The organism is Fontimonas thermophila, assembly GCF_900113085.1.
Lineage (GTDB): Bacteria > Pseudomonadota > Gammaproteobacteria > Nevskiales > Nevskiaceae > Solimonas > Solimonas thermophila.
On sequence record NZ_FOOC01000005.1, the window covers coordinates 102,190 to 212,208 of the forward strand.

General features: G+C 65.3%; 110 protein-coding genes, 1 other RNA gene and 1 pseudogene (1 of these 112 only partly in view). 61 read left to right on the forward strand and 51 right to left on the reverse strand.

Annotation, left to right across the window (positions count from 1 at the left end):
* Positions 1-434 carry the 5' portion of an alpha/beta hydrolase gene (locus BMZ48_RS06695; protein ID WP_091533194.1) on the reverse strand. Its footprint begins 241 nt before the window's first position, so only the first 434 of its 675 coding nucleotides appear in the window; it begins with the start codon at positions 432-434; its stop codon lies beyond the left edge, outside the window.
* 112 nt (positions 435-546) lie between these two features.
* Between BMZ48_RS06695 and BMZ48_RS06700 the strand changes: the two genes are divergently transcribed.
* The 3 genes from BMZ48_RS06700 (at position 547) to BMZ48_RS06710 (ending at position 4,061) form a co-directional block, all read left to right on the forward strand.
* On the forward strand, positions 547-1,257 hold the full coding sequence (locus BMZ48_RS06700; RefSeq protein WP_091533196.1) for a hypothetical protein: 711 nt from the start codon (positions 547-549) through the stop codon (positions 1,255-1,257).
* Between the two features lie 91 nt (positions 1,258-1,348).
* Positions 1,349-3,169, forward strand: a complete 1,821-nt coding sequence (locus BMZ48_RS06705; RefSeq protein ID WP_091533198.1) for a DCC1-like thiol-disulfide oxidoreductase family protein — start codon at positions 1,349-1,351, stop codon at positions 3,167-3,169.
* A gap of 43 nt (positions 3,170-3,212) precedes the next feature.
* Positions 3,213-4,061 (forward strand): TatD family hydrolase, encoded by an 849-nt coding sequence (locus tag BMZ48_RS06710; protein ID WP_234981554.1) that lies wholly within the window; start codon positions 3,213-3,215, stop codon positions 4,059-4,061.
* Here BMZ48_RS06710 and ilvD read toward each other — a convergent pair whose 3' ends face one another.
* From ilvD to BMZ48_RS06740, 6 genes are all read right to left on the reverse strand, one after another.
* Positions 4,062-5,741, reverse strand: coding sequence for a dihydroxy-acid dehydratase (gene ilvD / locus BMZ48_RS06715; RefSeq protein WP_091533200.1), 1,680 nt, complete (start codon positions 5,739-5,741; stop codon positions 4,062-4,064).
* Between the two features lie 32 nt (positions 5,742-5,773).
* The gene (locus tag BMZ48_RS06720) at positions 5,774-7,618 is read right to left on the reverse strand and encodes a CocE/NonD family hydrolase (protein WP_159431108.1); all 1,845 of its coding nucleotides are present in this window, start codon (positions 7,616-7,618) and stop codon (positions 5,774-5,776) included.
* A 130-nt stretch (positions 7,619-7,748) separates the two neighbouring features.
* Complete coding sequence (locus BMZ48_RS06725) at positions 7,749-9,179, reverse strand: MATE family efflux transporter (protein WP_091533204.1); 1,431 nt, start codon at positions 9,177-9,179, stop codon at positions 7,749-7,751.
* A gap of 166 nt (positions 9,180-9,345) precedes the next feature.
* The gene (putA, locus tag BMZ48_RS06730) at positions 9,346-12,507 is read right to left on the reverse strand and encodes a bifunctional proline dehydrogenase/L-glutamate gamma-semialdehyde dehydrogenase PutA (protein WP_091533206.1); all 3,162 of its coding nucleotides are present in this window, start codon (positions 12,505-12,507) and stop codon (positions 9,346-9,348) included.
* A 114-nt stretch (positions 12,508-12,621) separates the two neighbouring features.
* Positions 12,622-13,281, reverse strand: a complete 660-nt coding sequence (locus BMZ48_RS06735; protein ID WP_200769552.1) for a response regulator — start codon at positions 13,279-13,281, stop codon at positions 12,622-12,624.
* 75 nt (positions 13,282-13,356) lie between these two features.
* Entirely contained in the window at positions 13,357-14,088 is a 732-nt protein-coding gene (locus BMZ48_RS06740; protein WP_366450320.1) for a sensor histidine kinase, read from the reverse strand.
* A gap of 91 nt (positions 14,089-14,179) precedes the next feature.
* Between BMZ48_RS06740 and cutA the strand changes: the two genes are divergently transcribed.
* From cutA to hemH, 9 genes are all read left to right on the forward strand, one after another.
* A complete protein-coding gene (cutA, locus tag BMZ48_RS06745) occupies positions 14,180-14,500 on the forward strand; it encodes a divalent-cation tolerance protein CutA (RefSeq protein ID WP_091533210.1) in 321 nt (106 codons plus the stop codon).
* A 35-nt stretch (positions 14,501-14,535) separates the two neighbouring features.
* Positions 14,536-15,075, forward strand: coding sequence for a TlpA family protein disulfide reductase (locus BMZ48_RS06750; protein ID WP_091533212.1), 540 nt, complete (start codon positions 14,536-14,538; stop codon positions 15,073-15,075).
* A gap of 93 nt (positions 15,076-15,168) precedes the next feature.
* The gene (gene aroQ / locus BMZ48_RS06755; RefSeq protein ID WP_091533416.1) at positions 15,169-15,621 is read left to right on the forward strand and encodes a type II 3-dehydroquinate dehydratase; all 453 of its coding nucleotides are present in this window, start codon (positions 15,169-15,171) and stop codon (positions 15,619-15,621) included.
* 37 nt (positions 15,622-15,658) lie between these two features.
* Positions 15,659-16,150 (forward strand): acetyl-CoA carboxylase biotin carboxyl carrier protein, encoded by a 492-nt coding sequence (gene accB, locus BMZ48_RS06760; RefSeq protein ID WP_091533214.1) that lies wholly within the window; start codon positions 15,659-15,661, stop codon positions 16,148-16,150.
* Between the two features lie 10 nt (positions 16,151-16,160).
* Positions 16,161-17,525, forward strand: coding sequence for an acetyl-CoA carboxylase biotin carboxylase subunit (accC, locus tag BMZ48_RS06765; protein ID WP_091533216.1), 1,365 nt, complete (start codon positions 16,161-16,163; stop codon positions 17,523-17,525).
* A 145-nt stretch (positions 17,526-17,670) separates the two neighbouring features.
* Entirely contained in the window at positions 17,671-18,960 is a 1,290-nt protein-coding gene (locus tag BMZ48_RS06770; protein ID WP_091533218.1) for an acetyl-CoA C-acetyltransferase, read from the forward strand.
* 163 nt (positions 18,961-19,123) lie between these two features.
* The gene (locus tag BMZ48_RS06775; protein WP_091533219.1) at positions 19,124-20,542 is read left to right on the forward strand and encodes an amino acid permease; all 1,419 of its coding nucleotides are present in this window, start codon (positions 19,124-19,126) and stop codon (positions 20,540-20,542) included.
* A gap of 59 nt (positions 20,543-20,601) precedes the next feature.
* Positions 20,602-22,275: an alanine/glycine:cation symporter family protein gene (locus tag BMZ48_RS06780; protein WP_091533221.1), complete on the forward strand. Its 1,674-nt coding sequence runs from the start codon at positions 20,602-20,604 to the stop codon at positions 22,273-22,275.
* 60 nt (positions 22,276-22,335) lie between these two features.
* Entirely contained in the window at positions 22,336-23,409 is a 1,074-nt protein-coding gene (gene hemH / locus BMZ48_RS06785) for a ferrochelatase (RefSeq protein ID WP_091533224.1), read from the forward strand.
* Positions 23,410-23,507: 98 nt separating this feature from the next.
* On the opposite strand, the gene BMZ48_RS13325 is transcribed toward hemH, so the two are convergent.
* Entirely contained in the window at positions 23,508-24,671 is a 1,164-nt protein-coding gene (locus BMZ48_RS13325) for an OmpA family protein (RefSeq protein WP_091533226.1), read from the reverse strand.
* Between the two features lie 207 nt (positions 24,672-24,878).
* Here BMZ48_RS13325 and sohB point away from each other — a divergent pair, with 207 nt between their 5' ends.
* From sohB to BMZ48_RS06830, 8 genes are all read left to right on the forward strand, one after another.
* Positions 24,879-25,910 carry a protease SohB gene (gene sohB / locus BMZ48_RS06795; protein ID WP_091533418.1) on the forward strand — a complete coding sequence of 344 codons (1,032 nt, stop codon included), beginning with the start codon at positions 24,879-24,881 and terminating at the stop codon, positions 25,908-25,910.
* A 58-nt stretch (positions 25,911-25,968) separates the two neighbouring features.
* On the forward strand, positions 25,969-26,601 hold the full coding sequence (locus BMZ48_RS06800; RefSeq protein ID WP_091533228.1) for a YbhB/YbcL family Raf kinase inhibitor-like protein: 633 nt from the start codon (positions 25,969-25,971) through the stop codon (positions 26,599-26,601).
* Positions 26,602-26,686: 85 nt separating this feature from the next.
* The gene (locus BMZ48_RS06805; protein WP_091533230.1) at positions 26,687-28,108 is read left to right on the forward strand and encodes a DegQ family serine endoprotease; all 1,422 of its coding nucleotides are present in this window, start codon (positions 26,687-26,689) and stop codon (positions 28,106-28,108) included.
* Positions 28,109-28,179: 71 nt separating this feature from the next.
* Positions 28,180-28,380 carry a hypothetical protein gene (locus BMZ48_RS06810; protein ID WP_091533233.1) on the forward strand — a complete coding sequence of 67 codons (201 nt, stop codon included), beginning with the start codon at positions 28,180-28,182 and terminating at the stop codon, positions 28,378-28,380.
* Complete coding sequence (locus BMZ48_RS06815; protein WP_091533235.1) at positions 28,377-28,697, forward strand: cell division protein ZapA; 321 nt, start codon at positions 28,377-28,379, stop codon at positions 28,695-28,697. Before BMZ48_RS06810 ends, BMZ48_RS06815 begins: the two co-directional genes overlap by 4 nt.
* 68 nt (positions 28,698-28,765) lie before the next feature.
* Positions 28,766-28,949, forward strand: a non-coding RNA gene (ssrS, locus tag BMZ48_RS06820) — 6S RNA.
* A gap of 1 nt (position 28,950) precedes the next feature.
* Positions 28,951-29,520 carry a 5-formyltetrahydrofolate cyclo-ligase gene (locus BMZ48_RS06825; RefSeq protein ID WP_091533237.1) on the forward strand — a complete coding sequence of 190 codons (570 nt, stop codon included), beginning with the start codon at positions 28,951-28,953 and terminating at the stop codon, positions 29,518-29,520.
* On the forward strand, positions 29,505-29,969 hold the full coding sequence (locus tag BMZ48_RS06830; RefSeq protein ID WP_091533239.1) for an EVE domain-containing protein: 465 nt from the start codon (positions 29,505-29,507) through the stop codon (positions 29,967-29,969). The genes BMZ48_RS06825 and BMZ48_RS06830 overlap by 16 nt, the downstream gene beginning before the upstream one ends.
* Before the next feature lie 13 nt (positions 29,970-29,982).
* On the opposite strand, the gene ilvA is transcribed toward BMZ48_RS06830, so the two are convergent.
* A complete protein-coding gene (ilvA, locus tag BMZ48_RS06835) occupies positions 29,983-31,500 on the reverse strand; it encodes a threonine ammonia-lyase, biosynthetic (RefSeq protein WP_091533420.1) in 1,518 nt (505 codons plus the stop codon).
* Between the two features lie 149 nt (positions 31,501-31,649).
* Here ilvA and proC point away from each other — a divergent pair, with 149 nt between their 5' ends.
* From proC to BMZ48_RS06860, 5 genes are read left to right on the forward strand one after another with little or no spacing between them, the layout of a single operon-like run.
* The gene (gene proC, locus BMZ48_RS06840; protein WP_091533241.1) at positions 31,650-32,465 is read left to right on the forward strand and encodes a pyrroline-5-carboxylate reductase; all 816 of its coding nucleotides are present in this window, start codon (positions 31,650-31,652) and stop codon (positions 32,463-32,465) included.
* Positions 32,465-33,022, forward strand: coding sequence for a YggT family protein (locus BMZ48_RS06845; RefSeq protein WP_091533243.1), 558 nt, complete (start codon positions 32,465-32,467; stop codon positions 33,020-33,022). Before proC ends, BMZ48_RS06845 begins: the two co-directional genes overlap by 1 nt.
* A 7-nt stretch (positions 33,023-33,029) precedes the next feature.
* On the forward strand, positions 33,030-34,181 hold the full coding sequence (metX, locus tag BMZ48_RS06850) for a homoserine O-succinyltransferase MetX (RefSeq protein WP_091533245.1): 1,152 nt from the start codon (positions 33,030-33,032) through the stop codon (positions 34,179-34,181).
* A complete protein-coding gene (gene metW, locus BMZ48_RS06855; protein WP_091533247.1) occupies positions 34,178-34,804 on the forward strand; it encodes a methionine biosynthesis protein MetW in 627 nt (208 codons plus the stop codon). The genes metX and metW overlap by 4 nt, the downstream gene beginning before the upstream one ends.
* The gene (locus BMZ48_RS06860) at positions 34,801-35,295 is read left to right on the forward strand and encodes a DUF4426 domain-containing protein (protein WP_091533248.1); all 495 of its coding nucleotides are present in this window, start codon (positions 34,801-34,803) and stop codon (positions 35,293-35,295) included. Before metW ends, BMZ48_RS06860 begins: the two co-directional genes overlap by 4 nt.
* 44 nt (positions 35,296-35,339) lie before the next feature.
* On the opposite strand, the gene yihG is transcribed toward BMZ48_RS06860, so the two are convergent.
* Genes yihG through BMZ48_RS06880 form a run of 4 tightly spaced genes read right to left on the reverse strand, consistent with a single transcriptional unit; the run spans position 35,340 to position 39,112 of the window.
* Positions 35,340-36,248: a 1-acylglycerol-3-phosphate O-acyltransferase, YihG family gene (gene yihG, locus BMZ48_RS06865; RefSeq protein WP_091533250.1), complete on the reverse strand. Its 909-nt coding sequence runs from the start codon at positions 36,246-36,248 to the stop codon at positions 35,340-35,342.
* Between the two features lie 41 nt (positions 36,249-36,289).
* Positions 36,290-36,991: a YybH family protein gene (locus tag BMZ48_RS06870; RefSeq protein WP_091533252.1), complete on the reverse strand. Its 702-nt coding sequence runs from the start codon at positions 36,989-36,991 to the stop codon at positions 36,290-36,292.
* Positions 36,992-36,995: 4 nt separating this feature from the next.
* Positions 36,996-37,490, reverse strand: coding sequence for a protease complex subunit PrcB family protein (locus tag BMZ48_RS06875; protein ID WP_159431109.1), 495 nt, complete (start codon positions 37,488-37,490; stop codon positions 36,996-36,998).
* Positions 37,491-37,501: 11 nt separating this feature from the next.
* Positions 37,502-39,112, reverse strand: a complete 1,611-nt coding sequence (locus BMZ48_RS06880) for a GMC family oxidoreductase (RefSeq protein WP_091533256.1) — start codon at positions 39,110-39,112, stop codon at positions 37,502-37,504.
* Positions 39,113-39,298: 186 nt separating this feature from the next.
* On the opposite strand from BMZ48_RS06880, the gene BMZ48_RS06885 reads away from it, so the two are divergent.
* The 3 genes from BMZ48_RS06885 to BMZ48_RS06895 all read left to right on the forward strand — a co-directional run bounded on the left by BMZ48_RS06885 (position 39,299) and on the right by BMZ48_RS06895 (position 41,459).
* Positions 39,299-39,727: an Hsp20/alpha crystallin family protein gene (locus tag BMZ48_RS06885; RefSeq protein ID WP_091533257.1), complete on the forward strand. Its 429-nt coding sequence runs from the start codon at positions 39,299-39,301 to the stop codon at positions 39,725-39,727.
* 85 nt (positions 39,728-39,812) lie between these two features.
* Positions 39,813-40,715: a DnaJ C-terminal domain-containing protein gene (locus BMZ48_RS06890; protein WP_091533259.1), complete on the forward strand. Its 903-nt coding sequence runs from the start codon at positions 39,813-39,815 to the stop codon at positions 40,713-40,715.
* 48 nt (positions 40,716-40,763) lie between these two features.
* A complete protein-coding gene (locus tag BMZ48_RS06895; protein WP_159431110.1) occupies positions 40,764-41,459 on the forward strand; it encodes a cytochrome b/b6 domain-containing protein in 696 nt (231 codons plus the stop codon).
* A gap of 36 nt (positions 41,460-41,495) precedes the next feature.
* Here the strand turns inward: BMZ48_RS06895 and BMZ48_RS06900 are convergent, their stop codons facing one another.
* Entirely contained in the window at positions 41,496-42,548 is a 1,053-nt protein-coding gene (locus tag BMZ48_RS06900; RefSeq protein WP_091533422.1) for a class 1 fructose-bisphosphatase, read from the reverse strand.
* A 102-nt stretch (positions 42,549-42,650) separates the two neighbouring features.
* Here BMZ48_RS06900 and BMZ48_RS06905 point away from each other — a divergent pair, with 102 nt between their 5' ends.
* Positions 42,651-43,010, forward strand: a complete 360-nt coding sequence (locus BMZ48_RS06905) for a YbaN family protein (RefSeq protein ID WP_091533263.1) — start codon at positions 42,651-42,653, stop codon at positions 43,008-43,010.
* Between the two features lie 69 nt (positions 43,011-43,079).
* Here BMZ48_RS06905 and BMZ48_RS06910 read toward each other — a convergent pair whose 3' ends face one another.
* From BMZ48_RS06910 to BMZ48_RS06920, 3 genes and pseudogenes are all read right to left on the reverse strand, one after another.
* The gene (locus BMZ48_RS06910) at positions 43,080-44,144 is read right to left on the reverse strand and encodes a PilT/PilU family type 4a pilus ATPase (protein WP_091533265.1); all 1,065 of its coding nucleotides are present in this window, start codon (positions 44,142-44,144) and stop codon (positions 43,080-43,082) included.
* A 6-nt stretch (positions 44,145-44,150) separates the two neighbouring features.
* Positions 44,151-45,317, reverse strand: a complete 1,167-nt coding sequence (locus tag BMZ48_RS06915) for a PilT/PilU family type 4a pilus ATPase (protein ID WP_091533269.1) — start codon at positions 45,315-45,317, stop codon at positions 44,151-44,153.
* A gap of 13 nt (positions 45,318-45,330) precedes the next feature.
* A pseudogene (locus tag BMZ48_RS06920) lies at positions 45,331-46,370 on the reverse strand (type IV pilus twitching motility protein PilT).
* 84 nt (positions 46,371-46,454) lie between these two features.
* Here BMZ48_RS06920 and BMZ48_RS06925 point away from each other — a divergent pair.
* From BMZ48_RS06925 to mgtE, 12 genes are all read left to right on the forward strand, one after another.
* Positions 46,455-47,132 carry a YggS family pyridoxal phosphate-dependent enzyme gene (locus tag BMZ48_RS06925; protein ID WP_091533271.1) on the forward strand — a complete coding sequence of 226 codons (678 nt, stop codon included), beginning with the start codon at positions 46,455-46,457 and terminating at the stop codon, positions 47,130-47,132.
* Entirely contained in the window at positions 47,129-47,815 is a 687-nt protein-coding gene (gene rpiA, locus BMZ48_RS06930; RefSeq protein WP_091533272.1) for a ribose-5-phosphate isomerase RpiA, read from the forward strand. Before BMZ48_RS06925 ends, rpiA begins: the two co-directional genes overlap by 4 nt.
* A gap of 135 nt (positions 47,816-47,950) precedes the next feature.
* The gene (locus tag BMZ48_RS06935; protein ID WP_091533274.1) at positions 47,951-48,430 is read left to right on the forward strand and encodes a DUF4399 domain-containing protein; all 480 of its coding nucleotides are present in this window, start codon (positions 47,951-47,953) and stop codon (positions 48,428-48,430) included.
* A 103-nt stretch (positions 48,431-48,533) separates the two neighbouring features.
* Positions 48,534-49,982, forward strand: a complete 1,449-nt coding sequence (locus BMZ48_RS06940; RefSeq protein ID WP_091533276.1) for an RNA polymerase factor sigma-54 — start codon at positions 48,534-48,536, stop codon at positions 49,980-49,982.
* Positions 49,983-50,011: 29 nt separating this feature from the next.
* On the forward strand, positions 50,012-50,332 hold the full coding sequence (hpf, locus tag BMZ48_RS06945) for a ribosome hibernation-promoting factor, HPF/YfiA family (RefSeq protein WP_091533278.1): 321 nt from the start codon (positions 50,012-50,014) through the stop codon (positions 50,330-50,332).
* 116 nt (positions 50,333-50,448) lie between these two features.
* The gene (ptsN, locus tag BMZ48_RS06950) at positions 50,449-50,910 is read left to right on the forward strand and encodes a PTS IIA-like nitrogen regulatory protein PtsN (protein WP_091533280.1); all 462 of its coding nucleotides are present in this window, start codon (positions 50,449-50,451) and stop codon (positions 50,908-50,910) included.
* A 13-nt stretch (positions 50,911-50,923) separates the two neighbouring features.
* On the forward strand, positions 50,924-51,481 hold the full coding sequence (locus BMZ48_RS06955) for a hypothetical protein (RefSeq protein WP_268762368.1): 558 nt from the start codon (positions 50,924-50,926) through the stop codon (positions 51,479-51,481).
* Positions 51,478-52,374, forward strand: a complete 897-nt coding sequence (rapZ, locus tag BMZ48_RS06960) for an RNase adapter RapZ (protein WP_091533284.1) — start codon at positions 51,478-51,480, stop codon at positions 52,372-52,374. The genes BMZ48_RS06955 and rapZ overlap by 4 nt, the downstream gene beginning before the upstream one ends.
* Positions 52,371-52,763 (forward strand): PTS sugar transporter subunit IIA, encoded by a 393-nt coding sequence (locus BMZ48_RS06965; protein WP_091533286.1) that lies wholly within the window; start codon positions 52,371-52,373, stop codon positions 52,761-52,763. The genes rapZ and BMZ48_RS06965 overlap by 4 nt, the downstream gene beginning before the upstream one ends.
* Positions 52,764-52,862: 99 nt before the next feature.
* Complete coding sequence (locus tag BMZ48_RS06970) at positions 52,863-53,129, forward strand: HPr family phosphocarrier protein (RefSeq protein ID WP_091533288.1); 267 nt, start codon at positions 52,863-52,865, stop codon at positions 53,127-53,129.
* Between the two features lie 91 nt (positions 53,130-53,220).
* Entirely contained in the window at positions 53,221-54,945 is a 1,725-nt protein-coding gene (ptsP, locus tag BMZ48_RS06975; RefSeq protein WP_091533290.1) for a phosphoenolpyruvate--protein phosphotransferase, read from the forward strand.
* Between the two features lie 61 nt (positions 54,946-55,006).
* On the forward strand, positions 55,007-56,356 hold the full coding sequence (gene mgtE, locus BMZ48_RS06980) for a magnesium transporter (RefSeq protein WP_091533294.1): 1,350 nt from the start codon (positions 55,007-55,009) through the stop codon (positions 56,354-56,356).
* Positions 56,357-56,380: 24 nt separating this feature from the next.
* On the opposite strand, the gene BMZ48_RS06985 is transcribed toward mgtE, so the two are convergent.
* The 8 genes from BMZ48_RS06985 to holA form a co-directional block, all read right to left on the reverse strand.
* A complete protein-coding gene (locus BMZ48_RS06985) occupies positions 56,381-56,839 on the reverse strand; it encodes an OsmC family protein (RefSeq protein WP_091533296.1) in 459 nt (152 codons plus the stop codon).
* A complete protein-coding gene (locus BMZ48_RS13010; protein ID WP_159431111.1) occupies positions 56,836-57,426 on the reverse strand; it encodes a GDYXXLXY domain-containing protein in 591 nt (196 codons plus the stop codon). The genes BMZ48_RS06985 and BMZ48_RS13010 overlap by 4 nt, the downstream gene beginning before the upstream one ends.
* Positions 57,423-58,697: a DUF2157 domain-containing protein gene (locus BMZ48_RS06995; RefSeq protein ID WP_091533300.1), complete on the reverse strand. Its 1,275-nt coding sequence runs from the start codon at positions 58,695-58,697 to the stop codon at positions 57,423-57,425. Before BMZ48_RS06995 ends, BMZ48_RS13010 begins: the two co-directional genes overlap by 4 nt.
* Before the next feature lie 276 nt (positions 58,698-58,973).
* Positions 58,974-59,444, reverse strand: a complete 471-nt coding sequence (rlmH, locus tag BMZ48_RS07000; RefSeq protein ID WP_091533303.1) for a 23S rRNA (pseudouridine(1915)-N(3))-methyltransferase RlmH — start codon at positions 59,442-59,444, stop codon at positions 58,974-58,976.
* 6 nt (positions 59,445-59,450) lie between these two features.
* On the reverse strand, positions 59,451-59,972 hold the full coding sequence (rsfS, locus tag BMZ48_RS13355; protein ID WP_091533305.1) for a ribosome silencing factor: 522 nt from the start codon (positions 59,970-59,972) through the stop codon (positions 59,451-59,453).
* Complete coding sequence (gene nadD, locus BMZ48_RS07010) at positions 59,953-60,621, reverse strand: nicotinate-nucleotide adenylyltransferase (protein ID WP_091533307.1); 669 nt, start codon at positions 60,619-60,621, stop codon at positions 59,953-59,955. The genes rsfS and nadD overlap by 20 nt, the downstream gene beginning before the upstream one ends.
* 107 nt (positions 60,622-60,728) lie before the next feature.
* Positions 60,729-62,018: a glutamate-5-semialdehyde dehydrogenase gene (locus BMZ48_RS07015; protein ID WP_091533309.1), complete on the reverse strand. Its 1,290-nt coding sequence runs from the start codon at positions 62,016-62,018 to the stop codon at positions 60,729-60,731.
* Complete coding sequence (gene holA / locus BMZ48_RS07020) at positions 62,015-63,082, reverse strand: DNA polymerase III subunit delta (protein ID WP_234981556.1); 1,068 nt, start codon at positions 63,080-63,082, stop codon at positions 62,015-62,017. The genes BMZ48_RS07015 and holA overlap by 4 nt, the downstream gene beginning before the upstream one ends.
* Before the next feature lie 95 nt (positions 63,083-63,177).
* Between holA and coq7 the strand changes: the two genes are divergently transcribed.
* Positions 63,178-63,822 (forward strand): 2-polyprenyl-3-methyl-6-methoxy-1,4-benzoquinone monooxygenase, encoded by a 645-nt coding sequence (gene coq7, locus BMZ48_RS07025; protein ID WP_091533312.1) that lies wholly within the window; start codon positions 63,178-63,180, stop codon positions 63,820-63,822.
* A 24-nt stretch (positions 63,823-63,846) separates the two neighbouring features.
* Here coq7 and BMZ48_RS07030 read toward each other — a convergent pair whose 3' ends face one another.
* The 3 genes from BMZ48_RS07030 to BMZ48_RS07040 form a co-directional block, all read right to left on the reverse strand.
* On the reverse strand, positions 63,847-64,770 hold the full coding sequence (locus BMZ48_RS07030; protein ID WP_143383649.1) for a cation diffusion facilitator family transporter: 924 nt from the start codon (positions 64,768-64,770) through the stop codon (positions 63,847-63,849).
* A 101-nt stretch (positions 64,771-64,871) separates the two neighbouring features.
* Positions 64,872-65,690, reverse strand: a complete 819-nt coding sequence (gene speD, locus BMZ48_RS07035) for an adenosylmethionine decarboxylase (protein ID WP_091533314.1) — start codon at positions 65,688-65,690, stop codon at positions 64,872-64,874.
* Positions 65,691-65,810: 120 nt separating this feature from the next.
* Positions 65,811-66,230: an OsmC family protein gene (locus BMZ48_RS07040; RefSeq protein ID WP_091533316.1), complete on the reverse strand. Its 420-nt coding sequence runs from the start codon at positions 66,228-66,230 to the stop codon at positions 65,811-65,813.
* Positions 66,231-66,315: 85 nt separating this feature from the next.
* Here BMZ48_RS07040 and BMZ48_RS07045 point away from each other — a divergent pair, with 85 nt between their 5' ends.
* Positions 66,316-66,933: a cyclic nucleotide-binding domain-containing protein gene (locus BMZ48_RS07045; protein ID WP_091533318.1), complete on the forward strand. Its 618-nt coding sequence runs from the start codon at positions 66,316-66,318 to the stop codon at positions 66,931-66,933.
* Between the two features lie 27 nt (positions 66,934-66,960).
* On the opposite strand, the gene trpC is transcribed toward BMZ48_RS07045, so the two are convergent.
* The 5 genes from trpC to rpe all read right to left on the reverse strand — a co-directional run bounded on the left by trpC (position 66,961) and on the right by rpe (position 71,642).
* On the reverse strand, positions 66,961-67,755 hold the full coding sequence (gene trpC / locus BMZ48_RS07050; protein ID WP_091533320.1) for an indole-3-glycerol phosphate synthase TrpC: 795 nt from the start codon (positions 67,753-67,755) through the stop codon (positions 66,961-66,963).
* A complete protein-coding gene (gene trpD, locus BMZ48_RS07055) occupies positions 67,752-68,792 on the reverse strand; it encodes an anthranilate phosphoribosyltransferase (RefSeq protein ID WP_091533322.1) in 1,041 nt (346 codons plus the stop codon). Before trpD ends, trpC begins: the two co-directional genes overlap by 4 nt.
* Positions 68,792-69,373 (reverse strand): anthranilate synthase component II, encoded by a 582-nt coding sequence (locus BMZ48_RS07060; protein WP_091533324.1) that lies wholly within the window; start codon positions 69,371-69,373, stop codon positions 68,792-68,794. The genes trpD and BMZ48_RS07060 overlap by 1 nt, the downstream gene beginning before the upstream one ends.
* A gap of 1 nt (position 69,374) precedes the next feature.
* Entirely contained in the window at positions 69,375-70,856 is a 1,482-nt protein-coding gene (gene trpE / locus BMZ48_RS07065; RefSeq protein ID WP_091533326.1) for an anthranilate synthase component I, read from the reverse strand.
* A 108-nt stretch (positions 70,857-70,964) separates the two neighbouring features.
* Positions 70,965-71,642, reverse strand: a complete 678-nt coding sequence (gene rpe / locus BMZ48_RS07070; protein WP_091533328.1) for a ribulose-phosphate 3-epimerase — start codon at positions 71,640-71,642, stop codon at positions 70,965-70,967.
* Positions 71,643-71,777: 135 nt separating this feature from the next.
* On the opposite strand from rpe, the gene BMZ48_RS07075 reads away from it, so the two are divergent.
* The 3 genes from BMZ48_RS07075 to BMZ48_RS07085 all read left to right on the forward strand — a co-directional run bounded on the left by BMZ48_RS07075 (position 71,778) and on the right by BMZ48_RS07085 (position 73,705).
* On the forward strand, positions 71,778-72,665 hold the full coding sequence (locus BMZ48_RS07075; RefSeq protein ID WP_436198143.1) for a phosphoribosylaminoimidazolesuccinocarboxamide synthase: 888 nt from the start codon (positions 71,778-71,780) through the stop codon (positions 72,663-72,665).
* Positions 72,666-72,672: 7 nt separating this feature from the next.
* The gene (locus BMZ48_RS07080; RefSeq protein WP_091533331.1) at positions 72,673-73,263 is read left to right on the forward strand and encodes a MarC family protein; all 591 of its coding nucleotides are present in this window, start codon (positions 72,673-72,675) and stop codon (positions 73,261-73,263) included.
* A gap of 88 nt (positions 73,264-73,351) precedes the next feature.
* On the forward strand, positions 73,352-73,705 hold the full coding sequence (locus BMZ48_RS07085; RefSeq protein ID WP_091533334.1) for a hypothetical protein: 354 nt from the start codon (positions 73,352-73,354) through the stop codon (positions 73,703-73,705).
* Positions 73,706-73,839: 134 nt separating this feature from the next.
* On the opposite strand, the gene BMZ48_RS07090 is transcribed toward BMZ48_RS07085, so the two are convergent.
* Positions 73,840-74,319: a phasin family protein gene (locus BMZ48_RS07090; protein ID WP_091533336.1), complete on the reverse strand. Its 480-nt coding sequence runs from the start codon at positions 74,317-74,319 to the stop codon at positions 73,840-73,842.
* 167 nt (positions 74,320-74,486) lie between these two features.
* Between BMZ48_RS07090 and BMZ48_RS07095 the strand changes: the two genes are divergently transcribed.
* Positions 74,487-75,830, forward strand: coding sequence for a YihY/virulence factor BrkB family protein (locus tag BMZ48_RS07095; RefSeq protein ID WP_091533337.1), 1,344 nt, complete (start codon positions 74,487-74,489; stop codon positions 75,828-75,830).
* 87 nt (positions 75,831-75,917) lie between these two features.
* On the opposite strand, the gene minE is transcribed toward BMZ48_RS07095, so the two are convergent.
* The 3 genes from minE to minC all read right to left on the reverse strand — a co-directional run bounded on the left by minE (position 75,918) and on the right by minC (position 77,746).
* Positions 75,918-76,175 carry a cell division topological specificity factor MinE gene (gene minE, locus BMZ48_RS07100; RefSeq protein ID WP_091533340.1) on the reverse strand — a complete coding sequence of 86 codons (258 nt, stop codon included), beginning with the start codon at positions 76,173-76,175 and terminating at the stop codon, positions 75,918-75,920.
* Positions 76,176-76,186: 11 nt separating this feature from the next.
* Positions 76,187-76,996, reverse strand: coding sequence for a septum site-determining protein MinD (gene minD, locus BMZ48_RS07105; RefSeq protein WP_091533342.1), 810 nt, complete (start codon positions 76,994-76,996; stop codon positions 76,187-76,189).
* 66 nt (positions 76,997-77,062) lie between these two features.
* The gene (minC, locus tag BMZ48_RS07110; protein WP_091533344.1) at positions 77,063-77,746 is read right to left on the reverse strand and encodes a septum site-determining protein MinC; all 684 of its coding nucleotides are present in this window, start codon (positions 77,744-77,746) and stop codon (positions 77,063-77,065) included.
* Positions 77,747-77,956: 210 nt separating this feature from the next.
* On the opposite strand from minC, the gene BMZ48_RS07115 reads away from it, so the two are divergent.
* The 6 genes from BMZ48_RS07115 to BMZ48_RS13295 all read left to right on the forward strand — a co-directional run bounded on the left by BMZ48_RS07115 (position 77,957) and on the right by BMZ48_RS13295 (position 84,501).
* Complete coding sequence (locus BMZ48_RS07115) at positions 77,957-78,553, forward strand: 2-hydroxychromene-2-carboxylate isomerase (protein ID WP_091533346.1); 597 nt, start codon at positions 77,957-77,959, stop codon at positions 78,551-78,553.
* Between the two features lie 36 nt (positions 78,554-78,589).
* The gene (locus tag BMZ48_RS07120) at positions 78,590-79,468 is read left to right on the forward strand and encodes an alpha/beta fold hydrolase (RefSeq protein WP_091533348.1); all 879 of its coding nucleotides are present in this window, start codon (positions 78,590-78,592) and stop codon (positions 79,466-79,468) included.
* A 156-nt stretch (positions 79,469-79,624) separates the two neighbouring features.
* Positions 79,625-80,860: a GGDEF domain-containing protein gene (locus BMZ48_RS07125; protein ID WP_091533351.1), complete on the forward strand. Its 1,236-nt coding sequence runs from the start codon at positions 79,625-79,627 to the stop codon at positions 80,858-80,860.
* A gap of 47 nt (positions 80,861-80,907) precedes the next feature.
* Entirely contained in the window at positions 80,908-81,789 is an 882-nt protein-coding gene (locus BMZ48_RS07130; protein WP_091533352.1) for an alpha/beta fold hydrolase, read from the forward strand.
* 179 nt (positions 81,790-81,968) lie between these two features.
* Positions 81,969-83,138 carry a DUF1302 domain-containing protein gene (locus tag BMZ48_RS13290; RefSeq protein ID WP_268762369.1) on the forward strand — a complete coding sequence of 390 codons (1,170 nt, stop codon included), beginning with the start codon at positions 81,969-81,971 and terminating at the stop codon, positions 83,136-83,138.
* A gap of 25 nt (positions 83,139-83,163) precedes the next feature.
* The gene (locus tag BMZ48_RS13295; RefSeq protein ID WP_268762370.1) at positions 83,164-84,501 is read left to right on the forward strand and encodes a DUF1302 family protein; all 1,338 of its coding nucleotides are present in this window, start codon (positions 83,164-83,166) and stop codon (positions 84,499-84,501) included.
* Between the two features lie 84 nt (positions 84,502-84,585).
* Here BMZ48_RS13295 and BMZ48_RS07140 read toward each other — a convergent pair whose 3' ends face one another.
* The 4 genes from BMZ48_RS07140 to groES form a co-directional block, all read right to left on the reverse strand.
* On the reverse strand, positions 84,586-84,825 hold the full coding sequence (locus tag BMZ48_RS07140; protein ID WP_091533354.1) for a hypothetical protein: 240 nt from the start codon (positions 84,823-84,825) through the stop codon (positions 84,586-84,588).
* Between the two features lie 140 nt (positions 84,826-84,965).
* A complete protein-coding gene (locus BMZ48_RS07145; RefSeq protein ID WP_091533356.1) occupies positions 84,966-85,931 on the reverse strand; it encodes a helix-turn-helix transcriptional regulator in 966 nt (321 codons plus the stop codon).
* A gap of 236 nt (positions 85,932-86,167) precedes the next feature.
* Complete coding sequence (gene groL, locus BMZ48_RS07150) at positions 86,168-87,793, reverse strand: chaperonin GroEL (protein WP_091533358.1); 1,626 nt, start codon at positions 87,791-87,793, stop codon at positions 86,168-86,170.
* 105 nt (positions 87,794-87,898) lie between these two features.
* Positions 87,899-88,192: a co-chaperone GroES gene (gene groES, locus BMZ48_RS07155; protein ID WP_091533360.1), complete on the reverse strand. Its 294-nt coding sequence runs from the start codon at positions 88,190-88,192 to the stop codon at positions 87,899-87,901.
* 328 nt (positions 88,193-88,520) lie between these two features.
* Between groES and BMZ48_RS07160 the strand changes: the two genes are divergently transcribed.
* The 4 genes from BMZ48_RS07160 to BMZ48_RS07175 all read left to right on the forward strand — a co-directional run bounded on the left by BMZ48_RS07160 (position 88,521) and on the right by BMZ48_RS07175 (position 92,356).
* Entirely contained in the window at positions 88,521-89,501 is a 981-nt protein-coding gene (locus tag BMZ48_RS07160; RefSeq protein WP_091533362.1) for a helix-turn-helix transcriptional regulator, read from the forward strand.
* 59 nt (positions 89,502-89,560) lie between these two features.
* Positions 89,561-90,577, forward strand: coding sequence for a DUF5924 family protein (locus tag BMZ48_RS07165; RefSeq protein ID WP_091533364.1), 1,017 nt, complete (start codon positions 89,561-89,563; stop codon positions 90,575-90,577).
* Positions 90,578-90,638: 61 nt separating this feature from the next.
* Positions 90,639-90,953, forward strand: coding sequence for a rhodanese-like domain-containing protein (locus BMZ48_RS07170; protein ID WP_091533366.1), 315 nt, complete (start codon positions 90,639-90,641; stop codon positions 90,951-90,953).
* A gap of 35 nt (positions 90,954-90,988) precedes the next feature.
* The gene (locus tag BMZ48_RS07175; protein ID WP_091533367.1) at positions 90,989-92,356 is read left to right on the forward strand and encodes a TolC family outer membrane protein; all 1,368 of its coding nucleotides are present in this window, start codon (positions 90,989-90,991) and stop codon (positions 92,354-92,356) included.
* A gap of 9 nt (positions 92,357-92,365) precedes the next feature.
* On the opposite strand, the gene BMZ48_RS07180 is transcribed toward BMZ48_RS07175, so the two are convergent.
* From BMZ48_RS07180 to prfB, 3 genes are all read right to left on the reverse strand, one after another.
* A complete protein-coding gene (locus tag BMZ48_RS07180) occupies positions 92,366-93,556 on the reverse strand; it encodes a Bcr/CflA family multidrug efflux MFS transporter (protein WP_200769553.1) in 1,191 nt (396 codons plus the stop codon).
* A complete protein-coding gene (lysS, locus tag BMZ48_RS07185) occupies positions 93,553-95,055 on the reverse strand; it encodes a lysine--tRNA ligase (RefSeq protein WP_091533370.1) in 1,503 nt (500 codons plus the stop codon). The genes BMZ48_RS07180 and lysS overlap by 4 nt, the downstream gene beginning before the upstream one ends.
* 54 nt (positions 95,056-95,109) lie before the next feature.
* Positions 95,110-96,205 (reverse strand): peptide chain release factor 2 gene (gene prfB, locus BMZ48_RS07190; RefSeq protein WP_143383650.1). Its coding sequence is split into 2 segments (ribosomal slippage): positions 95,110-96,132 and positions 96,134-96,205, totalling 1,095 coding nucleotides; the frame shifts between segments, so codons are not numbered across the junction.
* 151 nt (positions 96,206-96,356) lie between these two features.
* Between prfB and BMZ48_RS07195 the strand changes: the two genes are divergently transcribed.
* A complete protein-coding gene (locus tag BMZ48_RS07195) occupies positions 96,357-97,700 on the forward strand; it encodes an OmpA family protein (protein ID WP_200769554.1) in 1,344 nt (447 codons plus the stop codon).
* Positions 97,701-97,820: 120 nt separating this feature from the next.
* On the opposite strand, the gene BMZ48_RS07200 is transcribed toward BMZ48_RS07195, so the two are convergent.
* Positions 97,821-99,452 (reverse strand): 3-(methylthio)propionyl-CoA ligase, encoded by a 1,632-nt coding sequence (locus BMZ48_RS07200; protein ID WP_234981557.1) that lies wholly within the window; start codon positions 99,450-99,452, stop codon positions 97,821-97,823.
* A 133-nt stretch (positions 99,453-99,585) separates the two neighbouring features.
* Here BMZ48_RS07200 and BMZ48_RS07205 point away from each other — a divergent pair, with 133 nt between their 5' ends.
* Together BMZ48_RS07205 and BMZ48_RS07210 are read left to right on the forward strand one after the other, a co-directional pair.
* Positions 99,586-100,029: an acyl-CoA thioesterase gene (locus BMZ48_RS07205; RefSeq protein ID WP_091533374.1), complete on the forward strand. Its 444-nt coding sequence runs from the start codon at positions 99,586-99,588 to the stop codon at positions 100,027-100,029.
* Positions 100,026-101,153: a zinc-dependent alcohol dehydrogenase family protein gene (locus tag BMZ48_RS07210; protein WP_091533377.1), complete on the forward strand. Its 1,128-nt coding sequence runs from the start codon at positions 100,026-100,028 to the stop codon at positions 101,151-101,153. Before BMZ48_RS07205 ends, BMZ48_RS07210 begins: the two co-directional genes overlap by 4 nt.
* A gap of 73 nt (positions 101,154-101,226) precedes the next feature.
* Here the strand turns inward: BMZ48_RS07210 and BMZ48_RS07215 are convergent, their stop codons facing one another.
* The 5 genes from BMZ48_RS07215 to BMZ48_RS07235 all read right to left on the reverse strand — a co-directional run bounded on the left by BMZ48_RS07215 (position 101,227) and on the right by BMZ48_RS07235 (position 107,997).
* Complete coding sequence (locus BMZ48_RS07215) at positions 101,227-102,660, reverse strand: aldehyde dehydrogenase family protein (protein WP_091533379.1); 1,434 nt, start codon at positions 102,658-102,660, stop codon at positions 101,227-101,229.
* Positions 102,661-102,738: 78 nt separating this feature from the next.
* Positions 102,739-104,442 (reverse strand): DUF1631 family protein, encoded by a 1,704-nt coding sequence (locus BMZ48_RS07220; RefSeq protein WP_159431112.1) that lies wholly within the window; start codon positions 104,440-104,442, stop codon positions 102,739-102,741.
* 168 nt (positions 104,443-104,610) lie between these two features.
* Positions 104,611-107,019, reverse strand: a complete 2,409-nt coding sequence (locus BMZ48_RS07225; RefSeq protein WP_143383651.1) for a DUF6351 family protein — start codon at positions 107,017-107,019, stop codon at positions 104,611-104,613.
* Positions 107,020-107,088: 69 nt separating this feature from the next.
* Positions 107,089-107,403: a hypothetical protein gene (locus tag BMZ48_RS07230; RefSeq protein ID WP_091533387.1), complete on the reverse strand. Its 315-nt coding sequence runs from the start codon at positions 107,401-107,403 to the stop codon at positions 107,089-107,091.
* Positions 107,404-107,433: 30 nt separating this feature from the next.
* Positions 107,434-107,997, reverse strand: a complete 564-nt coding sequence (locus BMZ48_RS07235) for a thioredoxin family protein (protein ID WP_091533389.1) — start codon at positions 107,995-107,997, stop codon at positions 107,434-107,436.
* 195 nt (positions 107,998-108,192) lie between these two features.
* Between BMZ48_RS07235 and metK the strand changes: the two genes are divergently transcribed.
* Entirely contained in the window at positions 108,193-109,401 is a 1,209-nt protein-coding gene (gene metK, locus BMZ48_RS07240) for a methionine adenosyltransferase (protein ID WP_091533392.1), read from the forward strand.
* Positions 109,402-109,635: 234 nt separating this feature from the next.
* Here metK and BMZ48_RS07245 read toward each other — a convergent pair whose 3' ends face one another.
* Positions 109,636-109,899, reverse strand: a complete 264-nt coding sequence (locus tag BMZ48_RS07245; RefSeq protein ID WP_091533435.1) for a ComEA family DNA-binding protein — start codon at positions 109,897-109,899, stop codon at positions 109,636-109,638.
* Between the last annotated feature and the right edge of the window lie 120 nt (positions 109,900-110,019).

The following is a 110,019-nucleotide window of genomic DNA, read 5'->3' on the forward strand; positions in this document are numbered from 1 at the left end:
GCGATGCTGACCTGTGCGACGGGCCGCACACATCCGGCAGCACGGAGGCTGACCCAGGCACCGAAAGAAAACCCCATCAGCACGGCGCGGGCACCGGGCAGTTGTTCGCGCATCCAGTCCACCAGGAACTCGACGTCCTGTGTTTCGCCGCGCCCGTTGTCGTGCCGCCCCTCGCTGCGTCCGACCCCGCGAAAATTGAAGCGCAGCGCGTACAAACCCGCTTTCTGCGCCGTGGCGGCGAGTGTATAGGCGACCTTGTTCGTCATCGCACCGCCGAACAGCGGATGCGGATGGCAAACGATGGCAAACGCCGGCTCGGCAAGCGCGCGCAAGGGCGCTGCGAGCAACGCCTCGATGTGGCCCGCCGGACCGGCGATCAGGCGTTCTTCGGTCGCTCCGGGTACGGGTAGTCGGATCACGGCATTCCTGGGCATCTCAACAGAAGGCGCCATTGTGCCGCATCGTCGCACACGAACGGCTTGCGAGTCTGATGCGCCGTGCCTATAGTCTGGCGACACCAGACTGAACCTCGTTGGGGGACGAAGCATGCGAACCATCGTCACGGCGTTGACCACGGCGGCCGCCTGCGCCGGCTTGAGTGTCCTCGCCCAAGCGGCCACGCCGGACAGCGGCACGCCTGAAGCCCGTGCTTATCTGAACTTCCAGTTCGGCGGAAATGAGCGCGCGAGCGAGTCGTTCTTCTATGGCCTGCGCCTGGACCATGACCGCCGCCTCAGCGACCAGACACTGCCGCCGCTGATGTCCGTGGAATTCGACCACGCCGGCTTCTCCTCGGCCAGGATCAACGGCATGCCGTTCACGCAGACGCTGCGCCTGAACCAGGACGGCAGCGGCGAACGCCAGTTCACGACCGTGGACTGGGGCTTGCTCATCGTCGGCGCAGCCGGGTTGGGGTTCGTCATCGCCGAGGTCGCCAACAGCGAGGATGAGTCGCCGGATCCGCCCCCCAGCGGCACGACAACCGGCGATACGACTGGCGGCACAACCGGCGCTCCGCTGGGCGGATTGCTTGGCGGCACCACGACCGGCGGCACAACCGGCGCTCCGCTGGGCGGATTGCTTGGCGGCACCACGACCGGCGGCACAACCGGCGCTCCGCTCGGTGGTCTGGTGGGCGGATTGCTCGGCGGCGGCTTTCGTGCCGAGTACGGCGAGGAAGGGCTCGCCGCGGTCGAGCGTCAGCGTATCCTCGATGGCGGCACCGGTTACATGGGCGATCTGATCGCCGAACAGTGATCCGCTGCGAGCAGGATCAGCACGGGGGAGCCATTCGGCTCCCCTTGTCATTTGGATCACGGGTTTGACTGTCACGGCACGCATCTCACGCATGGATCTGACCCAGCGCTTTCCCCGTCTGGCCGAGATCATCGGCATCGATTTGCGCACGCTCGCACTGTTCCGCTTCGCCCTCGGCAGCGTGCTGTTCTGCAACCTGCTGCTCGGCTTTTGCGACCTGCAGGCGTTCTGGACCGACACCGGTGTCATGCCGCGCGCATGGCTCGTCGAGGCCGAGCCCGCGCACCGCATCTCCCTTTACCTCGCCAACGGCGAGACCTGGTTCGTCGCCACGCTGCTGCTGGTGCAGACCGTGCTGGCGGCGATGTACGCGCTGGGCTGGCACACCCGCCTGGCCAACGTGCTGTCCTTCGTCCTCTGGGGTTCGCTGCTCAACCGCAATCCGATGATTCTCATCGGCGGCGATCTGCTGATCGCCTGTCTGCTGTTCTGGTCGATGTTCCTGCCGGTCGGTGCCCGCTTCTCGGTCGACGCAGCGCTCGCCGAAAACCCGCCTCCGCAACGCCAGCTGCACGTCTCCTGGGCCTCGCTGGGCCTGCTCATGCAGGTGATGTCGGTCTATTTCTTCAGCGCGATTCTCAAAAGCGGGCGCGAATGGGTGCCGGACTACAGCGCGGTGTACTACGCGCTGTCGCTGGATCGTCATGTGCTGCCGCTCGGCAAGCTGCTCAACGAGTTCTATCCGCTCACGCAGCTTCTGACCGGGTATGTCTGGTGGCTGGAGCTGCTCGGGCCGATCCTGATCTTCTCGCCGCTGTGGCTACGCCCGCTGCGCTTTGCGCTGATGCTCGCGTTCATGCTGATGCACGTCGGGTTTTTGCTCTGTCTGGAACTCGGGCACTTCCCTTACGTGAGCCTGGCTTCGCTGACCGTGTTCACCGGCGGCTGGGTGTGGGATGCGCTCGCCCAGCGCCACGCGCGCCGCCACCCGGTACCGCCGCGGATTTACTATGACCGCGACTGTGGCTTTTGTCTGAAATCCTGCCTGCTGATGCAGCAGTTCCTGATCCTGCCGCGCACGCCGATTGCCCCGGCGCAGGATACCCCCCGCGCGCGCACGCTGATGGACGCGAATTATTCCTGGGTGGTGATCGACGGCGACGAGCGCGCCTACCTGAAATGGCCGGCCTTCACGATTCTGCTCAAGCATTCGCCGCTGTGGGGCTGGACCTGGCCGCTGCTGCGCCATCCGGCCCTGGAGAAACCCGGCAACGCCGTCTACGACTTCGTGGCCCGCCATCGCGGGACTTTCGGCCGCATCACCGCCCGACTGCTGCCCCAGCGCCACGTGCGCTGGGAGCTGGGTGCGGCCTGGCAGCGCATCGCTGCCGTCTTCGTCGTGCTCGTCCTGCTGTGGAACCTGCACACCATCGGCATGCCACCGCGCGCAAGTTACGCGATGCTCACGCCGGTCTTCCGCGCGATCCGCATCGATCAGCTCTGGAACATGTTTGCGCCATACCCGCTCAAGGAAGATGGCTGGCTGGTCGTGCCCGGGCGGCTCGCCGACGGCAGCGAGGTGGACGTGCTGCATCCCGAACGCGGTGCGCCGGACTACGACAAGCCGGCGCTCTACTCGCAGGATCACGGCAATATCCGCTGGCTGACTTATCGCGGGCGTCTGTGGGAACGGCAGTTCGCCCAGCACCGGCTCTATTACGGCAAATACCTGTGCCGCACCTGGAATGCCGACAAGCTTGAAGCCGATGCGCGCAGTAAGCGTCTGATGACGTTCAAGCTGATCTACATGCTGGAAAAAACGCCACCGCCGGGAGAGCGCGCGAGCGTCGAGCAGCAAGTGCTGTGGCGCCATGAATGTTTCCCGGACGAAACCCGCGGGCAGATTCCATGAACGATGCCCGCCCCATCGAGCGGGCCTTCATGCGCAAGACCCCATGAGCGCCGCCATGCCCGCCAGCGGCTGTACGCCGGCATCGGCCAGCGGCCTGCCGCCGCTCGTGGACATCGGCGCCAATCTCGCTCACGACAGCTTCGATGCGGATCTCGACGCCGTGCTGCATCGTGCCACGCTCGCCGGCGTCACCCAGATCGTCGTCACCGGCTCCTCGGCCGAAAGCAACCGCAAGGCGCTGGCGCTCGCCCTTGGCCATCCAGGCCGCCTGTATGCAACCGCGGGGTTGCACCCTCATCACGCCAGTGAGTGGGAGGCCTCGCTGGCAGCGCAAATCCGCGAACTGGCGGCGCAGCCGCAGGTCGTCGCGCTCGGAGAATGCGGACTCGATTATTTCCGCAATTATTCGCCGCAGGCCGACCAGCGCCGCGCCTTTGCCGCGCAGCTCGCGCTGGCGGCGGAAACCGGCAAACCGCTGTTCCTGCACCAGCGGGACGCGCACGCCGACTTTCTCGCCATGCTGCGCGAACACCGGCCACAGCTCGGGCCGGTCGTCGTCCACTGTTTCACCGACACGCAGGCCGCGCTCGAGGACTATCTTGCGCTCGATTGCCACATCGGCATCACCGGCTGGATCTGCGACGAACGCCGCGGCACCCACTTGCTCGACGCCGTCCGGATCATTCCGGATACGCGCCTGATGGTCGAAACCGACGCGCCCTATCTGCTGCCGCGCACCGCGCCCAAAACGAGCCACCGGCGCAACGAGCCGGCCTACCTGGTCTGGGTCGTCCGCGCGCTCGCCGCCGCGCGCAGGCAGAGCGAGGCGGCGGTGGCGGCGGCCACGAGCGCAACAGCGCGGGCGTTCTTTGGCTTACCGGCTCCGGAGTGATCAGTCGGTCACCGCGCCCTTGGAGGCGCTGCTGACCAGCCGCGCAAACTTGGCGAGCACGCCGCGCGTGTAACGCGGCGCCGGCGGTTTCCAGGCCGCGCGGCGACGTGCCAGCTCGGCATCGTCCACATTGAGCTGGATCAACTGACGGTGCGCATCGATGGTGATGCTGTCGCCGTCCTCGACCAGCGCAATCGGACCGCCGACGAAAGCCTCCGGCGCGACGTGTCCCACGACCATACCCCAGGTTCCGCCGGAGAAACGGCCATCGGTGATCAGGCCGACGCTTTCACCGAGCCCTTTGCCGATGATCGCGGAAGTCGGCGCCAGCATTTCGCGCATGCCCGGACCGCCCTTGGGCCCCTCGTAGCGAATGACCAGCACATCGCCGGGTTTGATCTTGTCGGCCATGATCGCGGCCATGCATTCGTCTTCGGAGTTGAACACCCGCGCCGGCCCGGTGATCGCCGGATTCTTCAGGCCCGTGATCTTGGCAACAGCGCCCTCCGGTGCCAGGTTGCCCTTGAGGATCGCAAGATGCCCCTGGCTGTACAGCGGCCGGTCGAATGGCCGGATCACGTCCTGATCCGCACGCGGGGTGTCCGGTACGTTGGCCAGCGCCTCGGCCAGCGTCTGCCCGGTGATCGTCAGCGCATCGCCGTGGATGAGCCCGGCCTTGAGCAGCATCTTGAGCACCTGTGGCACACCTCCGGCACGATGGAAGTCGGTGGCCACATACTTGCCCGAGGGTTTGAGGTCGCACAGCACCGGCACTCTGCGGCGGATCGCCTCGATGTCGTCGATCGCAAACGGCACCTGAGCCGCATGCGCGATCGCCAGATAGTGCAGCACGGCATTGGTCGAACCGCCAGTGGCCATGATCAGCGCGATCGCGTTCTCGATCGCCTTGCGCGTGACGATGTCGCGCGGTTTTAAGTCACGGCGGATCGCCTCCACCAGCACGCGCGCTGACTCCGCGACCGAATCCGCCTTCTCCGGATCCGGGCAGGCCATCTGGCTCGATCCGAGCAGCGACATGCCCAGTGCCTCGAACGACGAGGACATCGTATTCGCGGTATACATGCCGCCGCAGGCGCCGGTCGTCGGACAGGCGTTTTTCTCGATGCCTTCGAAATCTTCCTTCGACATCTTGCCGGCCTGGAACGCACCGACGGCCTCGAAGGACGAGACGATGGTCAGCGCCTGACCCTTCCAGCAGCCGGGCTTGATCGTGCCGGCATAGCAAAAGATCGCCGGCACATTCATGCGCAGCATCGCGATCATCGCACCCGGCATGTTCTTGTCGCAGCCACCGATCGCAAGCACGCCGTCCATGCACTGGCTGGACACCGCCGTCTCGATACTGTCGGCGATCACCTCGCGCGATACGAGCGAGTACTTCATGCCCTCGGTGCCCATGGAGATGCCGTCGGTGACGGTCGGCACACCGAAGGTCTGCGGCATCGCCCCGGCCTCGCGCAGTGCAGCGACGGCGCGGTCGGCCAGTGGCTGGATCCCGGCGTTGCACGGGTTCATCGTCGAATGCCCGTTGGCGACGCCGACGATGGGCTTGTCGAAGTCCGCATCGGTGAATCCGACCGCGCGCAACATCGCGCGATTGGGTGAGCGCTCGATGCCTTGGGTGATGAGGCGGGAGCGGCGATTCAACGGCTCGGACATGATTTCTGGCCCACGGCTGGAGAAAAGGGCCGTTATTGTACGCAGAGCAATCGCCGGCGCCGCAGCAACACCGCCAGCACGAGGCCGATCGACGCCAATGCGCCGCCGCCGCGGCCCTCATCCTCCGCGGCAGGCACCTGCAAGTTACCCTCGGGAATGGGTTCCGGGCTGCTGCGACATGGCTGGTTCTCGGTGCGGTCGCAAGCCGGCAAGCCATCCGCGCGTACCGGGATCGACACGGGTTGCGGCGCACGCCCGAACACCAGGCGCGTCGGCGTCTGCGGCCCGACATGCACACTGACCGTAGTCGGCAGCGGATTGAGCGCAAGCTGGCGGAAACCGGAAAACCCGAGCGGTGCCTCCACGTAAACCCGCAGCGCCGAACCGGCGTGGAAGGTGTGGGCCACCGGCATGATCTCGATGCGCAGCGGCGTGATCGCCCCGGGCGTGAGCGCTTGCACATCGGCCTGCCGATGGGTATGCACCGGCAGACGCGGCGTCGAGCGCACGGCGTCGAGCGCGCGGTGGGAAGCACGCAGCCAGCCGCGCTGGACGAACATCTCGCGGCCATCGGGACGCACCTCGACCAGCGACACCTGTAGATCCACATCGGATGCCGGAGTCGATATCCACACATCGAGGCTCGCCGGGCCCAAAATGCGCAAATCCTGATCGAGCGTCGGGGTCGTCAGCGCCACCGAACCGCCGGGGATCACCGGCAACAGATAGGTGAGTTGCGTCGGATTGGGCACCAGAATCAGCGTCAAGGTGCTCGGTGCCGGCAGCGGGTACAGATAGCTGAACATCCGCGCCGCGCTCGGTGGTTCGAAGCGCAGACTGCCATCAGGCTGCGCATAGAGCGTCAGTGTCTCGGGTTCAAGCGGCCAGCGATCGTAGAGCTCGACGACGGCCGGCTCGTAATCCGCAGTGGACATGCCTTTCCAGATCTGCAGCCGCGGCGCCGCAAAGTCCTGCGGCTGACCGCCGTGCAGAAAATGGTCCAGAAACGCGACCGCAAGCTCGCGAAACCGCGCGCTGTTGACGATGGTGCCGTGAGCGCCGTTGACCCCGACCATCCAGGTCCGCGACGGATCGAGCCGCTCGAAAGCATGCCAGGCACGCGACCCGAGCTGCTCGTCCTGCCAGGCCACCTGCCCTAGCACCGGTACGCTGATGCGTGCAAACAGCTCCGGGCTGAGGAAGCGTTCGTAGCGTTCGTCGCTGTCGGCGTAGGGAATCTGCGCCGCCTCGACAACGGTGATGTGTCGGGGATCGTTCTGCAGCGGGATAGCGGTACCGCAACGGGTATCACCCTGCAGCGTCTCGAACAGCGAGAACGGCGTGCCGACTTTCTGCATGAATGTCCACGCCGTCGCAAACGTCAGATTGAAGATGCCGCCTGGATAGGCGACGTCACGGTAAAGCTCGCCAAGCGGCACCATCGGCAAGACCGCCCGCAGCGCCGGTGGGCGCTGCACGGCCGTGGCCAGCGCAAGGATCGCCGGAAACGAAACGCCTGCTGCGGCCACGCGGCCGTCGTTCCACGGCTGCTGCGCGATCCATTCGACCACCTCGGCTCCGTCCGGACCCCAGCGCAGATCGAACGGACGCCACGTCCCCTGCGAACAGCCGGTGCCGCGCAGGCTCACGCCGATCACCGCGATGCCGCGCTCGATCAGACGCTCGCCGATGTTGGCAAAGCTGATGTCGTAGGGATTATTGCCGGCGTTGTAGCCGGAATAGACCAATGTGGCCGGGAAAGGACCGGCACCCGGCGGCAGATAAAGCGAGTAGCGAAGCTGGGTGCCGTCGGACAGCGGGATATAGCCGTAACTGGCAGCCGGCTCGGCTGCGAACGACGAACCGGCGCTGCCCATTAGCAACCCCAAAAGCCACCACATCCCGCACGCGCGCACGACCGCGCAGCGCATACGACATCCGGTTACACTTCGCGTCCAATTCCTTGCGTTGCGCGCTCCAGAAAACATCATCACGGCCCTGCCTGCGTCACCGACTCACGCGCTGTTCTGCACCCCGTTGATTTTGGAGCATGCCGGGATCGCCGGCGAGGCGATCGCGCGCGCTGGCGCCGGTTCGCGCGGTCTTGTGCAAGAAGCGCCAGGCCAAACCGGCGGATGCAGCCGCCAGCGCGACGATGAACCCCCACCACACGCCATAGGGGCCCTGTGCTGTCGCCAAGCTGAGCGTCAGTGCCACCGGCATGCCGATCGCCCAGTACGCCGTGATCGTGATCCATGCCGGCACGCGCGTGTCCTTGATGCCGCGCAGCGCCCCGTTTGCCGTGGCCTGGACGCAGTCGAAGAACTGGAACAACGCCGCAAAATACAGAAAACGCACCGCGACAGCCGCCACTGCGGAAGACTCGGTGTACAGCGCAACGATCGCATCCGACAGCAGCGCCATGAGTGTCGCCGACAGCAGCGAAAAGCCGATGCCCAGCAACATACCGGTCTCACCGCGCAGGCGTACCGCAGCGCCATCCCCTGCGCCGGCTGCGTAACCGACGCGCACGGTCGTTGCAAACCCGATCGACAGCGGCACCATGAAGGCCAGTGAAGCGACATTGATCGCGATCTGATGCGCGGCGATGACATCGGCTCCAAAACGCGCCATCAAGAGCGCACCGACATTGAACATCCACGCCTCCGCCGCGACGATCAGCGCAATCGGTCCACCCAGGCGCAGCACTTCCCAGGTTTCCGGGCCCAGGCGCGGCCAGCCCGGCCGGAACAACTCCAGTGCGCGCAGCCTCGGCAGCCGGCGATACAAAACCGCATAGACCGCCACCATCGACCAACCGCCCAGCACGCTCGCCCACGCACAGCCTTCCGGCCCCAGTGCCGGCAACCCCAGCCGGCCATACATCAACAGGTAATCGAAGACCGCGTTGACGGTGAACCCAAAGCTGCCGGCCACAAGCGCCGTATGCACGAGCCCGTGTCCCTCGGCGACGTTGCGCGCCACGAAACACAGCGCAAACGGCACAGTGGCCCAGGACAGGGCCATCAGGTAGTCCCGGGCGTCGTCAGCAACCGGCGGCGGCAAAGCGAGCACAGTGAGCACACCCGGCGTCGCCAGTCGCATCGCCAGCATCCACAGCAACCCCATCCCCAGCGCCAGCAGCAGCACGCCGCGCACGAAACTGCCGGTCTGCACGGCGGGCCTGCCGGCGCCGATGTGCTGCGCGACGATCGGCGAGCAGGCCATCAACATACCCGAGAACACGATGAATGCGAGAAACCAGACGTTCGCGCCCACGGCCACTGCTGCGAGCGCATCTGCGCCCAGCCGGCCGGCAAAAATCGTGTCCACGGTGGACATTCCCATGAACGTCATCTGCGTGGCGATGATCGGCAGGGCCAAGCGCAGATTGGCCTGCGCCTCGCAGCGCAATGCAGGCAGAATCGGGATCGACATCTCGTTGCAGGTCAGTATCTGCGGCCTAGGTAGCGGCGCAAAAGGAGAATGCGCGGGCGCGACAGTGTGCGCATGTGCGCGGCGCGATGCCAGTTCTCGCCCGGCAAACTGGCCGTTTCAGAGCCCGGACGGGTTGTTGGGTCGGGTTGCCCCGATCGCCAGCGGCTCACCCACTCGCCGCCAGCAGGCGGGCGTTGCCCCCGACCGCAGCGGTATTGACCGTGAGCGTGCGCTCGGTGACGAAGCGCAGCAGATAATGCGGACCGCCGGCCTTGGGCCCGGTGCCGGACAGCCCCTCGCCGCCGAACGGTTGCACGCCGACGACGGCGCCGGTCATGCCGCGGTTGACGTAGCAATTGCCGACGCGCGCACGCGCCTGGATACGCCGCCAGGTCGATTCGATGCGCGAATGCACCCCCAGGGTCAGACCGTACCCGGTGGCATTGATGGCATCGACGACGGCCTCGACATCGGCCGCCGCGTAACGAACCACGTGCAGGATCGGCCCGAAGTGTTCCCCACGTAGCTGCTCGATGCCGTCGATCTCGACCGCGCACGGCGGGAAGTACGTCCCGTGCAGACACGACGGCGGCACTGCCAGATGCTCGATCGGCCGGCCCACGCGCTTGATCGCACTGGCATGGGCCTCCAGCCGCGTGCGCGCATCGGCATCGATGACCGGACCGATGTCGGTGGCGAGCAGCCCCGGATCACCGATGACCAGCTCGCGCATCGCGCCCCTGAGCATGGCCAGCGTCTTGTCGGCGATCTCGTGCTGCAGATAGAGCACGCGCAGCGCCGAGCAGCGCTGGCCGGCAGACAGAAAGGCCGAATGGATCACATCCTTCACCACCTGCTCGGGCAAGGCCGAGGAATCGACGATCATGGCGTTCTGCCCGCCGGTCTCGGCGATCAGCGTCGCAATCGGCCCCGGCCGCGCGGCGAGCGTGCGGTGGATCGCCTGCGCGACCTCGACCGAGCCGGTGAAGGCCACGCCGGCGATGCGCGGATCGGCGACGAGCGTCGCCCCCAGCGCACCGGCGCCGAGGACGAGCTGGAGCACATCGCGCGGCACACCGCAGGCGTGCAGCAGACGGACCATTTCGAATGCCACGAGATTGGTCTGTTCCGCTGGCTTGGCGATGACGGTATTGCCGGTAACCAGGGCCGCGGCGATCTGCCCGGTGAAGATCGCCAGCGGAAAATTCCACGGCGAGATACAAACGAATACGCCCTTGCCGTGGAGCTGCAATTCGTTGTGTTCACCCGTCGGTCCCGGCAGCACCTCGGGGTGAGCCATCAGCCGGCGCGCGGATGCCGCGTAATAGCGCAGAAAGTCCACCGCCTCGCGCACCTCGGATACGGCATCGGTGACGGTCTTACCCGCTTCGCGGATCAGCAGCCGCATGAACTCGGCATGACGCTCCTCGAGCCGGTCTGCCGCACGTTCGAGCATCGCCGCACGCTGATCGACCGCGAGCGCATTCCAGCGCGCCTGGGCACCCAGCGCAGCGGCAACGACCTCGGGCACCCGCTCGACAGGCAGCGCCACCCACTCACCGAGCCGGCGCCGGTGATCGGCAGGATCGAGCACCGGCGTCACCTCGCCGCCGGGGCCCTCGCCGCAGGCCAGCAGCGAGGTCGCCCGCTGCGGCGGCCGGGCGGCGCCCAGCGCGGCCTGCAGACCCACCACGACGCTCTCGTCGGCGAGATTCAGTCCGTGTGAGTTGCGCCGCGCCGCGCCATACAAATCGACCGGCAGCGGCAGGTTCGGATTGGGCTTGACGGCGAGCCGTGCAACGACCGTCACCGGATCTTCGACGAGCTGCTCGGGCGGCACCTGCTCATCGAAGATGCGGTTGACGAACGATGTATTGGCACCGTTCTCGAGCAGGCGGCGGACCAGATACGGCAGCAAGTCCTCGTGCGATCCCACCGGCGCGTACACCCGGCATGGTACCGGCAGATCCTCGCCGACGACGCGGTACAAGGCCTCGCCCATGCCGTGCAAGCGCTGGAATTCATAGCCACTGTCATCGCCGGCGTAGGCGCGCACCGCGGCCACGGTATGCGCATTGTGCGTCGCCAGCATCGGGTAGAACGCATCGCGCGCCGCGAGCAGACGCCGCGCGCAGGCCATGTAGGCGACATCGGTGTTGGCCTTGCGCGTAAACACCGGATAGCCCGGCAACCCCTGCTCCTGAGCGCGCTTGATCTCGGTATCCCAGTAGGCACCCTTGACCAGGCGCACCGGAATACGCCGACCGCTGGTGCGTGCCAGCTGCTCCAGCCAGTCGATGACGAACAGGCCGCGTTTCTGGAAAGCCTGCACGGCCAGACCGAAGCCTTCCCATGGTCCGATCGATACGTCGCGGAATACCGCTTCGAAGACATCCAGCGACAGCTCCAGCCGGTCGGCCTCCTCGGCATCGACGGTCAGCCCGATGTTCTGCATCTGGGCAAGCTGGACCAGCCGCCGCAGCCGCGGCGTCAACTCATCGAGCACACGACCGCGCTGCGCGAACGCGTAGCGCGGATGCAAGGCCGACAATTTCACCGAGATGCCGGGCCGGCCGAACACCGGCGCATCATGGCTGCTCTCCGCAGACGCGCCGATCGCCGCGATCGCCTGCTGATAGGCATCGAAGTAGCGCTCGGCATCGCCGGCCGTGAGCGCCGCCTCGCCGAGCATGTCGAAAGAATGCAGGTAACGGCGCTGCTCGCGGGCGCGGGCGTTACGCAAGGCCTCCTGGATCGTACGCCCCATGACGAACTGCGATCCCATCAGGCGCATCGCCTGACGGATCGCCATGCGAATCACCGGCTCGGTGGACTTGCTGATCATGCGGTTGATCGCGGCGCGGAAGTTGCCGGTGGTCTCGGGCGAAAGCCGGACGATACGGCCGGTCAGCATCAGTCCCCAGGTCGAGGCGTTGACGAACAGGGAATCCGATGCTCCCAGATGCGCCTCCCAATCGGCGTTCGCGAGCTTGTCGGCGATCAACTTCTCGGCGGTTTCGTCATCGGGGATGCGCAGCAGCGCCTCGGCCAGGCACATCAGCAGCACACCCTCCTCGGAGGACAGGTCGTATTGCTGCATGAACGCATCGAGTGGGGATTGCGCGTCGCGCAGGCGGCGCACCCGTCGCACCCAGTCGGCGGCACGGTTTGCGATCGCCTCGGCGGCCGGCGGCGCGAGGCGGGCGATCGAGAGCAGACGATCGACGAGCGCCGTCTCGTCGGCGAGATAATGAGCCGTTATCGCGGCACGCCGCGCATCCCGCTCGGGCCATGCGTCGGCAAAGAGGTATGCGGGTTCAGCGTTCATGCCAGCAGGCGCTCACGGTGGACACCGCATTGTAGGCAGGACGGCAGACTCGCCCCTGAGGGCTTACCCCGAAACAGGTCTGGGCGAGACACGCCGGGCAGACCGCCCGGCGCTTTAGACCAGACCGAGATTGGCCGCCTTGAGCGCGGCTTCGGCGCGCGAGGACACGCCGAGTTTGCGGTAAACGGACTTGATGTAACCGGCCGCGGTATTGCGGCTGATGCCGAGCATCTCGGCAACTTCCGGCAACCGCATGCCCTTGGCGATCAGCATCAGCACCTCGCGCTCGCGCGGCGACAGCGCTGCCTCCTCTTCCTCCGGCCCACCGTCGACCGCCGCCTGGACCGGCGGCGCACCGAACGCCGCGAGCATGCGCTGCGCGACCAGCGCCGACAGCGGCGGCTCGCCGTCGGCAATGCTTCTGAGTGCGCGCCGCACCTTGGCATCGGGCTCGTCCTTGAGCAGATAACCCTGCACGCCGGCGCGCAGCGCGGCGAACAAATGCTCGTCGTCGGCGTAGATCGTCGTCACCACCCGCAAGCATTCGGGATACTGTTGGGCAGCGAACCGCAGCAAATCGATGCCGGAGCCGTCCGGCAGACCGAGATCGACCAGCACCAGATCGGGCTGATACATCGACAGCTTGCGCTGTCCCTCGCGTACCGATGCGGCAACGTAGATTTCGCAGTCGAAAACTTCCTGCAGCAGACCCGACAGCCACGCCGCCGCCGACGCGACGTCCTCGACCACGAGCGCACGTTCGATCTTTTTCATCGGCGCACATCCTGGATCAGGTTGCAGTCACCCGCGGCATGGAGTCATACCCGATCGATGGCCGAATTCTCTCATTCATGCGTTTGCCTGCGCGTTTGCCTGCAACGACAACAGCGGCACCTCCAGCACCACCTTGACTCCTCCTCCGGGTTCCTCGACCCAGCGCACGCTGCCTCCGAGCGAGGCCGCGCGTTCCTGCATGCCCGAGGTCCCGGTTCCGCCGGAGGCGGCGCGCAAGGCTCCCCCGTCGTTGGCGATCTCGAAGCTGAGCCATCCATCGCGGCAGGCGATGCTGACGCATATGGCGCGCGCACGGCCATGGCGGATCGCATTGGTCACGGCTTCCCGCATGATGCGGAACAGATTCAGCGCGCTGGCGCCTGCCACCACCACGTCCGGCGTCGCCGGATCTTGCCGCCATCCCAGATTCACGCCGAAGGCCTCCAAGCGCTGCTCCATCTCGTCGCGGATCTGCGCAAGGACCTCGAGCAGCGTTCCCGGCGGACGACGTGAGCGGGAGACGATATCACGCAGATCGTAGATGATCGACCGCACCAGGTCGGCCTGGCGCACGTCATCGACGGTGTGCAGCAACGCCAGCAACTTCACCCCGATGTCATCGTGCAGGTCACGGAAAATCTTGGCGCGCTCCTGAGCGGCGATTTGTTCGCGCTCGTGGGCATCGGGGAGCGGCGGCGGCACGGTCTGCGCCAGCCGGCGCGCTCGCGATGCCCGGACGCAGGTGCACGCGGCACACGCCGCGCAGCCGACCAGCGCGGCGATTGCGATGACGACGATGGCATTCACGAGCGACAAGCAGTCCTCCACCCAGGTGACAGGTGATACACGAGCGCGCACCCCCCTGTCGAGCCGAGCGGCAAACCGTCACAATGACGGCATGTCCGCCGCACTTGCCTTGGTCACCTGCCCGCACGATGCCGCCGAGCGTCTGGCAACGGCCTTGGTCGAGGCCCGGGTTGCCGCCTGCGTCAACATCGTCGCGCACGTGCGCTCGGTCTATCGCTGGAATGGCGAGCTGTGCCGCGACGACGAAGCCCTGTTGCTGATCAAGCATCCGTCCGCCGGTTTCGAGGCCCTGCGCGCCGCAGTGCTGGCCCATCATCCTTACGAACTTCCGGAGATCGTGGCGGTCGATCTGGACCGCGGCCATGCGCCCTATCTGGACTGGCTGCTCGCATCCTGCGCGCGCGCCCCTTAAAACCGCCCGCGCTTTTTGCCCGATCCACCGGACCCATGCGCAGCGTCCTGCTTTACATCCTGCTCGCTCTTGCCGCCGGCGCCGCCGGTTTTGGCGCATACCGTCTGTATGAATCCGCGACCGCGGCCGATCATCCCCTGCTCGGGCAACCGGCACCGGACGTCGTCCTCGCCGAACAGGATGGGCGGGCACTGCCTTTGTCGAACTGGCGCGGGCGCTGGGTCCTCGTGAATTTCTGGGCGAGCTGGTGCGCACCCTGCATGGAAGAGCTGCCGCTGCTCGTCGAAGCGCAGCGCCGCTATGGCGCGCAGGGCCTGCAAATCGTCGGACCTGCGCTCGATGAACGAGAAGCCGTATCTGCGGTCAGCGCGCGCCTGGGCATCACGTATCCGGTCATGGCCGACTTCGCCCGCGCCGATGCCGCGATGCAAGCGCTGGGCAATACCCAGGGCGCGCTTCCGTACAGCGTGTTGATCGACCCCGCCGGGCGGATACAGGAAATTGTGCTCGGCGCGCTGTCCGCGGACCGTCTGGAAAAATTGATTACCCGCGCCCTCGACTCGTCGTCGGACTGACAAAATTGCGCCGATCTGCGTGCAACTGCATGCATCTTGTCTTGTTTCTGCCGGCTCGTGCACAATGCCGGCAAACCGCATCCGAGTCGTTCTTTGAGCCATCTGTTGCTTCTCAACGGACCCAACCTCAACTTGTTGGGCACGCGCGAGCCCGGCCTGTACGGCCGCTGCACGCTGGCCGAGATCGAACAGGCGCTGTGCGCGCAGGCCCAAGAGCTCGGCCATCGCCTGACCTGCTTCCAGAGCAACCATGAAGGGGAGCTGGTCGACCGCGTGCAACAGGCCCGCAGCGAAGACGTCGCCTTCATCCTGATCAATCCGGGCGCCTATACCCACACCAGCGTCGCACTGCGTGACGCCTTGCTGGCGGTGGCGATCCCATTCATCGAGATCCACGTCTCGAACGTGTATGCGCGGGAGTCTTTCCGCCGGCATTCCTATCTGTCGGACATCGCATCCGGCATCATCATCGGCTGCGGTCCGCTGGGGTACCGCCTGGCGCTGCTGGCCGCCCACGAGCGGCTGGCGACAGCGTCACACAGCTAAGGTCCCCGCAGACCCACATCCGCCCTGGAGGGGCACCATGGACTTACGCAAGATCAAGACGCTCATCGAATTGGTCGAGCACAGCGGCATTTCCGAACTGGAGGTGCGCGAGGGGGAAGAATCCGTCCGGATCAGCCGTCACACACCGCCACCGGCCGCGGCCGTGCAGTACGTCGCGCCCCCTCCGGCCGTGGCGACCGCGCCTGCCACCGTCCCCGCAGCACCGGCAGCACCCGCTGCCACCACGCCTGCGCAACCCACGCCACCGGCCACGGCAGAGCGCAAGCCGGACCACCGGCACATCGTCCGCGCACCGATGGTCGGCACGTTCTACCGGGCACCCTCGCCCGGTGCCAAGCCTTTCGTCGAGGTGGGCCAGACGGTCAAGGTCGGCCAGGTGCTGTGCATCATCGAAGCGATGAAAATGCTCAACCAGATCGAGGCCGACAAAGCCGGCGTGATCGCCGAGATTCTCGTCGAGAACGAAAAACCGGTGGAGTACGACCAGCCGCTGTTCGTCATCGAATGACGCGGATCCCATGAAGCAGATCAAGAAGATCCTCATCGCCAACCGCGGTGAGATCGCCCTGCGCATCCTGCGTTGCTGCCGCGAGCTGGGGATCAAGACGGTGGCCATTTATTCGACGGCCGACCGCGAACAAAAGCACGTGGCATTGGCCGACGAGGCCGTCTGCATCGGCCCGCCGCAGGCCGGACGCAGCTATCTGAACATGGCGGCGATCATCTCCGCCGCCGAAGTCACCCAGGCCGATGCGATCCACCCCGGCTATGGCTTTTTGTCGGAGAATGCGGACTTCGCCGAATCGGTGGAAAAATCCGGCTTTATCTTCATCGGCCCACGTCCGGAAACGATCCGCCTGATGGGCTCGAAGACCAATGCCAAGGCCGAGATGATCGCCGCCGGCGTACCCTGCGTGCCCGGCTCCGAGGGGATATTGCCGGATGACGAGCACGCCTGCCTCGACATTGCCGCACGGATCGGCTATCCGGTGTTGATCAAGGCCGCATCCGGTGGCGGCGGGCGTGGCATGCATGTCGTGCGCGCCGAACACGAGCTGATCCAAAAAATCCAGCTCGCACGCGCCGAGGCACAGGCCGCCTTCCGCGATGGCAGCGTATTTATGGAGAAGTACCTGGAGACGCCGCGACACATCGAGTTCCAGGTGCTCTCCGACGGCCAGGGCAACGCCATCCACCTCGGCGAGCGCGACTGCTCCATGCAGCGGCGCAACCAGAAGGTCGTCGAGGAATCGCCGGCGCCCGGCATCACGGAGCAACAGCGGGCCGAAATCGGCGCACTGTGCGTGGCCGCGTGCAAGCGTATCGGCTACCGCGGTGCCGGCACCTTCGAGTTCCTCTATGAGAACGGGCAGTTCTACTTCATCGAGATGAACACCCGGATCCAGGTCGAGCATCCGGTGACGGAAATGGTCACCGGCATCGATTTGATCCGGGAGATGATCCAGATCGCCGACGGCCGGCCGCTGGCGCTGCGCCAGGAAGACATCGTCCTGCGCGGTCACGCGATCGAATGCCGCATCAACGCCGAACATCCGCGCACGTTTGTCCCATCACCGGGCGAGATCCGCAAATACCACGCACCAGGTGGCCCCGGCATCCGGCTCGACTCGCACTGCTATGCCGGTTACAGGGTGCCGCCGCACTACGACTCGATGATCGGCAAGCTGATCGCCTGGGGGCCGAACCGTACCTCCGCAATCGCCCGCATGCACCAGGCGCTGTCGGAGATGGTCGTCGAGGGAATCCACGTCAACATTCCGCTGCAGCGGCGTATCATGGCCGACGAGGTATTCGCCGAAGGCGCGCACCATATCCACTACCTGGAGTCGCTGCTGGGTCAGTGGGCGCAGGAGTCGGAGTGAGGCGCCGGTGCGCACCCCGCCCGATCCTTGGTGCGACTGACTACTGCGCGCACCACCGGCTGGCGCGCCGGCAATAGGCATTTCATCGGCCGACGCGGATAATCGGTAGCCAGTCCCCTTTTGCTTTGCTGACAAGGAGCATGCGATGAAACCCTATGGCCGCAAGGTCGCCATCCTCGGTGGTGTGCGCATTCCGTTCGCGCGCTCGAACACGGCGTACGCGACCAAATCCAACCAGGACATGTTGACCGCCGCGCTCAAGGGCGTGGTCGATCGCTTCCAGCTGCATGGCGAGCGCATCGGCGAAGTGCAGGCCGGCGCCGTGCTCAAGCACTCGCGCGACTTCAACCTGTGCCGCGAGTCGGTGCTCTCGTGCGGCCTGTCGCCGGACACTGCGGCATCCGACGTACAAATGGCCTGCGGCACCGGTCTGCAGGCGGCGATCAACGTCGCCAACAAGATCGCGCTCGGCCAGATCGAGTCCGGCATCGCCGGCGGTGTGGACACCACCTCCGACGCACCGATCGAAGTCAACGACCGGCTGCGCAAGATCCTGCTCGAAGTCAATCGCGCCAAGACCACCGGCGCGCGTCTCAAGGCGCTGGCCAAGTTCCGGCCGTCGATGCTCGCACCAGCCATCCCAACCAATGGCGAACCGCGTACGCGCATGAGCATGGGCCAGCACTGCGAGGTGATGGCCAAGGAATGGGAGATTTCACGCGCCGAGCAGGACCAGCTTGCCTACGAATCACACAAAAAAGCAGCGCGGGCCTATGAAGAGGGCTTTTACAACGATCTCGTGGTGCCGTTCGCCGGACTGACGCGCGACAACAACCTGCGCCCCGACGTCTCGCTCGAGAAGCTGGCGTCGCTCGCCCCAGCCTTCGACCGCAAATCCGGCCAGGGCACGCTCACCGCCGGCAACTCGACGCCGCTGACCGACGGCGCCTCAGCCGTGCTGCTCGCCTCTGAAGACTGGGCAAGCGCACATGGCTTCAAGCCGCTCGCCTATCTCACGCACGTGGAAACCGCTGCCGTCGATTTCGCCGGGCCGCGCAAGGAAGGCCTGCTGATGGCACCGGCCTATGCGGTGCCGCGCATGCTCGCGCGCGCCGGCATCACGCTGCAGGACTTCGACTTCTATGAAATCCACGAAGCCTTCGCCGCACAAGTGCTGTGCACGCTCAAAGCCTGGGAGGACCCCAAGTTCTGCAAGGAGCGCCTGGGTCTCGACAAACCGCTGGGCGCGATCGACCGCAGCAAGATGAACGTCAAGGGCGGCAGCCTGGCCACGGGCCATCCCTTCGCCGCGACCGGCGGCCGCATCCTCGCCTCGCTGGCCAAGATCATCCACGAAAACGGCGGCGGACGCGGTCTGATCTCGATCTGCGCGGCTGGCGGCCAGGGCGTCGTCGCCATCGTCGAGGGCGCCTGAAGCCTGACATCCGCCGCCTTGGGCGCATCAGGTGCATCAATTGCGCTGGCCATCAAAAGCCCGGCTCCGTGCCGGGCTTTTTCGTGCTATCTGAGAAGCTTCCCGCTGCAGCAATGCAAATCCGATTCGGCATAATCGACTCCTGCTTCATGGGGGAGTCTCGATGGATCTGCTACGCACCAAACCGGTCGAGCGCACGCTCGATGCCGATACCGGCCTCAAGCGTGAACTGACTGCTTTCGATCTGGTGATGCTCGGAATCGGCGCTATCATCGGCGCCGGCATTTTCGTGCTGACCGGCATCTCAGCCGCAACCCACGCAGGGCCGGCCGTGGTGCTGTCCTTCGTCGTCGCCGGCATCGCCTGCGCCTGCGCGGCGCTCTCTTATGCGGAACTCGCGTCCTCGGTCGGCGGCTGCGGCAGCGCCTATGGCTATGGGTATGCCGGACTGGGCGAATTCGCGGGCTGGGTGATCGGCTGGATGCTGCTCGCCGAATATGCGATCGCGGTCGCCGCCGTGGCCGTCGGCTGGTCCGGCTATCTCGCCAATGGATTGCAGACGATCGGCATGCCGATCCCCGCGCACTTGCTGCACGGCCCTCTGGACCCGCAGTCTCCGGGACTGATCAATCTGCCGGCGGCGCTGCTGCTGGCGTTCCTCGCGGTGCTGATCGCCAGCGGCGCGAAGGTCAGCGCACGCGTGAACATGATCATCGTCTTCGTCAAGCTGGCGACGATTCTCCTGTTCATCGCCGTTGCGCTGCCGCACGTGGACGCCGCGAACTGGACGCCCTTCATCCCACCAGTGGAAACCGCCGAAGATGGCAGCACGCGCTTTGGCGTGATGGGCATTTTTGCCGGGGCCGCGATCGTCTTTTTCGCGTATATCGGCTTCGATGCCGTCTCGACTTCGGCCGAGGAGACGCGCCATCCGCAGCGCGACCTGCCGATCGGCATCATCGGCTCGCTACTGGTCTGCACAGTGCTCTACATCGCCGTATCGGGACTGCTGACCGGCATCGTCAACTACCGTGAACTGAACGTGCCCTCTCCGGTTGCCCACGCCTTGCTGCGTATCGGCGAAAACTGGGCTGCGGGCCTGATCTCGATCGGCGCGATCGCCGGGCTGACGACCGTCTGCCTGGTGATGTATTTCGCCCTGACGCGTCTGCTGTTCGCGATCTGCCGGGATGGTCTGCTGCCACGCTCGCTGGCCACCATCCATCCACGCACCGGCACACCGACACGCATCGTCGTGCTGGTCGGTATCATCATGATCGGCATGTCGGGCTTCGTGCCTCTTGATAAACTCGCCCACCTCGTCAACATCTCCACGCTCGCCGCCTTCGTCGTCGTCTGCGCTGGCGTGATCGCCTTGCGCCGTACCCGTGCAGACCTGCCGCGGCCATTCAAGGTGCCGCTGTATCCGTTCGTGCCGCTGCTGGGCATCGTCGTGTGTATCTGGCTGATGCTCAACCTGCCGTGGGTGACCTGGCTCGCCTTTGCGCTGTGGATGGCGTTGGGCCTGGCGATCTACTTCCTGTACTCGTACTCGCACAGCGAGCTGGCGCGCAAAACCTGATTCTTGCCGCGTCCGTCGATACTTTGACGTCCTAAATTGACCACGGAACCCGACCGCTCATGGACGCTTTCTTCGCCGCGCTCGACGCGATCAATGCCGTCATGCTCGGCGTACCGATGCTGCTGTGCCTGCTGGCCGTCGGCATCTTGTTCACCCTGTGGAGCGGCTTTGGCCAGTGGCGTTCGCTGACCCACGGCGTACAACTCATCCGCGGCAAAGTGCCCGGCATCTCCGGCGAGGGCCCCGGTGCGTTATCGCATTTCCAGGCATTGTCGGCGGCGCTGTCGGCCACCGTCGGCCTGGGTAACATCGGCGGCGTGGCCATCGCCGTGTCGATCGGCGGCCCCGGCGCGGTGTTCTGGATGTGGGTGGTTGGTTTTGCCGGCATGGCGATCAAGAGCACCGAAGTCACGCTGTCCCTGCTCTACCGCAACACCGACGATCCAGCCAATCCGCACGGCGGAACGATGTGGGTCTGCAAAAAAGGATATGCGCAACTATCCCCGCGACTCACCGGCCTCGGCGCCCTCGCCGGCGGACTGTTCGCCGTCGCCTTGATCCTGTTTGGTTTCACCGGCGGGAACATGTTTCAGGCCTGGAATGCGGCCGAGATCGCGCGGGCTTATTTCGGCGTGCCGAGCTGGATCTCCGGCGCCATCATGACCGTACTCGTCGGCGCGGTGATCCTCGGCGGCATCCGCCGGATCGGCCAGATCGCAGGCGTGCTCGTGCCGATCATGTGCGGTCTTTATGTCATCGGCGCACTCTACGTCATTGCCGTCAATCTCGATCGCATTCCCGAAGTCTTTTCGCTGATCTTCCACAGTGCTTTTGCGCCCGCGCAGGCCACGGGTGCCTTCATCGGCGCGAGCCTGGGCACGGCCTTCATTTTCGGCATGAAACGCGCGCTGTTCTCGTCAGAGTCGGGCCTGGGTTCCGCGCCAATCGCCCATTCTGCGGTGAAAACACCGGAACCGGTGACCGAAGGCGTGGTCGCCGGGCTCGAACCTTTCGTCGATACTCTCATCATCTGTACGATGACGGCGCTGGTGATTCTGATCAGCGGCGTGTGGAACCGCGGCCCCGCCGTGGTCTGGGACACGCCGCCAGCACTCACCGAGGTCGCGCCTGGACGCTGGGCGCCCGCGCCCATACCCTTGCCAGCCAGCGCAGAGCCGACGCTCGCCGCAGGTGATCAGGTCTTCATCGTCGTCGAGGATGCGCAAGGCGTGCGCAGCAAGCTGTTCGGCAACGTCACCGGCCGGGCCAGCGAGCGTCGCATCGACTGGCGGCCGCTCGCCGCGATGACCGCACCGCGCGTGGTCGAGAACGGTATTTTCGCCGATTACCCGGGATCGACGCTGACCGCCAAAGCCTTCGATTCCGCACATCCCGGCCTGGGACAATGGATGGTATCGATCACCGTCTGGTTGTTCGCGATTTCGACGATGATCACCTGGAGCTATTATGGGGAGCAGGGTGTCGTGTACCTCGCCGGTACGCGTTGGGTTCTGCCGTATCGCCTGCTCTGGTGCGCGCTGATCTTCGTCACCTGCCTGGGCTTCATCCGTACCGACAGGGAGCTGGATACCTTCAGCACCGTGGCGCTCGGTTTCATGCTGGCGATCAATCTGCCGACGATGCTGCTGCTCGGACACAAGGCCATGGCGGCTTATCACGACTACTTCGCACGCCGGTCACGCGGCGAGATCGGACAGCACCGGCGCACCTAGGCCAGAGAACCAGGAATCCAGCGTCTGTCGACACACAAACGACGAAATCGTGCCGAGCCGATGATCACCATTGCTGAGCACCGACAGGACACACGCAGCGGGGTGCTGTTGGTCAACCTCGGCACGCCGGACCGACCCACGGTGCCAGCGATTCGCCGCTACCTGCGCGAGTTTCTCAGCGACCCGCGTGTCATCGAGACACCGCGCGCAATGTGGCTGCCGATTCTCTACGGCTTCATCCTGCCGTTGCGCCCGCGCAAGCTCGTACACGCCTATGCCAGTATCTGGACATCCGAGGGCTCGCCCCTGCTCGCCATCGGACGGGCCCAGCAGGCGGCATTGCAGCGCCGACTGGGCGAGGACACACCGGTCGCCCTGGCGATGCGCTACGGTCGGCCTTCGATCGGGGATGCGCTCGACACCTTACTCGCGCAGGGCGTACGCCATCTGGTGGTGCTGCCGCTCTACCCGCAGTATTCGGCGACGACGACGGCCTCGGTCTACGATGCGTTGTTCACTGCGCTCAAACACCGGCGGTGGATCCCGGAATTGCGTACGCTGAGCGGCTATCACGACGACGCAGGTTATATCGACGCGCTCGCCGCGAGCGTCCAGCGTCATTGGGACCGTCACGGCCGCGGCGAGCACCTGCTGATGTCCTTTCACTCGATCCCGCTGCGCTATTTCCAGGCCGGCGATCCGTATTACTGTTTCTGCCAGAAGACTGCCCGCCTGCTCGCAAATGCCTTGCACCTCGCCGACGGGCAATGGAGTGTCGGCTTTCAGTCGCGCGTGGGGCGCGCACGCTGGCTGTCGCCGTACACCGATGCGCGCATCACCGAACTCGCCCGCCATGGCGTCCGCACACTGGATGTGATTTGCCCGGGCTTCGCGGCCGACTGCCTGGAGACCCTCGAAGAAGTCGCGCAGCGCTATGCCCGGGATTTCCGTGCTGCGGGCGGCGAGACGCTGCGCTACATACCGGCCCTCAACGCTGATCCCGCACACATCGAAGCGCTCGCAAGCCTCATCGAGCGGGCACGAGCCGGCTGGACACCGGTAACCCAAGACCAAGAGACGGTTCACGAACGCGAGCGGCGCGCCCAAAGCTGCCTGCGTATCCTCGGGATTTGAGGCTGGCGGCACACGCGTGGCGTGACCATCGCCCCAAACGAAAACCCCCGCTGCATCTGCAGCGGGGGGTTTGTCGTCCCAAACCGCAAGGCGAAAGGTTAGCGCCCGGCCGTCGTACGCACCTCGGCACGGCGGTTGGCGGCGCGGCCCTCGGCAGTCGTATTCGGTGCCACCGGCTTGGACTCGCCGAAGGACGTCGTATCGATGCGGTCGCCGGCCACACCCTTGCGCATCAGGTACTGCTTGACGGCATTGGCGCGGCGCTCGCCGAGACCCATGTTGTAGCCCTCGGTACCGGTCCAGTCGGTATGGCCATCGACCTTGACCCGCAGCGTCGGATAACGCTCGCTCAGGGAGTTGATGGTCTTGGCGGCGTCGTCGAGCATCTCCTGCGCGTAGGCGCTCAGGTCGGAACGGTCGAACGCAAAATGCACATCCTCGAACCGCAGCTCCGATCCTTCACCGATGACGCGGAAACCCTTGCCGCTCTTGCCGACCGGGCAGCCGTCGGCATCGACAGCGAGACCCTTGCTGGTACCCGGGCACTTGTCCTTGGCATCCGGCACGCCGTCTCCATCGCTGTCTGCAGTCAGCGGACAGCCCTTGGTATCGACCCGGGTACCCTTGGGGGTACCTGGGCACTGATCAGACGCATCGGGAACACCATCACCATCGGCATCGCCGCTGCTCTGGTCATCCACCGCCTTTGGCCCCAACGCGGCCACCAGGCCGATGCGGACCACCGGTTCCTCAAAGTCGCCGACACCGGCCAGCTCATCGGTGCCCACCCACCGGTAGCGGACATCGGCGCGCATGCCGATGTCGCCACTGCCGACATCGAAATACTTGAAGAAGCCGACACCGATGTCCCCAAAAGGATCGGTCGAACTGCCAGTGCCGCTCTTCAGATCGGTCTGGATCGCACCGATACCGAGGCCAACGTACGGGGAAAACCGGCGATCGCGGGAATAGAAGAACAGGCTGTCGAGCCGGCCGCCATACTCGCGCCAGGTGTTGCCGCCAGCGCCGGCCTTGTCGAACTGGCCGTGGAACGCACCGAACTCCAAGCCCCAGTACTCGCTCAGCGCCTTACCTGCGCCGAGGAAGAAACCTTGTCCTTCATCGGAGACGCGGTCGTCGTCCTCGAAGACATAACTGTAGCCGCCGGTCACATACGGACGCATCTCATCGGCCGCCGACACCGCCATGGGTGCCAGTACCCCCAGAATCAGCGCAACTCCGGCGCCGGTTGTTCTTCTCATCGCTTGATCTCCAACCTGTCTGATGACTCCAACGAGCTGACAACCCGCCCAAGGCTGTGCGTATCATTATGCTGAATGCAGGGCTCGCACAGCGTGAACTTCGGCACGCTGCCCTTTTGCATCGCTGGCCGCCGGATCCGGCAGCACGCCTGCATTGTGCCTCGACTGATGCGAGTTTTCCACTATGTGATACCGCGGAGCCCCGGCTTGAGCGCTTTTCTGACGGAATACGGCCTTTTTCTTGCGAAGACATTGACGGTACTGGCAGCCGTCTTGGTGGTGCTCGCCGCCGCCATGACGGCGATCCGCGAACAGAGCGTCCACCGCCGGGGCGACCGGCTCGAGGTGCATGACCTCAACGAGCGCTTCCGCGGACTGGCCGACAGCGTGCGCGATACGCTGCTCTCCGACGCCGCGCGCAAAGCACTGCACAAGCAGCGCCGCAAGCAAGCCAAGGCCCGACGCAAGGGTGATACCCCAACACGCAGACCCCGCTTGTTCGTACTCAATTTCCGCGGCGATCTGCATGCGCATGCCGTCGATGAACTCCGCGAGGAAATCAGCGCGGTGTTACAGGTGGCCGAATCCGGCGACGAGGTGCTGCTGCGCCTGGAGAGCGAAGGCGGACTGGTCCATGCCTATGGCCTGGGCGCGTCCCAGCTCGCGCGCTTCAAACAGCGCGGCATCCCATTGACCGTAGCGGTGGACAAAGTGGCGGCGAGCGGCGGGTATCTGATGGCCTGCGTCGCCGATCGCATCATCGCAGCGCCGTTTGCGGTTATCGGCTCGATCGGTGTCGTCGGCCAGCTGCCGAACTTCAACCGCCTGCTGCGACGCATGGACATCGACTATGAGCTGCATACGGCGGGCGAGTTCAAGCGCACGCTGACACTGTTCGGCGAAAACACCGAAGCCGCCCGCGCCAAGTTCCGCGAGGAACTCGAGGAAACCCATGCGCTGTTCAAGCAATTCGTCGCCGAACACCGGCCGCAGCTGGATCTCGCACGCGTGGCCACCGGTGAACACTGGTTCGGTGCGCGCGCGCTCGCGCTCAAGCTCGTCGATGCGCTGCAGACCAGCGACGACTACCTGCTGCAGAAAATCGATGAGGCTGATCTCGTCGAGCTGCGCTTCCGCCGCCATCGGACGCTGTCCGACCGTCTGGCGCGCGGCCTCATCCGCCTGGGCGGCGGCCTGCTGCGCGGTGCGCAGGATATGGCAGGGACACGCTGGCGCTGAATCCGCGCACGGGTAACATGGCATCCGTCACCGTCACTCAAACAATAGGAGACCGCCGATGAGGCTGATCAGCCGCAGCTTTCGGCCGAATGGCCGCATCCCCGGGCGCTGTGCCTTCGCCGTCCGCAGCCCCAAGGGCCACGTCCGCCTCTCTGCCAACCGCAACCCACACCTCGCTTGGTCTGGCGCCCCGGTGGGCACGCGCAGCTTCGTGCTCACCTGCATCGATGCCGACGCCCCCACACGCCCCGACGATGTCAACCAGGAAGGACGCGAAGTGCCGGCGGATCTGCCGCGCGCGCCCTTCGTGCATTGGCTGATGGTCGACATCCCGCCAGAGGTCACCGAGCTCGCCGAGGGCAGTTGCTCGGACGGCGTCGTCGCGCGTGGCAAGACCGCGCCGCCCGGACCTGCGGGCGCGCGCCAAGGCATGAACGACTACACCGGCTGGTTCCAGTCCGATGCCACGATGGCGGGCACCTACCTCGGCTATGACGGCCCCTGCCCACCGTGGAACGATGCCCGTATCCACCACTATACGTTCGAAGTGCTTGCCACCGATCTCGAACGCTGCCCGGTCGAGGGCCCCTTCACGCTGGCAGATTTGCGTGCGGCGCTCGATGGCCATGTGCTGGCCCGGGCGTCGCTGGTCGGCCGCTACAGCCTGAACCCGCGGATTCGCATTCGCTAGACAAGCACACATCCGTGAAACTTGATTGCCGATGCGCGGTCTGAGCAGCGCTGCCGCACCGGCAGATGACTCGAGAAGAACACAGATGTCCACAAAACTTGCCGTCAAGATTGTCGCGCCGCTGGCGGTCTCGGCTTCGCTCGTCGCCGCGGCGTTTCTGATGTCGGGCGCACCCCCCAGCGTCCATGCCGATATCCCCATGGCTCCGCCCGCCACGGCCAGCACCCAGCAGGGCCTGCCGTCGCTGGCGCCGATGCTCAAGCAGGTGATCCCCGGGGTCGTCAACATCTCGGTCACCGGCCTGGTCGCGGTGCAGAATCCGTTCGGGCCGTTCATGGAAGACCCCTTCTTCCGCCGTTTCTTCGGCATTCCGGACACACCCCAGGAACGCGAGTTCCAGTCGGTCGGCTCCGGGGTCATCGTCGATGCCGCCAAGGGTTATGTGCTCACCAACAACCACGTCGTCGAGAACGCAAAAGAAATCAAGGTGCGCCTGAACGATGACCGCGAGTTCGTCGCCAAGCTGATCGGACGTGATCCGGACACCGACATCGCAGTCCTGAAAATCGAGGCCGACAAACTTTCGGCAGTGCCGATGGGCGACTCCGATACGCTGCAGGTCGGTGATTTCGTCGTGGCGATCGGCTCGCCGTTCAACCTGCGTCAGACCGTCACCAGCGGTATTGTCAGCGCACTCGGGCGCACCGGCGTCGGTGACGGCTATGCTGACTTCATCCAGACCGACGCCTCGATAAACCCTGGCAACTCCGGTGGCGCCCTGGTCAATCTGCGTGGCGAGCTGGTCGGGATCCCGTCGATGATCTACTCGCGCTCCGGCGGCAACATCGGCATCGGCTTTGCCATTCCGGTGAATCTGGCCAAGAGCGTGATGAACCAGCTCATCGAATACGGCGCGGTGCAACGCGGCCGCATTGGCATCACCGGCCAGGATCTGACACCCGATCTGGCCAAGGCGTTCGGCCTTAAAGACACACGCGGCGTCGTGATCACGCGCGTGTTGCCCAAGTCGCCCGCTGAGAAGGCCGGCCTCAAGCCCGAGGACGTGATTCTTGAGGCCAACGGCAAGCCGCTGGAGGGCATGGCCCAGCTGCGCAATATCGTTGGGCTGTTGCGCGTCGGCGACAAAGTCCAGCTCAAGATTCTGCGCGATGGCAAACCCCGCCTGGTCACCGTCACCGTCGGCAAGGACGACGAAGCCGCCTCCGCCGGAGACGACTTCGATCCCCGGCTCGCCGGAGCGACTTTCGCCCCGCTCGACGACAGCACGCGCACCAGCGCCGGCGTCGATGCTGGGATCGTCGTGCAAAGCGTGCAGCCGGGCTCCCCGGCGATGCGATCCGGCCTGCGTCAGGGAGACATCATCCTTTCGGTCAACCGCAAACCGGTAGCCACGCTCGAGGAATTCCGTGCGCTGACGAAATCCAAGGGCCAGTTGCTGCTGCACGTCCGCCGCGGGCAGGGCGCGATGTTCCTGCTCTTGCAGTGAGTGCGGCTTAAGCCCCAAATCTTCCTGCGCCGGCATTGCCGGCGCATTTTTTTTGCTGGAAACTGTTACGCATGATCGACGCCGAAATCCAGCAGCTCGAAGAACGCGTCCAGCGCCTTATCGCCGCCTACCGGCAGGCGCGTCTGGAGCAAAAGCGCGCGCTGCAGGAGCGCGACCGCCTGCTTGCGCTCAACGCCGAGCTGCGCCGTCGCATCGAAGCGATCGTCGAGCGGGTGCGCTCGCTGGAATCCGAGCAAGAGGCGTCGCCGTGACCAGCCGTAAATCCGCCGACGAACCCTTAAGCGTCACCGTGCGCATCATGGGTAAGGAATACAGCGTCATGTGCCCGCCGGAGGAACACGAGGCCTTGGTCAAGTCCGCGGACTACCTCAACGAACGCATGACCAGCATCCGCCGTCGCGGCAAGGCGTTGGGCACCGAAAAGATCGCGATCATGGCCGCGCTCAACATCGCCCGCGAGCTGCTCGAGCTCAAAGGGGTGGAGGGCGTGGCCAACGCAAGCCCGGAAGCCGTGCAGCGCCTGCGCCAGCTGTCGCTTGACATCGATTCGACGCTGTCGCTGGAGTGATGCACTGACCCGATGGACGGTACACACCGCCACCATCGCCGCAGGCGGTCGATGCTATGCTAGCTCCGTGTCTCCTGCGGTGTTCGACGTCCGGTTTGGAACCCCTTGAGCCTATTTGCAAACCCCGGGAGCCTCAACCGTGCCGGGCGTGCAGGCCCACCGTGCAGTGGGAAGCCCGATGGCATGGCGCGGCACCCACTTGAGACTTCGTCTCAAGGTCGATGACCGGATGACGGCACAGGCGGGAGACACCTTGGACAAACGCGCGCTGCGCCGCGAACTGCGGTTGCGGCGCGCTGCCGTTCCGGCGGCCGCGCGGCTGCGTGCAGCCCGCAGCGCCGCCGCGAAGCTGGTGCGTCTGCCCGTGTGGATGCGGGCGCAGCATGTCGCGCTGCATCTCGCCCGCGGCAGCGAGCTGCCGACGGCGCCGCTGATCGAACACGCCTGGCGTCAGCACAAACGCATCTACGTCCCGCGGCTGTCGGGCACCCGCGGCATGCACCTCGTCGCACTCAAACCCGGCACGCGGCTGCGGCGCAATCGTTACGGCATTCTCGAACCGGCGGGGCGCGGTGCGTATTGCCCGCTACGCCGCCTTGATCTGCTGCTCGCGCCTCTGCTGGCCTTCGACGCCCATGGCCACCGTCTGGGCGCCGGCGGCGGCTATTACGACCGCCTGCTGGCACGGCGCCGGATGCGGCGACCGGTGTGCCTGGGCTGGGCACTGTCGCTGCAGGAGATCCCCCGTGTGCCATGCGATCCCTGGGACCAGCGGCTCGATGGCATCGTCACCGAGAAAGGACTGCGATGGCCTACTGGCTGATGAAATCCGAGCCCAACTGTTTTTCGATCGACGACCTGGCGGCGCGGCCGGATCAGACTGCCGGCTGGGACGGTGTGCGTAACTACCAGGTGCGCAATATGTTCCGCGACCAGATGAGGATCGGCGATCAGGCCTTCTTCTACCACTCGAGCTGTGCGGTACCGGGCATCGTCGGCATCATGCGCATCGTCTCCGACGCCTATCCGGATCCCACCCAGTTCGACCCGCGGGCCGATCACTACGACCCCAAATCGACACCGGAACATCCGCGCTGGCTGCAAGTCGATGTAAAGTTCGAGTGCAAGTTCGCCCGGCCGGTGACACTGGCAACGCTGCGCGCGCATCAGGAACGGCTCAAGGGCTTGCAGGTGCTGCAGCCAGGCAACCGGCTGTCGGTGACGCCGGTGCGCGAGGACCACTGGCATTACATTCTGCAACTGGCGTCGTAAACGCCGACGCTGCTCAATCGGTGCCAAGAAACAACCGGTACGCCGGATTGTCGGTTTCCTCGGCGTATTCGTAGCCGAGCGCATCCAGCGTGCGCCGGCACTCGGCCAGCTCTTTCTTCGGCACCTGCAGACCACAGAGCACACGGCCATAGGCCGCGCCATGGTTGCGATAGTGGAACAGCGAGATGTTCCAGCGCGAACCGATGGCGTTGAGAAAATCCAGCGCCGCTCCGGGCCGCTCCGGGAATTCGAAGCGGAACAGGCGCTCGTCGGGCAGCCCCGGGCAGCGGCCGCCGACCATGAAGCGCACGTGGACCTTGGCCATCTCGTTGGCCGACATATCGACCACCTCATAGCCACCGTCGCGCAGCGCCTCGAGCACGATTTGGCGCTGTTCGGGCCCGTCGGTGAGCTTGATGCCGACGAAGACGTGCGCCGCGCGCGGTGAGGCATAGCGGTAATTGAACTCGGTGATCACACGGCGACCGATCTGGCGCAGAAACCGCTTGAACGAACCCGGCTGTTCCGGAATCGTCACCGCGAGCAGCATCTCGGCCTCGTCACCGAGCTCGGCGCGCTCGGCGATGTGACGCAGGCGGTCGAAGTTGAGATTGGCACCGGAGACGATCGCCGCGAGCGTCTGGCCACGCACGCCGTGCTCGTGCACCCAGCGCTTGAGCCCGGCCAGCGCCAATGCCCCAGCAGGTTCGGGCAGCGATCGATTCTCGTAGAAGGCATCGCGCGTTGCGGCGCAGATTTCATCCACGCTGACCAGCACGCAGCCGTCGACGAGATGGCGGGCCACGCGGAAATTCTCCTCGCCGATCTGTTTGACCGCGACACCATCGGCGAACAGCCCAACCTGTGGCAACACGACGCGCCGACCGGCGCGCATCGCCGCTTCGAAACAATTCGAGTCTTCCGGCTCGACGGCGATCACCTTGGTGCCCGGCCGCACAGCCTTGATCCAGGCCGCAACCCCGGCAAGCAGTCCGCCCCCCCCGACTGGCACGAACACCGCATCCAAATGCCCGCACTGTTCCAGCAACTCGCGACCGATCGTGCCTTGTCCGGCGATGACATCGGCATCGTCGTAAGGATGGATCATGGTCATCCCTTTCTCGGCGGCCAGAACCTGCGCGTGCTCGTAAGCCTCGTCATAGGTATCGCCGTGCAGAATCGCCTTGCCCCCTAGCGCACGCACGGCTTCCACCTTGAGGCTCGGTGTGGTGCGCGGCATCACGATCCAGGCCGTAAGACCGCGCCGCCGGGCAGCCAGCGCGACGCCCTGCGCATGATTGCCGGCCGAGGCGGTGATCACGCCGCGTGCGCACTCGGCATTGTCGAGCTGGGCGATCTTGTTGTAGGCGCCGCGCAGCTTGAACGAGTACACCGGCTGCGTGTCCTCACGCTTGAGCAGCACGCGGTTGCCCAAGCGCTGCGATAGCTTGGCCGCTTCCTCGAGCGGAGTGATCACGGCGACGTCGTAGACACGTGCCGCCTCGATACGGGCTCGATAGGCATCGAGCAGTCGCAGGAGGTGGTCGGGAGCCGGTTTGACCCGGGAGGAGGATTTCACGGCGTACCTGCCTTGATCGCGGGAAAAATGCTTGGGATGAGCCCGAGGGCGCGATGCCCTATCATACCGCGCACCTTCCCCCACCCCTTTTCGTACCACGCATGTCCTCGGCGATCGCCTTCATCGGCGGCGGCAACATGGCGGCCAGCCTGATCGGTGGCCTGATCGCGGCTGGCCGGCCGGCCACCGAGCTGCGCGTCTGCGAGATCGACGCCGACCGGCGTGCCTGGCTCGCGCAGACCTTCGGTGTTGACACTTTCGAAGCGGCCGCCGACGCCATCGCCGGCGCCAGGGGCGTCGTCCTCGCGGTCAAACCGCAACAGATGCGCAGCGCCCTCGGCGGGCTGACGATAGCGCCCGGGACCATCGTCGTCTCGATCGCTGCGGGAATCCGGCTCGACACGCTACAACGCTGGCTCGGCGAGGGCCTGCATTATGTGCGCTGCATGCCCAATACGCCGGCCCTGATGCGCTCTGGCATCACCGGGCTGTATGCCGCACCCACAACCCCCAAGGACGCACGCCAGCTCGCCGAGGACATCCTCGGCGCTGTGGGTGACTGTGTCTGGCTCGAGGACGAAACCCAGATCGACGCCGTCACCGCACTGTCCGGTTCGGGCCCGGCGTATTACTTCCTGCTGACCGAGGTCTTACGCGAGGCGGCAGCCGCGCTTGGGTTGCCCGCCGACACCGCAAAGCGGCTCGCACGCCAGACCTTCATCGGCGCCGCGCGCATGGCGGAGACGGGAACCGACGTCGCTCTTCTGCGCGCACAGGTCACGTCCAAGGGCGGCACCACCGAAGCGGCGGTGCAGCACCTGGAAACCGCAGGACTACGCCGGCTGTTCGCCGAGGCGCTGGCTGCGGCCGCACGCCGGAGTGCCGAATTGGGCGAACTGTTCGCTCGGGAGGACTGATGGGCGCAAACGCTTCCAACGCGATGCTGTTTCTCGTCACCACGCTGTTCGATCTGGCGATCTGGGTATTCCTGCTGCGCATCATCCTGCAGGCGGTGCGCGCGGATTTCTACAATCCGATCTCGCAGGCGATCTGGCAGATCACGCGCTATCCCACGGACTGGCTGCGCAGCGTCGTCCCCAATGTCCGCAACATCAACATTGCGGCTGCGCTGGTGGTGCTGCTCCTTGGCATGCTGTACGTCCACGTCGTCGTCGGCATGCTGGGGTTTAGCGTCGGAACCGCCCCGGCGCTCGGATACACCGTGCTCAAGATCGCGGCTCTGACGATCAACCTCTATACCTTCACGATCTTCGTGCAGGCAATCCTCTCGTGGTTCGGCCCCGGCGTAAACAATCCGGCGAGCAATATCCTGTGGAGCGTCAACGAACCCCTGCTGCGTCCGGCGCGCCGCATCCTCCCACCGCTGTCGGGCCTCGACCTGTCGCCGCTGGTCGTGATCCTGCTGCTGCAAGTCATCAACCGCCTGCTGCCGCTGCCCGGTGTCTTCCGCTGACGTGCCGATGAGCACCGCCGACTTCCCCGCCGACTCCGTGGGGCTGGTCACGCCCCGGCGCATCCCCATCTCGCAGCCCTTGACGCTGGATTGCGGACGCACACTGCCGCGCCACGAGCTGATGGTGGAAACCTATGGCGAGCTCAACGCCGCCCGCAGCAACGCCGTGCTCATCTGCCATGCACTGTCCGGCGACCACCACGCAGCCGGCTATCACGGCACCGAGGATCGCAAACCGGGCTGGTGGGACAACTGCATCGGGCCCGGCAAACCGATCGATACCCGCCGTTTCTACGTCGTGGCGCTGAACAATCTGGGAGGCTGCCGCGGCTCGACCGGCCCCAACACGATCAATCCCGATACCGGCAAGCCGTACGGTCCCGATTTTCCGCTGCTGACCGTACGCGACTGGGTCCGCTCGCAGGCACTGCTCGCCGACGCGCTCGGCATCGAACGCTGGGCCGCGGTCATCGGTGGCAGCCTCGGCGGCATGCAGGTGATGCAATGGACGATCGACCAGCCCCAGCGCGTCGCGCACGCGCTGGTCATCGCCGCTGCTCCCAAGCTGTCGGCGCAGAACATCGCTTTCAACGAGATTGCGCGCCAGGCCATCTTGTCCGACCCGAACTTCCACGGCGGCCGCTTCTACGACCATGGCGTGGTTCCGACGCATGGTCTCAAGCTCGCGCGCATGCTCGGCCACATCACGTATCTGTCCGACGAGGCGATGCGCGCAAAGTTCGGGCGCATGCAGCGCGGCAGTCAGTTCAATTTCAACTTCGACGTCGAGTTCGAGGTCGAAAGCTATCTGCGCTATCAGGGCCAGTCTTTTGTTGAGCGCTTCGACGCGAACACCTACCTGCTGATGACCAAGGCGCTGGATTACTTCGATCCGGCACGTGAATATGGCGATAACCTGGCCGCGGCCTTCGCGCGTGCGCAGGCACGCTTTCTCGTCATTGCCTTCAGCAGCGACTGGCGCTTCTCGCCGGCACGCTCGCGCGAGATCGTCAAGGCTCTGGTCGAGGCGCGTCGTGACGTGTCCTATGCGCTGATCGAATCTCAGCTCGGGCATGACGACTTCCTGATGCCGATCCCGCAATACCACCGCGTCCTGCGCGACTACCTCGACCGCGTCGCGCGCGAGGCCGGAACATGAAGCCTTCCGCTCCGCCGTCACTACGCCCTGATCTCGCGGCGATCGCCGACTGGATCCGGCCGGGCGCGCGCATCCTCGATCTGGGCTGCGGCAACGGCGAGCTGCTCGCCTGGCTCGCCGAACACCGCGGTGTCAGCGGCTACGGCCTGGAAATCGACCCGGAGCACGTCGCGCACTGCATCCGTGCCGGGATCAATGTGATCCAGGCCGACCTCGACGATGGGTTGCGCGACTTTGGCGATGCTTCTTTCGACTACGTCGTCATGACCCAGGCGTTGCAGGCCTTGCAGCGCCCCGACGATGCGATCACCGAGATCCTGCGCGTCGGCCGCATCGGCATCGTCACCTTCCCGAATTTCGGCCACTGGCGTGTGCGCGCCGCGCTCGCGCTCGGCCGTATGCCGGTCACACCGACGCTGCCGGAGCCTTGGTACGACACGCCGAACATTCACTTGTGCACGGTCGACGATTTCGAGGATCTATGTGCGCAGCGGCAGTGGATCATCCGCAGCCGACGTTTGCTCGACCGCTCGCACCGTGAGGGCTTGCGCATCCGCATCGCCCCCAATCTGTTCTGCGAACAAGCCTTGTACATGCTGCAGGCACCGGAGGGTCATCGATGACGTGCGGGTCGGGTTCACATCCGGTGCGTGCGCCCGCCTTTGTGCGACGTTGGGGCCGCGCCGGCGCATGGCTTGCTGCGCTGATGCTGGGCTGGCACACGCTCGTCGCGCAGGCCGAGCAGTACGTCGAGGCCGGCGATTTTCGCGTGCACTACGCCGTAATCAACACCACCGAGCTGACGCCGGAAGTCGCGCGCCAGTTCGGCGTCGAACGCACCGGCAACCGCATTCTGCTCGTGCTCAATGCCCAGCAGCGCGTGGACGGCCGCTTCCAGCCGGTACCGGCGACGGCCTCGGGCACCGCGACCACGCTGCTGGGACACGTGCAGACACTCCGGCTGCGGCCAGTGCGCGAAGCCGACGTGCACTACGTCATCGCCAGCTTCGAAACCCTCGACGGCGAATTCATGACGATCGATGTGCGCGTATTGCCCGCGGGTGCGAATGCGCCAATCCCCATCCGTTTCCGGCAGCAGTTTTACCGCAACTGACCTCAACGCTGGCGCCGCGATCCGACCCGATCAGCGCCGCATGATCAGGTCCGGGCTGCGGCGGATGCGGACAGCAGCGTATCGATGCGCCGGTCTTTCTCCTGCCAGAGCTCGGAGATCCAGGCCTGGAAGCGCGCACGGAAATCGGCGTCGGTTTCGTAGTCGCCGGTGTACAGGGCGTGTGGGATCTTGAGCTGCCGCACTTCGACGATGACCCTGCGCACGCGGCCGGCCAGAAAATCCCAGAAACCACGCGCACCGTCGGGATATACGATGGTCACGTCGAGCAGGGAATTGAGCCGTTCCCCGAGAACCGCGAGCGTGAATGCAAATCCGCCCGCCTTGGGTTTGAGCAGATGGCGGTACGGCGACTGCTGCTGCGCATGCTTGGCCGCCGTGAACCGCGTGCCTTCGAGAAAATTGACGATCAGCGCTGGCTGGTTGCGGTATTTCTCGCAGGCCTTGCGGGTAGTGGCGAGATCTTGTCCGCGCAGCGCCGGATTTTTCTCGATCGCCTCCTTGCTGTGCCGTTTCATGAACGGGTAATCGAGCCCCCACCAGGCCAAGCCGAGCACCGGCACCCAGATCAACTCCTGCTTGATGAAAAACTTAAAGAACGGCGCTCGGCGGCCGAAGGTGCGCATGAGCACGACGATGTCGTTCCAGCTCTGGTGATTGGCGCAGACCAGATACTGGCCCTTGGGGTTGAGCGCGGTCTCGATCCGGATGTCCCAGTCGATCGGCAGCAGCGCATCGACGAGAACGACATTCACCCCGGCCCAGTTCTGCGCCAGCCAGGCGGTGAGCCGCGACATCGCATCCCGCGCGCGACCCCAGGTCAGCAGCTTGAGCAGGATCGCCGTATAGACCGGCACGGCCCAGAGCAGGGTGTTGATGATCAGCAGCAGCAGCATGATGACACCCACAACGGGCGCCGGCAGAAAGCGCAGCATCGTGTTTTCCTTGCGACAATGAATCGGCAGCGACCGTCTCTTCAGCGATTGGCCGAGGTGCGGTCGTGCCCCGACCAGTGTATGTGGACGATCTTCCACTGACCATCGATCCGCCGCAGCAGCATCGTCTCGGTATTGCGCAGATCGATGCGATTGCCCTCGAAGCTGCCGTGGCTTGCGGCCTGCGTCAATACATAGGCCAGATCCCCGGCGACCGATACCTCGCTGTGGAGAACCTCGCGCTTGACCGTCGCGGCGAACAGCAGATCGGCATCAAGATGCGTGGCGACGTAGTCATCGAGCATCTCGGCATAGCCGGACTCGAACACCACGGCCGAAGGATCGAAAAGCCGCAGCACGCCCTCGCGGTAGTTCTCCTGCAAAGCCTGGTGGAAATCCGCGACGACGGCGGCGACGGCATCGGCGTCGGCAGACTCCGATGGTTCGCCAGAGATGCGGATGTGCTCGGCCAGTTTCAGGTCCATCAGCGGTTTTACCGCGCCGGGCAGCTGCTCCACCCGCATCGAGCGATCTCCCTGCTCGGCAGACTCGGTAGCCCCGACGGCGGAGTCGGGCGTTGAGCCCGATGCTCCAGGCTGCGCGCCGGCGTCCATCGACGATGCTGCCGGCGCCGTCAGAGCAGGCGCTTCCGCCACCGAAGGTACTGGTTCGCCCTCGGCCAGCACGGTGCTGGAACTGATCAGCAGGCCCAGCACGCACAAAGCGATGCGCTGCAGGTTCATCGGTTCAACCCGGCCGGTTCGCGCTCGCCCGCAACCGACCTTCCTGGTCGTACACCTCGATAGCGGCAAAATCCGCTTCCGGCAGGTGCACCAGAACGCAAGGACTGGTGATCATCTGCACCGTCATCGCCCCCGGCGCAGGCGCAAAAAAGGTCGCATACAGGTGCAGCGTCGTACCCAGGAGTCGCGCTTCGCGGCTGACCGCGATTCCATATCCGCCGGTATTGCGCTGCCCCAGTTCGATCAGCACGTAGCGCCCGCGCTCGGGGATGGTCTTAAGGCGCAGATCGACGCCGGTCTGCTGCTGCCAGAGCCTGACATCGGCAGCCGTATCGAACCACCGCACGCGCACGCCGTCCTGGCCATCGGCGCAAAGCTGCGCACGGCCGAGCTCGACGGCTTGAAGCGGCGTACCGCGCCACAGCCATCGATTCCAGCCGCAGGCAGTCACGGCGGCAACGAGCATCATCGCGATCAAGCCTCTGCAGACGCGCATCATGTCCATATCCGTCAATGCGATGCCATGCGGGCATCCGCAAGAATCATGTCCGCGCCTTTCTCTGCGATCATCGTCGTCGGCGCATTGGTATTGCCGCCGACCAGCGTCGGCATGATGGACGCATCGACGACACGCAATCCGGACAAGCCGTGCACGCGCAGCCGTGCATCCACCACGGCCATCGGATCGGCGCCCATTTTGCAGGTGCCGACCGGATGGTAGAGCGTTTCCGCATGCTCGCGCACCCACTGCCGCAGTTCATCGTCACTGCGCACGCCCGGACCAGGCTCGAGCTCCTCGGCATTATGCGGCGCAAACGCCGGTTGCGCGAAGATTTCGCGCGCTTTGCGGATGGCAATGACAAGCTTGTCGAGATCGCGCGGATCCTCGAAATGGCGCGGATCGATCTCCGGTGGCACCAGCGGATCGGCGCTGGCCAGACGAATCTCGCCGCGCGAGCGCGGCCGCAGATCACAGGCCAGGATGCTATAGCCGTAGTAGCGGAACAGTGGCCTCAGATCCAGGCCGTGATGGGCGTTGACCAGCGGCACGAAATGGAATTGCAGATCCGGGATCACCTCCGATGGATCACTCTTCAGGAAACCGCCGGCCTCGGCAATGTTGCTGGTCAGCTCGCCGCGGCGGCCGAACAGGTACTGCACCAGCGCCTTGAGCGAGCGGACCAGCGACAATGGATGAAAGGAAAATCCGAGCCGCGTGCGGCTGCGCATCGACACCAGCACGTCGAGATGATCCTGCAGATTCTTACCTACTCCCGGCAGCTCATGGATCACACTGATCGCATGCCGGCGCAGCTCCTCCGCCGGCCCGACACCGGAGAGCAGGAGCAGATGGGGTGAACCCACCGCCCCCGCGCTGAGAATGACCTCACGGCGCGCATGCACCTCGCGGTACACACCGCCGGCGTAATAGCGCACGCCGACGGCGCGCCGCCCCTCGAACAGCACCCGGGTCGCGTGCACGCCGGTGAGGATTTCGAGATTGCTGCGCCCCTCGGCCGGGCGCAGATAGGCACGCGCATTGCTGCAGCGTTCACCGTCCTTCTGCGCGACGTGGTAGTACCCCATGCCTTCCTGGCGCGCCCCGTTGAAATCCGGGTTGTGGGCATACCCGGCCTGGCGCGCGGCCTCGAGGTAAACCGCGGACAACGGGTTGGGCTGGCGCAGACGCGTGACGTTGAGCGGCCCGCCGGTGCCATGGAATTCGTCGGCACCGGGCTCGAAATTCTCCAGCCGCTTGAAATACGGCAACACCTCGGCGTAGCTCCATCCGGGATTGCCCAGCGCGGCCCAGTGGTCGTAATCCCAGGCGTTGCCGCGGATATAACACATGGCGTTGATCGACGAGCTGCCGCCGAGCGTGCGCCCGCGCGGCCAATACAGACGGCGCCCGCCCATCGCCGGCTGCGGTGCGGTCCAGAACTGCCAGTTGTAAGTGCTCGACCGCATCAGCGCGATGACACCCGCCGGCATGCGGATCAGGGGACTGTCGTCGCGCGGGCCGGCCTCCAGCAGACACACGCGATGGTGTCCATCGGCGCTCAAGCGGTTGGCCAGTACACAGCCGGCGGAGCCGCCGCCGACGATCACGTAGTCGTACATCGCGCTCTCCCTTTTGAGTCTCCCGGAACCGAATGCTAGCGCAGGGTCAGGCCGGCTGCCGCCCACGCCGGTCCATCCCCCTGCCAGCGGGCGCGACACGATCACCCCACTGCCGCAGGCCTTGAAAGCCACAGCCACGACCCTCACATAGGGGGCAACGCGAAACGGCCTTTCAAGGAGGTTTTCATGAGCATCACCCGTTACGAACCCTGGGCGCTCCATCGCGAGCTGCTCAACGAAGTCAATCGCTTGTTCGGCGCCAACGATGCCTCCAGTGCGGCGACGGCCGACTGGGTACCGCCCGTCGACATCGAGGAATATGCGGACAAATTCGTCCTGTACGCCGATGTGCCCGGCATCGAGCCGTCGAGCATCGACGTCACGCTGGAGAAGGGCGTGCTGACCCTCGCCGGCACCCGCGAACAACCCGTCGAGCACAGCGGCATCGAGCGCAAACGCAGCGAACGCGCAAGCGGCAAGTTCCTGCGCCGTTTCGTACTGCCCGACACGGTCGACTCCGACAACGTCACCGCAAGCGGCAAGAACGGCGTGCTGCAGGTAATCATCCCCAAACGCCCGCAGGCGCAGCCCCGCAAGATTGCGGTCACGAACTGATAGCGGCCAGAAGCGGGGCGCCACGGCGCCCCGCTTCGTTTACAGTCACCGCTCGTAAACCCCGTGCCCCCGATTCTCTGCGCCCATGGAATACAAGGACTACTACAAGATTCTCGGCGTACCCCGTTCGGCCTCGGCCGAGGAGATCAAGCGCGCCTATCGCAAGCTGGCACGCGAGTTCCATCCCGACAAGAACAAGAGCAAAGGCGCCGAGGAGCGGTTCAAGGAAATCAACGAGGCTCACGAAGTCCTCAGCGATCCGGCCAAACGCAAGGCCTATGACGCGCTGGGCGCAAACTGGAAAGCCGGGCAGAGCTTCACCCCGCCGCCAGGCTGGGACTTTGGCGCGTTCGGCGGCGGCCAGGGCCGTCGCCGCACGGTGAGTGCCGAGGATCTGGGCGGCTTCTCCGAATTCTTCACCCACCTGTTCGGCGGCATGGGCGGCATGCGCGGCGGCTTCGGTGGTTTCGAGGACATGGCCGCGGAAGCCGCGCCGGATACACGCGCGCGCCTGACGATCACGCTGGAGGACTCCTTTCACGGCGCCCAAAAGCAGATCAGTATCGGCGGCCGCACGTTCAACGTGCGCATTCCCAAAGGCATCCAGGCCGGCAAGACCATCCGCCTGGCCGACCAGGGTGCGCACGGTGGCGATCTGTTGCTCGAAGTGGAGTTCGCCAAGCACCCCCTGTTCGAACTCGAAGGCTCCGACGTCTATCACACGCTCAAGGTCGCGCCCTGGGAAGCCGCACTGGGGGGGAAAGTTCCGGTACCCACACTCGGCGGCATCGTGGAACTGACGCTGCCGCCCAACAGCCAGAGTGGCCGCAAGATGCGGCTCAAGGGCCGCGGCCTACCGGGACCGGTGCCAGGGGACCAGTACGTCACGCTGCAAGTCGTCACCCCGCCAGCAACGAGCGAGGCGCAGCGGGCATACTATGCCGACATGGCCCGACACTTTCCGGACTTCGATCCGCGCCGTGTGTGAACACACGCGCGGCGCCTGACATTTGCAGCTCGCCCGATGAAGGAAACCATGGCAATGCGGCCATCGATCCCCGTCTGGGATGTTCCGACACGAATTTTCCACTGGCTGCTGGCGCTGTGCTTCCTCGGCGCCTACCTGCTCGCTGAACGGGACGAATGGCGCCTGGTACATGCCACGCTAGGATTCACTGCGGGCGCGCTCGTTGTGTTTCGTATCGCCTGGGGTTGGATCGGTACCCGGCATGCACGGTTTTCTAGTTTTGCCTTCCGGCCGCGCGAAGTCATCGGCTATCTGCACAGCCTGATGCGCGGCCAGGTCCAGCATTACACTGGCCACAACCCGGCAGGCAGTTGGGCGATCTACGCGATGCTCGCACTGGTGCTCGGCACGGCCGCGAGCGGCTATGCCTACATCAACGACATCGGCGGGCACTTCGTCGAAGAGGTACACGAGCTGCTGGGCAACGCAACGCTCGCCATCGTGATCATCCATGTCATGGGCGTGATCGTCAGCAGCTACCGGCACCGCGAGAACCTGATCGGCAGCATGATCACCGGCTACAAATCCGGATCTGCAGACGAAGCCATCCACAAACCCCACCGGACCCTGGGCTTTGCGCTGATCGCGGCAGTGCTGGCGTTCTGGGCCAATGTATTCGGCGTGCGCGATGCGCTCATCGGCGATGCCGTGCTGGCCCATGAACGCGGCGGCGAAACCTCAGACGAGGTTCTAGAAAATCACTGAAGGATCCGCCGGATCGACGGACTGCGCGACTCTTCTTCAGGCCGGCTGTGCCTCGCGGTGATAGCGGGTGGCAACCGCAACTTCATTCTTCGAGCCCAAAAAGACCGCGACACGCTGGTGCAGCTTGCTGGGCTGGATGTCGAGCAGACGTTCGTAACCGTTGGTGGCCGCACCACCGGCCTGCTCGACGACGAAAGCCATCGGATTGGCTTCGTACATCAGGCGCAGCTTGCCGGGTTTGTCGGGGTCTTTCGTGTCGCGCGGGTAGATGAAGATGCCGCCGCGCGTGAGGATGCGATGGACGTCCGCCACCATCGATGCGACCCAGCGCATGTTGAAATCCTTGCCCCGCGGCCCCGTCTTGCCGGCGAGCAAGTCCTCGACATAGCGCCTCATCGGCGGGTACCAGTGCCGCATGTTCGACATGTTGACCGCGAATTCCTGGGTCTCTTCCGGAATCCGGATGTCGCGCTGCGTCATCACAAAGCCGCCCTGCTCCCGATCCAGGGTGAACGCATGGGTGCCGTGCCCGACGGTCAAGACCAGCACCGTGCTCGGACCATAGACGGTGTACCCGGCTGCCACCTGCGCCGTGCCCGGCTGCAGGAAGTGCTCGTCGGTCGGCTGGGTCACGCCATCGGGGCAGCGCAGCACCGAGAAAATCGTGCCGACACTGATATTGACGTCGATGTTGCTGGACCCATCGAGCGGGTCGAACAGCAGCAGATAATTACCCTTGGGATAGACGTTGGGAATGGCCTGGCAATGATCCATTTCTTCGGAAGCCAGCGCCGCCAGATGACCGCCCCATTCGTTGGCCTCGATCAGGATCTCGTTCGACAGCACGTCGAGTTTTTTCTGTGCCTCGCCCTGGACATTGTCGGTACCGGCGTCGCCGAGCACATTGCCGAGCGCACCTTTGCTCACGGCATGGGAGATCGACTTGCAGGCACGGGCGACGACCTCGATCAGCAAGCGCAAATCGGCGCAAACATGCCCTGCGCGTTGTTCCTCGATCAGATACCGGGTCAGCGAAATTCCCGTCTCCCTGGTACCCCGATGCGTCCCGGCGGCCTGTACTGGCGACATGCTGTCCTCTGTAATGCTGCTTTCAGCCCGCGCATTTTCCGCCTCGGCCGCGCGAATGCAAGTCGAGTACACGAAAAATGCCGGTCCGTACATCCTAGTGCCATGCTTTCGACGATTTTCTGGCGCGGACTCACCCTCATCGCCCTGCTGCTCGGCCTGATCGGCGCTTTTTTGCCGGTGGTGCCGACCGTCCCTTTCGTGCTGCTGGCGGCAGCGGCAGCCAGCCGCGGCTGGCCGGCTTTCGAGGCCTGGCTGCTCAAGCATCCCCGCTACGGCCCGGCGATCCGGCTCTGGCGCGAGCGCGGCGCTGTACCACGGTCAGCCAAAATCGTTGCGACCTTGATGATGGCCGGCAGCACTGTCCTGATCGCATTCAGCCCACTACCCTGGGCAGCGAAGATCGCGATTCCGCTGGCAATGTTCGCAGTGGCCGTGTGGCTATGGCTGCGGCCGGAAGAATGACGCGATGGACCTGCCAGGAGTGCGATGACTGCTAAACCTCTGACAGCAGACGCTTGCCGATGCGCGCCATCAACTGCCAAAGTTGATCTTGGCTTCGAGATTGGTGCGCGAATCGGCGTTGGACAACGCCTCCTCGAGCGTGATGACACCCGATTTGTAGAGCCCGTATAGCGACTGGTCGAAGGTCAGCATGCCCTTGTCCGAAGACTGGTTCATCGCTTCCCGGATGTCGTCGATGCGTTTGCTCAGAATCAGCTCCTGGATATAGGGGGTGTTGAGCATCACCTCCATCGCGGCGCAGCGTTTGCCATCCTTGCGTCGTACCAGACGCTGCGAAATGATCGCGCGTAGGGTCAACGACAAGTCCATGTAAAGCTGCTCGCGCAGCACATCCGGGTACATGTTCACGATGCGCTGCATCGCCTGATAGGCGTTGTTGGCGTGTAGCGTCGCGATCGCCAGATGCCCGGTATTGGCGAGCTGGATGCAGGCATCCATCGTTTCGCGCGTGCGAATCTCGCCGACGAGGATGACGTCGGGCGCTTCGCGCAAGGCGCTCTTGAGCGCACGCTCGTAACTCAGCGTGTCCTGGCCGATCTCGCGCTGGTTGACGATGCTGCGCTTGTTGGGATGGATGAACTCGATCGGATCCTCGATCGTGAGGATGTGGCCGGTCTGCGTCTCGTTGCGGTGATTGATCATCGCCGCGAGCGTCGTCGACTTGCCCGAACCGGTCGCGCCGACCATCAGAATCAGGCCGCGTTTGAGGAGGATCAGATCCTTGAGTACCGGCGGCATGCCCGGGATCTCGTCGAGCCGCGGCACCTGCGATCGGACATAGCGCATGACCATGCTGATCGAGCCGCGCTGATTGAAAATATTGACGCGGAAACGACCGAGACCGCCGGCTTCGGTCGCCAGATCGATTTCCAGGTTCTGCGCCAGATACGCCTGCTGCTCCGGCGTCAGGATCGACAACGCGACCTCCTTGATGAACTCGCGTGTGAGCACGTTCTTGCCAATCGGCATCAGCTCACCCTCGATCTTGATCTGCGCCGGCGCATTGGCGGTAAAGAACAGATCGGAGGCGTTTTTCTCGACGCACAGTTTCAGGTACGGCAAAATCTTGAGCATGGCGTTTCAGCGGCGCAGCAGGTTGGCCGCCTCGTCGTCCTTCATCTGCATCCTGCGCACGACCTCGTCCTCCATGAGATTCTGACGTGCGCGCTTGGACTCGAGCTTGACGCGCAGGCGCAGCTCGTTCTGCGAATCGGCGTTGCGGATGGCCTCCTCGTAACTGATCAATCCGTCTTCGAACAGGTTGAAGAGGAACTGGTCGAACGTGATCATGCCCTGCTCGTTCGAGCGCGCCATGACTTCCTTGATGCCGGCAACCTCGCCTTTGAAGATCATGTCGGCGATCAACGGCGAGTTGATCATGATCTCCATGGCGGCGACACGGCCACCAGTTTCCTTGCGCACCAGACGCTGGGAGATGATGGCCTTGAGATTGAGCGACAAGTCCATCAACAGCTGCTCGCGTTTTTCTTCCGGGAAAAAGTTGATGATGCGATCCAGCGCCTGGTTGGCGCTGTTGGCGTGCAGTGTCGCGAGCACGAGGTGGCCGGTCTCGGCGAAATTGACGGCGTATTCCATGGTCTCACGGGTACGCACCTCGCCGATCAGAATCACGTCCGGCGCCTGACGCAGCGTGTTCTTGAGCGCGTTCTCCCATGAATACGTATCGGTGCCGACTTCGCGCTGGGTGACGATGCAGCCCAGATGCGGATGCACATACTCGATCGGATCCTCGATCGTGACGATGTGTCCGCGCGAATGCTGGTTGCGGTAACCGACCATCGCCGCGAGCGACGTCGATTTGCCAGACCCGGTCGCGCCGACCATCAGCACGAGGCCCCGCTTTTCCATCGCGATTTTCGCGAGCTGGGGCGGCAAGCCGAGCTGCTCGAAGGTCGGAATCTCGGTGTTGATCGTGCGCAGCACCCCGCCGACACGTCCCTGTTGGACGAAAGCATTGACGCGGAAACGGCCGATGCCCGGCGGTGAGATCGCGAAATTGCACTCGTTGTTGGCCTCGAACTCCTTGATCTGCCGGTCGTTCATCAGCGAACGGATGATGATCGCCGAGGCCTCCGCGGGCAGCGGCCGGTCCATCACCGGCGTCACCTGGCCATCGAGCTTGATCGCCGGCGGAAAGCCGGCGGTGATGAACAGGTCGGACGCACCCTTTTGCTTCATCAGCGTGAGCAGTTGCTGCACCAGCTTGATGGCTTGTTCGCGATCCATGGCATAGATCCCCTCAGACGGTGAAGCTGCGCGGGTCCGCCGACCTCGCCCGCGCCTCTTCCAGCGAAACCAGCCCTTTGCGCACCAGGTCCTTGAGGCACTGATCCAGGGTCTGCATGCCCTCTTTCTGCCCGGTCTGGATGGCGCTGTACATCTGCGCGACTTTGTTTTCGCGGATCAGGTTCCGGATCGCCGGCGTGCCGATCATGATCTCGTGCGCGGCGATGCGGCCACCGCCCTTTTTCTTCAGGAGAGTCTGGGAAATCACCGCGCGCAGCGACTCGGACAGCATCGCGCGCACCATGTCTTTTCCGCGGCAGGGAACACATCGACGATGCGGTCGACGGTCTTGGCCGCCGACGAGGTATGCAGCGTGCCGAAAACCAAATGCCCGGTCTCGGCGGCGGTCAGCGCGAGCCGGATCGTTTCCAGGTCGCGCATTTCGCCGACCAGGATCACGTCCGGATCCTCGCGCAGGGCCGAACGCAGCGCTTCGTTGAAGCCCAGCGTGTCGCGATGCACCTCGCGCTGGTTGATCAGGCAACGCTTGGAGGTATGGACGAATTCGATCGGATCTTCGACGGTGAGGATGTGCCCGTATTCGTTTTCGTTGATGTGGTTGATCATCGCCGCCAGCGTGGTCGATTTGCCGGAACCGGTCGGGCCGGTGACCAGGACGATGCCACGCGGGTACTCGGCGATCTCCTTGAAGATCGCCGGACACTTGAGATCCTCCAGCGACAGGATCTTGGATGGAATCGTGCGGAATACCGCACCGGCGCCACGCGAGTGCGTGAATGCGTTGACGCGGAAACGCGCAAGACCGGGAATCTCGAACGAAAAGTCCGTCTCGAGAAACTCGTCCCAAGCCTTGCGCTGCTTGTCGTTCATGATGTCATACACCATGTCGTGGACCTGCTTGTGATCCAGCGGCGGAAGGTTGATGCGCTTGACATCGCCATCGACGCGGATCATCGGCTCGACCCCCGCCGACAGATGCAGGTCGGACGCCCCCTGCTTCACGCTGAACGTCAGTAACTGCGCGATATCCATGCGGACGACCTCTCGAAACTTGTTGTCTAATGTGCGTCTTCGTGTTTCTGCAAGACGTTATCGGCATTCAGGGAACGAGGCAACATGGCGGACGTGGCGCAAAATCTGGCCGCGGTGCGCCGCCGCATCGCTGATGCGTGCGTCGCCGCCGGGCGACCGGTGGACGCCGTGCGCCTGGTCGCGGTGAGCAAGACCTTCGGGCCGGAGGCGATCCGCGCTGCGTATGCGGCCGGCCAGCGCGAATTCGGCGAGAACTATCTGCAGGAAGCCCTCGCCAAGCAGGTCGCGCTCAACGAACCCGGCCTTGTCTGGCACTACGTCGGCCCGATCCAGTCGAACAAGACGCGCGGCATCGCCGAACACTTCGACTGGGTCCACGGCGTGGACCGCATCAAGATTGCGCAGCGGCTGTCCGACCAGCGCCCGGTGCACAAGCCACCGCTCGAGGTGTGCGTGCAGGTCAACATCTCCGCAGAGGCGAGCAAATCCGGCTGCACGCCCGATGAGGCCCCCGCACTCTGCCAAGCGGTCGCCGCGCTGCCACGGCTACGGCTGCGCGGGCTGATGGCGATCCCGGCACCGGGTGCGGATGCACGCTCGGCGTTCGCCCGCCTGCGCGCATTGTTCGCGGCCATCCGCGCCCAAGGACTTGCGCTCGACACTCTGTCGGCCGGAATGTCGGAGGATCTGGAAGCCGCGATAATGGAAGGATCCACGCTGGTCCGAATCGGAACGGCGATCTTCGGAGCAAGGTCCACATGAATGCCCAGGAAGCTGCCAAACGCAAGGCCGCCGAGGCCGCGCTGGCCTATGTCGAACCCGGCGAGGTGCTCGGTGTCGGCACCGGCTCGACGGTCAATCACTTCATCGATCTTTTGGTCGAGCGCAAGCTCGCCCAGGACATCCCCGGTGCCGTGTCTTCGTCGAATGCAACGACACAACGCCTGAAGAAAGCCGGCATCCGCGTGCTCGATCTCAACCAGACCGGCACGCTGCCGCTCTACGTCGATGGCGCCGATGAAGCCAACGCGCATCTGCAACTGATCAAGGGCGGCGGCGGTGCGCTCACGCGCGAAAAAATCATCGCCGCAGCGAGCCGCAAATTCGTCTGTATCGTCGATGAATCCAAGCTCGTCGGCGTGCTCGGCAGGTTTCCGCTGCCGGTGGAAGTGATTCCCATGGCGCGCTCCTATATCGGCCGCGAACTGACCCGGCTGGGCGGGCATCCCGTGCTGCGCGACGGCTTTGTCACTGACAATGGCAACCTGATCCTCGACGTCCACCATCTGGACATCGTCGATCCGGTCAGGCTGGAGAACGAGATCAACGGGCTTGCCGGGGTGGTCTGCGTCGGCCTGTTTGCACGCCGGCCGGCCGACGTGCTGATCGTCGGCTCGTCATCCGGCACGCGGGTGATCAAGGCCACGGCCTCCGGCGGCGGATGACCTCGGTCGGCAAGACCGCCGCCGGCACGCGGGCGGTAGCGGTCGCAAGCGGATTGACCTAATCTTGGAAACCCAAGGCACGCAAATACCGTGCCGGATTTTCGATCTCATTCGTCAGGAACCCGCATGACTCCCATGAAACGCCTTGTAATCATCGCCGCTGCCGCCCTTGCCCTGCCCGCCCATGCCGACACCTGGAAAAGCCTCAAAGACGCAGCCAAGCAGCAGGCCGCGCAAAAAGCCGAAGAGCAGCTGAACCTGCCACAAGCTGCACCGCAGGGCGCCAAGGTCTATTTCATCGAGCCCAAGAACGGCGCCGAGGTCACCAGCCCCGTGCGCGTGGTTTTCGGTCTCTCGGGCATGGGCGTCGCGCCGGCCGGCGTCAACCAACCCAACACCGGGCATCACCATATCCTCATCGACGACCCGGCGGTGGATTTCACCCAGCCGCTGCCTGCGACCGACCAGATCAAACACTTCGGCGGCGGTCAGACCGAGACCCTGCTCGAACTCAAACCGGGCAAACACACCCTCCAGCTCGTCCTCGGCGACTGGAAGCACCAGCCGCACAACCCACCGGTGATGTCGGAAAAGATCACGATCACGGTCAAGTGAGTGCATCGCGCCGGCGTTTCCGGGCGCATGCGCCCGGAAATCATCCGCCGGCCGGCCGTGTGCAAACCGCCCTGCGCCAACCGCTGGCCATGGTTCTACCGGCATGAAATCCTCGCTCGGCCTGCGCCTGGGCCAGTCCCTGACGATGACACCCGCGCTGCAGCAGGCGATCCGCCTGCTGCAGCTCTCCAGCCTCGATCTACAGCAGGAAATCGAACAAGCCCTAGACACCAACATCCTGCTCGAGCGCGCGGACGATCCTGCGGACGCTGAGACACCGACGGAACCAGCTCCCGAATCCCCAGTCGATTCCGTGCAGACGCTCGAGCTCGCGGACGACGGCGACATCCCCGCCGAAATGCCGGTCGATGCGTCCTGGGAGGATGTCTTCGACGATCTGCCAACCCCTTCACGCAGCAGCGACGACGAGGAGCTGCGCGACTTCCTGGAAGCGAATCTGCGCAGCCACACCGGTTTGCGCGAACACCTGCTCGAACAGGCGCGCATCGCTCCGCTCAACCCACGCCAGGCCGTGATCGCCGAATACCTGATCGATGCGATCGACGAAGACGGTTACCTGCGCAACTACCCTGAACTGCTCGCCGAGCTGGCCCAGAAACTGCAGGCGGATGCCCGCGAAGTGGAGGCAGTACTGCGTCTGATCCAGGAATTCGATCCAGTGGGGGTGGGTGCGCGCGATCTGCGCGAATGCCTGCGTCTGCAGATCGAATCCCTGCCGGCCCGCACCCCGGGAGCGAACACCGCACTGATCCTGCTGGATCAGCACATGGCCTTACTGGCCCGGCGCGACGTGGACGCCCTGGTCAAGGCCAGCGGCCTGCCGCACGCCGAGGTCGCAGCGGCCTGGAGTCTGATCAAGACGCTGCAACCCCACCCCGGGCGTCCCTTCCAGCCCCACGAATCCGATTACATCACCGCGGATATCTTCGTTTTCAAACGCAACGGTCACTGGCGTGTGAGCCTGAACCCGGATCACACCCCACGCCTGCGCATCAGCAGCCACTACCAGAATCTGATCCGCCGCGCCGACAACTCGCGCGACCAGCAGCTGCTCAAGCAGCACCTGCAAGAAGCACGCTATTTCTTGAACAGCCTGGAGGCACGCAACGAAACTCTGCTGCGGGTGGCGCAGTCCATAGTTGAAGAACAAAGGGCTTTCCTGGAATATGGTCCTGAAGCGATGCGTCCCTTGGTTCTGCGGGACATTGCCGAGCAGCTGGGCATCCATGAATCGACCGTTTCGCGCGCCACTGCCAACAAGTACATGCTCACCCCGCGTGGGCTCTTCGAACTCAAGTATTTCTTTTCCAGCCACGTTCAGACCACCGGCGGTGGCGTGTGCTCGGCCACGGCGATCCAGGCCATGATCAAACGCCTGATCGCCGCCGAAAATCCGGCACGCCCGCTGTCCGACGCAACGCTCTCGGAGCTGCTGCTCAAAGAGGGCATCCAGGTGGCCCGCCGCACCGTCGCCAAATACCGCGAAGGCCTGGGGATTCCCCCCTCGCACGAGCGCAAACCGCCGGCCTGAGACGGCCGGTTCTCCCAAGGAGGTCCACGATGAATCTCAACATCTCTGGTCACCACGTCGAAGTCACCCCACCGCTGCGCGACTACGTCGTCACCAAGCTCAAGAAGCTCGAGCGGCACTTCGACCATCTGATCAGCGCCGAAGTGATTCTGTCCGTGGAAAAACAGCGCCAGAAGGCCGAAGCCACCGTGCACGTCAGCGGGGCCAACCTGCATGCCGAGGCCGTCGACGGCGATCTCTACGCCGCCATCGACCTGCTATCCGACAAGCTCGATCAGCAAACGCGCCGGCACAAGGAAAAACTGCGCAACCACCATCACAAGCAGGCGCACAAGCGCATGAGCGCCTGAAGCTGACCGCAACTTCGATGAGGGGTTAGAATCGCATCACTCGCGGGGCCCGGGCACCGCTCGCACGGGCCCCTTCGCTTTCCCCATCCGCTCTCCCCGAGAGGAAACGAGCCAACATGAAAATCGCCGAAATCCTGTCTCCGGACCGTGTCAGCCAGGGACACACGTTCACCAGCAAGAAAAAAGCGCTCGAAGAGCTGGCCGCGCTGCTGGCCCGCGGGGTTCCCGGAATACAGCCCGCCGACATCCTGGCGAGTCTGATGGCGCGTGAGAAACTGGGCAGCACCGGGCTGGGACATGGCGTTGCGATTCCGCATGGTCGCCTGGCCGGCGTATCCAAGAGCGTCGGCGCGTTCATGCGCCTCAAACATCCGCTCGACTACGACGCCCACGACGGCCAGCCGGTGGATCTGATCTTCGGGCTTTTGGTGCCGCAGGGCGCGACCGAAACCCACCTCAAGCATCTGGCCGCGATCGCGGAGATGTTCTCCGATACCGCCTTCTGCCAGAAGGCGCGCGCATCGGCCGACGAGGCCGCGCTCTACATGCTGATCTGCGCCTACACCCCCGCGGGGTAGAACCACCACCGCCTTGCCGCACCGCACTACCACATTTGAGTCCACGCTGCATGGCGTCTTCATGCGCGTGCACGGCGTCGGGGTGCTGCTGACGGGGGCAAGCGGGGTCGGCAAGAGCGAACTCGCCCTCGAGCTGCTCAGCCGCGGACACCGGCTGATCGCCGACGATGTCGCCGAATTCACTGTCGAACGCGGCCGCGTGCGTGGCCATTGCCCGCGCCTGCTGCGCGGCTTCATCGAAGCCCGTAGTCTCGGCATCCTCAACGTGGGCAAGCTTTACGGCGCGCGCTGTCTGCTCGCCTCGGCCACGCTCGACCTGATCGTGACGCTCGATGCTCCGCCGATGCACAGCGAGACCGGGATCGAACGGTTGTCCGGACACCGCAGTGTGCGCACGATCCTGGGCGTGACGGTTCCCGAGATCTCGATTCCGATCCGCCTCGGGCATAATCTCGCCGTGCTCGTCGAGGCCGCGTGCCGCGATCACCGGCAACGACGCGCCGGCTACCGTGCCGACGAGGATTTCGCGCGCCGCCAGCTCAAGGAAATCAGGAAGCAAAAGTCCCGATGAAACTGGTCATCGTCAGCGGACTGTCCGGCGCCGGCAAGACCGTTGCCCTCAAGCAGTACGAGGACCTGGGATACTACTGCATCGACAATCTGCCCCTGCAGCTGGTGGGTCCGATTTCGCGGCGTGCCTTGCGTGCCGCCGAGAGCCGCTACGACAAACTCGCCATCGGGGTCGATGCACGCGAAAGTCCCAAGGAGATCGCGCGCTTCCCGCGCTATCTCGAATACCTGCGCAGCCGCGGGATCGAGACGCGGGTGGTCTTCCTGCGCGCCGAGGAAGCAGTTCTGCTGCAACGTTATTCGGAGACACGCCGGCGCCATCCGCTCGCGCGCGAAAACCTGCCGCTGACCGAGGCGATCCGCGCCGAGCGGGAGCTGCTGGCCCCGATCGCCAGCCTCGCCGACGCGACCATCGACACTACTCACAAGAACCTGCACGAGCTGCGCGAGGAAATCCTCAGCCAGGTCCCGGGCGGCGGCCACGGCAAACTGACCGTTCAGCTCGAATCTTTTGGCTACCGCAACGGCGTACCCGACGATGCCGATTTCGTCTTCGACGTGCGCTGTCTGCCCAATCCGCACTGGGAACCGACGCTGCGCAAGCTCAGCGGCCGCGACCCGGCGGTGGCCGCGTGGCTCGAACGCCACGGGTCGGTCAAACGCATGATCGACGACCTGCGCAGCTTTCTCGACCGATGGCTGCCGGAGTACCGCCGGCAGGACCGCGCCTATCTGACCATCGCCGTCGGCTGCACCGGCGGCCAGCACCGCAGCGTCTATGTCGTCGAGAAACTCGCCGAGACCCTGCGTGAACGGTACGAACAACTCACCGTGCGGCATCGCGAGTTGTGGACCGGCACCGATCGGCGCAAGACACAGGAGCCTTCCGCATGAGTGTGGGTCTGCTGCTGGTTACGCACGGCAAGCTCGGGCATTACCTGCTCGATACGCTGCGCGACATGATCGGCGAGCTGCCGCTGGCGACCGACGTCCTCGAAGTCCGCCGCGTCTCCTCGCACGAGGTGCTGACCAGCCAGGGGCTGAAAATGATCGAGCGCCTGGATTCCGGCGATGGTGTCCTGATTCTCACCGATGTCTTCGGTTCGACACCCAGCAACATCGCCAACAAGCTGTGCTGTAACGAACGCACCGCCGTCGTCGCCGGCATCAATCTGCCGATGCTGGTCCGCATCTTCAATTATCCGCAGCTACCCCTGCGCGAGATGGTGCGCAGCGCCGTCGAGGGCGGCAGCCGCGGCATCATCGAATGCCCACGACCATGACCTCCCGCATCCCGGCTGCGGATCACAAGCCGTATCGGTGGCTCGGCGGCTACGCATCTCTGGCCCGATGTCCGATTCTCACCTGCTGACACACGCCCCATGGAACGCACCGTTTCGATCGTCAACAAGCTCGGCCTGCATGCGCGCGCGGCGGCGCGCCTGGTCACGCTCGCCAGCAAGTTCGAATGCGATGTCCGCGTACGCAAGGATGGTCGCGAGGTCAGCGGCAAATCGATCATGGGGGTAATGATGCTGGCCGCTGCGAAAGGCACCGAAATCACCTTGATCGCCGAAGGCCAGGATGCGGCGCAGGCGCTCGACGAACTCGCCCGCCTGGTGGCGGACCGCTTTGGAGAAGACGAGTGAGAAAACCGCCCGTTGCGGTTTGCAGCCGCATACCGCCACGCGTGACGGTGGATGCCGTGTGCGCCGGCAAGTGCGCCGGGAGCGCCCATCCATGAGTCTCTGGCTCTCCGGCATCGGCGTTTCGCGCGGTATCGCGATCGCACGTGTGCAGCGCATGCATGGCGGCGAGCTCGATATCCCCGAATACCGGTTGTCGCCGAACGAGATCGAAGGCGAGGTCGTGCGCTTCTTCGGCGCCCAGCGGCGCGCCAAGGAGCAGCTACGCGAGGTGCGGTCGCGCATCCCCGAAGGCACGCCGGGCGACATCGCTGCGTTCATCGATACCCATATCCTGATGATGGACGACCGTTCGATCACCGACGCCACGGTCGCCCATATCCGCAACGAACGCATCAATGCCGAAGCGGCCCTGCGCCGCACGCGCGACGCCCTGATCGCTGTCTTCGAGCAGATGGACGATGCGTATCTGCGCACTCGCCGCGACGACGTCGAGCACGTCTGCGGGCGCATCCTGCGCATCCTGCTCAAATCGGAACGCCAGTTGCCGGCGAAGGCCGAACACGGCGAGCCCTATGCGATCGTCGCCGACGATGTCACCCCGGCCGACATCATTCTGCTCGCACAGCAGCAGGTCGCAGCCTTCATCACCGAATACGGCGGCCCTCTCTCGCACACCGCCATCCTCGCACGCAGTCTCGGCATCCCGGCGATCGTCGGCCTGCGCGATGCACGCCGGTTGCTGCGCGAAAACGAGACGATCATCGTCGATGGGGAGGCCGGCCACGTCATCGCCGATCCCGATGAGCAGGCACTCGCGTTCTACCGCGCCAAGCAGCGCGAACATGCGCGCCACCGTGCCGGACTGGTCAAACTCAAAGGACGCGCCGCCATCTCGCGCGACGGCGTGCACGTACGCCTGCTCGCCAACATCGAACTCCCGGAAGACGCCCGCATCGCCGAGGAAGCGGGCGCCGAGGGCGTTGGCTTGTATCGCACCGAGTTCCTGTACATGAACCGCAAGGAGCTCCCGAGCGAAGAGGAGCAGTACGAGGCCTATGCGCGCATCGTCTCGGCGGTGTCGGGCACGATCACGATCCGTACGCTCGATCTGGGTGCGGACAAACAGGTCGACAGCGGCCGCAGCCACGGCCCGCTGCCGACCAATCCAGCGCTGGGGTTACGCGCCATCCGCCTGTGCCTGAAAGAACCGGAGCTGTTCCGCGTACAGGTGCGTGCGCTGCTGCGCGCCTCTGCGCACGGACGCGTACAAATCATGCTGCCGATGATCTCCAACCTTCAGGAATACCGTCAGGCCTGTGCGATGATCGAGGCCGCCCGCGAGGAACTGCGCGCGGAAGGCCGACCGATGGCCGAGGACGTACCGATCGGCGCAATGATCGAGGTACCGGCGGCGGCGATCGCCGCGCCAATGCTCGCCCGCCATGCCCGTTTCTTCTCGATCGGCACCAACGACCTGATCCAGTACACCCTGGCGATCGACCGTGTCGATGACGAGGTCAACTACCTCTATGACCCGCTGCATCCGGCCGTGCTGCACCTGATCCGCCATACGATCGAATCCGGGCGCCGGGCCGGCATTCCGGTGGCCATGTGCGGCGAGATGGCGGGCGATCCGCGCTTCACGCGCCTGCTGCTCGGACTGGGATTGACCGATTTCTCGATGCACCCGGCGAGCGTACTCGAGGTCAAGCAGATCGTCGTGGAGTCCGACATCGGCCGGCTCCGCGCGGCGGTGAGCGCGGCCTTGGACTGTCTGGATCCGCAGGAGCTGCGCGACCGTCTCGCCGCGCTGTAATGCGCCGTCGGCGCACCCGACCGCGATGCTATGCTCGGCCCCGATCACCGGGCCGTAGTCGATGAGCGAACGCGATTCTTACGAAGCCGCCTTGCGCCGCCTGCGCGAGCGCCTCGCAGGCGGCAAGATGCTGCAGATCAAGCGCGCACTGCATGCGCTCAATCCCGCCGAGATCGCCAATCTGCTGGTCTCGCTGCCGCCTCGCGAACGCATGCTCGTCTGGGAGATGGTCAGCCCCGAGGACGACGGCGAAGTGCTGCTGCACGTACCGGAATCCGTGCGCACCGGACTGATCCGCCAGATGGACACGGCCGAGCTGGTCAAAGCCGCCGAGGAGTTGGAGATCGACGATCTCGCCGATTTCCTCGAGCACCTGCCGGAGACGGTGACGCAGCAAGTGCTCAAAGCGCTCGATGCGGACGATCGCGCGCGCCTGGAGCGGGTGCTTGCCTACGAACCGGACACCGCCGGCGGCCTGATGAACACCGACACGGTGACCGTGCGCCCGGATGTCTCGCTCGATGTCGTACAGCGCTACCTGCGTTTGCGCGGCGAGCTGCCACCCCACACCGACGCCTTGTTTGTGGTTGATCGCTACGGTGCCTATCTCGGCGCGCTGCCGCTTGACAAAATCCTCACGCGCGCGCCGGAAGAGCTCGTCGCCAACGTGATGGAACGAGAAACGCCCGCCATCCCGGCCGGCGAGTCCGCCCACGATGTCGCCCGCCGCTTCGAAAGCGCGGACCTGATCTCGGCACCGGTGGTCGACGCCAAGGGCGTCCTCATTGGCCGCATCACCATCGACGACGTCGTCGACGTCATCCGCTCGGAAGCCGAGCACAACATGATGTCCATGGCCGGCCTCACCGAGGATGAGGATTTGTTCGCCCCGGTGCGCAGCGCCATGTCGCGGCGTGCAATCTGGCTCGGCATCAATCTGCTGACGGCCTTCGCCGCGGCGAGCGTGGTCGGACGTTTTGAGTCGACGATCGCGCAGGTGACGGCACTGGCCGTATTCATGCCGATCATCGCCAGCATGGGCGGCATCGGAGGTAGCCAGACACTGACCCTGATGATCCGTGGCCTGGCGCTGGGCCAGGTCGGCCGTGGCAATTTCCGCTTTCTCATCGGCAAAGAGATTGCGCTCGCGGCATTCAACGGCTTGCTGTGGGGACTCGTCGTCGGCGGCGTCGCCCTGTATTTCTTCGACAATGGCCTGCTCGCACTGGTCGCCTGTCTGGCCATGCTCGTGAACCAGCTCATGGGCGCCTGCTCGGGTGTACTGGTGCCCTTGCTGCTCAAGAGGATCGGCGTTGATCCTGCGCTCGCCGGCTCGGTCGTACTGACCACCGTCACCGACGTGGTTGGTTTTTTCGCGCTGCTCGGCCTGGGAACGCTCATTCTTCTGTGATACGACCTGGATCAACGGAACTGATCACGCCAACCGGCTGACGATGCGGATCCGCGCGGTGAGGGTGCGGTGCACGGGGCATTTGTCGGCGATTTCGAGCAACCGTGCACGTTGCTCTTCGCTGAGCGGCCCTTCGAGCGTGATTACGCGCTCGATCTCGTCGACCTTGCCATCCCGCGTTTCACATTCGGCGCAATCCGCGGCGTGGACCTTGCGATGGCGCAGCATCACACCGACTCGTTCGAGCGGCAGACGTTTGCGCTCGGCGTACATGCGCAAGGTCATGCTCGTGCAGCTACCGAGCGCGGCGAGCAGGTATTCATACGGATTGGGGCCACGGTTGCTGCCGCCTGCATCTTCTGGCTCGTCGGCGAATGCCAGGTGCACACCCATGCGCACGTGCTGTACGTAGGAACCGACACTCGCCTCGTAAACGGCAACGTGGCCCTGTGGTTGCTGCGGGGGAATCTCCGTCATGCTCATCGCGTATCTCCAGTCTCCACGGAATGCCGAGCACGCAGCCACGCGCTGACGGGGCGATGGTCGATGTACAACTCCTCGATCAGCGCATCGCCGTTACGCACGCGCACCACCGCATGGCTGTGGGCATCAGCCTCGCTATGCGAACGGTCGGCCTGCGCATGGGCCTGCTCCACGGCCCGAGTACGGGACTCATCGAGGTAATAGCGGTCGAACGGCAGTCGCAGGCCGATCTCCTCATCGCCGATCCATTCCACCCGCACTGGCAGATAGTCGCCATGAACGGGCGGCGTCGGCAAAGGCAAGCCGAGCCGGGCGTATCCATCCTCGCCGACGAGAATCGGCGCATACAAGCGCTCGCCTGTCGCAAAGCGATGTCCGCCTGCGCGCAGCTTCACACGCGCCGCCTCGAAATCGAGCGCGATGTACCGTCCACGGAATGGATCGAGCGGATCGATCGGCATGGTACGGAAACGGTAAACGGACCCTTGCGCCAATGTGATCTGTGCGCGCTGCATCAACCAGACCGGCACCGCCCATTGGATGGCGCACACCACAGCCAATGCCACGAGCAGGATCTTCGTGTTCATCCCTGCATCCTGCGCCGCAACCATAGTGTGGCCACCGTGAAAAACATGCCGGTGACGACGAAAGCGATTCCGCGTGCGGTGAACGACCACTCGGCATCGACGAAGCGCAGCAAGACGAGCAGCGCGATCAATACGAGCCCGCGTGTCGCAAGTCCGGCATCGCGATGACGCACGCCGGCGCGGAATGTGCCCAATCCGAGCACGAGCAGGTACGCACTCAGCAGTGCTGCCAGTGCCATGGCCGGCGCACGGCTGTCGATCGGAGCAGCCAGGGCCATGACCACGGCCGGGAACGCCTGCATCGCCGCCAGCCAATGGCCGCGCCGCCATGCCCGAAAGCTCAACACCACCAGCCACGCAAGCCCGGCCGTGAGCAAAGCCCAGACCATCGGCAATTGCTGTGGACGCAGATACCAAGACCAGCCGCGCCAGATTTCCGGGAAACTACCGACCAGCGCAGCAACGGCGACGGCGCCACCCCCATAGAGAACCAGAGGCCGGCGCCAAAGCGGCGCGCGTGTTTCGCGCAGTGCTTCGAGCATCACCAGGATCGCACCGGCTTCGGCGAGCCACCATAGAACGAGCCGCGGGACATTCGGAAAACCGGCGAGAATCGCAGCGAAGAACGCCGGAATCAGCACCGCGTTCAGCGCGACACTGCGCAGGCCGTCGGCATCGCGCCGCATCACGTGCCCTGCATGGGGCAGCAGCAATGCGAACAAAACAAGGACCATCCACACCGGCGCCTCGGGGTCGGGCATCACGTACGCCCACGCCGTAAAAGCACCGGCGCACAGCATCGCTGCAAGGCTGGCATCGAGGATGTATACCAGTGGCAGGGTCGCCAGCGCGCAGGTCAGCAGGAACCGGTCGAGATCGCCGGCAAAGTGATAGACCTGACCTACCAGCGCGAGTGCTGCCGCGAAGGCCAGCGCAGTGAACGCTGCGCTGGCCTCGCGCCAGGCGCGCGACAATGGCGCTTCGAGCACCGTCCAGACGCACGCGAGCTGACCCCACAACAGCGGCGTCAAGGCCAGCCCCAGGCGCGTGGATCGTGGCCAGTCGTCCCAGTTGTGCGCAACCAGCAGTATGCTGCCCAGGCCGATCAGCAAGCCGCCGAGCACCGGGAACAGCACGCGCCCCCAACGATTGCGTCCGTCCGCACGAGCCGCATAATGCGCGCGCAGCCGCTCGGCCGCAGCAGCATCGAGGACACCCGAGGCGACCAGGTGCGGCAGCTCACGCAACAACCAATCGCTGTGGGTCTTCATCGGGCCTGCGCACTGCTCGATCCGATGCCGTCCGTGCAGCAAAGCGACAGGCCGGAAATCGCGGACAGCGGGTCATGGTTGCGCAATGCAGATCTGCTGGAATCCATGAGCGGGCAAAATGCCTGGGGAACCTCTCCGGTCAATTCCATCATGTCCGGCGCTGCGGCTCAAAATTGCGCAGCAAGACCGGGGAACCTGCGGCGCGCATGAACAGCCCGCCCGGAAAAATCTCCAGGCAGGGCGTCTGTGGCGCGGGTGTCGCGCGCCTCGCCGCCGTCAGGCCCGGTGGTAAGGATGGTTTGCGAGCAGGCTCCAGGCGCGAAACAGCTGCTCGGCCACGAGCACCCGCACCAGCGCGTGTGGCAGGGTGAGCCGCGACAGACTCCAGCGCTGATCGACACGCGCCAATACCTCCGGCGCGTGACCGTCGGGCCCACCGATGAGGAAACAGACATCGCGCCCGGATTGCATCCAGTCCGCGAGCGACCGTGACCATTCGATGCTGTCGAGCATGCGGCCGCGCTCGTCGAGCGCGATGATTTGTGCATCGCGCGGCAAGGCCTTGAGCATCCGCTCACCCTCCTGCTGCCGGGCGCGGGCGAGATCCGTGTGATTGCCGCGCGGCGCCGCGGGAATCTCCACCAGTTGCAAGCGGCACTCGTGCGGCAACCGGGCGGCATACTCGGCATACGCGGCATCCACCCAGGCCGGCATGCGTGTGCCGACGGCGATCAGGTGGATCCGCATGCGCGCCTAGTGTGCGGGCTTCCTGGCCGCGGTCTTGCTCTGCGTCCTCTTGGCTGTCGGCTTCTTCGCAGCGGTTTTCCTCACGGCGGTTTTCTTCGTCGCCGGACTGCGGCTCGCCGTTTTCCTGGCCGCAACGGTCTTGCCGGATGACGGCTGCGGCTGCGCCTGTGCATCAGCGGCCGTCGTGGGCTCTTCGACCGTCCACAGTTTTTCGAGCTGGTAGAAGGCGCGCGGCTGTGCCTGCATCACGTGCACGACGACACTGCCCAGATCGACGAGCACCCACTCCCCGGCCTCCTCACCCTCGATCCCCAGCGGCCGATGACCGGCCTTCTTCGCGTCCTCGGCGACATTCTGCGCCAAAGCCTTGACATGACGGTTGGACGTGCCGGTGCAGATGATCATGGTATCGGTCACCGTGGTCAGCTTCTGCACATCGAGGACCTTGATGTCCTGCCCCTTGAGATCCTCCAGCGCATCGACCGCGATTTTTGCGAGCTTCGGGAGTTTAGTGCGTGGGTGTGGCATCGTCGTCCTGAATCAGTGCCGCGACGTCGGCGGCGGTCATGGCATCGAGTATGGCATCCGGAACCAGTCCGCGCACCGAATGGCCGGCGCGCAGCAGTCGCCGGATACGGGTGGAGGAAATATCCAGCATCGGTACTTCGAACTGAAACCAGCGGCCTTTGCGGCTCTGCATGAGCGCGCCGATGTCATCGGCGCGCCGCGCCGCAAGCAGCGCACAGGTTTCCACGGATGGCTCCAAGAGTGAACCGGGCCGCGAAACCACCGCCAGATGCGCAAGCTCCAAGAGCTCAGTCCAGCGATACCAAGTGTGCAGATGCTGGAATGCATCGCTGCCCATCAGCAGCACCAACACCGCCTGCGGGAACTGCGCACGCAGCTCGACAAGTGTATCCACCGTGTACGAGGGACCATCGCGCCGGATCTCGCGATCATCGGCAATGAGCCCGCGTTCGCGGCGGATGGCGAGCTTGATCCACTCGAGCCGCCGCGCCGGCAAGACGTGCGAATCCGGCCGGTGCGGCGGGTGCGCGGTCGGGATCAGGCGTACCTGGTCGAGTGCGAGCCGCTCGCGCGCCTCGATCGCGAGCCGCAAATGGCCGTTGTGAAACGGTGCGAAAGCACCACCGAATACGCCCACGGCCCTGGCCATCGGCTAAAACCGCCATTGGCTCGCCGGCACGCGCACCACGCCCTGCCCCCGCGCATGCAGCGTTTGCGCGCCGGCCACAGACCGCAACCCGCAGACCGGTAGTACCCTCACCGCACGTGTCCGTCGCCGAGCACGATCCATTTCATCGTCGTCAGCCCCTCCAGACCCACCGGGCCGCGGGCATGGAATTTGTCGGTGCTGATGCCGATCTCCGCACCCAGACCGTACTCGTAGCCGTCGGCAAAGCGCGTCGAAGCATTGACCATCACCGAGCTGGAATCCACCTCGCGCAAGAAACGCCGCACCTTGCTGTAGTTCTCGGTGACGATCGCATCGGTGTGGTGCGAACCGTAGGTCTCGATGTGCTCGATGGCCGCGTCGATCCCATCGACGATGCGGATCGACAGAATCGGCGCGAGGTACTCCGTGCGCCAGTCTTCCTCGGTGGCCGGCCGGGCCTCGCTGATCAGTTGACGCGTCGCCGGACAGCCGCGCAGTTCGACGCCGGCCTCGGCGTAGATGCGGGCCAGCTCGGGCAGCACGCGCGCGGCGATCGCCTTGTCCACGAGCAGCGTCTCCATCGTGTTGCAGGTACCGTAGCGCTGCGTCTTGGCATTGACCGCCACCGCAATGGCTTTGTCGATGTCCGCCTCGCCATCGATGTAGACGTGGCAAATCCCATCCAGGTGCTTGATCACCGGCACCTTGGCGGACTCGCTGACCGCAGCGACCAGGCCCTTGCCGCCGCGCGGGATGACGACGTCGATGTACTCGGGCATCGCCACCATCTCGCTGACGGTGCGCCGGTCGGTGATGTCGAGCACCTGCACGGCGTCACGCGGCAGGCCCGCGTCGGTGAGCGCGCGCTCGATGCAGCGGCCGATCGCGAGATTCGAACGCAGCGCTTCCGACCCCCCGCGCAGGATCGCGGCGTTGCCGGATTTCAGGCATAGCGCGGCGGCGTCGGCGGTCACGTTCGGCCGCGACTCATAAATGATGCCGATGACGCCCAGTGGCACACGCATGCGCCCGACCTGGATACCGGACGGGCGTTGCTTGAGGTCGTGCAACTCGCCCACCGGATCCGGCAGGTTCGCGACCTGACGCACGCCGTCGGCCATCGCGGCGATGCGGTCGGCGTTGAGCTCGAGGCGGTCGAGCATGGCCTCGTCGAGCTTCGCCGAGCGGCCATCGCGCAGATCCGCGGCGTTGGCCGCAAGAATCGCACTGGATTCTTCGATGAGGATATTGGCGAGTGAAAACAGGGCCGCGTTCTTGGTACCCGTGTCGGCACGCGCCATCGCGCGCGCAGCGGCACGTGCCCTCTCGCCGCGCTCGCGCATGTACGCAGCGATACCGTCGGCCTTGCCCTTGCTGTCTTTCTTGGAGGACGTCATCCAGATTGTCGGGGAGCCGCCCCGCTGGCGGCGAGGGTCAATGTTAGCAATTCTTCCCAGGCAGCGGCCTCCTGCCCAGTCTTGACCAGACGGTCGATGCGCGATGCGCGGCGTAGCCAGCCGAACGCCTCGCCAGGCCGGACGCGCGCCAACGCGCGCTGATAGCGCGCCTGCTGGAAACGGCGGATACCGGCGGCCTCACACGCCGCAACCGCGTCGCGTGAGCGCGCATAGATCAGCGCAGCGCGGATCAACTGGCGCAGGCTCCACATCACCGCACCGAGGATCTCCAGTGGTGCAACGCCCTCTTCGCGCAGCCGCGCCAGACTGCGCACGGCAGCAGCGGCATCGCCGTCGAGAATCCGGTCGTTGAGATCGAACGCCTCGAACCGGGCACTGTCGGCGACCGCCTGCGCGAGATCGGCAACGCTGACATGGCGGTTGGGAAACAGCAGCGCGAGCTTGGCTATGTCCTGCGCTGCGGCAAGCAGATTGCCTTCCGTGCGCTCGGCGAGCACTTTGAGCGCATCGGGGTCGAGCTGCACATTGGCCGCGCGCAAACGCTGCTGCAACCACGGGATCAGTTCCGGTCCCTTCACCGGCCAAGCATAGACGCTGGCACCGACGCGCTCGATCGCCTTGTACCACGCGGCCTCGCGCGCGCGGCTGTCGAGGGCGCCACAAACGACCAGCAGGAGCACATCCGGCACTGGTTGCTGGGCCAGACGCAGCAGGACATTGCGCCCCGTTTCATCCGGGCCATTCGGCGCACGCACCTCGACGATCCGCCGGCTCGAAAACAGCGACAGGCTGGCACAACTGTCGATGAGGCGTTGCCAGTCGAATCCGCGCTCGACATCGAGCACCTCGCGCTCGCCGTACCCTTGCGCACGCGCTTTGGCGCGGATCGCATCCAGGGTTTCCTGGATCAGCAATGGTTCCTCGCCGGCGACGACGTAAATCGGCGCGAGCTGCTCGGCCAGATGCGCCTCGATGTGTTGCGGCTTGAGCTGCACGGCATGCAAACCAGGGGGGACGTCGGCGCATTCTAGCGGCGAAACCACTGACCGATTCCAGCGGCGAGGCTGGCGTCGTTATGCAAAACGAAACGCGGGTATGGGCATGGGCGGACCGGCCGGAGGTCTCCTAGAATGGCGGCATGGACCGCGTGCTTTCCCACACCGATCGTCTGCTCGCCGCGCTCGGTCGCAGGCTGGCACGGCTCGCCGAAACCGCCGGATCTTCTGCCGGACGCGAGAACCCGGCCCCGGCCGGCCCCGACGCGCCGCTCGACGCAGCGACACGCCGGCACATCGCCGGCCTGATGCGCGTCAACCACGCCGGCGAAGTCGCAGCCCAGGCGCTGTATCACGGCCAGGCCTTCGTCGCGCGCAGCGAACGGACCCGTGCGCATCTGCTCGCCGCCGCGCGTGAGGAACAGGATCATCTGCGCTGGTGCGAGGAACGCCTGCGCGAGCTCGGCGATCGTCCAAGCCGGCTGCAACCGCTGTGGTATGCCGGCTCGTTCGTGATCGGCGCTGCCGCCGGCCTTGCCGGCGACCACTGGAGCCTGGGCTTCATCGATGAAACCGAGCGTCAGGTCAGCGAGCACCTGAGCGAACACCTCGCGCAACTGCCACCGCAGGACACCAAAAGCCGGGCGATCCTCGAACGCATGCGCGCCGACGAAGAACGCCATGGTCGCGACGCACGCGAAGCCGGTGGACGGGCGTTGCCGGTACCCGTGCGTGGGCTGATGCGCCAGATCGCGCGGGTGATGAAATTCGGCGCCTACCGTCTCTGAGTCCGTCGCGCCCGGCGATGTGGTTTACGGATGGCCGTGATGATCGTCCGCGCAGACGCCGCGTTCGGTCTGCACGGTGACGTGGGTGACGCGGTAATGGGTGCGCACCCAGGCCTTGATCTCGCGCACGACGCGATCGTCGTCGGCGTCTTCGCTGAGCACCGCGTGCAGCGTCATCAGCGAGCGCTCCGGCGTGAGCATCCAGTGATGGACGTGATGGATGCCAACCACGCCGGATACGGCCTGCGGTAGCTGCTGGGCAAACTGCACCGCATCGAATCCCTCCGGCGTGCCTTCGAGCAGTACATGCGCCGACTCGCGCACCAGGCGCCAGGCGCTGCGCAAGATCAGCAGCGCAACCAGCAGCGACAGCAGCGGATCGATCGGTGTCCATCCCGTTGCGAGGATCACCAGTGCCGCGATCAGTGCGGCCACCGAGCCCAGCAAATCGCCGGCCACATGCAACAGCGCGCCGCGCAGGTTGAGGTCGGTGTGCGCGCCGCCGCGCAGGATCAGCAAAACGCCGACGTTGACCGCCAAACCCATCGCCGCCACGGCGAGCATCACCGGCGCCTGGATCGCTGGCGGCGCAAACAGACGCTGCACCGCCTCGACTGCGATCCAGACGACGACGAGCAGCAGCGCCAGGCCGTTGACGAAAGCCACCAGCACCGGCATCCGGTGGTAGCCATACGAACGCTGCGCGTCCGCAGGGCGGCGTCCCTGGATCTGCGCCCACAACGCCAGCGCCAGAGCGAGCGCATCGGTCAGCATGTGCCCGGCATCGGCGATCAGTGCCAACGAACCGGACCACAAGCCGCCGGCGAGCTCGGCCAGCATGAAACCCGCGGTCAGCAGCAGCGCAAGCCGCAGGCGGCGGCTGCCCCCGTCGTGGGCGTGGCCGTGGGCGGAGTGACCGTGAAAATGGCCGTGGGGATGATCGTGCACGGTGAAACCGGGTGTCGGTCCGGATCCCAGCTTAGCGCGCCCTCATTCCGGCGAGAAAACGGGCAGTCCCGGCCGCCCGTCCCTGCCACTCGCGCACCGCATCAGCGCTGGATGTTCTTGCCGTAGAAGATTTCCATGATCTCGCGGTTGACGCGCTCGCGGATCTTTTTGGCCTCGCGTGGCGGCAGTTCGGAGGCGCCTTCGCCGAACAGGTAGGTATCCAGATCCATCTCCTTGAGCCGCATCTTCGTGTGGAAGATGAACTCTTGGTAGACGTTGACATCGATCATCTGGTACTTGTCCTTGATCTCGGCGGACAGAAAATCCTGGATCGACTCGATCGAATGATCGATGAAGTGCTTCATGCCGCGCACGTTGCGGGTGAAGCCGCGCACACGGTAGTCCATGACCACGATGTCCGACTCAAAAGACTTGATCAGATAGTTCAGCGCCCGCAGCGGCGAGATCTTGCCGCAGGTCGAGACATCGATGTCCGCGCGGAACGTGGAAATGCCGGCATCCGGGTGCGTCTCCGGATAGGTGTGCACCGTGATATGCGACTTGTCCAGATGCGCAACCACCGATTCTTTTTTCTTGACGACGGGCTTGCTCGGAGTCGATAGCCCGTCGTGGTGGCCTTCGGAAATCAGCATCGTCACCGAGGCGCCCTGCGGATCGTAGTCCTGGCGGGCGACGTTGAGGATGTTGGCGCCGATGATGCGCGCGACCTCGGTGAGGATCGCGGTCAGGCGTTCGGCGTTGTAGGCCTCGTCGATGTACTCGATGTATTCCTGCTGATGCTGCTTGGTGCGCGCGTAGCAGATGTCGTAAATGTTGAACGACAGCGACTTCGTCAGATTGTTGAAACCGAGCAGTTTCAGCTTGGGATTGTCGGTGCGTTTCGGCTTGGCCTTGGCCAATTCAGTGCTCCGGGAGGAAGGGATCAAACCCGCCGCACGGGCGGGTCCAGCCAGGGGTACGAATTTGGGGGCGAATTATGGGCCAAATCCGCGGCGTTTGCGCCCCGGGCAGACGACCGGTCAGGCAGCGCGGATTTCATAGTCATGGGTGATGGTCACCCCCGCGCGCCCGAGCATGATCGACGCCGAACAGTATTTCTCGGCCGACAGCTCGACGGCGCGGCGCACGTGGTGCTCGGCGAGATCGCGGCCAACGACGACGAAATGCAGGTGGATGGCCGTGAACACCTTGGGATCGGTATCGGCGCGCTGAGCCTTGAGCTCGACCCAGCAATCGCTGACCTGCTGACGGGCCTTGTTGAGGATCAGCGTGACATCCACCGCCGAGCAGGCCCCTACCCCCATCAGCAGCAGTTCCATCGGCCGCGGCCCGAGATTACGCCCGCCGATCTCTGGCGGGCCATCGACGACGATGGCATGGCCGCTACCGCTCTCGGCGACGAAACTGGCCTGCCCGATCCATTTGACGCGTGCTTCCAAGACACTCTCCGCAGGGACGTAAAGGGAGGATGTGCTATTTTCGGGGAAATTCGGCGGCTAACCAAACCGACAGGGACGGACGCGGATGAAACCGGTCATCGAAGCTTTCTGCGCCATCGCGCACAAACGCAGCTTTGCTCCCCGGCACACGATCATCCACGCCGGCGATCCCCCGCAATCGCTCTATCTCATCCTCGAAGGCTCGGTGAGCATCCTGCTCGAGGACGAGGATGGCCGCGAGATCGTGCTCGCCTACCTCGGCGCCGGCGATTTTTTTGGCGAGGTGTGCCTGTTCCCGGACCAGAACGTGCGTACCGCCATCGTGCGCACGCGCACACCGACGCTGGTCGCGGAAGTGGGTTACCAGATGTTCCGGGACTTCGCGGCACAGCATCCACAGATCATGTTCGAGATCGCCGGCCAGCTCGCCGCGCGGCTGCGCGACACGACCCGGCGCCTGGGTGATCTGGCGTTCCTCGACGTCGCCGGGCGCATGGCCCATATCCTCCTCGAGCTGGTCAAAAAGCCGGATGCACAGCCCCATCCGCGCGGCACGCTGATCCGCACCTCGCGGCAGGAGCTGGCGCGCTTGGTCGGCTGCTCGCGCGAAATGGCGGGGCGCGTACTCAAGAAACTCGAGGAGGACGGCATGGTGTCATCGATCGGCCGCAGCATCCTCGTCTTGGGCATATCCAAGGGCTGAACAAGGGCTGATTGCCGGCTGCGTTGGTCACAGCAGGGCGCGCAGCGCCGCCCCCGGCCGGTCTTGGCGCATCAGCGATTCGCCGATCAAAAAGCGGTGCACGCCGGCCTTACGCATGCGCTCGACATCCGCACGGCTGGCGATCCCGCTTTCGGTCACGACCGCAAGACCGGGCGGCAGATGCGGCAGCAAATCCAGCGTGGTCTCGAGCCGTGTCTCGAAAGTGCGCAGATTGCGGTTGTTGATGCCCAGCAGCCAGCCGCCGGCAAGATTCGCACCGAGCACGGCAGCGAGCTCGTCTGCGTCGTGGATCTCGACCAGCACGTCGAGCGCAAATGCGCGGGCGCAATCGTACAAATCCTTGAGCTGCGCGGCGGACAGAGCGGCGGCGATCAGCAGCACGCAGTCGGCACCGATCGCGCGCGCCTCGAGAATCTGTAGTTCGTCGATCAAAAAATCCTTGCGGATCACCGGCAGCCCGCAGGCCGCGCGCGCCTGGACCAAAAAGGCGTTATGCCCCTGGAAAAAAGTCTCGTCGGTGAGAACGGACAGACAGGCCGCACCAGCGCTGGCGTATTCGCGCGCCAGAAACAGCGGATCGAAGTCCGCGCGGATCAGCCCCTTGCTCGGGGAGGCCCGCTTGATCTCGGCAATCACACCCGGCGAACCGGCGGCTACCTTGGCATCGAGCGCGGCGATGAAACCGCGCGGGGCATCGGCCGCACGCGCAAGATCTTCGAGCGTGGCGCGCGAATAGCGCTGGCCGAGCCGTGCAATCTCCTCGCACTTGCGGGCAAGGATCCGATGGAGGATATCGCTCATCGGGTGCCTGCCTTGAGCCGCTGCGTCGTGGCAATGAAAGTATCGAGTTTGTCCCGCGCCGCACCGCTGGCAAGCGCCGCACGCGCGCGGGCGACGCCTTCGCCGATGTCGGCGGCGATGCCGCAAACGTAAAGGGCAGCGCCGGCGTTGAGCGCAACGATGTCACGCGCAATGCCATCGCGGTTGGCGAGCGCCTCCAGCACGCGGGCCTTCGATTCCGCGGCGTCGGCCACGCGCAGATTCTGCGCGCCGGCCATGCGCAATCCGAAGTCTTCCGGGTGGATGTCGTACTCACGCAGCACGCCATCGCGCAGCTCGCCGACCATCGTCGCCGCGCCGAGGGTGATCTCGTCCATGCCGTCGCGACCCCAGACCACCATCGCGTTCTTCACTCCCAGGCGCTCGAGCACCCGGATCTGGATGCCGACCAGGTCCGGATGAAAGACGCCCATGAGGATGTTCGGCGCACCCGCCGGATTGGTGAGCGGCCCGAGGATGTTGAAGATGGTGCGCACGCCCATCTCGCGGCGCACCGGCGCCACCACCTTCATCGCCGGATGATGGTTGGGTGCGAACATGAAACCGATGCCGCAGGCCTCGATACAGGCGGCCACCTGCTCTGGAGCAAGATCGATGGCCGCACCGAGTGCCTCGAGCACATCGGCGCTGCCGGATTTGCTCGACACACCCCGGTTGCCGTGCTTGGCGATGCGCGCACCCGCGGCGGCGGCGACGAACATCGACGCCGTGGAGATGTTGAAACTGTGTGCACCATCGCCGCCGGTACCGACGATGTCGATGAAATGCGGATGCGGCGCGACCTCGACACGATGCGCCAGCTCACGCATCACCTGGGCCGCGGCCGCGATCTCGCCGACCGTCTCCTTCTTCACGCGCAGGCCGGTGAGTATCGCCGCCGTCATCACCGGCGACACCTCGCCGCGCATGATCTGGCGCATCAGTCCGATCATCTCGTCGTGAAAGATCTCGCGGTGCTCGATCGTGCGCTGCAGGGCCTCTTGCGGAGTGATCGCCATCAGTAGCTCTCCAGGAAATTCTTGAGCAACGCATGACCATGCTCGGTGAGGATCGACTCGGGGTGGAACTGCACGCCCTCGATCGGCAGGCTGCGGTGCCGGATTCCCATGATTTCATCCATCGTACCGTCGGCGAGCCGGGTCCATGCCGTCACTTCGAGGCAGTCCGGCAGCGTCTCTTTCTCGACGATCAGCGAGTGGTAACGCGTGGCCGTGTACGGCGACGGCAGGCCGCGGAACACACCGCAGCCGTTGTGATGCACGAGGCTGACCTTGCCGTGCATCACTTCGCGCGCACGCTTGACGACACCGCCGAAGGCCTGCCCGATGGCCTGGTGTCCGAGACAGACCCCCAGGATCGGGAAGCGGCCCTGGAGACGCTCGATCAATTCGAGACAAATCCCCGCCTCGTTGGGCGTGCACGGCCCCGGCGACAGCACGATGTGCCGCGGCGCAAGGCGCGCCACTTCATCGACGCTGATGCAGTCGTTGCGGAACACACGCACCTCGACCCCCAGCTCGCCAAAGTACTGCACCAGGTTGTAGGTGAAGCTGTCGTAGTTATCGATCATCAGGAGCATCTCATGCCCCCTTGTGCATACCGGCATGGGCGCCCCCCCGATCGATCGGGGATACCGCCTCGGCCTGCGCGGCGGCGCGCAGCATCGCCGCGGCCTTGTTCATCGTCTCTTCCCATTCGAGCTGCGGAACCGAATCGGCGACCACACCGCAGCCAGCCTGCACATGGACCTGGCCATCCTTGATCACCGCGGTGCGGATGGCGATCGCGGTATCCATCGTGCCGTCCCAGCCAAGATATCCGATCGCTCCGCCATAAATGCCGCGCTTGACCGGTTCGAGTTCGTCGATGATCTCCATCGCCCGCACCTTGGGCGCGCCGGAGAGCGTGCCGGCCGGGAACGTCGCCGCCAGCGCATCGAGGGCATCGAGACCGGGTTTGAGCCGACCGCTGACGTTGGAGACGATGTGCATGACATGACTGTAGCGCTCGATGACCATTTTCTCGGTCACGCGCACGCTGCCGATCTCGGCGACGCGGCCGACGTCGTTGCGCCCCAGGTCGATCAGCATCAGATGCTCGGCGATCTCTTTCGGATCGGCGAGCAACTCGCGCTCGAGTGCCTGGTCTTCCTCGATCGTCGCGCCGCGCCTGCGCGTGCCGGCGATCGGGCGCACGGTGACCTGGCCATCCTCGACACGCACGAGGATCTCCGGGGAGGAGCCGACGACGTGGTGATCGCCGAGATCCATGCAGTACAGATACGGCGAGGGATTGAGCCGGCGGATCGCGCGGTACAACTGCACCGGATCGGCGGCAAAGGGCGCGGTGAGCCGTTGCGAGGGCACGACCTGCATGCAGTCGCCGGCGGCGATGTACTGCTGGATCCGCAGCACCGCCTGCTTGAACGGCTCCTCGCCAAAACAGGATTGGAACGGTATGGGATGCGCACCGCTGGATGGCGGTGCCCGCATCGCCCGCACTGGGGCGGCGAGCTCTGCCTCGAGCGCATCGAGACGCGCATGCGCGCGGGCGAGATCGGCGGCATCTTCCGGGTCGGCGTGTACGATCAGCGTCAGCGTGGCGCGCAGGCCATCGAAAACGACGAGCTCGTCGGCGAGCATCAGCAGGATGTCCGGCGTCCCCAGTGGGTCGGGTTTGGCCCGGCCTGCGAGCCGGGGTTCGAAATAGCGCACGCAGTCATAGCCGAAATACCCGACCAGCCCGCCGGAAAATCGCGGCAGCGCAGGCTCCGGCCGCACGCGGTAACGCGCGGCGTAGGCGCGAATCCAGCCGATCGGATCGGCACTCTGTGCGCTTTCGATGACCACGCCGTCGCGGCTCAGCGTGATCGAGTGTCCGCGCACGCGCAGCACCTCGCGCGATGGCAGACCGATGAACGAGTAGCGCCCCCAGCGCTCACCTCCCTGGACCGACTCGAACAGAAAGCTGTACGGTCGATGGGCGAGCTTGAGATAAGCGCCCACCGGCGTGTCGAGATCGCCGGGCAGCTCGCGGGTCAGGGCAATGCGGTTGTAGGTCATGATGCAAAAGGGGAATCGAAAAACCTGGGACGTGGCCGACGCGGCGCACCGCCGCTTGGGATGCGGTTCACCGCCATCGCCAATCGCACCGTTCCCACGTTCTGCCGATCATGACGCTTTTGCGATCTCCGCACGCATCGCCGCGATTGTAGCGGCGTAATCCCGGGTGCCGAAAATGGCGCTGCCGGCAACAAAGGTATCCGCTCCGGCGGCCGCGATCGCACGGATGTTGTCGATTTTCACGCCGCCGTCGATCTCCAGCCGGATCGGACGACCGCTGGCATCGATCAACGCGCGCGCCTCGGCCAGCTTGTCCAGTGCCGACGGGATGAAACTCTGCCCGCCGAAACCGGGGTTGACCGACATCAGCAGCACCATGTCGACCTTGTCGAGCACGTATTTGAGACAATCCAGCGGCGTGGCCGGGTTGAACACGAGCCCGGCCTTGCACCCGGCGTCGCGGATCGCCTGCAGACTGCGATCGATGTGGCGCGTCGCCTCCGGATGAAAGGTGATGTAGCTGGCCCCGGCCCGGGCGAACGCCTGGGCCAGCGCATCGACCGGCTCGACCATCAAGTGCACGTCGATCGGCGCGGTGATGCCGTACCGGCGCAGCGCCTCGCACAGTGCCGGCCCAAAGGTCAGATTCGGCACGTAATGGTTGTCCATCACGTCGAAATGGATGAGGTCGGCCCCCGCCGCGAGCACGCGCTCGACATCCTCCCCGAGCCGGGCGAGGTCGGCGGACAGAATGCTGGGCGCGATCAGGGGTGCGAGCTTGGCCATGCCGTATCCGGATGAAGACGGCGCGCATTATCCACCAGAAGCGCCGCCCGCCGCAGCCACGATCAGGGCGCAGGTGCCGGGCTTTACCCCTCTTGCGCCCTTCTCCACAATGCGCGCCTGCTCTACACCGGGCCGATCATGGACGCTCTCTACGAATCGACGATCACCAGTGTGCCGCGCCTGCACCGCGGCAAGGTGCGCGACATCTATGCGCTGGGCGATGCGCACCTGCTGATCGTGACGAGCGACCGGCTGTCCGCCTTCGACGTCATCCTGCCGCAGCCGATCCCCGGCAAGGGCGCGGTGCTCACGGCGCTCACCGATTTCTGGATGGCGCGCTTTGTGCACATCCTGCCCAATCATCTGGCGCCCGAGGTGGATGTCTCCCGATACCTGAGCGCCGCCGAACGCCGCCAGATCGAAGGGCGGTTCGTCGTGGCCCGCAAGCTGCGCGCGCTGCCGGTCGAGGCCGTCGTCCGCGGCTATCTGATCGGCAGCGGCTGGAAGGACTATCAGAGAACCGGGGCCGTCTGCGGCATCAGCCTGCCACCCGGCCTGCAGCTCGCCGACCGTTTGCCAGAGCCCATTTTCACACCCGCGGACAAAGCGCCCGTCGGTCAGCACGACGAAAACATCAGCTTTGCCGAGGTCGAGCGCCGCATCGGGGCAGCGCTCGCCGCGCAGGTCCGCGATGCAGCCCTGCGCATCTACCGGGAAGCCGCCGAATATGCGCTGACACGCGGCATCATCATCGCCGACACCAAGTTCGAGTTCGGGATCGACGAGCACGGCCGCCTGCATCTGATCGACGAGGTGCTGACCCCGGATTCGTCGCGCTTCTGGAGCGCCCAGACCTACCGCAGCGGCATCAGTCCGCCGAGCTTCGACAAGCAGTTCGTGCGCGACTACCTGGAAACCCTGGACTGGAACAAGCAGGCGCCCGGTCCCGAGCTGCCGGCGGACATCATCGCCCGCACCGCCGAAAAGTATCGCGAAGCGCAACGCCTGCTGACCGGATGCTGAGCCCGCGATGAGCTTCGTATCCGCCGCGGTCTTGCTGTTCTTAGTGATGGATCCGCTGGGCAACGTGCCGCTGTTCCTGGCGGCGCTGCGCCATGTGCCCGTGGCCCGGCAGCGCTCGGTGATCCTGCGTGAGATGCTGATCGCGCTCGCCACGCTGCTGCTGTTTCTGTTTCTCGGTGGTCAGATGCTGCGCCTGCTCGGCCTGTCAGAACCGGCCCTGTCAGCGGCGGGCGGCATCATCCTGTTGATCATCGCCCTGCGCATGGTGTTCCCCACGAAGGACCCTGGCCACGAACTGGGCGACGGCGAACCTTTCATCGTGCCACTGGCCATACCCTATATCGCTGGGCCGTCGGCACTGGCCACCGTGCTCCTGCTGATGAGCCGAGAACCCGGGCGCTGGGTCGAGTGGGTCGGCGCCTTGCTGCTCGCCTGGGGACTGTGCCTGCCGATCATGCTCGCGAGTACCGCCCTGCGCCGCTGGCTCGGTGAACGCGGCCTCACCGCGGTGGAACGGCTGATGGGCCTGATTCTGGTCACCCTCGCCGTCGAGATGCTGATGACGGGAATCTCGCAGTGGTGGGCCGTGCACCGATAGACCCAGCACACGGCAGGCATTGGTATGCTCGGACAGTGGCCACGGCACACTCGTGGGCCACGACACACGCCGGCTGGGAGAATCCGCTATGCAGATCAAGATCGAAATCGATGTCCGCCCCGACGAGCTGCGCCGCTTCCTCGGCCTGCCCGACGTCGCCGGACTGCAGGACGACGTGATCGCTTTCCTGCGCAGCAAAATCGGGGCCGCCAGCGAGTTCGATGCAGCCGGTTTCGTCAAACACAATCTCGAATCCCTGCGCAAGAATCCGGCCTGGCAGAAACTGGTCGCGCGGATCAAACTCGCCGAGACCGTGGACGAAATCGCCGCCGCGGCCGCACAGGCCGCCGCCGGCGCCGAGCAACCGGCAACACCCCGCACCGGATCATCCACACGGCGGCGCAAACGCATGCGCAGCGGTACACAAGCGCCGTCGCGGTAAGATCGGGCGGCGCGGCTCCAACCCCCGTCAGAGCAGCCTGCCGGGATTCAGGCCGCTCGACGAAAAAGGGCCGGGAGTTTCTCCCGGCCCTGAACCATCGGAGGCCTTACCTGGCAGGCCTTGGGCAGACGACTTCAGGCCGCCGCTGCAGGCGTCGTCTTGCGCGCCTTGCCCGTTGACTTGCGGGCAGCAGTCTTCTTGGTCGCCTTTGCCGCCGCCTTCTTCTCGGCCGACGTGCCGCTGAGCTTGGCGCTGATCGTCTGATAGCCCTCCTTCAGCGTCTTGGCGAGCTGGTCGCCCGTCTTGGTGACGGTCGCCACGCTCTCGTTGTAGGCGTTGAGCACCGTGGCCTTGCCTTCCGGCAGATAGGCGGCCGGGTTCGCCGCCACCGCCTTGAGACCGTCGGCCTTGGCTTTCTCGAAGCTCGCCTGGGCCAGTTCGATCAGCTCCTTGCCCGCGGCGACATTGGTCTGCACCAGCGTCTGCACGCCATCGACGACGATGGCATTGGCGGCCTTGAGGGTTTCAAAGCCGGCTTCGAGCACTTCCTGACCACGGGTTACGACCACGTCGGTGCGGGCCTTGACATCGTTCACGAGGGTTTCCACGTTCATCACACTATCTCCTGGATGGCAACAGCGAAGGGATCGGGGATCGGCACAATGTTGCAATGCAACATTTGTTGCGGTGCATCATAGGGACGGCCAGCCGGCTTGTCAACAGACGGTCGGCGCCGGGCGACGAACGGCAGATCGGATCCGCGATCCAGTATCCTGCGGCGATGAATCCGTTCCTGCACCGGCTACGCGCCCGGCTCTGGGACCTCGAGACGGCGGCGCGTCATCCCCGTCCGCTGATTGTCGCGGGGCGCTATGTCTTCGTCCTCGTCCGCGACCTGATGGAGGGCCAGCTCAGCCTGCGCGCGATGAGTCTGGTCTACACCACGCTGCTGTCGATCGTGCCGCTGCTGGCGCTGGCCTTTTCGGTGCTCAAGGCTCTGGGCGCCCATAACGCCCTGGAGCCGGTGCTGCTGGAATTCCTGCGCCCGCTCGGCGAACAGGCCGCGACGCTGACGCAGAACATCATCGGTTTCGTCGAGAACATCCGCGTCGGGGTGCTCGGCTCGCTCGGCGTGGCGCTGCTCTTTTACGCGGCCTTGTCACTGATCCAGAAGGTCGAGGCGGCATTCAATTACATCTGGCGCATCGAGCGGCCGCGGCCGCTGTCGCAGCGCCTGGGCGAATACTTCGCGGTGCTGACCGTGGGCCCGGTTGCGGTATTCGCTGCGCTGGGCGCCACCGCGACCCTCCTCAACAGCCAGGCGCTAGCCTGGATCGCCTCGACCGAGCCTTTCGGCCTGCTGCTCTTCATCGTCACACGGCTGTTGCCCTATGCCCTGATCGTCGGTGTTTTTACGTTCGTGTACAGCTTCATCCCCAACACGCGGGTGCATTTGCGCGCCGCGGCCTGGGGCGGGCTGCTCGCCGGGGTGCTCTGGCAGAGCGGCAGTGCCTTGTTCGCGTCGTTCGTCGCCTCGGCGACGAATTACAACGCGATTTATTCCAGCTTTGCGATCCTGATCTTTCTGCTGATCTGGCTGCACCTCGGCTGGCTGATCCTGCTGCTGGGCTGTCAGCTCGCGTTCTATATCCAGCATCCCGAGCATCTCAAACCGCGGCGCACCCCGGCGAGTCTGTCCGGACGCGAAACGGAATACCTGGCGCTGGCCATCATGGGCCTGGTCGGGCGTCGCTTCATTGCGGGAGAAGCCGGTTACACCCAGGAAGAGCTGGCGCGCGCGCTGAACGCGGAACCCGAGCACGTCGCGCGGGTCGTCGAGATCCTGCTCTTCCACGGCTTGCTGATCGAAGCCGGCAGCGACCGCACCCAGCTCATCCCGGGCATCGATCTGGATTCCATCGAATTGTCGCGGCTGTGGCGCCTGGCCCGCGCCGGCGCCGCGGCGCTGCCGTCGCCCCGCCCGGCGTCGCTGGGCGCGGACATCATCGCACTGATCGACACCGCCGAGCAGGCCTTCGCACAGCAGACTGCACACCTGACGGTACGGCAATGGCTCGCCCGTTCATCGTCGCCCCCCGCCACCACCGCGGAGCAGCGGACATGACCCACGTCTGGGCAGTGCACGCAAGCGCCATTGCAAACAAGCCCAAAGCGCGGCGCACTCCTGCGCCGGCCCGGTAAAACGCGCTTTTCAGCTCGTCTCGGGCAGGGTGATGTTCATTTCCAGCACTTCCAGTCCGGCCTCGCGCTGCACGTGGATGTGCACGGCGCTGTCCGGCACCTGGACGTATTTGCGGACGACCAGCAGCAGCTCCTCGCGCAGCTTCGGCAGATAGGCCGGACCGTTGGTACGCCCTTCGCGCTGATGGGCGACGACGACCTTGAGCCGCTCCTTGGCGATCGACGCGGTGTTCTTCGGCTCGGAGCGGAAAAATTTCAGCCAGTCCATCGCGGGCCTCCTTAGGTGCCGAACAGCCGGCCGAGCAATCCCTTCTTCTCCGGCGCGATGAAGCGATGCTCGCGCGGCTCGCCGAGGAAGCGGGCCACCAGATCCTCATAAGCGCGGCCGGCGTCGCTGTCCTTGTTGGCGATCACCGGGACACCGGCGTTCGACGAGCTGAGCACGGCCGGCGACTCCGGAATCACACCGAGCAGCGGAATCGCGAGGATCTCGCGCACGTCATCGACGGACAGCATCTCGCCCTTTTGCACGCGCGCCGGGTTGTAGCGCGTCAGCACGAGGTGTTCCTTGACCCGGCCATTGCCGGTCTCGGCACGGCGGGTCTTGCTCGCCAGCAAACCGAGCACGCGGTCGGAATCGCGCACCGACGACACTTCCGGATTGGTCACGACCAGCGCCTCGTCGGCGTAGTACATGGCCAGATGCGCCCCTTTCTCGATGCCGGCCGGCGAGTCGCAGACGATGTAATCGAAATCCTTGGCCAGCTCATCGAGCACGCGGCCGACGCCGTCGGCGGTGAGGGCGTCCTTGTCGCGCGTCTGGCTCGCCGCGAGGATGAACAGGTTGTCGTGCTGCTTGTCCTTGATCAGCGCCTGGCGCAGCGTCGCTTCGCCATGGATGACGTTGACGAAATCGAACACGACGCGGCGCTCGCAGCCCATGATCAAGTCGAGGTTGCGCAAACCGACATCGAAATCGATGACCGCGGTCTTGTGCCCGCGCATGGCAAGGCCGGTGGCGAACGATGCGCTGGTCGTGGTCTTGCCCACACCGCCCTTGCCGGATGTGACGACGATGATCTTTGCCAAGGCTCTACTCCCACACGAAGCGGCTTCGCCGCAGCGAAGTCCCATCCACACCACCCCGACGGCTGTTCATCCGTCCAGGCCCTCGATCCTGAGTTTCCCGTCGGCCAGACGCACTTGCGCCGGCTTGCCGCGCCAATCGCTCTGCATCTGCTCGGCGACGGCATACACCCCGGCCACCGCGACCAGCTCGGCCTCGAACCGCCGGCAGAAGATACGCGCCTGCGCATCGCCCCGCGCCCCGGCGAGGGCACGGCCGCGCAACGCGCCATAGACGTGCACACAGCCGTCGGCGACGACCTCCGCCCCGGCACTGACCGCGCTTAGGACGACGAGATCGCCTTCGGCGGCATAAATCTGCTGACCCGAGCGGACCGGCTCGGTCACGATCCGGGTCGGGCGACGCGCCGCCGGCGCGCCCGCGGGCTCCACGGTTCCGGCACTGCGGCCCGTCCGCCCGGGCCCGTCGGGGGCGAGCACTGCCAAACCCCATTGGCGCGCACTGGCGGCGAGCACGCCGTCGGTGACGCCCAGCGGCTGCATGCCCACTTCGCGCATCGCGGCGAGCACGGCACCGAGATCCACGGCCATCTCCGCCTCCAGCACCACGGGCATGCCTTGGGCCGCCCGCGGCATTTGCCGGGCAAAATCCTGGAGCTGCGCGGTGATGGCGGCGAGGTCGGGGTCGAGGATGCGCGCACGCGTCAAGGACAGCATGCGGCCTTTGAATTCGAGCGCTTTCTTCGGCGTCATGTCGGCAAACCGGTTGATCCATTCTACAACATCTCGTGGTCGAAAACCGCCGGAACACAACCTGTAGGGGGATGAACTCCCGGCTCCGCTGCACCGCAGCACGCGGATCCACCTGTTGCCGGGCCACTCGCTCGGGGCATGCGCCTTGTGCCGCCGCAACCGTGCATGGTAAGACTGCCCACCCCTTTCCCCCTTGGCAGGCTTTGACGCATGCGCGAGCGCACGATCGAATTTTTCTGGGATTCCGCCAGCCCCTACACCTATCTCGCCGCCACGCAGATCGAAACGCTCGCCGCGCGCCACGGCGCCGCGGTGGTCTGGAAACCCTTTCTGCTCGGCAAGGCTTTCGAGGCCACCGGCAATCGCCCACCGGCGACGATCCCGGCCAAGGGCAAGTATCTGTTCCAGGATCTCCAGCTATGGGCCCGGTACTATGGCGTGCCATTGCGCTTTCCCTCGGTGTTCCCGGTGGCGAGCCTGACCTCGCTGCGTATCGCCTGCGCGCTGCCGGACGCCGATGTCGGCGTCTGGGCGCGCGCGGTCATGACCGCCTACTGGACGCGCGACCAGGACATCGGCCAGCCGGAGGTGCTCAAGAACGTGATCGGCGAGCTGGGCTGGGATGCGGATGCCCTGCTCGCACGCGCCCAGGATCCGGCGGTGAAGGACAAACTCAGGGCGAATACCGACGAGGCCATCGCCCGTGGGGTATTCGGCGCACCGACCTTCTTCATCGGCCACCACATGTTCTGGGGCAACGACCGCTTCGTGCTGATGGAAGCGGTGCTCGCCGGGCGGCTCGGATGAGGCCTTGCGCCTGATCCTCGCGCGTAGCGCGGCGCCATGGGAGACGGTCTGATACGACCGAGCCGCTCCGAGTTCGTCCGCATCCGCGGGCTGCGCTATCACGTGCGCCGTTGGGGTGACCCGGCAAAGCCGATGCTGATCCTGGGGCACGGCTGGCTCGACGTATCGGCGACCTTCCACGATCTGGTCCAGCCCTTGCTCGAACGCTATCAGGTGCTCGCGCCGGACTGGCGCGGGTTCGGGCACACGCAATGGCCACGCGACGGTTACTGGTTTCCCGACTATGTCGCGGACCTCGACGCCCTGCTCGCCCACTACGCGCCGGCATCGCCGGTGGTGCTGGTCGGCCACAGCATGGGCGCGCAGATCATGAGTCTGTACGCCGGCCTGCGTCCCGAGCGCGTGCACCGCCTGGTGTGCCTCGACGGGTTGTTTCTGCCGGACACGGACGCCGAGCGCGCCGCCCGCCGTTACCGCGAATGGCTCGACCGCTGGCCGGGTGCCGCGGCGACGCGCTTCTACCCCTCCTTCGATGCGCTGGCGCAGCGGATCCGCGTGCAACACCCGCAGCTCACGCCCGAACGCGCGCACTTCATCGCCCGTTGCTGGGGCGCCGAAGACGGCTACGGACGCATCCGTCTGCTCGCCGACCCCAAACACCGCCTGCCCTCGCCAGTCCCCTACCGCGCCGCCGAATCGATGGCGATCTGGTCGCGCATCACCGCCCCAACCCTGTTCATCGATGCCGGCGCCGGCTCGCTGTCGCGCCTGCTCTCGCCCGAGGAGCAGGCGCGGCGGCGCGCCTGTTTTGCCGTGCACCGCGCCATACGTATCGACGGCGCGGGGCACATGCTGCACTTCGACGCACCCCACGCCACCGGCACCGCCATCGCCGCATTTCTCGCCACCGCATAACCCCCCATCCGGGGTGATGGCAAACCGATGGCGACAAAGCCTAGAATTCAGTCTTTGATGTCGGCCACGGTCATGGACTGACCAGCGTCCTGGCCATGGCGAGATCGCGGGGGCACACAAGGGGGGAGGGTGTTCGACGGGTCATCATCACCGCGCATGTCCCGCGCGGATTATCTGTCGCGCCTGCGCAGGCGTGGCCTGGATCAGGCTGCGTCCAAATCACGCGACGTCCACACGCTCTCCACACCGACGATCCAGGCACTCGAGCGTATCGCCAAGAGCTCGGGGCCTTTACTGCACCTGCCGGACGAGGTCGAGACGGAGTACCGCCTCGAATGGCGCATTGCCGCCAACCATATCCGCGTGATGCTCTGCATCCTGCCCATGTCCGTGGCCAGCATCCTGGTCGTGTTCGGAGAGACGCTACTTGGCATGCCCGAGCCGCTGGCGCAATCGATGCGCCTGGGCTTTTTCGCGATCGCCCTGCCGTTCGCCTTGATTCCCGCGGCGATCGGCTGGCTGTGGCCGCACAGTCCGGCTGCCGGCGCCCTGCTCGCGGTATCGGGGCTCGTCTCGCTCGTCTGGATGAACGTGTTGCTCGCCCAGGGCGCCGCCCTCGGATACCCAATCCACCACGCGCTGCTGCCGTGCATACCGGCGGGCTTGGTGCTGCTCAGTGGTTTCCGCTTCGTCCCTGTATTGGGTCTGATCGGCGGCTATCTCGCAGTCGACCAACTTGCGATGCAATATCTGGGCACACCCCCCCGCACACCGACACAGTGGGTCGGCGAAATCACCCTGCTCGCAATCCTCGCCGCAGCCGCGCTGTGGATGGAAACCACCCGGCGGCGCAGTTGGGCCGCGCTGCGGCTGCTGCAACTGCAGGCGCATCAAGACCCGCTGACCGGTTTGCGCAACCGCCGCTCGTTCGAACAGCATTACGACGTGGTTGCCGCGCAAGCGCGGCGTGACGGCAAACGCCTGCTGTTTGCGCTCGCCGATCTCGATCATTTCAAGAAAATCAACGACCGCTACGGCCACGATTACGGTGACGGCGCGCTCAGCGAGGTCGCCGTCGTGCTCAGCCAGTTCAGTCGCCGGCCACTCGATGCCGTGGCCCGGCTCGGCGGCGAGGAATTCGCCCTGCTGCTCTACGACTGCGATCCGGCCGGCGCACAAGCGCGGCTGGATGCCTTGGTCGATCAGGTGCGTGCGCTGGGCATCGACAACGAGGAGGCGCCCTTGGGCGTGCTGACGATCAGCGTCGGCGGCGTGATCTCCGACGGCAGCCTGCCGATGTCCGAGCTCTACCACAGCGCCGATCAGCACCTGTACGCGGTCAAGCACCGCGGCCGCAACGGCGCCCGCCTCGGTCCGATCATCTCCGGCTGAAAACGACTTTCTGCGATAATCGCCGGGCTTTTGGCCAAAGGCCCGCGATGAACGACCGCTCGCTTTCCGATTATCTTGCCGCCACGATCCCCTGGACCTCGTCCGCCGGAACCGGACCGGTGCTGCGCGGCCGGCGCACGGCCCTGCGCACGCCGATGCTGCATTTTTTGCACGGCAACGGATTCTGCGGCGGCGTCTATTGGCCGTTTCTGCGGCATTTCATCGGCGATTACGGCCTGTTCTGTCACGACCTCGAGGGCCATGGCGGTAGCGACGCCCCGGCACGCTATTCCGGCACGGCCGCCATCATCGCGCGCGTGCCGCTGGTGATCGCCGATCAGCGGTTGCCGCAGCCGCTGGTCGGTATCGGACACAGCTTTGGCGCGGCGGTGACCCTGGCCGTGGCCGCCCGTCATCCCGGTTTGTTCCGGGCGCTGGTCTTGCTCGATCCGATCCTGCTGCCGCCGCGCGACTGGCTGGCCGTGAAACTGGCGTCGTGGCTGCGCCGCAACCCGATGGCCGAGAGCGCACGCCGCCGGCGCGAGCGCTGGAGCTCGCGCGCACAGGCGCTCGAACACCTGCGCGACCGCGGCATCTACCGCAACTGGCGCAGCGAGGCGCTGGAAGCCTTCGTCGATCACGCCACGCGCGATGACGGCAGCGGCGCACGCGCGCTGTGCTGTCCGCGCGACCTCGAGGCCGCGATCTTCGAAAACCCGGTCTACCCCTGGCGGCTGCCGCCGGTGCCGTGCCCGATCCTCTTCGTCCACGGCGAACACAGTTATCCGTTTTTCCCCGCTGCGGCACGCAGAATGATGCATCGGCATCCGCACATCACCTTGCGCACCCTGCCCGGCGGTCACTGCTTCATGCAGGAAGATCCGGACACGGCCGCCGACACCGTCAGCCGATTCCTGCGCGCGTTGTAGGCCACGCACGCGCTGATGATGCGCGCACGCCAGTGCGCGTTCTGTCATCGCCCACCACGCGAGTATCGGCATGCGCCGACATCCATCGCCGAAATGAACGTGCTATCGTTGCGCGCCCTCGCGGGCGCGCTCCCCCGCGCAAGCCCATCCTTCCCGTAACGTAACAAGACGAAGACGCCATGCATCGCGCACTCCGATATGTGTCGTGCCTGCTCGCCGCTGCCGCATGGACCGGCAGTTTTTCAGCCCACGCCCTCAGCTTCGAACTCGACGACGACGGACAGTGGTCCGGCGTGCTCAATACGACGATGACGCTGGGCGTGGGTTGGCGCATGCAGGATCGCGCCGCCGATCTCGTCGGCAAGGCCAATCTCGACCCCGAGGTCTGTTCCCGGCAGTACCAGTCCTGCCAGGGCTTGTTCCGGCAGCAGAGCTATCCGGCGGCGCATCTGTTCGCCGCGCGCGGCGCGCCGTCGATGCGCATCGACGACGGCAATCTCAACTACGACAGGGGCGATATCTTCCAGGCGCCGTTCAAGGTCACGCAGGACCTGACCATCACGCACGGTGACTTCGGTTTTTTTGCGAAGTGGCTGTACTTCTACGACTTCGTCAACAACGATTTCACCGAGACGCATCCGAACCTGATCACGCCGGACAATGTCGATGAAGTCGGTTTTGTGAATGACCCGATCGCCAACCGCTACTGGAAGAACGGCATCCGCACCTATGGCCCGGGCGGTTATGTCCGCAAAAAGCGCAGCGATGGGGAAGTCCTGCGCCAGGCCGGCACCGACCTGCAGCTCCTCGACGCCAACATCTACGGCCGCGTACCGTTCTTCGGCGAACGCGAGCTCAGCTTCAAGATCGGCCGGCAGACGGTGAACTGGGGTGAATCGACGCTGCTCGTCATCAACAGCGTCAACCAGGCCAATCCGGTGAACGCCAACAACCTGCTGCGCATCGGCTTCCAGGTCGAGGAAGTGTTCACGCCAGTGAGCATGGTGTTCCTCAGCACCGAACCGTTCTACGGCGCCACGATCGAGGCTTTCTATCAGTACGAATGGGAGCCGGTGGAATCCCCGACCCCGGGCACGTATTTCGGATTCGTCGATCTGGGCACGAACAACATCGGCCACAGCGTCAACCTGAGCTTCGGCACCAGCGCCGACGATCCGGACCGCGCTTTTGTCGGCGCCACTTCGGCCGAGCAGATCGGTTATCTCGACAACCCGCTGACGTTGATCACGCCGACCTCGGGCACGCTGCGGCGCCTCAAAGACTGGGAACCCAGCGACCAGGGTCAGTTCGGCATCGCATTCAAAGTACTACGCCGAAGAACTCAATAACGGCACCGAGTTCGGCCTGTACTTCATGAACTATCACTCCAAGCTGCCGTACGTCAGCTTTTTTGCCGCACAGCAGGGGTGTGGCCGCAACGCGCGCAACACCTCCGAGTTCCTGCGTGACTGCCCGAATCTGCCGGTGGCGGCGAACATGGATGCCAGAAACCAGCTGCTCGCCGACGTCACTGCGCTGATTCTCGCCAATCCCACTGCACTGCCGGGGCTGATCAGCGACTTCGGTACCAGCCTCCCGGGCATCATCAACCTGCTCGCCGGCGGCAATCCGAATGCGCCGCATTCCAACGCGATCCAGCTCGATGGCCCGATGCTGGTGTTCGAGTATCCGGAGAACATCCGGATGTTCGGCGTCAGCTTCAACACCACGGTCGGTGAGTATTCGATCCAGGGCGAGGTCGCGTACCGCCCGGATGCGCCGCTGCAGGTGGCCATCACCGACCTGGCCTTCGCCGCGCTGGGGCCGACACTGACGCGCTGCCATGATCCGAACATGAACTGCGCCGGTTCGTCGATCGGCGGCGGCTTCGACGAAAACGGCAACCGCGTCACCTACGGCAGCAGCGATTTCGTCGATGCAAACGGCAACAACCCGTATCCGGACACGATCAACCTGCTCGTCGGCCACGTCCCGGGGTCGGCGCGCTCGTTCCCGAGCTTCGTCATCCCCTACCGCGGCGGCATCGTCGGCGAGAACCCCGCGACCGATCTCAGCCGACCGCTCGACCGCCACAATCCGGGCTACATCCGCGGGTACGAGCCCTTCGACACCTACCAGTTTAACTTCGGCTTCACGCGCGTCTACGGCGCCACCGACCAGCCCTTCGGCGCGGACCAGATCCAGTTCGTCGGTGAATTCGGCGCCACCTGGGTGCCGGACCTGCCGCCGCTGGACCGGCTGCAGATCGAGTCTCCCGGCGTGTTCTATCACGCCAGCGCCGGTGCCGATGGCTCCGGCGCCGACGGCTCGCGCCAGGCCTGCTCGACGAATCCGAGCTGCTCGGTCGGCCCCGACGGCCTACGCTTCAATCCTCATCAGGCCGACCTCGACAACTTCGTCGACAAATTCTCCTGGGGCTACCGCCTGATCGCCATCGTCAAGTATGAAGGTGTCTGGGGACCGATCAGCATGCAGCCGTTCATCGTCTGGGCCCACGACGTCAAGGGCACCGCTCCCGGCCCCGGCGAGAACTTCGTCGAGGACCGCAAGCAAGTGCAGGTCAATCTGGAAACGCGCTACCGCAGCGCTCTGTCGCTGACGCTCGGTTACGGCTGGTGGTTCGGCGGCGGGGAGACCAATCTCTACCGCGACCGCGATTTTGCCCAGGCCTTCGTCAAATATCAGTTCTAAGGCCGGTCAACCGGCGAAAAGCCCCCGTGCTCACGGGGGCTTTTCGTGGGTGGCCGCGAGCCATCGCCGAACCCGGCCGGAGGATCAGGGCGCACGCGCAGGCACCGGGCGCGACGCGCGCACGACGAGGGCCAGCAGATACGGCGCCACCCAGGGCCGCCAGCGCTGGGCGCGGATCTCTGGCTGCTCCGGCAGCAGGCGCACGTTTATCGCCGACGGGCGCTTGCGCAACTCGGCCGGCAGGCTGCCGACGGGAATACGGACGTTCAGGTACTTGCCGTCGGCGGTGAGCTGGACGGCGAAAGGCAAGGTGTCTGCGGTCATGGGCGGCTCCGTGTGTGGAACGCGGGAGGCATTGTCCGCAGACACGGGCTCAAAACCCGAGCCTTGGACCGCCCTCACGGCGCTTGTGCCTCAACCGCGCAGCGAACAGAAAAATCCGGATCGCCGGGGCGTCGCGCCCTTCAAGCACCGGGCTTGCGGTAACGTGCGGCGGCCCGCTCGAGGCGTTCGGCGACCGCGTCGCGCAAGACGGCGGGGGCCATGACCTCGACCTCCGGCCCATAGCGCAGGATGTCGAGAATCAGCTCGTCGTCGCGATGATACGGCACGGACAGCTCGTAGCTGCCATCGGCCCGCCACACACCCTGCTGCTGCGGATGCCACTGCTCGGCGGCGACCCAGCGGGCCCGCGCCGGCGCGAAGCGCAGCACGGCAGTCGCCGTCGGCGCACCGGCGAAGATGCCGTAAGACCCGCCCAGCTCCCGATCGAGGCAGGCTTCGTCGATGTCCCGCGCCGGATCGTCGAGCAGTTCGGCGCCGCGGATGCAGTCGAGCGCGAACGTGCGCAAACCATCCGCCCGGTGACACCAGGCGTCGAGATACCAGTTGTCGCGGTAATGGACGAGGCGCTGCGGTGAAATCTCGCGCTCGCTGATCCGGGCATTCGAGCGCGCCTCGTAGCGGATGCGCAGGCACCGCCGCTGCAGCACCGCGGCGGCGACGGTCGCGAAATGCTGACCCGGCGCACGGGCGGCGAGCCGCAACAGGCGGATGCGGCCGGCGTTGTCGGCGGACAGGCCCTGGGATTTCAGAATCTGGTCGATGCGCGCCCTCATCGGCGCGAGCGCCTCGTCGAGCAACCCCGGCTGGAAGGTGGCGAGCAGCTGCTGCAGCGTCAGCAGGCTCTGCAACTCCTCGGCGGAAAACCAGAAACCCGGCAGCTCGTAGGCGGCGTCGGTATAACGGTAGCCGCGCGGATCGCGCGTGGTTTCGATCGGGGCACCGAGCACGTCGCGGGTGTAGGCGAGCACGCGCCTGGCGGTCGCGCGCGAGCATTCGAGCTCGTCCATCACGCGGGCAAACGGTACCGGATAACGCGCCGTCTTGAGCAAACGGTGCAATCTGTAGACGTGTTCGAAGGATTTCATGGCCGAGCTAGGCTAACCCAGGTCGGACCCCGTCTCACTACGAGCGAACCGGCAAGACATGGGCGGCACGCTGCATGCACCGTGGTCGGCCTGCCCGATCGCTCCTTCGGAAAACCGCGATCGCATCTGCAAAGAACAAGGCCCCGCAAGCCGGGGCCTTGTGATGACAAAGTCGCACATCCGGCGGCTGGGGCCGCACACGGACCCCAGCCGTCGGCTGGCATGGGGACCGCCGCTTAGAAATCACCCATCCCGGCAGCCGGTGCCGCGGGCGCTTCCTCTTTCTTGGGCAGCTCGGCGACCATCGCCTCGGTGGTGAGCAGCAGACCGGCGACGGAAGCCGCGTTCTGCAGCGCCAGACGGGTGACTTTGGCCGGGTCGATGATACCGGCCTCGATCATGTCGACGAACTCGCCAGTGCCGGCGTTGTAGCCGATGGAGCCCTTGGACTCCTTGACCTTGTTGACGATGACCGAGGGCTCCTCGCCCGCGTTCTTGACGATCTGGCGCAGCGGCTCTTCGATCGCGCGCTTGAGGATGTTCACGCCCACCTGCTGGTCGTCGGTCGGGGCCTTGAAGTTCTCCAGCGCCTTCTGCGCGCGGATCAGCGCGGTACCGCCACCGGCGACGATGCCTTCCTCGACGGCCGCACGGGTCGCGTGCAGGGCGTCCTCGACGCGCGCTTTCTTCTCCTTCATCGCGACCTCGGTCGCAGCACCGACCTTGATCACGGCGACACCGCCGGAGAGCTTGGCCAGGCGCTCCTGCAGCTTCTCGCGATCGTAATCCGAGGTGGCGTCCTCGATCTGCTTCTTGATCTCGGCGATGCGCGCCTTGATCTTGTCGGCCTTGCCGGCGCCGTCGATGATCGTGGTGTTCTCCTTGTCGATCTGCACCTTCTTGGCGGTGCCCAGATCATTGATGGAGACCTTCTCCAGCGACAAGCCGAGCTCCTCGGAAATGACCTGACCGCCGGTGAGGATGGCGATGTCCTTGAGCATTTCCTTGCGGCGATCGCCGAAGCCCGGCGCCTTGACGGCGGCAACCTTGAGGATGCCGCGCAGGTTGTTGACCACGAGGGTGGCCAGCGCCTCGCCTTCGACGTCCTCGGCGATGATCAGCAACGGCTTGCCTTGCTTGGCCACGGCCTCGAGCACCGGCAGCATCTCGCGGATGTTGGAGATCTTCTTCTCGGTGATCAGGATCAGCGGATTCTCCAGCTCGCACTGCTGCGACTGGGCGTTGTTGATGAAGTATGGCGACAGATAGCCGCGGTCGAACTGCATGCCCTCGACGACTTCGAGCTCGTCCTGCAGGCCCGAGCCGTCCTCGACGGTGATCACGCCTTCCTTGCCGACCTTGTCCATCGCCTCGGCGATGCGCTCACCGATCGACTCGTCGTTGTTGGCCGACACCGTGCCGACCTGGGCGATCGCCTTGCGGTCCTTGCACGGCTTGGACATCTTCTTGAGCTCGGCGACGACGACTTCGACGGCCTTGTCGATACCGCGCTTGATCTCCATCGGGTCGATGCCGGCGGCGACCGACTTCAGGCCCTCATTGACGATGGCCTGGGCGAGCACGGTCGCGGTCGTGGTGCCGTCGCCGGCCTCGTCGGAGGTCTTGCTCGCGACCTCCTTGACCAGCTGCGCACCCATGTTCTCGAACTTGTCCTTGAGCTCGATCTCCTTGGCGACGGAGACGCCGTCCTTGGTCACCGTCGGGGCGCCGAAGGACTTGTCGAGCACGACGTTACGACCCTTGGGGCCGAGCGTCACCTTGACGGCATTCGCCAGTATGTTGACGCCGGCAACCATCCGGCTGCGGGCATCATCACCAAAACGAACTTCTTTCGCTGCCATTGTTAAATCCTCATTTGAGTAGCGTATTGCGTCGTTCCCATCACTGCGGGAACCCAAGCGTCTTGCGCCGGCGCAAGCGAGCGCTCACCACCGGCGGGGCGTCGATCACTTCTTCTCGAAAATCGCCATGATGTCGTCTTCGCGCATGACGAGGATGTCCTCGCCCTCGACCTTGACCTCGGAACCCGAGTACTTGCCGAAGAGGACGATGTCACCCTTCTTCACGTCCATGGGGATGATCTTGCCGTCGTCGGTCTTCTTGCCGGGCCCCACGGCCAACACCTCACCCCGGACCGGCTTTTCGGCCGCATTGTCCGGGATGATGATGCCGCCGGCGGACTTCTTCTCTTCCTCGATACGCTTGACGATCACCCGATCGTGCAGGGGGCGCAGGTTCATATGAATCTCCCGATGGTTCAGTGACTTGAAGTTCCAGCACGAATGCCCCCGGCCCTTGGGGGCCGGTTGTTAGCACTCGCAATGAAAGGCTGCTAATTGTTGGGGACGGGCTTTGCGCTTTCAAGGGGCGTCGATCGATGACCCACCCCTGCCGCGCCCATCCACCCGGGCGCAACCCTCGCCCGACCCGGACCACCCCTGCGCAGGAAACAGACCGGGCGCTGCACCCGGCCGGTGTCCGCCCGACGGCGATCCGCCCGGGTCAGGCAATTCCCGTCCGGCCGGATAGTAAAATCAGCCCAGACTGGCGCCTTGCGCCTTTGCACCCATGCCCAAAATCGCCCAGACCGATACGCTGGATCCCGTCGACCGTCTCATCGCGCGACTGTACCGCTGTGCCCTGTCGGTCCCCGCGCAGGATTTTCGCGCCTGGGCGCTGGAACAACTCAAGGCCGTGATCCCCCACGACGGCGCTTTGTGGGGGTCGGGGGTGACCACGCGCTGGAAATTTCACACGGTGACGGTCACCGGCCTGCCGCCGGAGTTCCCGCACGTGCTCGAGGCCACCACGCGGATCAATCCGATCATCCCGCGCATTCTGCAGAACCTGGACACGCCGGTGGACATGGCCAGCGTGCTGTCGGACGACGAATTCTTCGACTCCGAGATCTACCACCGCGCCTTCGAGCCCTATGGCATCACCCGCATCCTCTCCACCGGCCATCTGGACCGCCGCTCGGGGCTCTACTCGCTGGTCACGCTGTACCGCAAGAACCGTGAGCAGCCGTTCACCGAGGCCGACAAGGCGCGCCAGAAGCGCCTGACCTACCATCTGTTCAATGCCGCCTCGCACGCGTTCTTCCTGCATCTGGCCAAGACGCACGCCGAGCGTCCGCCGGGGGCGGGCGCCGCCGTCGTCGATTCCACCGGCACCTTCCACGAAGCCACGGTGCGTTTTCTCGATCTGCTCGAAGAGCGCTTTCCCTCGCGCCGGCCCGACACCCTGCCCATACCGATCCCCGAGCCGGGCCAGGTGATCCCGTTCCAGGATTTGATGATCCGCTGCGAGCCGCTGGGGGATTTGTCGTTGCTGACGGTGTGGCCGGCCGGACCGCTGGACCGGCTGACCGCCCGGGAACGCGAGATCGTCACCTGCGTCGCGCAGGGTTTGTCGTTCAAGCAGGCGGCGAAGAAGATCGGCGTCGCCCCCTCGACCGTGGCCAATCATCTGTACCGGGTCTATCGCAAACTCGGGGTCTGCAGCCGCACCGAGCTCGCGACCCTGGTGCATCCCCAGAACCGGGTCTGACGCCGGATCCTGGACGTCGCACGGCACTTCTCGCCCCAATCTGACTCCGATCTCATGCGATGAACGATGCCTCGCTGACCACCACCGCGCGCTGGCAGGTGCACTGGCAGCGCTGGAAGCATCTGGTCGCCGTGGCCAGTTTCGCGCTCGGCGTGGCGAGCTTTCTGCTGTTCGAACGCGGGGAGAGGGTCGCGCAGGCCTTGGTCATCCTGCTGCCGCTGTCCTGGCTGCTCGCACTGCTGGAGCCGCAATTGCGCCGCTGGCTCGAGTACCGCCAGCGCACGCTGCCGGTATCGCCGCTGCTGCTCGGTTACGTCGCGCAGGCACTGCACCAGGAGTCCCTGTTCTTCACGCTGCCATTTTTCTTTGCGACGACGGCCTGGTCGTCGCCCCAGCTCGCATTCACCGCGCTGATGTCGGTGCTCGCGCTGCTGTCGATCATCGACCCGCTGTACTACCGCCACGTCGTCCCGCGCCGGGCCGCCCTGTGGGCTTTCCATGCGCTCGCCGGCTCGATCACCGTGCTCACCGCAGCGCCGATGCTCTGGCACCTGACCACGACCGAGGCCTTGTGGCTGGCACTGGCCTGCCTTGGCCTGATCAGCATCCCGGCCTGGCACGCGGGTCTGCCGGCGAGGCTGCCGCTGCGCGGCCTGTGGGCCATCGCGCTGGCGATGGCGCTTGCGGCATTGGGCTGGCAGCTACGCGTCGCGATTCCGCCGGCCACCCTCTGGGTCACCCAGATGACGGTGACGCACACGGTCGATGTCGCTGCCAAATCGCCCGGGCAGGGCTTCGCCATCATCGATGCCGCGACGCTGCGTGCGCAGGGCGCCTATGCCTGGAGCAGCATCCACGCGCCACGGGGTCTGCGTGAAACGGTGCGGCACGAGTGGTTTCACGAGGGCCGGCGGGTCGATGTCATCGACCTGCAGATCCACGGCGGGCGAGAAGACGGTTATCGGGCCTGGTCCCACAAAACCGCGTTTCCATCCGATCCGCGCGGACATTGGCAGGTGCGCGTCGTCACCCAGAGCGGACAGCTGATCGGACAAACCGGCTTTACCGTGCGCTAAAGCCCCGCACGCCCACACCAACCGCCAGCGGGCAACAGGCCACCTGCTAGACTCGCGCATCATGCGCACCATCGACGTCCACGAGCTGCAACGGCGCCTGGCCCGGGGCGATACGCTGCTGCTCGACGTGCGCACCGACGAGGAGCGCCGCATCGCGGCGATCCCGGGTGCCGTGCACATCCCGCTGCAGGAATTGCCGCAGCGCCTGGGGGAACTCGATCCTTCCCGGCCGATCGCCGTCTTATGTCACCACGGCGTGCGCTCGGCGCTGGCCGCGCGTTTGCTGGAACAACGGGGATTCGCGGATGTCTGCAACGTCGACGGCGGCATCGATGCGTGGTCGGCGCATATCGATCCCGCGGTGCCCCGCTACTGAAAAACCGTACTGCCACACGATCATCGAGGAGCGCCATGCATCTTCTCCGAGGGAGTCTGCTCGCCGCCATACTGGTGCTGCCCGGATGGGGCCAGGCGCACGACCTCATGCGCGTCTACGATCTCGCCCTGCGCAACGATGCGAGCCTGCGCGCCGCGCGCCACGCGCGCGACGCCGCGTTGGAGGCTCACCCACAGGCGCGCGCGGCCCTATTGCCCCAGCTCACCGGCGCCTACAGCTATGGCTATGCCGACACCGACGGCACTTACCAGTTCAACGAACCCCGTCTGGATCCGAACACCGGTGAACTGATCTCGCGGGAGGCCTTCCATTTCGACGGCACCGATCGCGGGCTGTCGATCACGCTGAATCAGCCGTTGTTCGATCTGGCGAGCTGGCGGCGCCTGCAGCAGGCCGCAAGTCAGGTGGCGCTCGCCCACGTGAACTATCGCAACGCCGAGCAAGACCTGATCCTGCGCGTCGCCCAGGCCTATTTCGGCGTGCTCGGCGCCCGCGACAACCTGCGCTCGGCGCAGGCCGAAAAAGCCGCCGTCGAACGCCAGCTCGAACAGGCGCGCAGGCGTTTCGAAGTCGGACTGTCGGCAATCACCGATGTGCAGGAAGCGCAGGCGCGCTATGACCTGACCGTGGCCACCGAGCTGGAAGCGCAGCAGCGCCTCGCCGCCGCCCAGGAGGCCCTTGCCGAGATCACCCAGCAAAAGCCGGACGAGACCGCCGCGTTACGCGAGGACATCCCATTGCCTGCGCCCGAACCGGATGACGTCGAGCGCTGGGTGGCCTTTGCGCTGGACGGCAATCTCGAACTGCTGGCTGCACGGCTCGATTACGACATCGCCGCCCGCGGTGTGCAGGTGGCCCGTGCCGGCCATCTGCCGACGCTGGGGCTGCGCGGCACCTACGAAGACGGCGATTCTGAATCGCGTAGCGTGCCGACCAATAGCGAGGGTACCTCGGTCGCGCTCAATCTCAGCGTGCCTTTGTTCTCTGGCGGCGCCACGCAGTCGGGCGTACGTCAAGCCATCGCCACACGCGAGCAACGTCGGGCCCAGCAAGAGGGGACGGCGCGCCGCATCGAGCGCACCACCCGCGATGCCTACCAGGCCGTGATCACCGGCGCGGCGCGCGTCAGGGCGTTCAAGCAAGCCGTGATCTCGAACACGACCGCACTCGAAGCCAGTGAGGCCGGGCTCGAGGTCGGCACCCGCACTGCCGTCGACGTGCTCAATACACAGCAGCAGCTCTACGGCGCGCAGCGCAATTACCTGCAATCCCGCTATGACTATCTACTCGCCGTCTTGCGCCTGAAGGCCGTGGCCGGGCAACTGACCGCGGCCGACCTCGCCGAGATCGACCGCTTGCTGACCACCGGCCAGACCTCTTGATCGGCGTGCTCATGGCCGCGCCAGCACGTGCAATACCGTCAGCGCACCCGTTGCGCACACGGCGATGACCAGCGCCATCGGGAGCGGGGTCCCATCGTGGAAGTGGCCGACCGCCGCACCGGCGACGGCAGCCACGGCGAATTGCAACGTTCCCATCAGCGCCGAGGCGAGTCCGGCGCGGTCGCCGAGCGGCGCCATCGCCGCAGCCGTCGCATTGGGAAAATTGAACCCGAGACTGCCGATGCAGAAAAACAACGGCAGCGCCACACCCCAGAGCCCGCCCCAGCCGGTGGCGGCGGTCAGAACCAGCAACCATGCACAAGCGGCGAATGCCGCAAGGGCGCCGCGAACGATGCGCTCGGCTTTATAACGGCGGAGCAACAGACCGTTGAGTTGCGAAGCCGCGACCAGGCCGGCGGCATTGGCGCCGAAAAACCACCCGAAGTGATCCGGTGCGATACCGAAAACCTCGATAAAGACGAAAGCCGCGCCCGAGATATAGGCGAACATACCGGCCGAGCCGATGCCCGCCGCGAGCGCATATCCCATGAAGTGCCGGTGCCGGAGCAGGCCGGCGTAGCCCCGGATCACCGCGCCCATCCGGATCGGCGGCGCACGCTGCGCAAGCGTCTCCGGCAACGTACGGGCCGCAACCAGGCAGATCACCCCGAACAAGGTCAGGGCGAGGAAGATCGCCTGCCAGCCAGCGAACCGCAGAATCTGACCGCCGGCGAGCGGAGCCAGAATCGGCGCCACGCCCATGACCAACACCATCGACGAGACGATGCGTGCCATCTGCTGCGGCTCGAAACGGTCGCGCACCATCGCCCGGCTGATGACGATGCCGGCGCAGCCACCGACGGCCTGTACGAAACGCATCGCGATGAGCACCTCGATCGTCGGCGCCAGTGCACAGGCCAGCGACGCGAAGGTGTACAGCGCAAGCCCCGCGAGCAGTGGGATGCGCCGGCCATGACGGTCCGCGAGTGGCCCATAGACGAGCTGGCCCAGCGCCAGGCCGAGGAAATAAGCCGACAGCGTGAGCTGCACCTCGCTCGTATCGGCTCCGAAGTATGCCTGCAACCCCGGCAGGCTCGGCAGATACATGTCGATGGTCATCGGCCCGATCGCGACGATCGTGCCGAGGATCAGCACCCAGCGACGCTGCGCGGCGCTATCCACGTTTGCGGCGCGCCTCACGCCTCTGGCCGCATCTGCGGAAAGAGCAGGACATCGCGGATGCTCGGCGCATCGGTGAGGAACATCACCAAGCGGTCGATGCCGACACCGACGCCAGCGGTCGGCGGCAGGCCGTATTCGAGCGCGCGGATGTAATCGGCGTCGAACAGCATGGCCTCATCGTCGCCGGCCTGCTTGGCCGCCACCTGGGCCCGGAACCGCGCGGCCTGATCGTCCGGATCATTGAGCTCGGAAAAACCGTTGGCGATCTCGCGGCCGGCGATGAACAGCTCGAAACGGTCGGTGACGGTGGGATCGGCGTCGTTGGCTCGCGCCAGCGGTGAGACCTCGGTCGGGAATTCGGTGATGAAGGTCGGATCGAGCAGCGTCGTCTCGACGGTCTTTTCGAAAATCTCGGTCAGCAGCTTGCCGACGCCATAGGCGGGTTTGACGTCACCACCGACGCGTTTGGCATAAGCCGCGAGCCGCTCGCGGTCAACCAGCGCCGATGCGTCGAGATCCGGGTTGTGGCGCAGCACCGCCTCTTTCATCGTCCAGCGGTTGAACGGCTTTTCCAGATCGTAGGTCCGGCCCTGGTAGCGGATCACGGCAGAACCATGCACGGCGATCGCAACATCGCGGATCAGGGTTTCGACCAGATCCATCGCCTCACGGTAATCGGCGTAGGCCTGGTAGAACTCCAGCATCGTGAACTCGGGGTTGTGTCGCGTCGACAAGCCCTCGTTGCGGAAGTTGCGGTTGATTTCGTAAACCTTCTCGAAGCCGCCGACGACCAGGCGCTTGAGATACAGCTCGGGGGCGATGCGCAGATAGAAATCGCGGTCGAGCGCGTTGTAATGCGTGACGAACGGACGCGCCGTAGCCCCCCCTGCAATGGGTTGCAACATCGGCGTCTCGACCTCGATGAACCCGAGCGCATCGAGGAAATTGCGGATGAAGCGCACGGTCTTGCCGCGTTTCTCGAATGTCGTCCTGACCTCTGGATTGACGATCAAATCCAGATAACGCTGGCGGTAACGCACCTCGGTGTCGGTGAGGCCGGCCCATTTCTCGGGCAGCGGCCGCAGGTTCTTCACCAGCAAGCGCAGTTCCGAGACCTTGACCGAGAGCTCACCGGTCTTGGTCTTGAACACGGTGCCACGCACTCCGAGCAGGTCACCGACGTCGGCGTGCTTGAACGTTTCGTACTGCGCATCGCCCACGACATTGAGCTGGACGAAAAGCTGGATGCGCCCGGACATGTCCTGGAGCTGGCCGAAGCTGGCCTTGCCCATGACACGCTTGGCCATCAGCCGCCCGGCGAGCGCAAACACCGTCGTTTCGGCTTCCAGGGAAGCGGCATCGCGACTGCCATAGGTACCGATCAGATACTCAGCGAGCGTGTCGCGGCGAAAATCGTTTGGGAAAGCCTGCCCCTGCGCGCGCAACCGGTCGAGCTTCTCGCGCCGCGTCGCGATCAAGTGGTTTTCATCCGGCGGCGTCTGGGCGTGGTCGGTCATGTGTTCCTCGTGCGGCGTCGGGCCAAAAACGGTAACGCCCGTGGCGTCTGCCGGTCAGAGCCCCTGCTTGAGGCTCGCTTCGATGAATGGATCGAGATAGCCATCGAGCACTTTCTGGGTATCGGCGATCTCGACACCCGTGCGCAAATCCTTGATGCGCGACTGGTCGAGCACGTAAGAGCGGATCTGGCTGCCCCATTCGATGTCGGCCTTGGATTCTTCCAGAGCCTGCTTCTGGGCGTTGCGCTTCTGCATCTCGATTTCGTAGAGCCGCGCCTTGAGCATTTTCATCGCGCGGTCGCGGTTGGCGTGCTGGCTGCGCTCGGTCTGGCAGGCGACGACGATACCCGACGGCACGTGCTTGATGCGGATCGCCGACTCGGTCTTGTTCACGTGCTGGCCGCCGGCGCCGCTGGAGCGGTAAGTCGTGACCTCCAGATCCGCCGGATTGATTTCGATCTCGACGTCGTCATCGACCTCCGGTGAGACAAAGACACCGCAGAACGAGGTGTGGCGGCGGTTGCCGGAATCAAACGGCGACTTGCGCACCAGACGATGAACGCCGGTCTCGGTGCGCAGCCAGCCGTAGGCGTAGTCTCCCTGGACGTAAATCGTCGCCGACTTGATGCCGGCGACCTCGCCGTCCGAGCGCTCCAGGAGCTCGACCTTGAAACCCTTGGCATCGGCCCAGCGCATGTACATGCGCAGCAGCATCTCGGCCCAGTCCTGGGCTTCGGTGCCGCCGGCACCGGCCTGGATGTCGAGATAGGCATTGGCGGCATCGAGTTCGCCACTGAACATGCGCTTGAACTCGAGCTCGTCGGCAAGCCGGCCGAGCTGGTGCAGATCACGCGCGATCTCATCGAGGGTGGCGGCGTCGTGTTCGGCCTCGGCGAGTTCGAGCAGCTCGAGCGCCTCCTTCAGGCTGGCGTCAGCGCGTTCCAGGGGCCGCACGACATCCTCGAGCCGCGCACGCTCGCGGCCCAGGTTCTGGGCATACTCGGGTTTGCTCCAGACATCGGCACGTTCCAGCTCGGCATTGACCTCGATGAGCCGGTCGCGCTTGTTGTCGTAGTCAAAGATAGCCCCGCAGCGCGTCGAAACGCGCTCGCAGGGCCGTCACCTCATTGCGGATCTGCTGGGCTTCCATGGCGGTCGGATGGCGCAGGGCCGCGCATTATACCGACCCCTGCGTGCACCACAGCATCCCGCGTCAACGAGACTCGACACGGACGCAAGGGCCGCTGCTATAGTTAGCGGGTCGAGCGTCCTGCGAAGGGCAGATCCAAGGAGAGAAACTGATGAAACGACGTTTGGGGCTGTTCACGTTCCTGTTGACCTTGGCGGTCGCCCAGCCCGCACTGGCCCAGGATGAATACAGCGAATCGGCGGACGATTCCGGCGCCGAGGCGACAGCCGAGCCGGCGCTCTCCGGACGGCCGTACTACGTCTCGCCGATGTTTTCTTTTAGCCGCGTGGACAAAGACCGCGGCACCGACGATGGCATCGGCGGCATCATCTCGATCGGCAAGAAGGTCACCAGCGGCATGACGCTGGAGCTGACCGGCTTTTTCTCGCAGATGGATCCGGAATCCGGCGCGGGGGACACCGTCGATTTCAAGGGTGTCGGCGTGGGGGCGATGATCTTCCCGTCCACCAGCAGCCCGAATTTCTATGGCGTGCTCGCGCTGATGTACGGCGCCGCCGACCATCACCCGGGGCTGATCCCGAATTACCGCTCGACGGTGTTCGACGTCGGCGCGGGCTATCTGTACCCGCTCACGCAGCGCATCCTGCTGCGCGGCGAGGCGCGTTACCGCACCGACCAGCACGATCGCAACGAGGCCGGCGTCAACCCCGGCAGCAGCGCGTTCAGCGACGGCCTGCTCAACCTCGGCCTGCTGTTGCCGCTGGGCGTCGTCGCCGATGCCCAGCCTCAGAGTGCGGAAGTGGTCACCACCAATACCGGCGATGCCGACAATGACGGCGTGACGGACGATCTCGACCGCTGCCCGGACACGCCGGCCGGCGCCATCGTCGATGAAAACGGCTGTGAGCGGGATTCCGACGGCGACGGCGTCGTCGATCGTCTCGACCAGTGCCCGGACACGCCGGCCGGCACGCAGGTCGGCGAGAACGGCTGCCCGCTCGATTCCGACGGCGACGGCGTACTCGACGCCGAGGATGAGTGCCCGAACACCCCGGCCGGGGCCAAGGTGCTCGCCAACGGCTGCGCCCTGGTCGGCGACTGCCGCAAGCCGCGTGCCGGCGAGCAGGTCGATGAAAACGGCTGCGCGGTCGAGCAGAAATTCATCCTGCGCGGCGTCAAGTTCGAGTTCGACTCGGACCGTCTGACACCGCAGGCGATGGAAATCCTCAACGAAGTCGCCGCCACGCTGCAGGCCTATCCGGATGTCCAGGTCGAACTCGAAGGCCACACCGACTCGATCGGCACCGATGCCTACAACCTGGGTCTGTCGGAGCGTCGCGCCAACGCGGTGAAGACCTATCTGGTCGGCCGCGGCATCGAGGCCAGCCGCATGACCCCGGTCGGCTATGGCGAGAGCCGGCCGATCGCGACCAATGACACCGAGGAGGGGCGCGAGGAAAACCGCCGCGTCGAACTCAAGGTCATCGAGGACTGACCCCCCACGGCCGCAATACGAACCCGCCGGTAGCCTGGCTACCGGCGGGTTTTTCGTTGCCTTGCTGCGAAAAGCAGCGTACGGAGAGAGTCTGCGCTGCGGCTGATGGCCGAAATCGCCTCAGGCCGTCGGCAGCTTGTGATCCTTGAAGATCTCGCGCAGGCGCAGCTTGGAGATCTTGCCGGTCGCGGTCATCGGCAGCTCGCTGACGAAAACGACGTCGTCGGGAATCCACCACTTCGCGACCTTGCCCGGATACAGCGCCAGCAATTCCTCCCGGCTGACCTCCTGTCCGGGTTTCTTGACGATGATCAGCAAGGGCCGCTCGTCCCATTTCGGATGGCGCACGCCAATCACGGCAGCCTGGGCCACGGCGGGATGGGCGCAGGCGACATTCTCGAGATCGATCGAGCTGATCCACTCGCCACCGGACTTGATGACGTCCTTGGATCGGTCGGTGATCTGCAGGTAGCCATCGGGGTCGAGCGTGCCGACGTCACCGGTGGGGAACCAGCCATCGCGCAAAGGGCTCTCCGTGGCCCTGTAGTAGCGGTCGATCACCCAGTACCCCTTGACCAGCAGATCGCCGAACGCCTTGCCGTCACGCGGCAGCTCGCGGCCATCGGCATCGACGATCTTGAGCTGCACCCCGAATGGCGGACGACCCTGCTTGACCTCGATCGCGAACTGCTCCTCTTTCGACAGCGCGAGATGCTTCTTCTTGAGCGTGTTGAAGGTCCCCAGCGGCGATAGCTCGGTCATGCCCCAGGCGTGATGGATCTTGACGCCGTAGTCGCGCTCGAAGGTTTGCATCAAGGCCGGTGGACAGGCAGACCCGCCGATCACGCATTTGCGCAGCGTCGTCAGCCGCAGCTTGTGGGTCTGCAGATACTGCAGCAGGCCTTGCCAGACCGTCGGCACGCCGGCGGAGAAGGTCACCCCCTCGGTCTCGAACAGTTCATACAGGCTCGCACCATCGAGCGACGGGCCCGGGAACACCAGCTTGGCGCCGACCATCGGAGCGATGTACGGAATCGCCCAGGCATTGACGTGGAACATCGGCACCACGGGCAGGATGCAATCGCGTGCCGAGGCACCGAAAACATCCGGCAAGCTTGCACTGAAGGTATGCAGCAGCATCGAGCGGTGCGAATAAAGCACGCCCTTGGGATTGCCCGTCGTGCCCGAGGTGTAGCACAGCGTGCAGGCGCTGCGCTCGTCGAATTCCGGCCAGTCGTAGCGGTCCGTCTCGGCGGCGATCCACTCCTCGTAGGCAATCAGGTTGGGAATCGGCTGAGCCGGCATGTGGGCGCGATCGGTCAGCGCGACCCAGTGCTTCACGCTCGGGCATTTGGCAGCGATCGATTCGACCAGCGGCGCGAACGTCAGATCGAAACACAGCACCGTATCCTCGGCATCGTTGATGATCCACGCGATCTGCTCGGCAAACAGGCGCGGATTGACCGTGTGCATGACGGCCCCGATGCCGGAAACGGCGTAATACAGCTCGAAATGGCGATAACCATTCCAGGCCAGGGTTGCGACGCGGTCGCCCGGCTGCACACCGAGGCGCTTCAACGCATTGGCCAGCTGGCGTGCGCGGCGCGCGGCATCGGCGTAGCCGTAGCGGTGGATCGACCCTTCGACCGTGCGCGAGACGATTTCGGTATCACCGTGATACTGCTCTGCATGGCGCAGCAGCGACGAGATCAATAGCGGGGCGTCCATCATCTGCCCTTGCAGCATCGGCATTGCCGGTCTCCTCCAGCGGTGTGCGAGAAGCCAGATTATGGTGCAGGATCATCCCCGCTGGGTAGTCCCGGGCTTTGCCGGCGCCAGCCGCGCAGCCTAGGATCACGACCCAGAATGTTTTTCGGGAGCGCCCGTGGGAACGAGCCGCCACGATTATCCCTACCTGCAGCGCATCACCACGCGCTGGAAAGACAACGACGTCTATGGCCACGTCAACAATGTCGAGTACTACAGCTACTTCGACACCGTCATCAATACCTGGCTGATCCGCGAAGGGGGTCTCGACATCCACGCCGGCGGCGTGATCGGCGTGTGCGCGGAATCGCATTGCCGCTACCTCGATTCCCTGGCCTTTCCAGACTCGATCGATGCCGGATTGCGCGTCGCTCATCTCGGGCGCTCCAGCGTGCGCTACGAGATCGGCCTGTTCCGCGAGCAGGCATCGACGCCGGCGGCCGAGGGCTGGTTCGTGCACGTCTTCGTCGATCGCGCCAGCCGCCGACCGACCCCGATACCCGAACGCCTGCGCGCAGCGCTCACGCGCCTGCACGTGCTCTCGCCGGAGTCCGCCGCATGAAAGTCCGCGCCGCCGTCCTCAGCCAGATGGGCCTACCCGCGCCTTATGCCCGTTCGCAGCCGTTGCGCGTGACCGAACTCGAACTCGATCCGCCGGGGCCAGGAGAACTGCTGGTGCGCGTGCGTGCCGCAGGCCTGTGTCATTCCGATCTTTCCGTGATCGACGGTTCACGCCCGCGGGTCATGCCGATGGTGCTGGGGCACGAGGCGGCGGGTGAAATCGTCGAGTGCGGCCCTGACGTCGCCGGTTTTGCACCCGGCGATACCGTTGTGTTCGCCTTCGTGCCCAGTTGTGGCCATTGCAGCTACTGCGCCGAGGGCCGCGCCGCTCTATGCGAACCCGGCGCACAGGCCAATGTCGCCGGCACCCTGCTGTCGGGGGCGCGGCGCTGGCGCGCGGACGACGGCACTATGCTGCATCACCACCTCGGTGTTTCCGCGTTTGCCGAGTACACGGTCGTCTCGGCGCGCTCGGCCGTGCGCATTGATCCGGACCTGCGGCCGGAAATCGCCGCGCTGTTCGGCTGCGCGGTCATGACCGGTGTCGGTGCCGTCGTCAATACGGCACATGTTGCGCCTGGGGACAGCGTCGCGATCTTCGGCATGGGCGGGGTCGGTCTTGCCGCCCTGCTCGGTGCGCTTGCCGCCGGCGCCCACCCGATCGTTGCCATCGACGTGCTGCCGGCCAAGCTGGAACTGGCCCGCTCACTCGGCGCGACGCATACCGTGCTGGCCGGTCCGGACGGCGTCGCCGAGGTGCGTGAGATCACACGCGGCGGAGCCGCCTGTGCGCTCGAAACCGCCGGGTCGGAAGCGGCGCTCGCGCAGGCCTATGCTGCGACGCGCCGTGGCGGCACCACGGTCACCGTCGGCCTGCCTCATCCGCACAAGCAGTTCGCGATCTCTGCCGTGAGTCTGGTCGCCGAAGAACGTACGGTGAAAGGCTCGTACATGGGTTCCGCCGTCCCCCGGCGCGATCTGCCGCGCTACATCGCCCTGCATCGCGCCGGTCGCCTGCCGGTGGACCGCTTGCTCACCCATACGCTCGCGCTCGACGAGATCAACCCCGCCTTCGACCGCCTGGCGTGCGGCGCGGCCGTGCGCCAGGTCGTGCTATTCCCCTAGAGCACTGGGCGCAAAATCGGCGCGGTGCGGACAAAACGCACCGCGCGGACATCGGCGGAGCAGCCGGCGCCTGCTAGCGCGGCGGGGTGCGCACGACCATGATCCGTGGTTCGGTCAGATGCTCGATCGCCCAGGCCACGCCCTCGCGACCCAGCCCCGATTCCTTGACTCCACCGTAGGGCATGTGATCGACGCGGAAACTCGGCACGTCGCCGATGACGACCCCACCGACCTCGAGCCGGTTCCAGGCTCGCCGCGCCTTGTGCAGATCACGCGTGAAGACACCGGCCTGCAGCCCGTAGCGGCTATCGTTGACCTCGTCGAGCGCGGCCTCGAAGTCGTCGAAGGGCGCGAGCAGCGCGACCGGACCGAACGCCTCGCAGGCGTAAAGCTCACAGTCGCGCGGAACGTTCTCCAGCAACGCCGGCGTCATCAAGGCGCCGTGGCGCTCGCCACCGCAGAGCAGGCGCGCGCCGCGCGCGATCGCCGCCTCGATCCACTCTGCGAGACGGATCGCCTCGCGCTCGGCGATCAGCGGGCCGACGAAGGTCCGCTCGTCACGCGGATCGCCACAGACGAGTGATCGCGTCGCCGCGACGAGACGCTCGCGCAGGGCCGCGTAAATCGACCTGTGCGCGAGGATGCGTTGCACGCTGATGCAGGACTGCCCCGACTGGTAAAAAGCGCCGAAGATCAATCGCTGCACCGCATCGTCGAGATCGGCATCGGCATCGACGATGCAGGCCGCATTGCCGCCCAGCTCCAGAATCACTTGCTTGTGCCCGGCGCGGGCCTTGATGTCCCAGCCCACCGCCGGCGAGCCGGTGAACGACAGCAGCTTGATCCGCGCGTCGCGGATCATCGGTTCGGCATCCGCCGGCGCACACGGCAGGATCGAAAATGCGCCTGCGGGCAAGGCGGTTTCGGCGAGGATCTCGCCGATCAGCAAAGCCCCGACCGGCGTGCTGCTCGCCGGCTTGAGGACGAATGGACAACCCGCTGCGATCGCCGGCGCGATCTTGTGTGCGGCCAGGTTCAACGGAAAATTGAACGGGCTGATGAACGCACAGGGACCGACCGGCACGCGCTGAATCACCGACCAGTACCCGTGGGCGCGCGCACTGATATCGAGCGGCAGGTAGTCGCCGGTCAGACGCACCGCTTCGCCGGCGGCGTATTTGAAGGTGTCGATCAAACGGGTCACCTCGCCGCGCGCGTCGCGGATCGGCTTGCCGGCCTCGATGCACAGCGCCATGGCCAGCTCATCGGCACGCTGCTGAAACCGCTGCACGCAGTGTTCGAGGACCGCCTGGCGGGCATAAGCCGGCAGCTCGGCCATCGGCCGCGTTGCGGCGGCGGCATGGGCGATGGCTTGCTCGACGAGCGTGCGGTCGGCGAGCGCGACCTCGGTTGCGATCGCACCCGAGTACTTGTCGGTCACCGGCAGCCGGCGCCCGGTCTCCAGCGGCTGGCCGGCGAGATAGAGCGGATAGGACGGCTTGAGCATGCGGACCCTCTCTCGGTTCGTGTCGGTGTCGTGACGGACGGCACGTCAAGCTGCATGCGGCCGACAGGCCAATCCGCATCAAAACGGCAGACGCTGGCGCGCGCTCTGCCAGGCGGTTTCGAGCAGAGCCTGCGCTTCTTTGACACGCTCCGCGGACATCCCGGCCGCAGAGAGCTCCGCGCTCATCTCCGCGACCAGCGTCTGCCAGCTCGGCGGCGGGGGCATCTCGCCATCGGACGTTTCCAGCTCGTCGAGCAGCTTTTCCATGCGTTCCAGATCGGCGCGCCAGTGCGCGTTATCCGCGCCATGCTGCAGCAGCCGCTTGACCAGCAGCGGGCCCCAGCTCGTGTTGAGGAATTTGATCGCCGGGTGCGGGATCGGCCGGCCAAACGTGCGCAGCTCCAACTCGCGCACGACCAGGCGCTTGGCTTCCTGCACCACCGCCTCCCGGCGCTGCTGTGCCTGCCGCCGCTGACCCTCGAAAAAGCGGGCGATCTCCTCCTCGCTGATCGGCTGCGCGGTGAGCATGGCTTCGCGCACGAAGTCGGGGGCAAGATCGAACTGCACGAGCACCTGCTGCAAGACTTCGGCCATCTGCCGCGCCTCGACGGTACCGGTGACGCGTGAAGTCGCCGCCTTGAGCATCAGCTCGTTGACGAGGCTACGCAGCGGATGCGTCAGGGCGGTAAACAGGGTCGCGTCGGTAAGCGCGGATTTCACCAGCGGGAAACGCACCGACTCATGCTGCGGCCCCAACTCCTGCGGCACCAGCGGATCTTCGGTGGCTTCGTTGAGAAACTGACCGGCCAGCGAGATCCGTTGCAGCGGCACCCAGCGGCGCTCCGGCGGAATGTCAGGCCCGCCGCTGAGTGGTGCTTCGGTCTGCAGGGCGAGTAAATCGGCGGCGAGCCTGCTGTCGGAATAACTCTCGCCATCGATTGGCCCTTTGGCCACGGCGGCCTCGAGCATCGCCCGCGTCTTGGCATCGATCGGGCGCACCTTGGACGCAGCGGCCGGCGTTGCCCGGGCATGCGCCGGTGCGGTGGCAGGCGCCGGCGCGCTGGCTGCCGTCTGCATCGGCTGCGCGCGCAAGGTCTCGCGCTGCAGCAAGGCCTGCGTCTCGGTGACCCGCACCTCGATATCGGCCAGGGCATCGAGCAAAGTGCGGTAGAAGCGCGGCAACAGCGGCAGGACGTGCTCGTCGAATTGCTCGAACAGCAGGCGCAGCGCGCCCCCCGAGCAATTCATCGCCACCGCCGTCTCCTGCAGCGCGTGGCACAGATCGGCCGGCGAGACGGCACCGGCGCGCACCGGGAAATACACCGTGCGGCGCACGCTCTGCATGCGCGCATCCAGATCGGTGATCAGCGCCGCATATTGCGTTTCCGCGCGCAGCTCGGCGCGGGTCAGCAGCAGCACGTCACCGCGTTCGGGATCGACGGCCGCGGAATCGCCGGTACGCGCCGCCCCGATCAGCCGACTCTCGACGCGCTGGATGAAATCGCATGTCCAGTTTTCTCCCCCAGGGCCTTTCACGGCCTGGGCCAGTTCGAGGCAGGCGCGTCGCTCTGCAACGCTTTGCGTGGAACGCGCTCGTTGGACGAGCACGAGGGGCAGTTGACGCATGAAGCCGCCGAAGAGCTCGGTCAGCGCGCCGGCTACCGTGCGCCGTAGCGCATCGACCGCGGGACTGCCCGGCGGCCGCTGGGGCCCCTCGGCATCGGCCGAGGTCGGACCGTCCTGGCCTTGTTCCATCGGCGTGCGCTCCGGAATCCTGTTCATCGCCATCCTCGCTTGCCTGCGCCGCTGCGCGTCCTTGCCTGCATGACCCGCTGCCGGGCACGCGGATGCCTGACATTACGCGAATCCGCTGTGCCTGGCAGTACCACACCCCCTCTCCGCCGACGAAAGCACCCAGTCTGGGCATGAACGGGCGATGGGCAGCGCGGATCAATCCACCGGCACCGACCGCGCGACCCGCCACCTGAGTTCATGCGGGGCACGCAACACCGCGCCCCCCAGCGACGGCCAGATCATGCTGTGCTCGACGTCGCCGACCGCCGGCTTGCGGTAATCGCATACGCCCTCGGGGAAGATTTCGGCGAGTTCGGCGAGCTGCGCCGGCGTCAGGGGCACGGCATAGTCATTCGGATCGATCGGCTTGAGCTGACATTTGATGATGTCGTCGGTCATCGGCATGCCGGCCACCATGCGCGGCGTGCGGGTGACCGGCAGCAGCGTCGCGCATGGCCCGAGCCCCGATCCGTCGGCTTCCCAGGTCTCGGGCACGTCAACGCGTAAGGGGATGTCCAGGCCGGGCACACCGGCGCCCGGCAGCAGGGGCAGTTGCGCGATCCCCAGCGGCAGGAGGATTGCCGATGGCAGCTCCAGCCGTCCGCCGACCGTGCCGAACGTGCAGCGGTCACCGGCTGCCGCCGGCTTGGCGGCGATCACCGCCTGTACGTGATCACCTCCGTATTCGGGCCGGCGCGCGCGCAAGGCCTGCAGCCATTCCTCCATCACCGGGTAAGCATCGGCCTGGGTGACGACACCGCGCCAGATCGCCTGGGTCTGCTGCTGGCCGGTGCGCGCGTTGAGGCGCGCGCGCACCGTGAACGGGCGCACCGCCTCATGGATGTTGGCGGTCGGAATCAGATCGAGATAAGGCGCAAGATCGAGCACCGGCGTTTCGGCCAGCGCACCGCGGCCGATGACCGCGCCGATGCGATAAGCCAGGGCCGCCAGTTCCGGATCCATGCGGTGGCGCTCGGGGACGTAATTGCCGTCGATGTCGAAACCGCCGATCTTGCGGTTGAGATCGGCGAATTCCTCGAAACTGATCGTCCCGTCATTGAACGCCGCCAGCCCGTACTGCACACCGACGTTGTCGAGCGGACGCCGGGCAAAGCCGGTCCGCGGGTCCCGCCCGAAGAGGTTGACGTTTGCGTCCTGGATCGTACAGCGCACGCCGTGGGGACGCTCGGTCGGGTGATAACGGATCTCCTCGGGCACCGAACAGCCACGCGTCGGATCGATACGGTCGAGGAAGGTATCGACCCAGCTCTGGCAGATCGCGTTGTACTGATTGCCGGATAACAGATTGTGGCCGTTGACCGCGGCGCGCTTGGCGTCGGTCCAATCGAGATCGCTGTTGGCGTAATAGTGCTGCAGCAGACCACAATCGGTGACTGTCATCGCCGTCGACAAAATGTCGGCGAATGTCGCCGTCGGCAGGCCGGCAGAAAGCAGCCCCGGTGCATTGTTGATCGCATTGTACTGCTGCAGGGCCGCACCCGAGCCGTTGGTGCCCACCATGAACTCGATCGGCCCGTACTGCTCGATGATGTGCTCCTTGACCATCATCGTCGTCTCGATGCTGACCATCGGATTGCAGTGCACGCCGTACGCGGACAGCGTCGAGTGCACGGTGATGTCACCCTTGCCGAGCCGATCGGTGATACCGACCAGATTGATCAGTAGCCGATCGGCCGACAGCGTCGTCAGATCGAGATTGCCGAGCACGAACGTCGGATCGTTGCGCCCCTGGTCGTAGCCGACACCGCAGGATTCGCCATAAGCGTAGTAAACGCGGCCATTCCAGTTCACGGCATCGAAGGGCGCATCTGGCCCGCGCGCTGCCGGATCGTCGAGCACGGCGATACGCACGATGCCGCGGTTGATCGTCGCCGATTCGACCCGCACGACGAAGGGCACGGCGCGGCCATCGCTCGTCTGCGTGGTCATCGTGTCGGAAGGATAGGGCGCATAAGGATCGTCGAGCGGATGGAAGCCCTGATCCTCGCTCGACCGGTAAAACCACTGGTATTGCGTCGGCACCGAGCAGTCCTCATCGAGCGGCTCGCCCAGGCCGACCTCGGCGGTGCGGCACTGAAAAGGCTCCTGGTGGGGCCCCGAAATCACCGGCCCGGTGATTGGATGATTGCGCACGCGCAGCGCGGCACGGCGCGTGCCGGATCCACCCCGTGCGGTCGCGACGATCAGATTCTCCCCTTCGACCAGACCGGTGACCAAACCGCGCACCTGACCGTCCGCCTGGCGCGCAAACACACCGCTGACATCGACCCCGTTGCGGGTCACGGTATAGGCATCGTCGGGTGCAAGTCCGCGCAGAGCCACCAGCACGTCACCACCGGTCACCGCATCCGGCAGCGTCGATAGGGTGATCAGCTCGAACTCGCCAGCGGCGAGCGCCGGTGTGCGCAGCGTATGGAAATCGGCGTTTACGACTGGCGTCTCATCACCGCCGGCACCGACCGGAGGGTCGCTGTCGCCACAGGCAGTGAGCATCAAGACCACCCCCATCCACCCCGCCCAGCCGAGACACCGCCTCGTCAGCATCGCTCCCCTCCTCGCATACAGCCGCAGCATTTTCAGCCCGACGATGGTAGCGCGCCCATCTGTCTGTGTTCAGTGCCGCTCGCCAGAAAACCGGCGCCGCGTGGCGCGGTAAAGCAGATAGACCGCCCACGGAAACGCCAGTGTCCACCAGCCCACGGCCTCCGCCAGCGGCGCCGGCGCGGTAGTCTCGGCATAGCGCGCGCGCCAGACCCCCAGATACAGCGCGATGAACGCCCACGGCAGCTGGGTGGATACAGCCCACAGCAGACGGGACCACCAGGGAGTGCGGCGGCAAGCCAGAATCAGCACCGCCGGGAGAACCACCACCGCCAGTGCGAGCACGCGCAACAAAAGGCTGTCAGCGAGCAGCCAGTCGGCACTCATGGAACTTGCCCGTGCTGTCGGATTGCAATCTCATGCGGCTTCGCGCCATTTGATGTTGCAGCCCATGCTCGGCTTCTGGTCGGGATCGACCGGCCGGCCGGCGAGCACGGCATCGAGCGCCGCCCGCAGGTCGGCGCCGGTCAACGGCACGCCATTGCCCGGCGTCGAACCATCGAGACGGCCGCGATAGACCAGCTCAAGCTGGCCATTGAACACGTACAGATCCGGCGTGCACGCAGCCTGGTAGGCACGGGCCACGGCCTGGGTCTCGTCGTAAAGATAGGGAAACGGATAGCCGAGCTGCGCGGCAACGCGCCGCATCTGCTCCGGGCCATCCTCGGGATAGCGCTCGGCATCGTTGCTGGAAATGGCGATGAAGGCGACCCCGCGCTTTTGATAGTCACGCGCCAATCGGATCAGCTCCGGATTCACGTGCTTCACGTACGGGCAATGGTTGCAGATGAACATCACCACGGTCGCGATCTCGGATTTGAGATCGGCCAAGGCCAGCGTGCGACCGCTGACCGTGTCTGGCAGTCGAAAATCCGGTGCGCGCGTGCCCAGTGGCAGCATCTTGGAAGCCGTCAATGCCATGATTCGAATCCTGGAAAATCCGTGGTCCAGGCAGTGTAGCAACCGTTTTGCGATGCTGGCCGCGACTACCCCGGTGACTTACAATATCCGCCTATCCGTATGGACAGATCGCAGCGCGGCCCCGGATCGTGCGCGCAGCGGTTCGTTCCGCCCGGCATCTCTTGCCCATCCCGTATCACTTTCGAGGTCCCCGACGTGAGCCACTTCCTGTTTACTTCCGAGTCTGTTTCCGAAGGACACCCCGACAAGGTCGCCGACCAGATCTCGGACGCCGTGCTCGATGCGATTCTCGCGCAGGACAAGAAAGCGCGCGTCGCTTGCGAAACCCTGGTCAAGACGGGTGTTGCCATCGTCGCCGGGGAAATCACCACCAGCGCCTGGGTCGACCTCGAAGCCCTCGTGCGCAAGGTCATCACCGACATCGGCTACACCTCTTCCGACGTCGGCTTCGACGGCGCGACATGCGGCGTGCTCAACCTGATCGGCAAACAATCCCCCGACATCGCCATGGGCGTTGACCGCAAAAAGCCCGAGGAACAAGGCGCCGGCGACCAAGGCCTGATGTTCGGTTATGCCACCAACGAGACCAAAGAGCTGATGCCAGCGCCGATCTACTACGCCCACCGCCTGGTCGAACAACAGGCCAAGGTGCGCAAGGCCAAGAAAGGGGGCCTGGCCTGGCTGCGGCCGGATGCGAAATCCCAGATCACACTGCGTTATGAAAACGACGTCGCCGTCGGCATCGATGCCGTCGTGCTCTCGACCCAGCACGACCCCGGCATCAAACTCAAGGACCTCCGCGAAGCGGTGATGGAGCACATCATCAAGCCGGTTCTGCCCGCAAAGTGGATCAGCAAGCAAACCAAGTTCCACATCAATCCAACCGGCAACTTCGTCATCGGTGGCCCGGTCGGCGACTGCGGCCTGACCGGACGCAAAATCATCGTCGATTCCTACGGCGGCTGGGCCCGCCATGGTGGTGGCGCGTTCTCGGGCAAGGACCCGTCGAAAGTCGACCGCTCGGCCGCGTATGCTGCGCGCTACGTTGCCAAAAACATCGTCGCCGCGGGGCTTGCCGACCGCTGCGAGGTGCAGGTGAGCTATGCCATCGGAGTTGCCGAACCCACCTCGATCATGGTCACAACCTTTGGGACCGGCAAGATCAGCGACCAGGCGCTCGACAAGCTCATCCGGCGTCATTTCGACCTGCGCCCCTACGGCATCATCAAGATGCTCGACCTCGTACACCCGATGTACCAGGCCACGGCAGCCTACGGCCATTTCGGCCGTAAACCCTACGAAGTCAAACTGGACAACGGCGAAACCTTCACTGCGTTCTCGTGGGAGAAAACCGACAAGGCCGAAGCGCTGGCAGAAGACGCCAAAAAACTGGGCAAGGCATAAAGTCTTCCCTGCATCAAACCTGCATCAAAAAACCCAAGGGGCGCTTTTCGCGCCCCTTACGTTTGCACGTCCGGATCACCCGCAAACTGCACCCAGGCACTGACACCCGCGCACTGATAAGGCATCAAAAGCCTGCGCACTGCCTGGATCGGGGAGTCGAAGCAACCCATCCCCGCTTCAAAAAAGAAGGCGAGCCAAAGCTCGCCTGCAACCCTCCCTCGAGGCCGTTTTGCTTCAGTCCTTGACCTTGATGTTGTCCTTGTTCTGCTCGTAAATCGCCGGACCTATCCCCTCCACACGCGTGATCTCCTGCGGCGCCTTGAACAAACCCCGCTCCGCACGGTCCTTCACAATCGCCTCCGCCTTCGCAGGACCCACACCCTTGAGCTCTTTCGCCAGGGTCTTCGCATCCGCCGTGTTGATGTTGACCACACCCGCATGGGCCACACCCACCACCAAACCCGCACCCACCAGCACCGCCTTGAACCACGTATTCATGTCTTGTCCCTCCACTCTTGCGTCTTCTTGCCACGCCCACACCAGGCGCATGCCCACCCTACCCCAGCACGCCGCGCAACACACTTCCCCAATCGGCTAGTCCTCACCCCACCAAACGGA

Bases quoted from the DNA above. Each gene is read 5' to 3' on its own strand.
- BMZ48_RS06885 (WP_091533257.1), top strand. From the start codon at position 39,299: ATGAGCATCACCCGTTACGAACCCTGGGCGCTCCATCGCGAGCTGCTC.
- BMZ48_RS06935 (WP_091533274.1), top strand. From the start codon at position 47,951: ATGAAACGCCTTGTAATCATCGCCGCTGCCGCCCTTGCCCTGCCCGCC.
- BMZ48_RS06720 (WP_159431108.1), bottom strand. From the start codon at position 7,618: ATGGGCAGCGCCGGTTCGTCGTTCGCAGCCGAGCCGGCTGCCAGTTAC.
- BMZ48_RS13295 (WP_268762370.1), top strand. From the start codon at position 83,164: ATGAACTATCACTCCAAGCTGCCGTACGTCAGCTTTTTTGCCGCACAG.
- BMZ48_RS06810 (WP_091533233.1), top strand. From the start codon at position 28,180: ATGATCGACGCCGAAATCCAGCAGCTCGAAGAACGCGTCCAGCGCCTT.
- BMZ48_RS06775 (WP_091533219.1), top strand. From the start codon at position 19,124: ATGGATCTGCTACGCACCAAACCGGTCGAGCGCACGCTCGATGCCGAT.
- BMZ48_RS07120 (WP_091533348.1), top strand. From the start codon at position 78,590: ATGGGAGACGGTCTGATACGACCGAGCCGCTCCGAGTTCGTCCGCATC.
- BMZ48_RS06965 (WP_091533286.1), top strand. From the start codon at position 52,371: ATGAGTGTGGGTCTGCTGCTGGTTACGCACGGCAAGCTCGGGCATTAC.
- BMZ48_RS13010 (WP_159431111.1), bottom strand. From the start codon at position 57,426: ATGAACACGAAGATCCTGCTCGTGGCATTGGCTGTGGTGTGCGCCATC.
- BMZ48_RS07230 (WP_091533387.1), bottom strand. From the start codon at position 107,403: ATGAGTGCCGACTGGCTGCTCGCTGACAGCCTTTTGTTGCGCGTGCTC.
- trpE (WP_091533326.1), bottom strand. From the start codon at position 70,856: ATGACCTACAACCGCATTGCCCTGACCCGCGAGCTGCCCGGCGATCTC.
- trpC (WP_091533320.1), bottom strand. From the start codon at position 67,755: ATGAGCGATATCCTCCATCGGATCCTTGCCCGCAAGTGCGAGGAGATT.
- metW (WP_091533247.1), top strand. From the start codon at position 34,178: ATGAAGCCTTCCGCTCCGCCGTCACTACGCCCTGATCTCGCGGCGATC.
- BMZ48_RS06710 (WP_234981554.1), top strand. From the start codon at position 3,213: ATGAGCGCCGCCATGCCCGCCAGCGGCTGTACGCCGGCATCGGCCAGC.
- coq7 (WP_091533312.1), top strand. From the start codon at position 63,178: ATGGACCGCGTGCTTTCCCACACCGATCGTCTGCTCGCCGCGCTCGGT.
- BMZ48_RS06800 (WP_091533228.1), top strand. From the start codon at position 25,969: ATGAGGCTGATCAGCCGCAGCTTTCGGCCGAATGGCCGCATCCCCGGG.
- BMZ48_RS07235 (WP_091533389.1), bottom strand. From the start codon at position 107,997: ATGGCATTGACGGCTTCCAAGATGCTGCCACTGGGCACGCGCGCACCG.
- BMZ48_RS07220 (WP_159431112.1), bottom strand. From the start codon at position 104,442: ATGAACAGGATTCCGGAGCGCACGCCGATGGAACAAGGCCAGGACGGT.
- BMZ48_RS06910 (WP_091533265.1), bottom strand. From the start codon at position 44,144: ATGCTCAAGATTTTGCCGTACCTGAAACTGTGCGTCGAGAAAAACGCC.
- minC (WP_091533344.1), bottom strand. From the start codon at position 77,746: ATGACGCCGAAGAAAGCGCTCGAATTCAAAGGCCGCATGCTGTCCTTG.
- BMZ48_RS07210 (WP_091533377.1), top strand. From the start codon at position 100,026: ATGAAAGTCCGCGCCGCCGTCCTCAGCCAGATGGGCCTACCCGCGCCT.
- BMZ48_RS06830 (WP_091533239.1), top strand. From the start codon at position 29,505: ATGGCCTACTGGCTGATGAAATCCGAGCCCAACTGTTTTTCGATCGAC.
- BMZ48_RS07095 (WP_091533337.1), top strand. From the start codon at position 74,487: ATGAATCCGTTCCTGCACCGGCTACGCGCCCGGCTCTGGGACCTCGAG.
- BMZ48_RS13290 (WP_268762369.1), top strand. From the start codon at position 81,969: ATGCATCGCGCACTCCGATATGTGTCGTGCCTGCTCGCCGCTGCCGCA.
- BMZ48_RS06860 (WP_091533248.1), top strand. From the start codon at position 34,801: ATGACGTGCGGGTCGGGTTCACATCCGGTGCGTGCGCCCGCCTTTGTG.
- BMZ48_RS06780 (WP_091533221.1), top strand. From the start codon at position 20,602: ATGGACGCTTTCTTCGCCGCGCTCGACGCGATCAATGCCGTCATGCTC.
- BMZ48_RS06970 (WP_091533288.1), top strand. From the start codon at position 52,863: ATGGAACGCACCGTTTCGATCGTCAACAAGCTCGGCCTGCATGCGCGC.
- BMZ48_RS13325 (WP_091533226.1), bottom strand. From the start codon at position 24,671: ATGAGAAGAACAACCGGCGCCGGAGTTGCGCTGATTCTGGGGGTACTG.
- BMZ48_RS06770 (WP_091533218.1), top strand. From the start codon at position 17,671: ATGAAACCCTATGGCCGCAAGGTCGCCATCCTCGGTGGTGTGCGCATT.
- BMZ48_RS06725 (WP_091533204.1), bottom strand. From the start codon at position 9,179: ATGTCGATCCCGATTCTGCCTGCATTGCGCTGCGAGGCGCAGGCCAAT.
- BMZ48_RS07245 (WP_091533435.1), bottom strand. From the start codon at position 109,899: ATGAATACGTGGTTCAAGGCGGTGCTGGTGGGTGCGGGTTTGGTGGTG.
- hemH (WP_091533224.1), top strand. From the start codon at position 22,336: ATGATCACCATTGCTGAGCACCGACAGGACACACGCAGCGGGGTGCTG.
- BMZ48_RS06925 (WP_091533271.1), top strand. From the start codon at position 46,455: ATGGCGGACGTGGCGCAAAATCTGGCCGCGGTGCGCCGCCGCATCGCT.
- BMZ48_RS06900 (WP_091533422.1), bottom strand. From the start codon at position 42,548: ATGTCGCCAGTACAGGCCGCCGGGACGCATCGGGGTACCAGGGAGACG.
- BMZ48_RS07085 (WP_091533334.1), top strand. From the start codon at position 73,352: ATGCAGATCAAGATCGAAATCGATGTCCGCCCCGACGAGCTGCGCCGC.
- lysS (WP_091533370.1), bottom strand. From the start codon at position 95,055: ATGACCGACCACGCCCAGACGCCGCCGGATGAAAACCACTTGATCGCG.
- rpe (WP_091533328.1), bottom strand. From the start codon at position 71,642: ATGGCCAAGCTCGCACCCCTGATCGCGCCCAGCATTCTGTCCGCCGAC.
- BMZ48_RS06750 (WP_091533212.1), top strand. From the start codon at position 14,536: ATGCGCAGCGTCCTGCTTTACATCCTGCTCGCTCTTGCCGCCGGCGCC.
- BMZ48_RS07080 (WP_091533331.1), top strand. From the start codon at position 72,673: ATGAGCTTCGTATCCGCCGCGGTCTTGCTGTTCTTAGTGATGGATCCG.
- ptsP (WP_091533290.1), top strand. From the start codon at position 53,221: ATGAGTCTCTGGCTCTCCGGCATCGGCGTTTCGCGCGGTATCGCGATC.
- rlmH (WP_091533303.1), bottom strand. From the start codon at position 59,444: ATGCGGATCCACCTGATCGCCGTCGGCACACGCATGCCGGCCTGGGTG.
- BMZ48_RS07015 (WP_091533309.1), bottom strand. From the start codon at position 62,018: ATGACGTCCTCCAAGAAAGACAGCAAGGGCAAGGCCGACGGTATCGCT.
- proC (WP_091533241.1), top strand. From the start codon at position 31,650: ATGTCCTCGGCGATCGCCTTCATCGGCGGCGGCAACATGGCGGCCAGC.
- BMZ48_RS06875 (WP_159431109.1), bottom strand. From the start codon at position 37,490: ATGATGCGCGTCTGCAGAGGCTTGATCGCGATGATGCTCGTTGCCGCC.
- BMZ48_RS06700 (WP_091533196.1), top strand. From the start codon at position 547: ATGCGAACCATCGTCACGGCGTTGACCACGGCGGCCGCCTGCGCCGGC.
- BMZ48_RS06870 (WP_091533252.1), bottom strand. From the start codon at position 36,991: ATGAACCTGCAGCGCATCGCTTTGTGCGTGCTGGGCCTGCTGATCAGT.
- BMZ48_RS06705 (WP_091533198.1), top strand. From the start codon at position 1,349: ATGGATCTGACCCAGCGCTTTCCCCGTCTGGCCGAGATCATCGGCATC.
- BMZ48_RS07060 (WP_091533324.1), bottom strand. From the start codon at position 69,373: ATGCTCCTGATGATCGATAACTACGACAGCTTCACCTACAACCTGGTG.
- hpf (WP_091533278.1), top strand. From the start codon at position 50,012: ATGAATCTCAACATCTCTGGTCACCACGTCGAAGTCACCCCACCGCTG.
- groES (WP_091533360.1), bottom strand. From the start codon at position 88,192: ATGAACCTGCGCCCCCTGCACGATCGGGTGATCGTCAAGCGTATCGAG.
- BMZ48_RS07090 (WP_091533336.1), bottom strand. From the start codon at position 74,319: ATGAACGTGGAAACCCTCGTGAACGATGTCAAGGCCCGCACCGACGTG.
- BMZ48_RS06905 (WP_091533263.1), top strand. From the start codon at position 42,651: ATGCTTTCGACGATTTTCTGGCGCGGACTCACCCTCATCGCCCTGCTG.
- BMZ48_RS07195 (WP_200769554.1), top strand. From the start codon at position 96,357: ATGAAACGACGTTTGGGGCTGTTCACGTTCCTGTTGACCTTGGCGGTC.
- trpD (WP_091533322.1), bottom strand. From the start codon at position 68,792: ATGGCGATCACTCCGCAAGAGGCCCTGCAGCGCACGATCGAGCACCGC.
- BMZ48_RS06915 (WP_091533269.1), bottom strand. From the start codon at position 45,317: ATGGATCGCGAACAAGCCATCAAGCTGGTGCAGCAACTGCTCACGCTG.
- BMZ48_RS07130 (WP_091533352.1), top strand. From the start codon at position 80,908: ATGAACGACCGCTCGCTTTCCGATTATCTTGCCGCCACGATCCCCTGG.
- BMZ48_RS07165 (WP_091533364.1), top strand. From the start codon at position 89,561: ATGAACGATGCCTCGCTGACCACCACCGCGCGCTGGCAGGTGCACTGG.
- BMZ48_RS07225 (WP_143383651.1), bottom strand. From the start codon at position 107,019: ATGCTGACGAGGCGGTGTCTCGGCTGGGCGGGGTGGATGGGGGTGGTC.
- groL (WP_091533358.1), bottom strand. From the start codon at position 87,793: ATGGCAGCGAAAGAAGTTCGTTTTGGTGATGATGCCCGCAGCCGGATG.
- BMZ48_RS07145 (WP_091533356.1), bottom strand. From the start codon at position 85,931: ATGAAATCCTTCGAACACGTCTACAGATTGCACCGTTTGCTCAAGACG.
- BMZ48_RS06805 (WP_091533230.1), top strand. From the start codon at position 26,687: ATGTCCACAAAACTTGCCGTCAAGATTGTCGCGCCGCTGGCGGTCTCG.
- BMZ48_RS07045 (WP_091533318.1), top strand. From the start codon at position 66,316: ATGAAACCGGTCATCGAAGCTTTCTGCGCCATCGCGCACAAACGCAGC.
- BMZ48_RS07125 (WP_091533351.1), top strand. From the start codon at position 79,625: ATGTCCCGCGCGGATTATCTGTCGCGCCTGCGCAGGCGTGGCCTGGAT.
- BMZ48_RS06940 (WP_091533276.1), top strand. From the start codon at position 48,534: ATGAAATCCTCGCTCGGCCTGCGCCTGGGCCAGTCCCTGACGATGACA.
- putA (WP_091533206.1), bottom strand. From the start codon at position 12,507: ATGAACGCTGAACCCGCATACCTCTTTGCCGACGCATGGCCCGAGCGG.
- BMZ48_RS07160 (WP_091533362.1), top strand. From the start codon at position 88,521: ATGCCCAAAATCGCCCAGACCGATACGCTGGATCCCGTCGACCGTCTC.
- BMZ48_RS06995 (WP_091533300.1), bottom strand. From the start codon at position 58,697: ATGAAGACCCACAGCGATTGGTTGTTGCGTGAGCTGCCGCACCTGGTC.
- yihG (WP_091533250.1), bottom strand. From the start codon at position 36,248: ATGCTGCGCTTTCTGCCGGCGCCCGTTGTGGGTGTCATCATGCTGCTG.
- BMZ48_RS07115 (WP_091533346.1), top strand. From the start codon at position 77,957: ATGCGCGAGCGCACGATCGAATTTTTCTGGGATTCCGCCAGCCCCTAC.
- BMZ48_RS07200 (WP_234981557.1), bottom strand. From the start codon at position 99,452: ATGCCGATGCTGCAAGGGCAGATGATGGACGCCCCGCTATTGATCTCG.
- nadD (WP_091533307.1), bottom strand. From the start codon at position 60,621: ATGGCCAGGGCCGTGGGCGTATTCGGTGGTGCTTTCGCACCGTTTCAC.
- metX (WP_091533245.1), top strand. From the start codon at position 33,030: ATGAGCACCGCCGACTTCCCCGCCGACTCCGTGGGGCTGGTCACGCCC.
- ptsN (WP_091533280.1), top strand. From the start codon at position 50,449: ATGAAAATCGCCGAAATCCTGTCTCCGGACCGTGTCAGCCAGGGACAC.
- minE (WP_091533340.1), bottom strand. From the start codon at position 76,175: ATGGACTGGCTGAAATTTTTCCGCTCCGAGCCGAAGAACACCGCGTCG.
- accB (WP_091533214.1), top strand. From the start codon at position 15,659: ATGGACTTACGCAAGATCAAGACGCTCATCGAATTGGTCGAGCACAGC.
- cutA (WP_091533210.1), top strand. From the start codon at position 14,180: ATGTCCGCCGCACTTGCCTTGGTCACCTGCCCGCACGATGCCGCCGAG.
- BMZ48_RS07140 (WP_091533354.1), bottom strand. From the start codon at position 84,825: ATGACCGCAGACACCTTGCCTTTCGCCGTCCAGCTCACCGCCGACGGC.
- BMZ48_RS06890 (WP_091533259.1), top strand. From the start codon at position 39,813: ATGGAATACAAGGACTACTACAAGATTCTCGGCGTACCCCGTTCGGCC.
- ilvD (WP_091533200.1), bottom strand. From the start codon at position 5,741: ATGTCCGAGCCGTTGAATCGCCGCTCCCGCCTCATCACCCAAGGCATC.
- BMZ48_RS06845 (WP_091533243.1), top strand. From the start codon at position 32,465: ATGGGCGCAAACGCTTCCAACGCGATGCTGTTTCTCGTCACCACGCTG.
- BMZ48_RS07170 (WP_091533366.1), top strand. From the start codon at position 90,639: ATGCGCACCATCGACGTCCACGAGCTGCAACGGCGCCTGGCCCGGGGC.
- BMZ48_RS06985 (WP_091533296.1), bottom strand. From the start codon at position 56,839: ATGAGCATGACGGAGATTCCCCCGCAGCAACCACAGGGCCACGTTGCC.
- BMZ48_RS06735 (WP_200769552.1), bottom strand. From the start codon at position 13,281: ATGAAAAAGATCGAACGTGCGCTCGTGGTCGAGGACGTCGCGTCGGCG.
- rapZ (WP_091533284.1), top strand. From the start codon at position 51,478: ATGAAACTGGTCATCGTCAGCGGACTGTCCGGCGCCGGCAAGACCGTT.
- mgtE (WP_091533294.1), top strand. From the start codon at position 55,007: ATGAGCGAACGCGATTCTTACGAAGCCGCCTTGCGCCGCCTGCGCGAG.
- accC (WP_091533216.1), top strand. From the start codon at position 16,161: ATGAAGCAGATCAAGAAGATCCTCATCGCCAACCGCGGTGAGATCGCC.
- BMZ48_RS06880 (WP_091533256.1), bottom strand. From the start codon at position 39,112: ATGTACGACTACGTGATCGTCGGCGGCGGCTCCGCCGGCTGTGTACTG.
- rpiA (WP_091533272.1), top strand. From the start codon at position 47,129: ATGAATGCCCAGGAAGCTGCCAAACGCAAGGCCGCCGAGGCCGCGCTG.
- BMZ48_RS07215 (WP_091533379.1), bottom strand. From the start codon at position 102,660: ATGCTCAAGCCGTCCTATCCGCTCTATCTCGCCGGCCAGCCGCTGGAG.
- rsfS (WP_091533305.1), bottom strand. From the start codon at position 59,972: ATGCCACACCCACGCACTAAACTCCCGAAGCTCGCAAAAATCGCGGTC.
- BMZ48_RS06895 (WP_159431110.1), top strand. From the start codon at position 40,764: ATGGCAATGCGGCCATCGATCCCCGTCTGGGATGTTCCGACACGAATT.
- BMZ48_RS07175 (WP_091533367.1), top strand. From the start codon at position 90,989: ATGCATCTTCTCCGAGGGAGTCTGCTCGCCGCCATACTGGTGCTGCCC.